General features: G+C 48.1%; 121 protein-coding genes (1 of these 121 running past the window's edge). 19 read left to right on the top strand and 102 right to left on the bottom strand.

Features of this window, described 5'->3' with window-relative positions; genetic code table 11:
- The 14 genes from hutU to H615_RS0108575 all read right to left on the bottom strand — a co-directional run.
- On the bottom strand, positions 1-700 hold the 5' portion of the coding sequence (hutU, locus tag H615_RS0108640) for a urocanate hydratase (protein WP_035531740.1). It extends 974 nt beyond the left edge of the window; the window shows 700 of its 1,674 coding nt (coding positions 1-700); its start codon is at positions 698-700; its stop codon lies beyond the left edge, outside the window.
- Positions 684-2,225 carry a histidine ammonia-lyase gene (gene hutH / locus H615_RS0108635; RefSeq protein ID WP_027954778.1) on the bottom strand — a complete coding sequence of 514 codons (1,542 nt, stop codon included), beginning with the start codon at positions 2,223-2,225 and terminating at the stop codon, positions 684-686. Before hutH ends, hutU begins: the two co-directional genes overlap by 17 nt.
- A gap of 125 nt (positions 2,226-2,350) precedes the next feature.
- Positions 2,351-2,776: a histidine utilization transcription antiterminator HutP gene (hutP, locus tag H615_RS0108630; RefSeq protein ID WP_035531835.1), complete on the bottom strand. Its 426-nt coding sequence runs from the start codon at positions 2,774-2,776 to the stop codon at positions 2,351-2,353.
- Between the two features lie 143 nt (positions 2,777-2,919).
- Positions 2,920-3,165: a hypothetical protein gene (locus H615_RS0108625; protein ID WP_027954776.1), complete on the bottom strand. Its 246-nt coding sequence runs from the start codon at positions 3,163-3,165 to the stop codon at positions 2,920-2,922.
- Complete coding sequence (locus H615_RS0108620) at positions 3,158-3,613, bottom strand: GNAT family N-acetyltransferase (protein WP_027954775.1); 456 nt, start codon at positions 3,611-3,613, stop codon at positions 3,158-3,160. The genes H615_RS0108625 and H615_RS0108620 overlap by 8 nt, the downstream gene beginning before the upstream one ends.
- An 83-nt stretch (positions 3,614-3,696) precedes the next feature.
- On the bottom strand, positions 3,697-4,395 hold the full coding sequence (locus H615_RS0108615) for a YesL family protein (RefSeq protein WP_027954774.1): 699 nt from the start codon (positions 4,393-4,395) through the stop codon (positions 3,697-3,699).
- 47 nt (positions 4,396-4,442) lie between these two features.
- Positions 4,443-5,411 (bottom strand): sugar phosphate isomerase/epimerase family protein, encoded by a 969-nt coding sequence (locus tag H615_RS0108610; protein ID WP_027954773.1) that lies wholly within the window; start codon positions 5,409-5,411, stop codon positions 4,443-4,445.
- Entirely contained in the window at positions 5,408-6,469 is a 1,062-nt protein-coding gene (locus H615_RS0108605) for a Gfo/Idh/MocA family protein (RefSeq protein ID WP_027954772.1), read from the bottom strand. The genes H615_RS0108610 and H615_RS0108605 overlap by 4 nt, the downstream gene beginning before the upstream one ends.
- Positions 6,466-7,506 (bottom strand): Gfo/Idh/MocA family protein, encoded by a 1,041-nt coding sequence (locus tag H615_RS0108600; RefSeq protein WP_027954771.1) that lies wholly within the window; start codon positions 7,504-7,506, stop codon positions 6,466-6,468. The genes H615_RS0108605 and H615_RS0108600 overlap by 4 nt, the downstream gene beginning before the upstream one ends.
- Positions 7,507-7,519: 13 nt before the next feature.
- Positions 7,520-8,242 (bottom strand): ThuA domain-containing protein, encoded by a 723-nt coding sequence (locus H615_RS0108595; protein ID WP_027954770.1) that lies wholly within the window; start codon positions 8,240-8,242, stop codon positions 7,520-7,522.
- A 45-nt stretch (positions 8,243-8,287) separates the two neighbouring features.
- Entirely contained in the window at positions 8,288-9,331 is a 1,044-nt protein-coding gene (locus tag H615_RS0108590; RefSeq protein ID WP_027954769.1) for a LacI family DNA-binding transcriptional regulator, read from the bottom strand.
- A 22-nt stretch (positions 9,332-9,353) separates the two neighbouring features.
- Positions 9,354-10,178, bottom strand: a complete 825-nt coding sequence (locus tag H615_RS0108585) for a carbohydrate ABC transporter permease (protein ID WP_027954768.1) — start codon at positions 10,176-10,178, stop codon at positions 9,354-9,356.
- Positions 10,178-11,038 (bottom strand): carbohydrate ABC transporter permease, encoded by an 861-nt coding sequence (locus H615_RS0108580; protein ID WP_027954767.1) that lies wholly within the window; start codon positions 11,036-11,038, stop codon positions 10,178-10,180. Before H615_RS0108580 ends, H615_RS0108585 begins: the two co-directional genes overlap by 1 nt.
- 176 nt (positions 11,039-11,214) lie before the next feature.
- The gene (locus H615_RS0108575) at positions 11,215-12,528 is read right to left on the bottom strand and encodes an ABC transporter substrate-binding protein (protein WP_027954766.1); all 1,314 of its coding nucleotides are present in this window, start codon (positions 12,526-12,528) and stop codon (positions 11,215-11,217) included.
- A 358-nt stretch (positions 12,529-12,886) separates the two neighbouring features.
- Here H615_RS0108575 and H615_RS0108570 point away from each other — a divergent pair, with 358 nt between their 5' ends.
- Entirely contained in the window at positions 12,887-13,321 is a 435-nt protein-coding gene (locus H615_RS0108570; RefSeq protein WP_027954765.1) for an Hsp20/alpha crystallin family protein, read from the top strand.
- Here H615_RS0108570 and H615_RS0108565 read toward each other — a convergent pair.
- Positions 13,315-13,755 (bottom strand): Hsp20/alpha crystallin family protein, encoded by a 441-nt coding sequence (locus H615_RS0108565; protein ID WP_027954764.1) that lies wholly within the window; start codon positions 13,753-13,755, stop codon positions 13,315-13,317. The genes H615_RS0108570 and H615_RS0108565 overlap by 7 nt on opposite strands.
- A 43-nt stretch (positions 13,756-13,798) precedes the next feature.
- Here H615_RS0108565 and H615_RS0108560 point away from each other — a divergent pair, with 43 nt between their 5' ends.
- Genes H615_RS0108560 through H615_RS0108550 form a run of 3 tightly spaced genes read left to right on the top strand, consistent with a single transcriptional unit; the run spans position 13,799 to position 14,623 of the window.
- On the top strand, positions 13,799-13,999 hold the full coding sequence (locus H615_RS0108560; RefSeq protein WP_027954763.1) for a hypothetical protein: 201 nt from the start codon (positions 13,799-13,801) through the stop codon (positions 13,997-13,999).
- Positions 14,000-14,004: 5 nt separating this feature from the next.
- The gene (locus H615_RS0108555; RefSeq protein WP_027954762.1) at positions 14,005-14,328 is read left to right on the top strand and encodes a hypothetical protein; all 324 of its coding nucleotides are present in this window, start codon (positions 14,005-14,007) and stop codon (positions 14,326-14,328) included.
- A gap of 1 nt (position 14,329) precedes the next feature.
- Positions 14,330-14,623, top strand: coding sequence for a hypothetical protein (locus H615_RS0108550; protein ID WP_027954761.1), 294 nt, complete (start codon positions 14,330-14,332; stop codon positions 14,621-14,623).
- Positions 14,624-14,876: 253 nt separating this feature from the next.
- Here the strand turns inward: H615_RS0108550 and H615_RS0108545 are convergent, their stop codons facing one another.
- A complete protein-coding gene (locus H615_RS0108545) occupies positions 14,877-15,122 on the bottom strand; it encodes a hypothetical protein (protein ID WP_027954760.1) in 246 nt (81 codons plus the stop codon).
- Positions 15,123-15,911: 789 nt separating this feature from the next.
- Between H615_RS0108545 and H615_RS0108535 the strand changes: the two genes are divergently transcribed.
- Positions 15,912-16,676, top strand: coding sequence for a sugar phosphate isomerase/epimerase family protein (locus H615_RS0108535; RefSeq protein ID WP_027954758.1), 765 nt, complete (start codon positions 15,912-15,914; stop codon positions 16,674-16,676).
- Positions 16,677-16,720: 44 nt separating this feature from the next.
- On the opposite strand, the gene H615_RS0108530 is transcribed toward H615_RS0108535, so the two are convergent.
- On the bottom strand, positions 16,721-17,050 hold the full coding sequence (locus H615_RS0108530; protein ID WP_027954757.1) for a helix-turn-helix domain-containing protein: 330 nt from the start codon (positions 17,048-17,050) through the stop codon (positions 16,721-16,723).
- 241 nt (positions 17,051-17,291) lie between these two features.
- On the opposite strand from H615_RS0108530, the gene H615_RS0108520 reads away from it, so the two are divergent.
- Positions 17,292-18,014: a CBS domain-containing protein gene (locus tag H615_RS0108520; protein ID WP_027954755.1), complete on the top strand. Its 723-nt coding sequence runs from the start codon at positions 17,292-17,294 to the stop codon at positions 18,012-18,014.
- A 91-nt stretch (positions 18,015-18,105) separates the two neighbouring features.
- A complete protein-coding gene (locus H615_RS0108515; protein WP_027954754.1) occupies positions 18,106-18,477 on the top strand; it encodes a PilZ domain-containing protein in 372 nt (123 codons plus the stop codon).
- Between the two features lie 298 nt (positions 18,478-18,775).
- Here H615_RS0108515 and H615_RS0108510 read toward each other — a convergent pair whose 3' ends face one another.
- From H615_RS0108510 to H615_RS0108500, 3 genes are all read right to left on the bottom strand, one after another.
- Positions 18,776-21,853: an efflux RND transporter permease subunit gene (locus H615_RS0108510; RefSeq protein WP_027954753.1), complete on the bottom strand. Its 3,078-nt coding sequence runs from the start codon at positions 21,851-21,853 to the stop codon at positions 18,776-18,778.
- Positions 21,840-23,186, bottom strand: a complete 1,347-nt coding sequence (locus H615_RS0108505; protein WP_027954752.1) for an efflux RND transporter periplasmic adaptor subunit — start codon at positions 23,184-23,186, stop codon at positions 21,840-21,842. Before H615_RS0108505 ends, H615_RS0108510 begins: the two co-directional genes overlap by 14 nt.
- Positions 23,187-23,620: 434 nt before the next feature.
- Positions 23,621-24,241 (bottom strand): hypothetical protein, encoded by a 621-nt coding sequence (locus H615_RS0108500; RefSeq protein WP_027954751.1) that lies wholly within the window; start codon positions 24,239-24,241, stop codon positions 23,621-23,623.
- Between the two features lie 203 nt (positions 24,242-24,444).
- Between H615_RS0108500 and H615_RS0108495 the strand changes: the two genes are divergently transcribed.
- Positions 24,445-24,624 carry a YjfB family protein gene (locus H615_RS0108495; protein WP_027954750.1) on the top strand — a complete coding sequence of 60 codons (180 nt, stop codon included), beginning with the start codon at positions 24,445-24,447 and terminating at the stop codon, positions 24,622-24,624.
- A gap of 35 nt (positions 24,625-24,659) precedes the next feature.
- Here H615_RS0108495 and H615_RS0108490 read toward each other — a convergent pair whose 3' ends face one another.
- The 49 genes from H615_RS0108490 to rpoE form a co-directional block, all read right to left on the bottom strand.
- A complete protein-coding gene (locus tag H615_RS0108490; RefSeq protein ID WP_156896465.1) occupies positions 24,660-24,893 on the bottom strand; it encodes a hypothetical protein in 234 nt (77 codons plus the stop codon).
- A gap of 117 nt (positions 24,894-25,010) precedes the next feature.
- Positions 25,011-25,433, bottom strand: a complete 423-nt coding sequence (gene fabZ / locus H615_RS0108485; protein ID WP_027954748.1) for a 3-hydroxyacyl-ACP dehydratase FabZ — start codon at positions 25,431-25,433, stop codon at positions 25,011-25,013.
- 102 nt (positions 25,434-25,535) lie between these two features.
- On the bottom strand, positions 25,536-26,624 hold the full coding sequence (locus tag H615_RS21065; protein WP_035531734.1) for a class I SAM-dependent methyltransferase: 1,089 nt from the start codon (positions 26,622-26,624) through the stop codon (positions 25,536-25,538).
- Positions 26,625-26,626: 2 nt separating this feature from the next.
- Entirely contained in the window at positions 26,627-27,952 is a 1,326-nt protein-coding gene (locus H615_RS0108475; RefSeq protein ID WP_027954747.1) for an FAD-dependent oxidoreductase, read from the bottom strand.
- Between the two features lie 248 nt (positions 27,953-28,200).
- Positions 28,201-28,503 carry a DNA-directed RNA polymerase subunit beta gene (locus tag H615_RS0108470; protein WP_027954746.1) on the bottom strand — a complete coding sequence of 101 codons (303 nt, stop codon included), beginning with the start codon at positions 28,501-28,503 and terminating at the stop codon, positions 28,201-28,203.
- A gap of 20 nt (positions 28,504-28,523) precedes the next feature.
- Positions 28,524-29,351: a flagellar hook-basal body protein gene (locus tag H615_RS0108465; RefSeq protein ID WP_211225367.1), complete on the bottom strand. Its 828-nt coding sequence runs from the start codon at positions 29,349-29,351 to the stop codon at positions 28,524-28,526.
- A 14-nt stretch (positions 29,352-29,365) separates the two neighbouring features.
- Positions 29,366-30,190, bottom strand: a complete 825-nt coding sequence (locus tag H615_RS0108460) for a flagellar hook-basal body protein (protein WP_027954744.1) — start codon at positions 30,188-30,190, stop codon at positions 29,366-29,368.
- 33 nt (positions 30,191-30,223) lie between these two features.
- Positions 30,224-31,222: a rod shape-determining protein gene (mreB, locus tag H615_RS0108455; RefSeq protein WP_027954743.1), complete on the bottom strand. Its 999-nt coding sequence runs from the start codon at positions 31,220-31,222 to the stop codon at positions 30,224-30,226.
- A gap of 258 nt (positions 31,223-31,480) precedes the next feature.
- Positions 31,481-31,762 carry a sporulation transcriptional regulator SpoIIID gene (spoIIID, locus tag H615_RS0108450; protein ID WP_027954742.1) on the bottom strand — a complete coding sequence of 94 codons (282 nt, stop codon included), beginning with the start codon at positions 31,760-31,762 and terminating at the stop codon, positions 31,481-31,483.
- Positions 31,763-32,023: 261 nt separating this feature from the next.
- Complete coding sequence (gene spoIIQ, locus H615_RS0108445; RefSeq protein ID WP_027954741.1) at positions 32,024-32,911, bottom strand: stage II sporulation protein SpoIIQ; 888 nt, start codon at positions 32,909-32,911, stop codon at positions 32,024-32,026.
- A 437-nt stretch (positions 32,912-33,348) separates the two neighbouring features.
- Positions 33,349-34,359 carry a stage II sporulation protein D gene (gene spoIID, locus H615_RS0108440; protein WP_027954740.1) on the bottom strand — a complete coding sequence of 337 codons (1,011 nt, stop codon included), beginning with the start codon at positions 34,357-34,359 and terminating at the stop codon, positions 33,349-33,351.
- A 129-nt stretch (positions 34,360-34,488) separates the two neighbouring features.
- The gene (murA, locus tag H615_RS0108435; RefSeq protein WP_027954739.1) at positions 34,489-35,799 is read right to left on the bottom strand and encodes a UDP-N-acetylglucosamine 1-carboxyvinyltransferase; all 1,311 of its coding nucleotides are present in this window, start codon (positions 35,797-35,799) and stop codon (positions 34,489-34,491) included.
- A gap of 34 nt (positions 35,800-35,833) precedes the next feature.
- Positions 35,834-36,544: a YwmB family TATA-box binding protein gene (locus H615_RS0108430; protein WP_027954738.1), complete on the bottom strand. Its 711-nt coding sequence runs from the start codon at positions 36,542-36,544 to the stop codon at positions 35,834-35,836.
- An 87-nt stretch (positions 36,545-36,631) separates the two neighbouring features.
- Positions 36,632-36,865 carry a DUF1146 family protein gene (locus H615_RS0108425; RefSeq protein ID WP_027954737.1) on the bottom strand — a complete coding sequence of 78 codons (234 nt, stop codon included), beginning with the start codon at positions 36,863-36,865 and terminating at the stop codon, positions 36,632-36,634.
- Positions 36,866-37,054: 189 nt separating this feature from the next.
- The gene (locus H615_RS0108420; protein WP_027954736.1) at positions 37,055-37,459 is read right to left on the bottom strand and encodes a F0F1 ATP synthase subunit epsilon; all 405 of its coding nucleotides are present in this window, start codon (positions 37,457-37,459) and stop codon (positions 37,055-37,057) included.
- Positions 37,460-37,533: 74 nt separating this feature from the next.
- The gene (gene atpD / locus H615_RS0108415) at positions 37,534-38,946 is read right to left on the bottom strand and encodes a F0F1 ATP synthase subunit beta (protein ID WP_027954735.1); all 1,413 of its coding nucleotides are present in this window, start codon (positions 38,944-38,946) and stop codon (positions 37,534-37,536) included.
- Positions 38,947-38,986: 40 nt separating this feature from the next.
- Complete coding sequence (locus H615_RS0108410; protein WP_027954734.1) at positions 38,987-39,850, bottom strand: F0F1 ATP synthase subunit gamma; 864 nt, start codon at positions 39,848-39,850, stop codon at positions 38,987-38,989.
- Between the two features lie 33 nt (positions 39,851-39,883).
- Positions 39,884-41,392 (bottom strand): F0F1 ATP synthase subunit alpha, encoded by a 1,509-nt coding sequence (atpA, locus tag H615_RS0108405; RefSeq protein ID WP_027954733.1) that lies wholly within the window; start codon positions 41,390-41,392, stop codon positions 39,884-39,886.
- Between the two features lie 15 nt (positions 41,393-41,407).
- Positions 41,408-41,956, bottom strand: coding sequence for a F0F1 ATP synthase subunit delta (locus tag H615_RS0108400; RefSeq protein ID WP_027954732.1), 549 nt, complete (start codon positions 41,954-41,956; stop codon positions 41,408-41,410).
- Positions 41,953-42,477 carry a F0F1 ATP synthase subunit B gene (gene atpF, locus H615_RS0108395; protein ID WP_027954731.1) on the bottom strand — a complete coding sequence of 175 codons (525 nt, stop codon included), beginning with the start codon at positions 42,475-42,477 and terminating at the stop codon, positions 41,953-41,955. The genes H615_RS0108400 and atpF overlap by 4 nt, the downstream gene beginning before the upstream one ends.
- A 220-nt stretch (positions 42,478-42,697) precedes the next feature.
- Entirely contained in the window at positions 42,698-42,910 is a 213-nt protein-coding gene (gene atpE / locus H615_RS0108390; protein ID WP_014644824.1) for a F0F1 ATP synthase subunit C, read from the bottom strand.
- Positions 42,911-42,961: 51 nt separating this feature from the next.
- Positions 42,962-43,684 (bottom strand): F0F1 ATP synthase subunit A, encoded by a 723-nt coding sequence (gene atpB / locus H615_RS0108385; protein WP_027954730.1) that lies wholly within the window; start codon positions 43,682-43,684, stop codon positions 42,962-42,964.
- Positions 43,685-43,708: 24 nt separating this feature from the next.
- Positions 43,709-44,077 carry an ATP synthase subunit I gene (locus tag H615_RS0108380; RefSeq protein ID WP_027954729.1) on the bottom strand — a complete coding sequence of 123 codons (369 nt, stop codon included), beginning with the start codon at positions 44,075-44,077 and terminating at the stop codon, positions 43,709-43,711.
- Position 44,078: 1 nt separating this feature from the next.
- Positions 44,079-44,297: an AtpZ/AtpI family protein gene (locus H615_RS0108375; protein WP_027954728.1), complete on the bottom strand. Its 219-nt coding sequence runs from the start codon at positions 44,295-44,297 to the stop codon at positions 44,079-44,081.
- 248 nt (positions 44,298-44,545) lie between these two features.
- Entirely contained in the window at positions 44,546-46,702 is a 2,157-nt protein-coding gene (locus tag H615_RS0108370; protein ID WP_027954727.1) for a S8 family serine peptidase, read from the bottom strand.
- A gap of 94 nt (positions 46,703-46,796) precedes the next feature.
- Entirely contained in the window at positions 46,797-47,948 is a 1,152-nt protein-coding gene (gene wecB / locus H615_RS0108365) for a non-hydrolyzing UDP-N-acetylglucosamine 2-epimerase (RefSeq protein ID WP_027954726.1), read from the bottom strand.
- A 39-nt stretch (positions 47,949-47,987) separates the two neighbouring features.
- Complete coding sequence (gene upp, locus H615_RS0108360) at positions 47,988-48,620, bottom strand: uracil phosphoribosyltransferase (RefSeq protein WP_027954725.1); 633 nt, start codon at positions 48,618-48,620, stop codon at positions 47,988-47,990.
- 200 nt (positions 48,621-48,820) lie between these two features.
- Positions 48,821-50,077: a serine hydroxymethyltransferase gene (gene glyA / locus H615_RS0108355; RefSeq protein WP_027954724.1), complete on the bottom strand. Its 1,257-nt coding sequence runs from the start codon at positions 50,075-50,077 to the stop codon at positions 48,821-48,823.
- A 26-nt stretch (positions 50,078-50,103) separates the two neighbouring features.
- Positions 50,104-50,673 (bottom strand): TIGR01440 family protein, encoded by a 570-nt coding sequence (locus tag H615_RS0108350; protein ID WP_027954723.1) that lies wholly within the window; start codon positions 50,671-50,673, stop codon positions 50,104-50,106.
- Positions 50,674-50,811: 138 nt separating this feature from the next.
- On the bottom strand, positions 50,812-51,252 hold the full coding sequence (gene rpiB, locus H615_RS0108345; protein ID WP_027954722.1) for a ribose 5-phosphate isomerase B: 441 nt from the start codon (positions 51,250-51,252) through the stop codon (positions 50,812-50,814).
- A 119-nt stretch (positions 51,253-51,371) separates the two neighbouring features.
- Positions 51,372-51,980, bottom strand: coding sequence for a low molecular weight protein arginine phosphatase (locus tag H615_RS0108340; protein WP_027954721.1), 609 nt, complete (start codon positions 51,978-51,980; stop codon positions 51,372-51,374).
- A gap of 72 nt (positions 51,981-52,052) precedes the next feature.
- Positions 52,053-52,589 (bottom strand): manganese efflux pump MntP, encoded by a 537-nt coding sequence (locus H615_RS0108335; protein WP_027954720.1) that lies wholly within the window; start codon positions 52,587-52,589, stop codon positions 52,053-52,055.
- A gap of 59 nt (positions 52,590-52,648) precedes the next feature.
- The gene (locus H615_RS0108330) at positions 52,649-53,683 is read right to left on the bottom strand and encodes an L-threonylcarbamoyladenylate synthase (RefSeq protein WP_027954719.1); all 1,035 of its coding nucleotides are present in this window, start codon (positions 53,681-53,683) and stop codon (positions 52,649-52,651) included.
- Positions 53,684-53,906: 223 nt separating this feature from the next.
- Positions 53,907-54,221, bottom strand: a complete 315-nt coding sequence (locus tag H615_RS0108325) for a hypothetical protein (RefSeq protein ID WP_027954718.1) — start codon at positions 54,219-54,221, stop codon at positions 53,907-53,909.
- A 52-nt stretch (positions 54,222-54,273) separates the two neighbouring features.
- A complete protein-coding gene (gene spoIIR, locus H615_RS0108320) occupies positions 54,274-54,882 on the bottom strand; it encodes a stage II sporulation protein R (RefSeq protein WP_027954717.1) in 609 nt (202 codons plus the stop codon).
- Between the two features lie 96 nt (positions 54,883-54,978).
- Entirely contained in the window at positions 54,979-55,848 is an 870-nt protein-coding gene (gene prmC, locus H615_RS0108315; RefSeq protein ID WP_035531727.1) for a peptide chain release factor N(5)-glutamine methyltransferase, read from the bottom strand.
- Between the two features lies 1 nt (position 55,849).
- Positions 55,850-56,920, bottom strand: a complete 1,071-nt coding sequence (gene prfA, locus H615_RS0108310; protein WP_027954715.1) for a peptide chain release factor 1 — start codon at positions 56,918-56,920, stop codon at positions 55,850-55,852.
- Between the two features lie 117 nt (positions 56,921-57,037).
- On the bottom strand, positions 57,038-57,442 hold the full coding sequence (locus H615_RS0108305) for a hypothetical protein (protein ID WP_027954714.1): 405 nt from the start codon (positions 57,440-57,442) through the stop codon (positions 57,038-57,040).
- Between the two features lie 122 nt (positions 57,443-57,564).
- Entirely contained in the window at positions 57,565-57,846 is a 282-nt protein-coding gene (locus tag H615_RS0108300; RefSeq protein ID WP_027954713.1) for a four-helix bundle copper-binding protein, read from the bottom strand.
- A 167-nt stretch (positions 57,847-58,013) separates the two neighbouring features.
- Entirely contained in the window at positions 58,014-58,628 is a 615-nt protein-coding gene (locus tag H615_RS0108295; protein WP_035531831.1) for a thymidine kinase, read from the bottom strand.
- Positions 58,597-58,749 carry a hypothetical protein gene (locus H615_RS22310; RefSeq protein ID WP_156896464.1) on the bottom strand — a complete coding sequence of 51 codons (153 nt, stop codon included), beginning with the start codon at positions 58,747-58,749 and terminating at the stop codon, positions 58,597-58,599. The genes H615_RS0108295 and H615_RS22310 overlap by 32 nt, the downstream gene beginning before the upstream one ends.
- A gap of 165 nt (positions 58,750-58,914) precedes the next feature.
- Positions 58,915-59,160, bottom strand: a complete 246-nt coding sequence (locus tag H615_RS0108290) for a type B 50S ribosomal protein L31 (RefSeq protein WP_027954711.1) — start codon at positions 59,158-59,160, stop codon at positions 58,915-58,917.
- A gap of 203 nt (positions 59,161-59,363) precedes the next feature.
- Complete coding sequence (gene rho / locus H615_RS0108285) at positions 59,364-60,650, bottom strand: transcription termination factor Rho (RefSeq protein ID WP_027954710.1); 1,287 nt, start codon at positions 60,648-60,650, stop codon at positions 59,364-59,366.
- 474 nt (positions 60,651-61,124) lie between these two features.
- The gene (locus tag H615_RS0108275) at positions 61,125-62,411 is read right to left on the bottom strand and encodes a UDP-N-acetylglucosamine 1-carboxyvinyltransferase (protein ID WP_027954709.1); all 1,287 of its coding nucleotides are present in this window, start codon (positions 62,409-62,411) and stop codon (positions 61,125-61,127) included.
- Between the two features lie 66 nt (positions 62,412-62,477).
- Positions 62,478-63,119: a fructose-6-phosphate aldolase gene (gene fsa, locus H615_RS0108270; RefSeq protein ID WP_027954708.1), complete on the bottom strand. Its 642-nt coding sequence runs from the start codon at positions 63,117-63,119 to the stop codon at positions 62,478-62,480.
- A 124-nt stretch (positions 63,120-63,243) separates the two neighbouring features.
- Positions 63,244-64,107, bottom strand: a complete 864-nt coding sequence (gene fba, locus H615_RS0108265) for a class II fructose-1,6-bisphosphate aldolase (protein ID WP_027954707.1) — start codon at positions 64,105-64,107, stop codon at positions 63,244-63,246.
- 158 nt (positions 64,108-64,265) lie between these two features.
- On the bottom strand, positions 64,266-64,637 hold the full coding sequence (locus tag H615_RS0108260; RefSeq protein WP_027954706.1) for a response regulator: 372 nt from the start codon (positions 64,635-64,637) through the stop codon (positions 64,266-64,268).
- A gap of 228 nt (positions 64,638-64,865) precedes the next feature.
- Complete coding sequence (locus tag H615_RS0108255; RefSeq protein WP_027954705.1) at positions 64,866-66,470, bottom strand: CTP synthase; 1,605 nt, start codon at positions 66,468-66,470, stop codon at positions 64,866-64,868.
- Positions 66,471-66,649: 179 nt separating this feature from the next.
- A complete protein-coding gene (rpoE, locus tag H615_RS0108250) occupies positions 66,650-67,183 on the bottom strand; it encodes a DNA-directed RNA polymerase subunit delta (protein ID WP_027954704.1) in 534 nt (177 codons plus the stop codon).
- Positions 67,184-67,440: 257 nt separating this feature from the next.
- Here rpoE and H615_RS0108245 point away from each other — a divergent pair, with 257 nt between their 5' ends.
- Positions 67,441-67,755: a hypothetical protein gene (locus H615_RS0108245; protein WP_027954703.1), complete on the top strand. Its 315-nt coding sequence runs from the start codon at positions 67,441-67,443 to the stop codon at positions 67,753-67,755.
- A gap of 81 nt (positions 67,756-67,836) precedes the next feature.
- Here the strand turns inward: H615_RS0108245 and icmF are convergent, their stop codons facing one another.
- From icmF to H615_RS0108205, 8 genes are all read right to left on the bottom strand, one after another.
- A complete protein-coding gene (icmF, locus tag H615_RS0108240; RefSeq protein ID WP_027954702.1) occupies positions 67,837-71,085 on the bottom strand; it encodes a fused isobutyryl-CoA mutase/GTPase IcmF in 3,249 nt (1,082 codons plus the stop codon).
- Positions 71,086-71,115: 30 nt separating this feature from the next.
- A complete protein-coding gene (locus H615_RS21060) occupies positions 71,116-71,772 on the bottom strand; it encodes a TetR/AcrR family transcriptional regulator (protein WP_084163073.1) in 657 nt (218 codons plus the stop codon).
- Position 71,773: 1 nt separating this feature from the next.
- Positions 71,774-72,712 (bottom strand): methylmalonyl Co-A mutase-associated GTPase MeaB, encoded by a 939-nt coding sequence (meaB, locus tag H615_RS0108230; RefSeq protein ID WP_027954701.1) that lies wholly within the window; start codon positions 72,710-72,712, stop codon positions 71,774-71,776.
- A 14-nt stretch (positions 72,713-72,726) separates the two neighbouring features.
- The gene (locus H615_RS0108225) at positions 72,727-73,866 is read right to left on the bottom strand and encodes an acyl-CoA dehydrogenase (RefSeq protein ID WP_027954700.1); all 1,140 of its coding nucleotides are present in this window, start codon (positions 73,864-73,866) and stop codon (positions 72,727-72,729) included.
- Positions 73,867-73,878: 12 nt separating this feature from the next.
- Entirely contained in the window at positions 73,879-75,030 is a 1,152-nt protein-coding gene (locus tag H615_RS0108220) for an acyl-CoA dehydrogenase (protein WP_035531721.1), read from the bottom strand.
- A 16-nt stretch (positions 75,031-75,046) separates the two neighbouring features.
- Entirely contained in the window at positions 75,047-75,898 is an 852-nt protein-coding gene (locus H615_RS0108215) for a 3-hydroxybutyryl-CoA dehydrogenase (protein WP_027954698.1), read from the bottom strand.
- 13 nt (positions 75,899-75,911) lie between these two features.
- Positions 75,912-77,099, bottom strand: coding sequence for an acetyl-CoA C-acetyltransferase (locus H615_RS0108210; protein WP_027954697.1), 1,188 nt, complete (start codon positions 77,097-77,099; stop codon positions 75,912-75,914).
- A 153-nt stretch (positions 77,100-77,252) separates the two neighbouring features.
- The gene (locus tag H615_RS0108205) at positions 77,253-79,385 is read right to left on the bottom strand and encodes a heterodisulfide reductase-related iron-sulfur binding cluster (RefSeq protein ID WP_027954696.1); all 2,133 of its coding nucleotides are present in this window, start codon (positions 79,383-79,385) and stop codon (positions 77,253-77,255) included.
- 195 nt (positions 79,386-79,580) lie between these two features.
- On the opposite strand from H615_RS0108205, the gene cls reads away from it, so the two are divergent.
- Positions 79,581-80,771 carry a cardiolipin synthase gene (gene cls / locus H615_RS0108200; RefSeq protein ID WP_027954695.1) on the top strand — a complete coding sequence of 397 codons (1,191 nt, stop codon included), beginning with the start codon at positions 79,581-79,583 and terminating at the stop codon, positions 80,769-80,771.
- 3 nt (positions 80,772-80,774) lie between these two features.
- Here cls and H615_RS0108195 read toward each other — a convergent pair whose 3' ends face one another.
- From H615_RS0108195 to speE, 6 genes are all read right to left on the bottom strand, one after another.
- Complete coding sequence (locus H615_RS0108195; protein ID WP_027954694.1) at positions 80,775-80,957, bottom strand: XapX domain-containing protein; 183 nt, start codon at positions 80,955-80,957, stop codon at positions 80,775-80,777.
- A gap of 148 nt (positions 80,958-81,105) precedes the next feature.
- Positions 81,106-82,773: an arginine--tRNA ligase gene (gene argS, locus H615_RS0108190; protein WP_027954693.1), complete on the bottom strand. Its 1,668-nt coding sequence runs from the start codon at positions 82,771-82,773 to the stop codon at positions 81,106-81,108.
- On the bottom strand, positions 82,770-83,210 hold the full coding sequence (locus H615_RS0108185; protein WP_027954692.1) for a YwiB family protein: 441 nt from the start codon (positions 83,208-83,210) through the stop codon (positions 82,770-82,772). Before H615_RS0108185 ends, argS begins: the two co-directional genes overlap by 4 nt.
- 88 nt (positions 83,211-83,298) lie before the next feature.
- Positions 83,299-83,748, bottom strand: coding sequence for a hypothetical protein (locus H615_RS0108180; RefSeq protein WP_027954691.1), 450 nt, complete (start codon positions 83,746-83,748; stop codon positions 83,299-83,301).
- A 93-nt stretch (positions 83,749-83,841) separates the two neighbouring features.
- Positions 83,842-84,714, bottom strand: a complete 873-nt coding sequence (gene speB, locus H615_RS0108175) for an agmatinase (RefSeq protein WP_027954690.1) — start codon at positions 84,712-84,714, stop codon at positions 83,842-83,844.
- Between the two features lie 5 nt (positions 84,715-84,719).
- A complete protein-coding gene (gene speE / locus H615_RS0108170; RefSeq protein WP_027954689.1) occupies positions 84,720-85,550 on the bottom strand; it encodes a spermidine synthase in 831 nt (276 codons plus the stop codon).
- Positions 85,551-85,723: 173 nt separating this feature from the next.
- On the opposite strand from speE, the gene H615_RS0108165 reads away from it, so the two are divergent.
- Positions 85,724-87,775 (top strand): transglycosylase domain-containing protein, encoded by a 2,052-nt coding sequence (locus H615_RS0108165; protein WP_027954688.1) that lies wholly within the window; start codon positions 85,724-85,726, stop codon positions 87,773-87,775.
- A gap of 569 nt (positions 87,776-88,344) precedes the next feature.
- On the opposite strand, the gene H615_RS0108160 is transcribed toward H615_RS0108165, so the two are convergent.
- The 5 genes from H615_RS0108160 to H615_RS0108140 form a co-directional block, all read right to left on the bottom strand.
- Positions 88,345-88,686 carry a YolD-like family protein gene (locus H615_RS0108160; protein ID WP_027954687.1) on the bottom strand — a complete coding sequence of 114 codons (342 nt, stop codon included), beginning with the start codon at positions 88,684-88,686 and terminating at the stop codon, positions 88,345-88,347.
- A 162-nt stretch (positions 88,687-88,848) separates the two neighbouring features.
- Positions 88,849-89,391, bottom strand: a complete 543-nt coding sequence (locus H615_RS0108155) for a YwhD family protein (protein WP_027954686.1) — start codon at positions 89,389-89,391, stop codon at positions 88,849-88,851.
- Positions 89,392-89,478: 87 nt separating this feature from the next.
- Complete coding sequence (locus tag H615_RS0108150; RefSeq protein ID WP_027954685.1) at positions 89,479-90,048, bottom strand: GNAT family N-acetyltransferase; 570 nt, start codon at positions 90,046-90,048, stop codon at positions 89,479-89,481.
- Between the two features lie 288 nt (positions 90,049-90,336).
- Positions 90,337-90,837: a YwgA family protein gene (locus H615_RS0108145; RefSeq protein WP_027954684.1), complete on the bottom strand. Its 501-nt coding sequence runs from the start codon at positions 90,835-90,837 to the stop codon at positions 90,337-90,339.
- A 13-nt stretch (positions 90,838-90,850) separates the two neighbouring features.
- Complete coding sequence (locus H615_RS0108140; protein ID WP_027954683.1) at positions 90,851-92,146, bottom strand: HD domain-containing protein; 1,296 nt, start codon at positions 92,144-92,146, stop codon at positions 90,851-90,853.
- A gap of 231 nt (positions 92,147-92,377) precedes the next feature.
- Between H615_RS0108140 and lipL the strand changes: the two genes are divergently transcribed.
- Positions 92,378-93,220 (top strand): octanoyl-[GcvH]:protein N-octanoyltransferase, encoded by an 843-nt coding sequence (lipL, locus tag H615_RS0108135; RefSeq protein WP_027954682.1) that lies wholly within the window; start codon positions 92,378-92,380, stop codon positions 93,218-93,220.
- 20 nt (positions 93,221-93,240) lie between these two features.
- Here the strand turns inward: lipL and H615_RS0108130 are convergent, their stop codons facing one another.
- From H615_RS0108130 to pta, 4 genes are all read right to left on the bottom strand, one after another.
- Positions 93,241-93,957: an ABC transporter ATP-binding protein gene (locus H615_RS0108130; protein WP_027954681.1), complete on the bottom strand. Its 717-nt coding sequence runs from the start codon at positions 93,955-93,957 to the stop codon at positions 93,241-93,243.
- 1 nt (position 93,958) lies between these two features.
- The gene (locus H615_RS0108125) at positions 93,959-95,665 is read right to left on the bottom strand and encodes an ABC transporter permease (RefSeq protein ID WP_211225366.1); all 1,707 of its coding nucleotides are present in this window, start codon (positions 95,663-95,665) and stop codon (positions 93,959-93,961) included.
- A gap of 88 nt (positions 95,666-95,753) precedes the next feature.
- Positions 95,754-96,863, bottom strand: coding sequence for a Fe(3+) ABC transporter substrate-binding protein (locus H615_RS0108120; RefSeq protein ID WP_027954679.1), 1,110 nt, complete (start codon positions 96,861-96,863; stop codon positions 95,754-95,756).
- 186 nt (positions 96,864-97,049) lie between these two features.
- Positions 97,050-98,021 (bottom strand): phosphate acetyltransferase, encoded by a 972-nt coding sequence (pta, locus tag H615_RS0108110; RefSeq protein WP_027954678.1) that lies wholly within the window; start codon positions 98,019-98,021, stop codon positions 97,050-97,052.
- Between the two features lie 257 nt (positions 98,022-98,278).
- On the opposite strand from pta, the gene hemQ reads away from it, so the two are divergent.
- From hemQ to H615_RS0108090, 4 genes are all read left to right on the top strand, one after another.
- The gene (hemQ, locus tag H615_RS0108105; protein WP_027954677.1) at positions 98,279-99,016 is read left to right on the top strand and encodes a hydrogen peroxide-dependent heme synthase; all 738 of its coding nucleotides are present in this window, start codon (positions 98,279-98,281) and stop codon (positions 99,014-99,016) included.
- Positions 99,017-99,227: 211 nt separating this feature from the next.
- Positions 99,228-99,650, top strand: coding sequence for a cell wall hydrolase (locus H615_RS0108100; protein ID WP_027954676.1), 423 nt, complete (start codon positions 99,228-99,230; stop codon positions 99,648-99,650).
- A 22-nt stretch (positions 99,651-99,672) separates the two neighbouring features.
- Positions 99,673-100,176 (top strand): spore coat protein GerQ, encoded by a 504-nt coding sequence (gene gerQ, locus H615_RS0108095; RefSeq protein WP_027954675.1) that lies wholly within the window; start codon positions 99,673-99,675, stop codon positions 100,174-100,176.
- 36 nt (positions 100,177-100,212) lie between these two features.
- A complete protein-coding gene (locus H615_RS0108090; RefSeq protein WP_242520288.1) occupies positions 100,213-100,482 on the top strand; it encodes a hypothetical protein in 270 nt (89 codons plus the stop codon).
- A gap of 3 nt (positions 100,483-100,485) precedes the next feature.
- On the opposite strand, the gene H615_RS0108085 is transcribed toward H615_RS0108090, so the two are convergent.
- From H615_RS0108085 to H615_RS0108060, 5 genes are all read right to left on the bottom strand, one after another.
- The gene (locus tag H615_RS0108085; RefSeq protein ID WP_027954673.1) at positions 100,486-100,854 is read right to left on the bottom strand and encodes a DUF423 domain-containing protein; all 369 of its coding nucleotides are present in this window, start codon (positions 100,852-100,854) and stop codon (positions 100,486-100,488) included.
- 15 nt (positions 100,855-100,869) lie between these two features.
- Positions 100,870-101,166: a DUF5327 family protein gene (locus H615_RS0108080; protein ID WP_027954672.1), complete on the bottom strand. Its 297-nt coding sequence runs from the start codon at positions 101,164-101,166 to the stop codon at positions 100,870-100,872.
- Between the two features lie 559 nt (positions 101,167-101,725).
- Positions 101,726-103,063 carry a sodium-dependent transporter gene (locus tag H615_RS0108075; protein ID WP_027954671.1) on the bottom strand — a complete coding sequence of 446 codons (1,338 nt, stop codon included), beginning with the start codon at positions 103,061-103,063 and terminating at the stop codon, positions 101,726-101,728.
- A gap of 432 nt (positions 103,064-103,495) precedes the next feature.
- Positions 103,496-103,804 carry a phasin family protein gene (locus H615_RS0108065; protein WP_027954669.1) on the bottom strand — a complete coding sequence of 103 codons (309 nt, stop codon included), beginning with the start codon at positions 103,802-103,804 and terminating at the stop codon, positions 103,496-103,498.
- Entirely contained in the window at positions 103,801-105,465 is a 1,665-nt protein-coding gene (locus tag H615_RS0108060) for an ABC1 kinase family protein (RefSeq protein ID WP_027954668.1), read from the bottom strand. The genes H615_RS0108065 and H615_RS0108060 overlap by 4 nt, the downstream gene beginning before the upstream one ends.
- Positions 105,466-105,648: 183 nt before the next feature.
- Between H615_RS0108060 and H615_RS0108055 the strand changes: the two genes are divergently transcribed.
- Entirely contained in the window at positions 105,649-106,548 is a 900-nt protein-coding gene (locus H615_RS0108055) for a GNAT family N-acetyltransferase (RefSeq protein ID WP_035531714.1), read from the top strand.
- A 17-nt stretch (positions 106,549-106,565) separates the two neighbouring features.
- Entirely contained in the window at positions 106,566-107,429 is an 864-nt protein-coding gene (locus H615_RS0108050) for a fructosamine kinase family protein (protein WP_027954666.1), read from the top strand.
- A 3-nt stretch (positions 107,430-107,432) separates the two neighbouring features.
- Here the strand turns inward: H615_RS0108050 and H615_RS0108045 are convergent, their stop codons facing one another.
- A complete protein-coding gene (locus H615_RS0108045) occupies positions 107,433-108,401 on the bottom strand; it encodes a YbgA family protein (RefSeq protein ID WP_027954665.1) in 969 nt (322 codons plus the stop codon).
- A 192-nt stretch (positions 108,402-108,593) separates the two neighbouring features.
- Here H615_RS0108045 and H615_RS0108040 point away from each other — a divergent pair, with 192 nt between their 5' ends.
- Complete coding sequence (locus H615_RS0108040) at positions 108,594-109,943, top strand: YjiH family protein (protein WP_027954664.1); 1,350 nt, start codon at positions 108,594-108,596, stop codon at positions 109,941-109,943.
- A gap of 30 nt (positions 109,944-109,973) precedes the next feature.
- Here H615_RS0108040 and H615_RS0108035 read toward each other — a convergent pair whose 3' ends face one another.
- The 4 genes from H615_RS0108035 to H615_RS0108020 form a co-directional block, all read right to left on the bottom strand.
- The gene (locus tag H615_RS0108035; protein ID WP_027954663.1) at positions 109,974-110,636 is read right to left on the bottom strand and encodes a type 1 glutamine amidotransferase domain-containing protein; all 663 of its coding nucleotides are present in this window, start codon (positions 110,634-110,636) and stop codon (positions 109,974-109,976) included.
- A gap of 78 nt (positions 110,637-110,714) precedes the next feature.
- Complete coding sequence (locus H615_RS0108030) at positions 110,715-111,731, bottom strand: acyltransferase family protein (RefSeq protein WP_027954662.1); 1,017 nt, start codon at positions 111,729-111,731, stop codon at positions 110,715-110,717.
- A 568-nt stretch (positions 111,732-112,299) separates the two neighbouring features.
- Positions 112,300-113,559: an aminopeptidase gene (locus H615_RS0108025; protein WP_027954661.1), complete on the bottom strand. Its 1,260-nt coding sequence runs from the start codon at positions 113,557-113,559 to the stop codon at positions 112,300-112,302.
- Positions 113,560-113,573: 14 nt separating this feature from the next.
- Positions 113,574-114,998, bottom strand: a complete 1,425-nt coding sequence (locus H615_RS0108020) for a cryptochrome/photolyase family protein (RefSeq protein ID WP_027954660.1) — start codon at positions 114,996-114,998, stop codon at positions 113,574-113,576.
- Positions 114,999-115,343: the final 345 nt, after the last annotated feature.

Here is a 115,343-nt window from a genome sequence, read left to right as displayed (position 1 = left end):
CAATGGACAACGCTTCCCCCTCCTGCTTCGCCTCTTCTGCCCAATGAAGGGCTTCTTTCAGACTGGCGGCCTGTCTGTCACAGTAACCGGATGAGAGCCTTTTTGCTATGCGCTCCTGATCGACCTCAACAGCAATGACGACGCCTCCGTTCATCGTCACGGCCAGCGGCTGGGCGCCTCCCATTCCACCAAGTCCTGCGGTTAAAGTGATGGTTCCTTTTAGCGAGCCGTCAAAATGCTTCTCAGCCAAGGAAGCGAACGTTTCGTAAGTGCCCTGCAGAATTCCCTGAGAGCCGATATAGATCCAGCTCCCAGCCGTCATCTGGCCGTACATCATCAATCCTTTTTTGTCCAACTCGTGAAAATGGGGCCAGTCCGCCCACTTCGGAACGAGAACAGAATTAGAAAGCAGCACACGTGGAGCAGCCGGGTGGGTACGGAAAACACCGACCGGTTTGCCGGATTGGATAAGGAGCGTTTCGTCATTTTCCAACCGTTTCAACACGCTGACGATGGCATCAAATGCCTCCCAGTTCCTCGCTGCCTTCCCAATTCCACCGTAAACGACCAATTCCTCCGGCTTTTCTGCCACCGCTGGATCAAGATTGTTGGAGAGCATACGCAGTACAGCTTCCTGCTCCCACCCTTTACATTCAAGCGTCTGTCCAGTTGCAGCTTTTATGTTACGGCTTGTCGACATAAGCATCTCCTCCTTCGTGAATCGACCGCCACTCTTCCCAGTCAAACGAATCGGTTCTCATCCATGCCGTCATCTTTTCAATATCTTTAGAAAGGATCCTGTCCTCAGTCAGCGGTTCAACCACCGTCCGGGCTTTCATCCACAGCTTGCGGATCCGTGGAGATGCCCGGTCAATGCCGCGCCATTCGAGTGCCTGCAGGCCGCAGATCAGTTCGATGGCAACGACTTTTTCGACATTCTCAAGGATAAGAGCAGCATGGCGGGCCGCTGTCGTTCCCATACTGACGTGATCCTCCTGGTTGGCCGAGGAGGGGATGGAATCCACACTGGCCGGGTGAGCGAGCGTTTTATTTTCTGACACCAGAGAGGCTGCTGCATACTGGATAATCATGAACCCCGACTGCAGTCCTGGATCTGGACTTAAAAAAGCGGGAAGATCATTCAACTGCGGGTTGACGAGCCTTTCAATCCTCCGCTCCGAAATCGAAGCCAGTTCACTCAGCGCGATTTTCAAAAAGTCCATCGCCAGGGCAATTGGCTGTCCATGAAAATTCCCGCCGGACACTACGACGCTCCCGCCTTCAAGAAGGAGAGGATTATCTGTAGCTGCGTTCATTTCGATGGTCAGCTTTTCTTTCACGTAGTGAAGCGCCTGCCAGGTCGCTCCGTGAACCTGTGGGATACACCGTAACGAATAAGCGTCCTGTACCCGCTTTTCTCCTTGGTAGGTCATCAGCTGGCTTCCATCTGTCAGGTGCCGGATGCGCTCGGCGACAGCTTCCTGCTCCGGATAGCCCCGTGCGGCATGAATACTCGGATGAAACGCATCACGGATCCCTTCCAGCGCCTGCAGGGTTACAGCCGCTCCCCAGTCGCACTGTACGGCTAATTTTCTCGCCCGAAGCCAGGCTGTGACGCCGACAGCCGTCATGGCCTGGGTTCCGTTGATCAACGCCAGCCCTTCCTTCGCCTTTAATGACAGCGGTGGAATCGATAACTCGGTATAAACATCCGCAGCCGCACGTGGTTTGCCGCGAATAAACACTTCACCTTCACCCATGATCACCAGCGCTAAATGGGCGAGAGGGGCGAGATCTCCAGACGCGCCAAGAGATCCCTGTGAAGGAATAACGGGATGAATCCCTTCATTAATCAACAACTGAAGCCGTTGGACTACGACCTCCCGGACACCCGAAAAACCTTTCAAAAGCGTATTCAGTCTGAGTACAAGCATTGCCCGGCTGATCACTTCAGGAAAGGGATCTCCTATCCCGCAGGCGTGCGACCGGATTAAATGCCGCTGTAAAGTATCAACATCCTCAGGGGCTATCCTGACGTCACTCAGCTTTCCAAAGCCTGTATTGATTCCGTAAACGGTATGGCCGGCCGCTACGATTTTTTCAACCGTCTCCCTTCCCACCCGTACACGAATCAGACTGCTCTGGGACACACGAACCTGTTCGTTGTATACACAGATCCTTTCCATTTCCTCCAGCGTCAAATGATCTCCGTCCAATTCGACCATGGCCATCCCCCTTTCAGACTTCTCCCATCGTTCAGGTGGATCGGCTTTAAAAAAAGACGGCAATGGCACGAAATCCCTACCATTGCCGCCTTCTCATATCTAATGACTACAGGCCACCTATTCTTTTATATATGATTGATGCCAAGTCCACATGTCTCATGCTCCAAACCTTTTACAGGAGCTCCGATCGTCCCGTAAAACGCAACAGCCAGCCATTCCCCTTCTCCAGGATGATCATAAGGCCGGCCGCGGACGACTGAAAAGCGAAGCCCTACTGTGCGCATCATCGTTCCTACGCCGATCTGCCCCCGGGTGACACCGTGCAGTGCTTCAAGGATCGCATGATACAGCGCATGGGTCTCCCGGTAGACATGTTCTTTAATGATGTCATTACGCTTCGCCGCCGTTTCTACAGCAGCGATGATTTTCTGGACATCCATGGAACCGACCTTTCCCTGACAGCAGCGGACATGTTCGAAACTGTCGGCAAACCCTGACCGTTCTTCTTCTGTCAAAGAGGCGGCCAGGACAGCCAGTTTACCAATCTTCATCTGCTGAGGCACCCTGTATCACCGCCTTCCTTTATTCTCCGTCTATTCACTAATCACTAGTTAAATTGTAACCGCTTTCTTAAAAAGATACAACAATCTTCCAGGAATGGAGTGCGAAGGGCCGTCCATTCCTGGAGTCTGTTTTATGTATGATCGTCGGACTGTCTACGCTTTTGCACGAACACATAGAGAAGTTCCGTTACGAAAGCGGCGGCGAGTCCAGACCAGAATAATACGGGAGCGGAAAACAGGGAACCGGAAGCAAAGGTTTCATAAGAGAAGTTGATGAACAGAACAAACAGGTACGTATAAAAACCGACGTAAACGCCTTTGTTCCATCCTTTTTTCTCCTGAGATGTCATGGGACGGAAGAAAATCGGCTTACCCATTTCCTTCCTCTTCTTTCGTAAGGCTCATCATGATCGTTTTCTTTTGGAAACCGAGGGATTCATACAGTTTAGAAGCGTCATTTCCGGCATAGACGCTCAAACGGATTTCACGGTACTGCTTCTGCAGGCGGCTGATCCCTTCTTCCATAAGGGCACGGCCGACATCCCGGCCTCTGAATTCCGGAAGAACAAACAACTCATAAATAAACCCGAACTTTTCCCCGGAAAACGTGTCCCTTTTTTCACCGGACAACAGCCAGCCGAGCAGACGCTGTTGTTCATCCTCTGCAATGATATACGTCCCCCCTTCATCAAGAACAGGCTGGACAAAAGTTTTCGCCTCCTCCTGCTCCAGCTGAATCGTTTTCATTGTCCCTTCATAAATCATTTGGTGCGTGAGAGAAAGAACCCGGTCGTATTCTGAGCTTTCCAATTGCCTAATCTTCATAATATCCCTCCATGATCCGTCTATAAAACTTCTATCCATCCTCCTCCATTTTACCTTATGGAAGACAAAAGAAAACCCGGACATCAGCATCCGGGTCCATTCTCTGTATTTAGTTTCCTGTATACTCGATAAAACGCGGAAAATGATAGAAACGCAATGATCGAACCTGTAAAAATCGGAATGATCAGCGGAAAAATATACAAACTGACCATCAGCATAAATCCAGCGCTTACCGCGACAGCCACAAACAGGACAGGACTTGTGATGGTAATCAGCAGCGCCTGCTTCATGACGTGCCGGGCCTTCATATCATAGTGAACCATTACAGAAAAACAGTTGATGGTGTACACGAATAATAGAATGCCGAGAACAAGGAAAACGTTCATAAGAAGCTGATTTACAGCAGAGAAGTAGTACAGATCCGCCACAAGCAGCCCCCATAAAATCGTGAGGAACGTCCCCGCCGCTGCACTCGTTTTATAGTTTTCCTTATAGTAGCTCCAGAAAGACCGGCGCGATCCTTTTTCTTCATCTTTGCGTACCCATTCGCGTGCCTGGGCAAAGAGAGCAGCCGTTGCTGGAAAGAAAAGTACGGGCAGCAAAACGATGAGAGGTGGGAGCAGGTACCCTGCCTCCTGTAATCCGGAACTGTATAATAAGCTCAACAGCAGCAGACCAACGGGAAGGTTGAATGCTGCCCAGGACAAGTTGGCCAGCGCCAGCCGGCTGATCCATTCACTTACGGCATATAGTCCTCCTCTTACTCCTGATGTCTGTTCCATCGTTTTTCCCCTTTCCAGCGGCCTTATTTGTCCATGTCAGGCAGCCGTCAGGCCCACCACATGTCCGTTGCCGGTTCCTCTATAATCACATCTTTTAAGTTCTTCACCGCAGCTTGGAACCCTTCCTGAATGGACATGATCGGATCTTCGTGTTCAATACTGACAACATGATCATATCCAAAGGTACGCAGAGCGCTGATGATATCAGACCATTCTTTCGTCCCATGGCCGTATCCGACAGAACGGAAGCTCCATGCTCTTGTTTGCACGGCAGCGTAATTCTGCATATCCGTCAGGCCATACATGTTCACGTTTTCCTGATCGATGTACGTATCTTTGGCGTGGAAGTGGTGAATCGCCTGTTCACGACCCAGAATCTTTATCGCTGCGACCGGGTCGATGCCCTGCCACCACAAATGACTGGGATCCAGATTTGCACCAATGGCTTCTCCTGCAGCTTCGCGCAGCTTCAGCATCGTGTATGGCGTATGGACGAGAAAGCCGGCATGCAGTTCAAGACCGATTTTCACACCATGCTCCTCAGCGAGCCGGGCCTGTTCTTTCCAATATGGAATCAGCTTCTTCTCCCACTGCCACTCAAGAATATCAGAATATTCCGGTGGCCACGGAGTCACGGGCCAGTTCGGAGCGGTGTCATTTTCGTGTCCTCCCGGTGTCCCGGAAAACGTATTGACGACAGGTACGTCCATCAGACCTGCCAGTTTGACGGTTTTAACAAAGGTGTCATGACATTCCTCTGCAAACGCTTTGTCAGGAGAAATCGGGTTCCCGTGACAGCTGAAGGCACTGATCGTCAAACCTCTGTCATGGACTTTTTGAAGGTATTCCTTGCGCTTGTCTTCACTTTCCAGCAGTTCATCCAGGTTACAGTGAGCATCCCCTGGATAACCTCCTGTTCCGATTTCAACGGCTTTCAAGCCGGATTCTTTCGCATGATCGAGCATGTCTTCAAATGATTTATCAGAAAAAAGGACGGTAAATACCCCTAGTTTCATTCAGCATCCTCCGCTCTATGGTTTAGTTTAACACTTGTTCCGGTTTGACTGCTTTCATAGATGGCTTCCATCAGTCTGGTGACTTTCAGGGCCTGCTCCGGTTTTACGACAAGCTCTGCCCCGCCGAGACACGCATCAATAAAATTCTCCGCCTGAACAACCCCGACTTCCGGCTCTCCTTCACGGATTTTAGCTGAACTGTCAAACAAGGCACCGTATTTCGCCTGGTATAATTCAAACGGATAGACACTCAAGCCGCCTTCCGTGCCTGAAATGGTCAAGGTTGTATGATCTTCCTTAATGTTCGCTGCCCATGAGCACTCAAACTGAAGCGACTCGCCATTTTTAAACGTGATATAGCTTGTTACATGATCATCTACGTTAAAGGTTTCATGATCAAAGCTGCCCCAGTCATTGACGAGTCCCGGTGTCCTGCTCAGCCGGTCATAGGTCCGTCCCGTCACTTCAACGGGTTCCGGGTCATCCAGAAGCCAGAGGGCAAGATCAAGGAGATGACAGCCGAAGTCGATCAGACTTCCTCCGCCCTGGAGGTCCTTATTTGTGAATACACCCCAGCCGGGAACTTTACGACGGCGCATAGCCTGGACTCTCGTCACGAAGGCCTCCCCAATTTCATTGTTCACCAAAACTTTCTTCGCCAGCTGGGCCTCTGGAGTAAACCGGTAGTGGTAGGCAATGTCAAGGATGCAGTTATTCCGCTCTGCCGCCTCGATCATCGCCTCTCCCTCTGCCGTTGTCATGGCCATTGGTTTCTCACAGAGCACATGGACCCCGGCTTCCAGAGCCGCAATCGCAATCTCTGCATGGAACTTGTTCGGCGTACAGATCGTTACAGCATCCACTTCCTGAAACATGTCTTTATAATAAGAAAAGACGTAGGGGATATCGAACGCCTCCGCCACCTCTTCCGCCCGGTCACGATTCACATCCTGAACGGCGGTTATTTCGACTTTTCCGCTTAATTCAAGGAAAGAGGGAATATGCCTCCCCTGGGCAATTCCCCCCGCTCCAATGATTCCCATTTTCAACCGAGTCATTGAAGAGCACGCTCGATACGACTGATTTCCTTTGTTTCCCCTGAACGGACCGCAGCAAGGATCAGTTCGAGTGATTTCAGACCTTCTTCCCCTGTAATTAATGGTTCTGTGTCATTAAGGATGCTGTCGACAAAATGATCGATGACCTGCGTATTCGTCTGACCGCCTTCATCATTCGACTGGATTTTCCCAAGCTGATAATTCACGATGTCCCCATTCGTATACTGGGCAATCAGGGAGTACGTAGGATCGTCCTCCAGACGAAGCGTTCCCTTCTCTCCATAAATGACTGTGCTGTTATCCTCGTGGGTATTGTAAGCCCAGCTTGCTGTCATTGTTCCGACGATGCCGTTTTCTGAGCGGAGGATACAGACCGCATTGTCGTCCACCGTGATATCTTTTTTCGCATTGTTCTCGACAAAGCCGGCCGCTTCAACAAATTCCTGACCGAGAATGTAACGGAGCAGATCGGCTTTATGTACACCTAAATCCCCCATGGCACCGATGAAAGCCTGATCTTTCTTAAAGAACCAGCTGTCCTCCCCTTCGGCACTCCAGCCTTCCGGACCGCCGTGCCCGAAGGTCGTACGGAAGCTGTACACTTTACCGATACTGCCGGACTCAATCAGCTCTCTGGCTTTCTGATGAGACGGCACAAAGCGCTGGTTATGGGCAATCATCAATTTCTTTCCGTTCTTTTCTGCCGCAGCGATCATGTCCTCCGCTTCCTCTCTTGAAGTAGCCATCGGCTTTTCACAAAGCACGTGGGCCCCTTTGTTCAAGGCAGCAATCGACACAGGCGCATGCAGATAGTTCGGCAGGCAGACGCTCACCGCATCAATATCTTCTTTTTCCAGCAGTTCTTCATAATCGGTATAAATCGTAGCCCCATACAGCTGCCCTACTTTCCGGGCGCGTTCCTCGGCAATATCACAGACGGCTTTAATCTCTACGTTTTCATTGGCTTCATATTCCAGCAGGTGACGGTTCTGTGCGATACTTCCACATCCGATTACAGCAATTTTCAGCATTGTCATCGTTACAGCTCCTTTATGATTTACTCGTAATATTTTCTAAAGGCTGGGCGTTTCCATAAACCGGCTTCGGCGTGTCTGCGTTACGGACATAGTTCACACCGTTGCGAATGACTTTCTGTATTTCTTTGTTGTAATAGGTTGGATATGTTTCATGACCTGGACGGAAATAAAAAATCTTTCCGCGTCCGCGTTTGAACGTCGCACCGCTGCGGAACACTTCGCCGCCTTCAAACCAGCTGAGGAAGACCAGCTCATCCGGCGCAGGAATATCAAAATGCTCTCCGTACATCTCCTCTTTTTCCAGTTCGATGTATTCCCCGATCCCTTCAGCTATCGGGTGGGTGGGATCGACGACCCATAGACGTTCTTTCTCATCGGCTTCCCGCCATTTCAAATCACAGGAAGTCCCCATCAATTTTTTAAACGGTTTGGAAAAATGGCCGGAATGGAGAACGACAAGGCCCATCCCGTCAAGGACACGCTGCTTCACCTTCTCAGCAATCTCATCCTGGACTTCGTCATGGGCTTTATGGCCCCACCAGACGAGGACATCTGTTTCGGCAAGGACTTCCTCTGTCAACCCATGCTCCTCTTCATCAAGGGTGGCCGTTTTCACCTGGGCATGATCTTCGCCCAGAAATTCTGCAATTGCGCCGTGAATTCCGTCGGGATAGACATCAGCAACGACCTGGTTTTCTTTTTCATGTCGATATTCGTTCCATACTAGTACATTCATTCTTTCCATCTCCTTTTCCTTTATCTCTGTTTGATTTTCTATGGATCATGCTTTTTTCTGTGTGTTACGCTCCAGCCTGCAGGACGACTCCCGTTCCACGATTCTCGTAGGGATGATCATGCTTTTCTTGACCATATCCGGACGTTTGAGCAGGTCGATCAAGCTGGAGGCTGACTCATGTCCAAGCTGGATCGCCTGAGTATCCACCGTCGTGAGCGGGGGATCAGCGAGTCTCGAAACGACTGTATTGTTAAAGGCTGCGATACTCACCTGTTCCGGAATGGACACTCCCCTGCGGGACAAAGAACGCATAACTGTGAGCGCATTGTATTCATCGGTGAAGATTAAAGCTGTCGGTATCTTTTCGAGGACCAGGAGCTGTTCAACGATCTGATCAGGATCCTGTTTGTCTGATGGATCATTCTTCAGCCATTTTTCATCAATAGGCAGCCCCTGATCCTTCATAGCTGCACGATATCCTTCCAACCGGTCGCGGGCGACTTCAAATTGGGAGTTGCCTCCGACATATCCGATTCTTTCGTGGCCAAGTCCAATCAAGTACCGGGTCATTTCCTTACTGGCCTGCACGTTATCGTTGTCTACATACATCGTCTCTCCCGGTCGATCGACAGGCTTCCCAAGGACAACAAAAGGAAAGCTGGACTCTCTTAAAAACGGAACGACTTGATCGTCTTCTCTGGAATAAAGCACGAGCACACCGTCCACGCGTTTTCCCTGGACCATTTTGACGACTTCCTGAAAAATCGCTTCCTCTGTATTCCCTGTTGTCAGGTACATGCTGTAGTCCTGTTCATGACAGGCATCACTGATTCCCCGTAACAATTCGGAGAAAAACGGGTTTTCGAAAAAGTGATCAGAAGAAACTTTCGTTACGATGCCGATGGTCTGCGTGGACTGGCTGACAAGGACACGGCCGTTGTAGTTCAGATGATAGCCAAGCTCATCCATGACTTTTCGAACTTTGCGCTTCGTTTTTTCACTGATCCTCGGACTATCCGAGATGACACGGGATACGGTAGATGGCGCGACGCCGGCCTTTTTAGCCACATCCTTGATCGTTACGGACACGTTCATCTACCTCCCTTCTCTTTTATTTAACAGCACCCTCTGATACACCATTGATGATCTGCTTCTGTGCGAAGAAGTATCCGATGATGACCGGCAGGATGGCAATGGTAAGTCCAGCCAGCGCCAGGTGCCACTGTTTCGTATATTGACCGAAGAAATAGAACATCTTCAACGGTATCGTTGCGTTGGATTCGTTAAGAACAAGGGATGGAAGCAGGTAGTCGTTCCAGATCCAGATGACATTCAAAATAGCTACCGTAACGGAAATCGGTTTGAGCAGCGGGAAAATGATGTACCAGAATGTCTGGAAGCGGTTCGCTCCGTCGATGATGGCCGCTTCATCCAGGGATTTCGAAACCCCTGTCATCGCTCCGTGATAGAGGAAGATGGAAAGGCTGCAGCCGAATCCGAGATACATGAAAATCAATCCGCCGGCGTTCAGCATGTCAGCCTGTCCAAAGATCGATACAAGCGGAATCATGACAGACTGGAACGGAATAAGCATGGCGGCCACAAAGATGAAGAAGATCACACCGCTCAGCTTACTTTTATTTCTCGCCAGCGCATAACCGGCCATGGACGAAAACAGGATGATGATTGCAATACTGAACCCTGTGATCAAGAGCGAGTTGAAGAGTGACTTCAGGAATTCAAGATCAATAAACGCTTCGACGAAGTTTTCAAAAACCGGTTCACTCGGGAATCCGAGGACCCCGCTGAAAATGTCCCGCTTCGTTTTGAACGCGTTGACAATCATCAGGTAAAATGGCGATATCCAGATCAATCCTAGCAGAAGGCCGAGAATTTCTATCGATAGTAAATTTCTTCTCTCTTTGTTCTTCTTCATTACATCTCAACCTCCCGCTTCTTGTTGTAATACACCTGAGTCAATGCAATCACAGCAACGATCAGGAAGAAAATAACCGCTTTTGCCTGGGCATAGGCCATATCGTTGTCGGAGAACGCTGTACGTACGATTTCCATCGCTACCATCTGCGTGGAGTTGAATGGTCCACCGTTGGTCAGAGACAAGTTCTGGTCGTAGATCTTAAAAGCCATGGACAATGTAAGGAACATACTAACCGTAAAGGCTGGTGCGACAAGTGGGAACGTAATATTTTTGAAGCGCTGGAAACTGCTTGCTCCATCAATTTTCGCCGCTTCAATCAGTTCTTTCGGAATGTTTTCAAGGTAAGCGATGTAGATGATCATAATGTAACCAGCCATCTGCCAGGCTGTCAGAATGACAAGACCCCAGAAGCCGGTATTTGTGGTGGACAACCAGCCGTCAAAACCTTCAATTCCTGTAATTCCGGCAATATCCCCGAACACACTGATGAAAATGAACTGCCAGATAAAACCGAGGATCAATCCACCGATCAAGTTCGGCATAAAGAAGACGGTCCGCAGAAGACTGCTTGATTTAATATTCCGTGTCACAAGCAGAGCCAGACCCAGTCCCATAACATTAAGCAGGATGACCGTAATAAGGGCGAATTTCACAGTGAACCATATGGAATCCACGAATTCACTTTCCTGAAACAGGTTGATGTAGTTCTCAAACCCGATAAAAGCTGTAGCCGTAATTCCATTCCAGTCTGTAAATGAATAGAAAAGACCGTAGAAGAATGGGATGACGACGACAATCCCCAAACCAAGAATAACCGGTGTCAAAAACAGCCAGAATGATAAGCTGCGGTTCTGCATGTACAACTCCTCCAATACATGATGCGGTAGATGCCGCTGGTTATGGTATCGATTTCATAAAAGAATAGGATCAAAACATCCCATCTATTAACATACTTACTTCGGCAAATATCCTAATAGAGGAGAGTTTTATAGTTCCGGCAGCGGCATGGCCGCCGCCGGTCACCAACATCCATTTACTGTCGGGCTTTTTCCCAGGCTTCTGTTGCTCTCTGCTCCACTTCTTCCCAAGTGATATCGCCGGCAATGTATTCCTGCATCGCTACACCCATCGCGTCTTCTGTCCAGCCTGTAGGAGCGCCGAGGAAGACCCATCCAAGTGTGTTACCTTCACTTGCATACTCGTAGATCTGCTGGGAAATCGGATCGGCAATCTCAAGATCCTCGTAGCCTTCGTAAGCAGGAATGAATTTGAATTCTTCTGTTACGAATTTCTTACCTTCTTCAGATGTGTACATCCAATCAAGGAAGTCTTTACTTGCTTGAACCACTTCATCTTCAGACTCTTTGTTCACAACCCAGTAGTTTGGTACGCCGACAGGGATACTGCCTTCATAACCTTCCACTGGAATTGGCAGGATGCCTACGTTGTTTTGAGCAAATTCTTCATCCATGGATTCAACCGTGTTGTATACCCAGTTCCCCTGCTGAATCATGGCTACTTTTCCAAGGGAGAAGTTTTCTTCCACCTGTTGGGAATAATCCAGGCTCAAAACAGGTTGGACGGAATATTCTTTCTGGAGATCCGTGAAACGTTTCATCTGGTCACCCATTTTGAATTCGACTGTATCGGCTTCATAGGCTTCCGTCACACTGTGATTGAACTCATCAGCTAAGTATGCGTTGGAAAGGTGGTTACCAAGTACCCACTTTTCTTTTGCTGCGAAGGCGATCGGTGCTTCGATTCCAAGCTCATCCTTTTTGGAATCCAGGGTTTTCAAGGCTTCTTCGAAGGCATCAAAGGTTGTGATTTCTTCTGCGTTGATTCCGGCCTCTTCAAAAACTTCCTTGTTATAAAGCATGCCGTAGCCTTCCTGGTTGAATGGAAGTCCCAGTACCTGATCATCGCGGGATACGCCTGTCAGGGTTCCTTCCAATGCAGCTCCAGCGGCTTCTGTATCAGATAGGTCAGCAAGGTACTGCTCGTATTCGTCTACATCCGTCGGCCCACCTACGTTGAAGATGTCAGGCTCTTCCCCTGAGGAGAAGGATGTTTTCAGGGAAGCCCCGTAATCATTTCCTCCACCAACCGTTTTTACGTTGATATTTACATCAGGATTTTCTTCTTCATACATGGAAACAAGCTCTTCAAACTGATCCTTGAATTCTACTTTGAACTGGAAAACATCTACAGTTGTCTGATCGCCGGATGCACTATCAGAGGATCCTGAATCTCCGCTGCTGTCAGAACCGAAGGAACAGCCTGCAAGAGCAACAGTTGAAGCGAGTACAGCGGTAGCAAAACCCGAATAAAGTTTGTTCTTTTTCATTACATCCACCCCTATTTTCTATTAATCATTGAATACGCTTTCATATCACATGAAAAAAAGAGAACCATTCCGGCGATTTTTGTGCAACGAATCGTGCATACGTTTGCACAAATGCTATTAAAAAAAGCTCGCCGGCTTGTCCATTGAATATAAAGAAGAGTGCTTGATATTCATGTGAATACGTTTGCATAAAATTCAATGACCACTTGAGTTGATTAAATCATAACATGTGCCTGTCTTAAACACAACACAATTTTTCAAATAATTCCTGAAACGGGCAGCGCTTTCAACAGACGGTTTCCTTCACGGTTATGGGAAGCCCGTCCTCCACATAAACTAATGAAATGAGGTGATCGATATGAAGAAAAAGAACAATTCCATCAACTGGGAAGCTTTCTCTGAAAATGTTGAAAAAGTTCTGGGAGAAGACTTCTGGAATGATATGCACCATGTCATTCCCAAACGCGGACCATCGTATGATTTATTTGAAACAAAGGATCAGGGCGTCATTGTCGTTGAACTCCCCGGGTTCAGTAAAAATGATCCACTCCATCTTTCCCAGCAAGGGACACACCTCATAATTCAAGGCGAAATCACCCCTCATTATCCAGTACCTGTAGAAGAGCTCCATCACAATGAACGAATGAAAGGAAAATTCAAAAGAGTCATTCCAATCCCTTTCCATTTTGCATTTGAGGATGTTGTCACTTCCTATAAAGAGGGCCTGTTGGTTATTACTATTTTCAAACGTCCGCACCGTCAGGAGATGAAGGTCATTTTTGAAGATCAATAGTGCAGAAAAATTTCTTTTTCATCGGTTTGTTTTTTCTGCAGACGGATCTCAATCCTGCCTTCCCGATATTGGGCGTAGACGTTTCTTCTGCTGGTTGCCGCCGGAAGTTTAATGGTCATCCGGCCGGCTTCCACGCCCTCCACATACAAATATCCGCTGCCGACGCTCAGTCTGATCATATCCGGATCCACCGGGTGACTGAGGGCTACTGTAACCACAACTTCATTCATCAGTTCCACAACTTTAACCTGATCCAGCTCCTGTTCTTTCTTCAGGTGTGGTTCATGATGAAAAGGAGTGGAAGACAAGGCTTCCTTCATCGACTGCTGGAGAAAGTCATTCATTTTATCGCCATTCATCCAGTTGGGAACGGGACCGTTCCAGCCGCCATCTTCACCACCAACCGGATTGAACCATTTCATAAAGTCCATCATGCTTATCTTTCCCTTTCATACATTAGTCATAGGAGGTGATTTCATGAGCCGCATCCATTTTGGTCAGCTGTCGATCCACCAGGTTTCCAAATCCTCAGGAGTTTTTTCAGGTGCGAATTTCCAGTCCGGCTTCAAGGCACACGCCCGTGTGTATGAAGGGAATGGAAAAGTCGTCGGGCATCGCAACTCCCTCCTCCATAATAAACACTTAATAATGAAACGCCCTTCTGCCGATGGGGATTAACCGCTATGTTTTTTTCACGAAAGCGGCGGGATTCCACTAAAAAAACAGACGACTTGGAAAAACAGATTGAAGAATTAAAAGCAGCTCTGCAGCAGGTCAAAGGACGTCCGATTGAATACCACATCCATATTGACCATGTAACAATCAAAGAACCTTCACTGGAACAACTGACCTTTCAGCTTGATCAACTCGATATTGAAGAACTGAGCGGTGCATTGAACATGGGGAATAACTTCGGGGTCCACGTAAAACCCAAGGCCTCTCCCGCCCCAAAGCTCAGACAAACCAATGACGGATTGAAATTCACCTTCCCTTCCAAGGAGGAGTAGGATGGCTTATTTATCACCGAATTTTTTCATCGGAAGTATCCGGGTCGGAACTATAGAAAATGCTTCCTGCTTAAACATGGGGAATAACGTACCTACAGGTTTTGAAGGGCATCAGAAACTCAACCAAGGGTTCGGAACCATTCACGGGGACGGAAATACACTGGAAGAACTAAGATCCATCCTCAGCGACTCGGCGCTGCTTGATTTCATGTCCAAACAAGAAGACACGGAACTGCCGGAATGGATTCAAAAAATGATGGAAGAAAAAATGAGAGAGGCTCAGGAAGCTGAATAGTTCCCGGGCTTCTCTTTTTTCTTATGATCTGAACTGTAACTGGTGACAGGCATATCGATCAGATCATTGTCATACACCACATTGATGTTGCACGAAAGAATGTTGCCGTCTCCGATCACGCTGCCGAGCGCTGCATTTAGTTTTTCATGACTGCTCCAGTTTGACTGGGTATTGGGTCCAACGAAGATGCCCGAGTTCTCAACAATCTGATTGACGTAAATAGAATCGAAGCGAATGTCGATATGCGTCCCTCCTACACTTGAACGTTCGGTTGAGGGTTATTCACTGTAGGGTTATTAATCGGAGTATCTGTGAAGTCATTATCAAAAATCGTATTCACATTATTGGTAGCAATGAAAAATCCGACAGGAATACCAGCTGCGTTATTGTTCTTGCCCTGCCACGACCAGTCCGGCTGGTTATTCTGACCAGTGGATATCAGGCCATTCTCGCTTAGTGAATTGACAGCAATCTGATTAAAGACGACGGATACAGGCATTTCTATTCACCTCACCTTTTCTAAACTATCCTATTCCCCAGTCACCGGAATGTGTCACTCCCTGAAGTCATCGGTCTCCATGTTATAACAATCGAAACATAAGGGTATAGAAACGTGAACGTCCTGCTTGAAGATTACATCCTCTTCCAACAGTTCCTGCTTGCAGCTCCAGCAAAGGGAACGAAATCCATTCAGGGTTTTCAAAGTATGTTCAACCGTTGTCACCTGGGTCACTCCTTTCTGTTCGGTTGTAGTATAGGGGATTTTTCCAACGGTGACGAATGCCCATTCATCATCATTCAAAGAAGCTCCCGCTTACTTTTTTTCGTTTGGGTTATCGTTTTTTCATTTTTGGAAGGATTTTGGAGTGTAAAACGCAAAAGTGTTTATATAAAAAGCTCTGTTAAAGTCTGTTGTTGATATTTCAAACGATTACTAAATCGTCTCCGTCTGGAATTAGGGGTCCGGTCCGTTGTTTACTCAGAGCATGGGATGGCAGGGAAAACCGTCCCTTTCGTAGTGGTTTAACGGACTTCGGTTATGTCCTTTCTAACTACCCTTCTTTGAAGAGGCGGCCTTGGGAATGGCGGGACTCCTGTGGGATAAAGGTACATCGTGAGACCCCGGAAGGTGCTGACTGAGGAGGCTCACGGTACACCACGGAAAGGGAGTCATTCCCAAGGCCGCCTCATACGAATCCCATGACAGAAAGGGGTGATCTGAGCTCACATGTTAATTAACAACACCAAGCAATAACAGAGCCATATAAAAAGAAAGGGGAATGAAATCATGACCACCATACCATTCGCTGTCCAGCTTTATACATTAAGGAACGAAACAGAGAAGGATTTTGAAGGGACGTTAAGGAAAGTAGCAGATTTAGGCTTCCAAGGCGTTGAGTTTGCCGGTTTCGGTGGACTCTCTCCTGAGAAAGTAAGAGCGCTTCTCGACGAGCTGGGACTAAAAGCAGCTTCCAGTCACGTTCCCCTTGAGGAACTGAGGGGCAATTTGACCCAAGTGATTGAAAACCATAAGATCATTGGAAGTCCTTACATCGTGTGTCCTTACATCGAGGACAGGGAGCCCGGGGATTACGAGGCACTGATTGAGGATTTGAAAAACATCGGGGCTGTCTGCCGTGATCATGGCCTTACATTGTGCTACCATAATCACGATTTTGAATTGACTCCGCTTCCCGATGGAGCCGTTCCTTTGGAAAAAATCTTTCAGGAAACCGGTCAAGAGGACGTACAGGCGGAATTTGATATCTACTGGATTCAAAAGGCCGGTGGGGATCCCGCAGCCTGGATCGACCGTTACCAGGGGCGCACACCGCTCATCCACTTAAAAGATATGACACTGGATGAGGAGCAGTTTTTTGCGGAACTGGGAACAGGAGGCGTCGATCTGGATACCATTTTCACCCTTGGAGAGAAAAACGGTGTGAAATGGTGGGTGGTGGAGCAGGATGAAAGCCGCCGGACCCCGATGGAAAGTCTTGAGATCAGCATGTCCTACGTCAAAAATAAATTCCCATCTTTACTAACAAACTGAATGTTACCAGAAAAAAACCTGACTGAGCGCATCCAGTCAGGTTTTTATTTATTCTGATGAATTCTCCATTTGTTAAATTCTAAAAATTCACGGAACTGCTCTTTGGATATCCCTGAATTCATGGCTTCCTGGACAAGTGTCATCCAGTCCTGATCCAGTGTTTCATCCATCGGCTCTGATTCGCCGTGAAGGAGAAAATTAATGGAAACATCAAGCTCCTGTGAAATTTTTGTCAGGAATTGTATCGATGGATTCGTCTGGATGTTCCGCTCGATCGAGCTCAAATAAGACTTTGCGACCCCTGCTCTATCCGCCAGTTCTGACAGCGACATATGTCGGTCTTTACGTATTTTCTGTATGCGTTCACCGATCATATTTTCACCTTCTTTCTATGTACTACGAGTATAGCATACTTACGTTCTTCGTTCTATTTAAAGCACGTTTTTGCTTTGAAACGTGTCGAAAGTAGTAAGCCGCATTCCCCCACTTTTTCATTCTACCTATTATTATCGGCTTCGACAAAAAATTCTTTAATTTTTTGTTCTTCATCATATCAGGAATTGATACCACCGAAAACAGAAATACTATAAACAAATCAAAAAAAAGGTGATTTGCATGCATGATATTGTAGAAGAGTTTGAAATAACCTTCAATCAAATCCACCAGCACCTGAAGGAACTGAACGGATATCCTAAAAACGACAATTTCGTAGAGCTGCTTCAGCATTCCAAACTGAAGCACAGTGTCGTCCGTGTTCATTTTGACCAGCTTAAACAATATGCCAAATTAAGAAACGCCATTGTCCATGAACGGATCAGCGGGGATTATTATATCGCCACGCCGCATGAAGATGTCGTCCATCATTTGAAGAGCATCCAAAAGATTCTTGAGCAGCCGCCTGAAGCTCTGACCTTCGCTACGCGTCCTGTCCTGTTCTTTAAGACGAGCACGAATCTGCTTCATATTATGGAGGCATTCAGCAAGCACGGCATATCCCAGTTTCCCATCTATGATGACAGCCATCACTTTGCCGGACTCCTGACTAATGACGGCATTGTCCGTTTCCTTGCACAGACGACTGAAAACGGAGGTAATCCCGCCCTTCACGTACAGGCCTCCGATGTTCTTGGCTATGAGAAACATGCCAATGTTCAATTTCTCTCCGCGACCGCCTCAGTATTCGACTTGGAGGAAAGGTTTGAGAAGAGCCTGAATGAAGATAAGAAACTGAAAGCGGTCATTCTTACGAAAACAGGACAATCGGATGACCTTCCTATGGGAATCGTTACAACATGGGATTTGATTAAAGTCGATAGGAGGGAACAGGATATTTCGTAATTCGGAATTTTTAACTTATTAAAGATTGAATCCATGTATTCAGGAGTATATGATGGACTTAACTGACCATATAAGAAAGAGGTGGCCGACGTTGCACGAAAGAAGACAAGAACCTTTCAGATATCCATTCCAATCACCTCTCCCTGGTTTTTATAACAAGAAATTCAGCCCACAGGTATCGGGGCCGCTTGAGGTCAATGATATCAGTCTGAACGGCATGCGCTTTACCTCCTCCCCGGAGCCTCATTTGTCGATGAGAGATGAAGTGATGATCTCGTTTATGATGGACGGGGAAACCTTCACCTTTGAAGGCCGGATCATCTGGCTGAAAACCAATGAAGAGAAAACAACGTGTGGTTTACATGTCTTTGATTACCCGGGCCGTTTGAAGAATAAAATTCAAGAGCTTGGAGATTCCCTCTCAGAACATCAAAAGACTCAAATAGAATCGAAGTCTCCTTAACATGAAGATTTGTTTAAATTCTCCTTTTTCCATCGTCCCTTTCAAGAATTCCGGAAGATCCGGGGGCTACGCACATGTAGCAGCAGGTGTGGATGAAAACGTCCCGCTTTCCTGTCGTGGAACCAGGACCTTTCCTCGGTCAGGACCTTCATAATCCCGCCTCGTATCTTCTACTGTGGAAGTTCAACGTTTCCACCACCCTTTACGTAAAGTGCTCGTACTATTCTTTTCACTTGAATTGAGGCTGTTGTCATAGAATGAAAAAGGGTCTTCCCTGCGTGGGGAAGACCCTTTTCGTTTATTCTTTCGCCGATCGTTTTCGGAAGAATCCTGTAATTTTTGCTGACAGGTCATCAAAATACGTATAGACAACCGGAATCAAGACTAATGTGAAGAAACTGGAGACGGTAAGTCCGAATATAATGGTGACGGCCAGTGGCTGCTGGGCTTCAGCTCCACGTCCGATACCGATGGCCAGAGGGACCATGCCTAGAACCGTTGTCAGCGTCGTCATTAAAATTGGACGCAGACGGCTTGGTCCAGCCTCCAGAATGGCTTCATACCTGTCGTAGGATTTTCTGCGAAGTATATTTATATAATCCACTAAAACAATGGCGTTGTTCACGACAATCCCCGCCAGCATGATTATCCCGACAAAGGCCGGCAGACTGAATGGAAGTCCTGTAATGAACAACCCACCACTGATCCCGATAATGGTAGCAGGGAGTGAGAACATAATGATGAATGGGAACAAGAAGTTCTCAAACTGCACAGCCATGACCGCATAAACGAGAAACACAGAGAATAGCAGCGCCAGGGATAAATCACCGAAAGCTTCCTGCATATCCTGCGCCTGGCCGCCAATCGTGTAGGAGTATCCATCCGGGAAATTCAAGGAATCCAATTCTGCCCGGACTTCCTCGGTCGCTGTTCCCAGATCAACATCTGAGATTTCCGCTTCCACGTTTACCTGGGGCTGCTGATTTTCTCTCAACAGCGAGACTGGCCCCTGAACCTGGTCCAACTCGGCAATCGTCGCAAGCGGAACCAAGGCTCCGTTCGGTGTTTGGACCGACATCCCCTCCAAGTCCGCAATCGTCTGCCGCTCCTCCTCTGGAAGCAGGAAGCGTACGTCTTTTTCATCCTTACCATCCCGGTACCGGGTAGCAATCTGTCCATTGAATCCAAGCTGGACCTGGCTGATCACCTGCTGCTCGGTCAGCCCATATTGAGACGCCTTCGCCTCATCGACGGTAATATTCATCTGCGGGCGGCCTTCATCCGTAGATGAAGCGGCGTTTTGAACACCGTCCACTTCATTCATCAAGTAGGTGACCTGCCCGCCAAGTTCATCAAGCACTTCATATTCAGGACCGTTCAACTGCACTTGAAGAGGGGCTCCTGTCCCCAGTCCTGCATCCAGTTCACTGACTTCAATTTCAGCTCCCGGAATATCAGACACAGCTTCGTCCATTTCCTTCATCACCGTCTGGGTCGTTTTCTCTCGTTGATCAGGTTCGACCAGTTGAATGGTGTAGGAAGCAAAGTCGGAGGTACTTGCGCCGAAGCCGCCCATATTACCTCCTCCGATAGACAGGTAACGGACATCCACGAGATCTTCGAAAGTATCCAGCTGCTCGTCCACCTGAGCGGTCACAGACTCTGTTTCATCCAGCGACGTCCCCGCCGGCATGTTGACCCTTATTTCGATCTGACCCTGGTCGGAAGGAGGGATAAATTCCGTGCCGATCAGAGGAACCAGAGCAGCACTTCCGACGATCAGAGCTCCTGTAATTGCGATCGTCGTTTTCCGAAACTTCAGTACCCAGCGCAGCATCGACCGGTACCCATCGTTCACTTTATCGAGGAATCGATCGAACCAATACCGTCGCCCGCTTTCTTTCAAGGACTTTGTTAACAGCTTCGAGGACAGCATCGGAATTAACGTGACCGACACAGCCAGCGATGCAATCAGAGCAAACATGATTGTCAGCGCAAGCGGAGTAAAGAGTTCCGAGGCAATCCCTTCAACAAAAATGATCGGTAGAAAGACAACGAGCGTTGTCGTAGCTGAAGCAACAACAGCGGGAGCAAGCTCTGAAGCTCCCTGTTTAGCTGCTTCCACCATCGAGTACCCCCGCTGACGGTAGCTTACGATATTCTCCAAAATAACAATAGAACTGTCCACCATCATACCGATCCCAAGAGCCAGTCCTCCCATCGTCAGCACGTTCAGCGTCTCTCCTGTGAAGTACATTAATGTGAAGGTCGAAATGATGGCGATCGGAATGGACAGACCAATGACAAGCGTCGCCCGGATACTTTTCAAAAATAGCAGCAGGACGAGCACGGAGAAGATTCCTCCGAGGATGATGTTCAATACGACACTGTTAATGGATATTTTAATAAACTCCGATGTATCCAGAACGATATTCGTTCCGACTTCCTCTGGAAGGTCACCCTGCACTTCATCAAGGGCTTCCCTGACGTTGTCCGCCGTTTCCACTGTGTTGGCTTCCGATTTTTTCAAAATGGAAAGAACGACCGATGAATCACCGTTTACTTTACTCACCGTATCAGAGTTCGTCAGTGTTTCACTGACATCTGCGATTTGATCAAGGGTAACCTGGGCACCTGTCTGTGATTGAATTCTCGTATTCTTCACGTCGTCAATCGAGCTGAACTCACCGTCCACCCTGATCTGAAGGTCTTTCTGCCCTTTTTCGATTGTTCCGGCAGAGGCGGATTGGTTGGAGGCATTGAGCGCCTGGATGACCGTTTGTGAATCGAGTCCATACTGGGTCATCTGCGCACGGTCGACAAGCACCTGGATTTCACTCACCTGACCGCCTTCAATACTGACGGAAGCGACCCCTTCCTGCCTTTCCAGAAACGGAACAATCCGGTTTTCCGCTACCTGCTGTAATTCATCCGGTGTATCTCCCGAAAGGCCGATGGTCATAATCGGAAGCTGCTGTGGATCAAATCGCAGCACACTTGGATCCGAGGCTCCTTCAGGAAGGACCCCGGTGATTTGATCCACATTTTCTCTTACCTGTAGAAGCGTGCTGTCCAGATTGACTCCTGTATTAAACTGAAGAAGGACAAGAGACGCTCCAGCCTGTGATTGAGACTGAAGCACCTCCAATCCTTCAATACTGCTGACAGACGATTCCACCGGCCGGCTGACCAGCTTCTCCACCTCCTGCGGGGCCGCTCCTTCGTATGAAGTAGATACGACCGCAATCGGAAGCTCAATTTCAGGATATAAGTCGATGGTTAAACTTCTTAATGAAACGAATCCAAGGCCTAAGATGGCGGCCACAATCATAATGACACCCACAGGTCTTTTGACGGATAAATTAACGAGCTTCATCAGAATCCTCCTTCATGATGGTCACCTGTGCACCATCTGAGAGGGTCAGCTGTCCTGTAGTAATAACCTCATCCTCTGCGGAAAGGTCACCAGAAACGGCAGAGAAATTACTCTGTGATTCGATCACTTCCACATCCACACGGACGGCCTTCTCTTCTTCTACTTTATATAAGAATGTCTCGTCATTTTGTTCAACAAGACCGTCTGTAGGAATAATCAACGTGTCCTCTACGACATTTTCGGGGAGCAGGAAGGAAGCCATCATCCCCGGCTTGATTTTCTCCTCGGCATTCTCGACCGTCGCTTCAACTGGATAAAGGCCGGTATCGTCGGGAACAGAAGAGATATAATCGATGACTGCCGCTGCTTCTTTTTCCAAAGCAGGAAGATCGACTTGCAGCTCCTGTCCCTTTTCAAAAAGATCCAGCTGTTCAGGAGTGATGGAAGCAGAAATAGTCATCGGGTTCAAACGAACAATTGTTGCAAAGGGCTGCTGGTTGGTCACCGTGTCCCCTTCTTCTGCACTCAGACTTGCGACTTCACCTGTCACAGGGGCTGTGATCGCCTCATTCGCTGCCTGTTCTTCAGCCTGGTTCAACTGCACATTCGCCTGTTCTACTTGAAGTTCCGCCTGGTCGACAGCCACCTTAGCCTGGTCGAGCTGCTGCTGCGCCTGATTCACTTGAGCTTCCGCCTGAGCAACGGCTGAAGAAGACTGTGACTTCTGTCCTTGTAGCTGCTGGTACTGAGCCTGAGCTTGATCAGCTCGACTCTGCGCCTGATTGTAGAGAGCTTCTGGGATGGTCCCTTCATCCACCAGTTTTTTCGTTTCATCGGCAATCTGCTGCGCCTGCTCATACTGCTGCTCTGCAGCCTCTGCCGCTTGAGCGGACTGGCTGGCTTCTGACTGAGAGGCCTGTTCTGCCAATTCCACCTGGTCTTCTGCGTTCTCAACGCCAAGCTGAGCTTGTTCTTCAGAAATCCTGGCATTCTCAAGCTGTTTTTCTGCCTGGCGGACAGCAATCTCCTGAAGTTCTACCTGATCCCCCACATTTCCACCGGGTCGAACGACGGCTATCGTCTCCCCTTTTTCCACACGGTCCCCTTTAGCGATATTCAAGGTGGCCACTTCCCCTGGTGTCTCGGGCATCACCGGGGAGGAATCAGGCGAGGCCGCGCGTCCTGTAATTTTCCGTTCAATAACGAAATCCTCGTTTTGAACACGATCCACCTTCACCGGAGTCACCCGTTCTTCTGTCTCTTCCGAGCTTTCCTCCTGCATACAAGCGGTTACAAAGAAAAGCAGTATAAGTAGTAGCAACAACCGTTTCATTAAAGACTTCCCTTCCGTAGTAAGACTCCGCGGTCCCATCATTTTCCTATCTATATTTTCCCTAATACCTTCCGCAAACATACGACAAAGTCCCACTGTTTTTGTGGGAGTGACCAAATAGTCACAATTATGAATTATGTTACTAAAGTGTGAAATGTATTGCAACTTGTAGTGTTTTAGCGAAAATGACAATATTGTGAAAGGCATCAGCACTTTTAGAGGGGGATTTGCCTTACACCGTAGTTATCCATATGTGATGCGGTTGGTCACGTTCCGCTTATCGGTGTATGGTTGCTGCAGGTGTCACCATCGAACGCTCCTCGTGACATCCGCGGTCGGAACGGCTCAATCCCCTCCTTCTAAGAAATCATAAAAAAAAGGCTGTCGAGAGTGTTCTCGACAGCCGGACACCTTCCTTTTCAGGAGGCTTTTTTTCATTGAAGCAGGTTGCCGAGCTGGGCAACCATAAGATCCAATTTTTTAATCTTAGGCAGGTCGTATTCAGGGAACCGTTCATCGAAATGGTTGAACATCGGTTCAAGAGCTTCATCCTGGATCAGCTCTTCATACGTTTTGAATGTATGCTGATACTGTCCAATATAACGTTTCATTTTCTTCTCAAATCCGGACAGGTGATAAGTAGAGGAGAAATCAAAGGCTTTCACGATATCACTGTCATAGGAAGGAAAGCTCGGATTGATGGTATGAAGCATGGAAGCCGCCAGAGGAAACTGCATCGTAGGGTTTCCCTTATGATTCTTCACTTCATATAAATCCCTGGTGATCTGGACGATATTCGGCCGTTCATATCCCCTTTGTTCTTCCATCAGTTTAAAATAGAAAATCTCGAATTCCTTCGTTAAGCTTGGATTATCGAGCCGGAAGAAATGGCGGAAGATGAATTGGTATAAGGTGTCGTCCGGCACATAAGTATCATGGAAGACGGTTTGAAGGTAGACATAAACATCCAGTTTTTCAAGCGGGATGTGGTTCACTACTTTTTCATAGTCTTCCAACAGCAGGTCTTTTAAGTCGTTCGCCGTTCTATACTTCATCATTAATCACCTCAATTCGCTTATTCCACACAACCCAAACGTGGAAACACGTATTTGTAAAGTCTGCATGAACGTTTATACTTCCATTTTACATAACACGCATGCTTTTTCCAAAGGTTTTCAACGATTGATAGACGGGTTCCTTATGTTTTCTCTTCATTTTGCTCCGGAGCCGCCGATGGTAATACGAAAGGAGGGATATTATGGATGCTGCCGCTTTATCGATGGTCCTTGGTCAGACTCAGCTCAAACAGCAGACTAATCTTGCATTAATGGACAAAGTGAAGGATGATGCCGAGGCGAAAGGGAGTCAGATGGTGGAGATGCTGAACCAGTCGGTTTCCCACCCCGATCTTGGTAATCGTGTAGATTTAAGAGGGTAAAGTTCAAGCAGGGAGAGAACTCTCCCTGCTTTTGGTTATTCGTTATTTTCTTCGTCTTCAGGAGCATTTTCGTCTGTCATGTCTTCCTGCTCCTTCTCTTCCTCTTTCATTTCTTCGTCCATATTTTCTTCTTCTTCCATGTTTTCTTCTTCCTGCATGTTTTCTTCTGTGTCGTTTTCCTCTTCCGCCGGCTCCTCTTCAGAAGCGCAGGCGCCGAGTAATGTGATGGCAAATAGAGCTGTCATAAGTTTAAGTAATAAGGATTTCATTTCATTTCCTCCTTTTCTCATCTTGAGTGTTAGTATGTCCAGCGGATGAACATCCATCCATCCTTCCTGCTTTTTTTCATAAAAAAAAGACCCGCATACAGACGGGTCTTTCAGCAGTTATTTCAAAGCGAACATAATTTCCGCTTCGCAGGCAAGCTCACCATCGACGGTGGCTTTCGCTTTCCCTTTACCTACAGGGCCTTTCAGACGAACAATTTCCACTTCCAGCTTCAAGCGGTCCCCTGGTTTGACCTGGCGTTTGAAACGGCATTTATCAATACCTGTGAAAAAAGCCAGTTTTCCCTGGTTTTCTTCTTTCTTCAACATCGCCACTGCCCCCATCTGGGCCAGGGCTTCAGTGATCAGAACACCCGGCATGACCGGGTAATCCGGAAAGTGCCCTTGAAAGAAGGGCTCGTTCATCGTTACGTTTTTATAGCCTACCGCACGCTCCCCCTCCACAAGCTCTTCCACCTGATCGATAAGAAGAAAGGGATAGCGGTGGGGAATGATTTCTTTAATTTGATTAATGTCCAACATGTTCAAAGCTCCTTTCCTGCGTTCTTTTCTAATTATAAGGGCAGGAGCTCTCTGGAACAAAATTTTTTCGGAAATTGTACGATTCTGCAGTCGGCAGGGTGCTTATGAACTTCTGGTCAATTCGGCGGTACGGGCGTTTGATTTCAGGGATTGTGAAGATTCTCCTGAATATCCGGTCTGGTGGATTTCCTCTACCGGGCTTGCCGGGCTCAGCCAGAACGTATACCACGAGCCTTCTTTAACGATTGGACTCAGATCGAAAAGATCAAATTTACAGTTCTGCGATACTTCCTGCAGTTCTTTTTTCGTTGGAAGGGCAAAAAGGTTGGAGTGAGCCACGAAAAAGCTGTTGAATGCGGAGGAAAAGGCTTCACCATGCTCGGTTTCATTGATCGGCGTAATGACCGATATCAGACCATCGGTGCGCACATACGAGTAGAGGTGGTCCAACAGCGGCGGCCGGTCATCCGGATGAATGTAATGAAAAATATTGTGGAGGAGAATCACATCCACGGTTTCATCCTCTGGAGTCCAGCTATTGATGTCGCCCACTTGAAAGGTGACATTCGAATAATCCCCCGACATTTCCCGTGCCTTATCAATGACCTTCTGGTTAATATCGACACCAATCATCTGTACATCTGGAAACTCAGCAGCCAGCTTCCTCAAATATCCTCCATGGCCACAGCCTAAGTCGACAATGGAACGGACCTGTTTTTCACGGATCATCTTCTTAATTTTCTTAATCGCAAAATGTTCAAGAAGGGCTGAAGTCTCAGCCACTACTCCTCCATGACGTTCATGATCGAATTCCGCCCGCTCCTGAGATGTGATGATATCGGGATACCTGAGCATCGTCGGGATATGCAGTTCCATCATTTCTTTCAGCAGGGCTTTGACACCTGGAGACGCATCATCCCCCATAAGAGCAGCACACCGCCGTTTGGAAGTTCTGAATCGGTTGTTCGGCCGTTTTTTCAAATGTTTGACGGCGACACCGACTTTCACCCAGGATGAGAGCAGGTCATAAGGATAGCCGGTTTTCTCGCTGATCGCTTCCACCGTCCTTGCCGTCCTGAACTCATCGAACAACCCGAGCTCCGCTCCAACATATGCATGCCAGCTCGGTAAAAAGGATTCATTATTCTTCATCCATTTTCTCGCCTGCATGGCTGTGACCCACTCATTCATTGTCATCTTCCTTTCTTTGATCTTTTCCAAGGATAATCCTCAGCTTCAGAAAACAAGAAGCGCTGCTGTTCCTGATCCGATACTTTCTTCTTTCTCACGGGCAGGACATTTCCCTGAATGCCCCTGTCAATGAAAGTGAAATCCCATTTCCCCAATCCTGATATGTTCAGCATTTGTTTGACATGAAGGTAGTCATCATCGAAAATCCGCTGAACGGCCTTCATCCGAAAACGTCTCCACCACTCGTATCTAAATGAATAGACGAGGGCGGACATATGACTGAGATTCAACAGGAATTCGACTCTCGGCTTTCGAACCTCTTCGTAATAATGCAGATGATCCGCGTAGGATTTCCCTTCCTCCCAGCACCACGCCAGAAGCTCACCAAGCACATCAGCATCCTGAACAGCCAGGTTCATTCCTTCTCCTGCCATCGGATGAACCGTGTGAGCGGCATCTCCTAAGATCGCCAGATTGCCTGAGTAGTATTTGTCAACGTGATACGTAAAGGGAATCATCAATTGGACCGTCTTCCAGTCTTGAATGGCCCTGACACCTTCAGCGAGTTCAGGCTCCAGTTCACTGTAAGCTTTGTACAGATGTTCAAGCCCCAGCTCTTTTATTTTTTTGTAGTCTCCGGCCTTGATCAGGAACACCGTTCTGACTTCGCGGTCAGGAAGTGGAAATAAGCCGAGGAAACAGCTGGAGGTCGTGATGATCTTCCCTTTTGTGAAACTTTCTGGCCGGGGGATGGTGACTGTGAGAAAGTGATGATTGTAGTCTTTCCGCTTCACTTCCACGTTCATGGCATCCCGTGTAGGAGAGCTCCTGCCTTCAGCTCCTATGTACACGCCGGCATGGATGTAGAGGATTTCCTTCTTCTGTTTGACTTTCGCCATCCCATTCTCAAACCCTAAGAAGCGGGCGCCCGGAAGGTAATGAAAATACTCTTCAAATTCCATTCCCTTATTGCGGAGAATTTCCTTCGTTTTTTCGTGAGGGACCATCAAGGAATGGTCATAGGTCGTCGCCACACGGCTGTAACTCAGCTCAGTCAGATTGATTTCCTCCGGGGGCTGCCCTTGCCGTCGATGAACTTCCTGAAACCGAAGTTCATCCAAAACATGGCCGTTCGCCTCTATTTCATCGAGCACCCCGAGGCGTTCCAGTATCGCCAGCGTCTTTGGCTGCAGAAGCTCTCCTTTATAGGCAGGAGATTCTTTTTTCAATTGTTCTGCGATAATGACGTGTACCCCTCTTGAAGCAAGCTTGGCAGCAAGAGCAAGTCCGCCGACACCGCCACCTGCGATAAACACTTCTGCTTTCACCTGTCACCCTCCCCGTTGTGATTCATGTCCGTATGGTTTTCTTTCCCTAATTCGGAACTTGAAAACCTTTCAAACGACAACGATATTCCAGAACATGGTAACAAAAGCCGAGCAATGAATCCGTTTCTTAACCGGTCGGGACATCTTTAATCGTCCATAACGCTGGAAGGAAAATAAAAAAAGAACGAGCTGCGGGCCCGTTCTTTTTTACTGAAAGAAAGCATAGAAATTAGAGTACAAGCTTTCATTTATTCGGTTTTCATTACAATATCCAGGATGTGCTTCCATGTATCCAGCTTAAGAGCATCCATAGGGTTTCCATCACCAAGAACGCCGTAACCGACCATTAATCCAATGATCAAAGCGGCCGCACTGAACAGCACAACAAGAATAATACGCAGCCAGATCGGCAGAATACGCCGGCGCCCCTGGAGATTTTTTTCTTTCTTATCTGCTTGAGCTCCTGCTTTTTTATCCGTTTCTCTGCGCTTGTTTTCTTTCTCTTGTTTCTTATTCAGTTTTTTACCTTTTGATTTCGGATCTGTCGCCATGGTCGTTCTACCCCTTACGTTTATGATCTCAGCTGGTTTACCAGTCCCATCATCTGGTCTCCTGTTGAAATAGACTGAGCATTCAATTGATAGGCTCTTTGAGCTGTCATCATTTCCGTCATTTGAGCACCGATATCCACGTTGGATTGCTCCAATGCTCCTCCTTGAAGCTTGATATTTCCTGCTTCAAGCTCCTCGATCAGTCCGGCTTCCCCGCTTCCTTCCGGGATTCGGAACCGGCTTCCACCTGCGGCCTCCAGTAAGTGAGGGCGGGACGCTTCCACAACCTGGAGCTTCCCTTCCACTTCCTGGGTGCCGTTTCGCTGTAAAAGCAGCGATCCATCATCAGCGATGGATATTCCGTCAAAAGTATCTTCGATCATGATCGGATTACCATCTTCACCGAGGACCGCATGCCCATCAGCGTTTGTAAGCGTCACTTGATTGTTACCCAAAGGGTTCAAATAAAAGTGACCAGATCTTGTAAACTGGGTTTCTGAGCCGCCACTCTGATCAGAGACATTGAGGACAAACAGCTGATTTTCCTCCAGCAGGGCAGCATCCAGGGCTCTGTCTGTCTCCTTCAGGCTTCCCCGGCTGATATCCACGCGCGTACTTCCCAGTTTAGCACCTGTCCCGACCCGGATGCCATCAGGAGTCAAACGCCCTGCTTCGGCTTGTCCATTGGATTGATTGTTCAACTGCTGAACGAGGAGGGAGGAAAAATCCGCTCCGGTACTTTTGTATCCTGTCGTCTGGCTGTTCGCCATATTGTTTCCGATGATATCCAGTTTCTGCTGCAGCTGCCCCATCGTTGCAGCTGACTGAATCATGGACCGATTAATCATGTTGATTCTCTCCCTCAGCGGATGCGGCCGATTTCAGATACGGCCTGCTGCATACTTTGATCATAAGCTTTCAGGACACGCTGGTTCATTTCAAACGAACGATAGGTGTTCATCATTTCTGTCATCGTCTGATTCATATCTACGTTCGACCGTTCAATGTAGTTCTGGTGAACGGAAAAATTCACACCTTCGTTTTCCAGAGCGTTCCCTAAAGGCTGGGCATTTTCTCCAGGAACGTAAAGGTCGCTGCCTTCAGGGACAAGCCCATTGGCATCTGGTGTATAAGAAACGGCCAGCTGAGTGCTGCCATTGTCTGTCGTGAGCATACCGGTTTTGGACACAAGAAACGCTTGTCCTCCCGTATTGATTGGATTTCCGCTTTCATCAAGAAGTCTGTACCCTGTATTCGTGGTCAGAAATCCTTCCCCATCCACCGTAAAGCTTCCATTCTTCGTGTAACGGGCTTCACCATCGCTGTTCTCCACTTGAAAAAGAACAGCACCGTTTTCATCAGGCAGCTCATCTGCGACAAGTGCCATATCTGTAGAGACTCCGGTTTCTTTTAGAGCCCCCTGGGAAAAGTCAGGCGTTGTCTCCTGAAGGTATACACCTGTATGAAGGGATCCCACCTCACCTTGATCCGGAACGACAGGAGCCGTTGACGTCGGCAGTGTTTTCGATCCCATCTGCTGCAAAAGCAGCTCGGGAAAAGCCCGTAAACTTCCCTGGGTCTGTTTATAACCCGGCGTTTCTACGTTAGATATGTTATTCGATAACATTTCCTGCATCCGCTGGTTGGCCATCATTCCTGATGCAGCGGTATAAAAACCTCTTAACAACGTCCGTTCACTCCTCCCGGATATCTCAGCCTTTTATAACTTTGTAGAGATACGCTTGTCTATATTTTCAAGCATAATTCCCGTTCCTGTAGCCACACAGTCCATCGGGGACTCGGCTACAAGAACAGGAACCTTCAATTCTTCTGCAAGGAGCTGATCAATACCATGAAGGAGGGCTCCGCCGCCGGTCATGATGATCCCTCGGTCAATAATGTCTGCGGATAATTCAGGTGGTGTGCGTTCAAGCACCTGCTTCGCAGCCTGAACAATCATCTGGACAGATTCACGAAGTGATTTTTCAATTTCTTCGGAATTGACCGTAATGGTTCTTGGAAGTCCGGAAACCATATCGCGTCCGCGGATTTCGATTTCCTCGCTTCTGGAACCCGGGAACACAGTGGCTACACTGATTTTAATATCTTCAGCCGTCCGTTCACCAATCAACAGTTTGTATTCCTTCTTAATATACTGAAGGATTTCATGGTCGAATTTATCACCGGCCATCTTGATGGAGGAAGCCGTTACAATATCCCCCATGGAAAGCACCGCAACATCCGTTGTACCGCCACCGATATCAACGACCATATTACCGCTCGGCTGGAAGATATCCATGCCGGCACCAATCGCCGCTACTTTAGGCTCTTCCTCAAGATATACTTTCTTTCCGCCGGATTTTTCCGCTGCTTCCTTGATGGCTTTCTGCTCCACTTTCGTAATGTTCGTCGGGCAGCAGATCAACATCCTTGGCTTCGAAAGGAAACCTTTCACATTCGTTTTTTGTATAAAATGCTTCAGCATCGCTTCTGTCACATCGAAATCAGCAATCACGCCATCTTTAAGAGGACGGATCGCTTCAATGTTCCCCGGTGTCCGTCCGACCATCCGTCGTGCTTCTTCTCCAACTTCCAATACCTTGCCTGTATTCCGGTCCATTGCAACGACCGATGGCTCATTCAAAACGATACCTTTACCTTTTACGTGGATAAGTACATTGGCTGTACCCAGGTCTATACCTATATCTCTCGCAAACATGTCCTGTAGATCCTCCCTATTGTAAAAACATCATTACCTCACCACAAAACACATAACGGATGGCCGTTATCCGTTATGCTGTCAGGCAATGCCATACAAATACTCGATAACTTATGTTTTCCCTATTTGAGTCAGTCTATTTTGTTGAAATGATCACACATCTAATTCTATATTCTATCACAAAATTACGACATTCGTCTCATGGGAGTTGAAAAAAGTTACCAAGTGTCGAGGGATTTTGACAATGGGAGGGACTGCTCACAATTGAGGCTGAACCGGCTGCTCTTCAATGATCTGCGTTTTATACTTACGCCTTGTTGCTTCCCCGCCACGGAGATGTCTGATTTCCTTATGATGATCCAGGATTTTTTTGACTTCCTTGGCCAGCTCCGGATTGACCTCAGGGAGCCGCTCCGTTAAATCCTTATGAACCGTACTTTTTGAAACGCCAAACTCTTTGGCGATCACTCTCACCGTTTTTTTCGTTTCAATAATGTGCTCTCCAATCTTGATGGTCCTCTCTTTGATGTAATCATGCACTCCACTCGCCTCCTGTGATTGACTATCCAAGGAGATGGGGCGTTTAGGAAAGCGTCCGTTATAACATGAGGGGGCACTTGCTTCTGGATGTCTATTCATGGTGTTTCACCCTGGATGTTACCGAGTGCTCGGTTAACTCATTGTATTAATAAAACCGCCTCGATATGCCTTCGCATGCGCATGATGTTCGGATTTCTTAATTTTATGCCCGAAAAAATAAAAAAATAAGGCTGACAAGAATGTTCTTGTCAGCCTTATCTGCTATGCCTGTGTTGTAGAGATGGAAGATGCGCTTTCTTCATCAGGCGCTTGTTCTCCGCCTTCTGTTTCTGCCGGGTCTTCCTCATTATTCATTTGTTCATCCGATGGCTCCCCGTTTTCTTCTTCAGGGGTGTCGGAAGGAGTTCCTTCTTCTGTCTGCTCAGCTTCAGCGGGCTCTTTTTCTGCACTTTCCACAATCTGGCTGACCGGCTGACCGAAGAATGCCTCCGGGTTCACTGGCTGACCGTCATTACGGACTTCGAAATGCACATGCACACCGCTTGCCTGTCCGAAGGAATTACGTCCTGCTGATCCAATGACATCTCCTTGAGCGATATCAGATCCAGCCAGTACATCGACACTTTCTAAACTAGCATACACGGTAGAGAGATTCTCATCGTGCTGAACTTCAATAACATTGCCGTACAGCGGATCTTCTTTCACTTCGGTCACTGTTCCTGATAGAGCAGCCGTTACTTCAAAGGCTTCTCCATCTTCTCTTGTAATATCTACGCCTTCACTTTGGTAGTATTTATTGTTGTATAGGACCAGTGCACTTTCTTGATCTTGCTCAGAAGCTTCGTAGTCGTAGAATTTTGTTACGATGGAAGCTGTCTTTTCGTCAGCCACAGGCATCTGCAGATTTTCCTGGTGGTCCATAACGGGTACAGACTCTCCATCTTCATTGACAAGGAATTCATCCTGACTCTGCGATTTCTGCTGGTCAGCAATCTGGTTTTCTACGTCATTGGCACTCTGTTGATACCAGAATACGCCTACAAGGACTAAAGCAGCTACGGACAAATACAAAGCTGGATACAACCACTTCTTGCGCATCAAGCGTTTGAACTTTAATTTAGTCACGCTTTTTTTACCTTCATCTTTCATGTTCATCACCTCAAAAACCATTCTGAACAGATCTTGTCCAATCTATACATCGGTGATGAAAAATTTTACAGATGAAGGCAAAACCACCATGGTGATGATTTACTGTATAGGACGATCCATGAATATCTGATTTCGAGAATGGGATGTATATGAGGGGCGTTTGGGGAGGGGTCGCTTTCCGCGGGCGTTCGGTGAGCTTCCTCGGACGTTCCGTCCTGTGGGATCTCACCTTGAACGCTGCTCCCACAGGAGTCTCCCCCTCCCCCTACGCCCCCTTGCCATATAAAGTTCTCGAAATCACTTCGAAACCCACTTCTATCATCATTACAAAATGAATAAGAGACCTATACTTCATTTTTCTTCAACCAGGAGGTAAAAGGAGATAATTCCTTAGTTTAAAAAGAAAAAAAGCCGGGGAACCGGCTTTTTCTTCGTGCTTATTCAGCTGCTGAGCTGAGGAGGGCTGTCTGGGTGCTTAAGGGGCTGATTTCAGTGTCCTGATAATAATGGTGGATGATGTCTTTATAATTCTTCCCTGTTTTCGCCATACCGTTGGCTCCGTACTGACTCATCCCCACACCGTGACCGTACCCTTTGGTTGTAAAAATGACATGATCACCTTTTTGTTCAATTGTGAAATCACTCGAGGACAAACCGAATTTCTCCCGGATTTCCCTTCCTGAGAAAGTCTGGCTGCCGAAATGAACTTCATCCACCCGATTGCCTTCTGTTTTGGTCATCGTGGACGTCTGAATCGATCCATTCATGGCTATGCCGAGCGTCTGCTCTAATTCCGCTGTGGAAACAATTTTCTGATCAGCGAATTTCGGAGAATCTTCATCCCACGGACTTTCTACGCTCTGCAGGTATGGGATGTCGTGCTCCCAGTAATCCCCTGCGTTTTCCGTGTAGCCATTACTCGTGGAAAAAAAAGAAGCCGTAATCGGTTTGTGATCATAGGTGATGATTTCTCCCTGAGTGGCTTTTACCGCCTGTTCAATCTTTTCCATGTTGCTGTTAAACGCATCCTGCCACTGGCCTCTGAGCTCATCCTCATTTTTATACACCTGATGGGTAACCGTGTCTGACACATCGGCTGCTTCTGACACCTGAGCTCCTTCAATCATATGGCGGGTGATGTACGTCCTTGCTGCCAGTGCTTGAGCCTTTAAGGCTTCCAATTCAAAGTTGACCGGCATTTCTGAAGCCACCACCCTCGCTACATATGTCTCCAAAGGGACTTCTTCCACCTGGTCTGTCTGAGAACGCAGAACCTTCACAAGGAATGGGGACTCCTCCTCTCCCTGTTTCTCCTGCGGTTCTGCTTCTTCCACCTCTGATGTATCGGCAGGACTCGTGAAGGGGATAACGATTAAAGTCGGTAGGACAAGTATGGTGATCATTAAGCCGAGAACAACCATCAGACCTGTTCGATTGTTTTTTTTCATCCGCACCCTCCTGGCTGTATACATAGTAAAATCCTCTACTAAAAATGTATCCAGAAATGGAAGATGATAGAACAAAAAATGCCTGCCTATTTCAAATATATTGAAACAGGCAGGCTGTAAAAATGTATATTATAAGGTCGATACAGATTCACTTGGTTCGTGCTCTTCGCTGTAGGCATCTTCTTCTTTCACTCGTTCGATGTCAGCGCCGAGTTGAGCTAATTTTTCTGCGAAGTCTACATATCCACGGTCCAGGTGCTTAAGCTCTGTCACTCTTGTGTATCCTTCAGAAACAAGACCCGCAAGAATCAAGGCTGCACCTGCACGCAGGTCTGTCGCAGCTACTTCTGCGCCCTGCAGTGAGGATGGTCCTTCAATGATTACACTGCGTCCTTCGATTTTGATACTTGCGTTCATGCGGCGGAATTCCTCCACGTGCATAAAACGGTTCTCAAAAACAGTTTCTGTAATGACACTCGTGCCAGTAGCATTCAGCATTAAAGCCATCATTTGAGACTGCATATCTGTCGGGAATCCAGGGTGCGGCATCGTCTTGATATCCGTCGCTTTCAAAATATCAGGGCCGATAACACGCAGACCTTCATCCTCTTCTTCGATGATTACACCCATTTCCTCCATCTTAGCGACAAGGGATCTCAGGTGTTCATGCATAGCACCTTGTACAAGAACGTTTCCGCCGGTAATAGCTGCAGCTACCATAAAGGTTCCTGCTTCGATACGGTCCGGAATAATGGTGTGTTCGGCTCCGTAAAGCTTTTCCACACCTTCGATACGGATGGTTTCCGTACCTGCGCCTACAATGTGGGCGCCCATTTTGTTCAAGTAGTTGGCAAGGTCAACGATTTCAGGTTCTTTGGCACAGTTTTCCAAAGTAGTCGTTCCTTCTGCAAGAGCTGCCGCCATCATGACGTTTTCTGTCGCCCCTACACTTGGAACATCAAAATAGATTTTTGCACCTTTGAGACGGCCTTTTACTTCCGCTTCGACATACCCGTTTCCTACAGTAACATCAGCTCCCATGGCTTCAAAGCCTTTCAGGTGCTGGTCGATAGGGCGTGATCCGATAGCACAGCCGCCAGGCATGGCTACCTTAGCATGGCCATAGCGGGCCAAAAGTGGTCCCAGTACAAGAACAGAAGCACGCATTTTCCTTACATATTCGATTGGAGCTTCTGTCAGCAGCTCACCTGAGGCGTCTACCGTGACAGTGTTGCCCACCATATTGACATCTGCGTTCATATGTCGAATCACTTCGTTGATCGTATATACATCAGCTAGAGTAGGTACTTCGTGTAGTACGCTCTTTCCTTCACTTGCGATAATACTTGCTGCGATGACAGGCAGTACGGCATTCTTAGCACCTTCAGCTTTGACGGTACCATTCAGCTGCCTCCCACCACGGACGATGATTTTTTCCAAGGTTCATTCTCCTCCGCGTCCATATTCACTATTATTAATATTCAGCAGTAATAATGGGTGTGCCAATAGTGATGTTTGTCTCCCCGCCCAAAGTTCTTGTAGCGAATTGAACATTCATTGATTGTTTACCTGAGGGTATTGACTGAGCCCATTTGTCTGTCCAGCCGGATCTGCTCGTCCAGCCATTCTCGTCGATTTCATCTATTGTTGCTACGTCTAAAGTTTCTTTGAATTTTTTATACACTAAAACATCGTCTATAATACCATTGCTTACGGCCTTTAGACAAGAGAAAATTGTAGCAGATTTAGAGAAATATCGACTTTTTACATCTTCCACACTAAGGAACAAGTCCTGTGTCAGAGAGGATGTTCCCTCTCCCTGAATAGAATAAACCAATTCTGCCTTGTTCTTCATATTTCTGGGAGAAATCATACTATATGTTTCGACGATCTTTTTATTTTTGTGACGGTTTGTGACAATCCATTTTTCCGCCTGTGCCGTTTCCTCATGGGAAACCTCCTGATGCTGCCCCTGCTCTAAAATCCTTTCCATGATTTCTCCGGATTGTTCTGCGGGAACCTTCCGTTTCATCATCATGGTCCATTCTTCTACGTTGAGCTGCTTATCCTCAGCAAATGACGCAAACATTATCAGCGGTTCCTGCTCCTGTGTCATTTCCTGTGGATAAGCACCTGTTCCTACAATGGCAGCTGCCAGCACACCGGCCAAAATATTCTTCCACATGTTTATGCCTCCCCAAGCATCGTCTTACTTTCAGTTTGACCAGGGACAGGCACAATCATACGATACAATTCCTAACAGCATTAGACATTAAAACAAGTACACAAGACTGTTTGACCACGACAGAAAGTCGAGGAAAAAATTACTGACAGTCGTTCCAAGGGCAATCGTGATTATAATAAGGAGAGCTCTTGCTTCAAAGACGCGGTTTTTTCGGAAGAACGCATCAAAGTTAACTGACTGCAGGGCTCGCCATGTAATAATGATGAATATCAAATGGGAGGTCATGCTCATCAGTGCTTCTTCGGCAAAATATTGTTCCATGTCTATTCACCCTCCTTCATCTACCAGTCCTTAAATCATACGGACATAACGACAAAAAAGCCGCAGCCATCGTATTTCCCGGGGAATATCGAAAATATCCCCTATATTCCATCATAGTTACAGGGAAATGACAACCCATCTGACTGTCTTAAGCTTTTCACAAAAAAACTGCTCTCATAATGAAAGCAGTTAAAAATTGTTTTCAATAACATCTAAACGATTAATGGCTCGCTTAAGGGCCATTTCAGCCCGTTGGAAATCAATGTCGGCCTGCTTATCCTGAAGGCGTCGTTCTGCACGTTCTTTAGCCATACGGGCACGATCGGCATCTATATCCGTTGGTTTTTCAGCAGACTGCGCAAGGATGGTCACTTTATCCGGACGCACTTCTAAAAAACCGCCGCTGACAGCAATTCGTTCAGATCTACCTTCGCCTTTTAGACGGACAGCACTGATGGTCAAAGGCGCCACCATTGGAATATGTCCCGGAAGGACTCCAAGTTCACCGCTCTCTGCCTTACAGCTTACCATTTCAAATGCATCTTCCAACACCGGGCCGTCAGGAGTGACTACACTCACCGTTAGTGTGCTCATACGTATTCCTCCTTGGCGATCTCATGAAAAGGTGTAAGATGCTCCATGGGGAGCACCTTAACCTTCAGAGTTGTTTATTGCATTTGTTTTGATTTCTCAACGACTTCTTCGATGCGTCCAACTAGTCGGAAGGCATCTTCAGGAATATCATCGTACTTACCGTCGAGGATTTCCTGGAAGCCTTTCACCGTTTCAGCAACAGGGACATAAGATCCCGGCTGTCCGGTGAACTGCTCGGCTACGTGGAAGTTCTGAGAAAGGAAGAACTGGACACGACGTGCACGGGACACGGTCTGTTTATCTTCATCAGAAAGCTCATCCATACCGAGGATGGCAATGATATCCTGAAGCTCTTTGTAACGCTGAAGCGTACGCTGAACTTCACGGGCTACATTGTAGTGCTCTTCTCCCACGATATCCGCATCAAGTGCGCGGGAAGTAGAAGCCAGCGGATCCACCGCCGGGTAGATTCCCTGCTCGGAAAGCTTACGCTCAAGGTTCGTCGTCGCATCAAGGTGTGCGAATGTTGTCGCAGGGGCCGGGTCTGTATAGTCATCGGCAGGAACATAAATAGCCTGGATGGACGTTACAGAACCTTTATCCGTTGATGTGATACGCTCCTGGAGCTGTCCCATTTCCGTTGCCAGCGTCGGCTGGTAACCTACGGCTGACGGCATACGTCCCAGAAGGGCAGACACTTCAAGACCACCCTGCGTGAAACGGAAGATGTTATCAATGAAGAACAGTACGTCCTGTCCCTGCTCGTCACGGAAGTACTCAGCCATTGTCAGTCCGGAAAGGGCTACACGCATACGTGCACCAGGCGGTTCGTTCATCTGTCCGAATACCATGGCTGTTTTCTTAATAACTCCAGAATCTGTCATTTCCCAGTAAAGATCGTTTCCTTCACGGGTACGCTCACCAACACCAGCGAATACAGAGATACCTCCGTGTTCCTGAGCGATGTTATTGATCAGTTCCTGAATCAATACGGTTTTACCTACACCGGCTCCACCAAACAAGCCGATCTTACCACCTTTAACATAAGGGGCAAGAAGGTCAACGACTTTAATTCCTGTTTCCAGAATTTCAGTCTCTGTGGCAAGGTTTTCAAACTTAGGAGCTTCACGGTGGATTGGGTCACGACGCACATCAGCAGGAAGCGGCTCATCTAAATCGATGGTTCCGCCCTCTACGTTGAATACACGTCCAAGGGTTACTTCTCCGACAGGTACAGAAATCGGTTTACCGGCATCTGTTACTGACGTTCCACGCATGACACCATCCGTTGATGACATGGCAACGGTACGAACCGTATTGTCACCTAGGTGCAAGGCAACCTCTAAAGTAAGGTCGACGCTTTTTTCGTTTTCATTTTTCGCTTCGTAGCGAACATGAAGCGCGTTATTAATATCTGGGAGATGTCCATCATCGAATGTAACGTCAACAACGGGTCCCATAATCTGGGTTACGCGTCCATTACTCATCGTTTTCCCTCCTAACTTACTTTTAAAAATCCGAGAGTTCCTATTCGAGGGCTGCGGCTCCGCCGACAATCTCGGTAATTTCCTGGGTTATTGCAGCCTGACGGGCACGGTTATAGGAGAGCGTCAGATCCCCGATAAGCTCATCGGCATTGTCTGTCGCACTCTTCATGGCTGTCATACGGGCTGCGTGCTCACTTGCTTTACTATCAAGAAGAGCCCCGTAAATTAAACTCTCAGCATACTGAGGAAGCAGTACTTCAAGAATTTCTTCCTGATTCGGCTCATACTCATAAGAGCTCCGTCCTGCTTTTCCTTCTGTATTCAAATCCGTCAATGGCAGAATTTTCTTCTCCGTCACTTCCTGAGTGATCGCACTGACGTAGTGATTATAGAAGATATAGAGCTGATCAATCCGTTCGTCGGTATACAATTGAACGGTATTGGATGCAATGTCCTTAATGTCGGCAAAGTCCGGCTGATCGGACACGCCTGTAATATCCATATCGACAGGCATATTACGTTTACGGAAGAAATCACGGCCAATACGTCCGATTGTAATCAACGTATATTCATCAGCGGATGTATGCTTACTGCGGATCTGCTGGTAGACACGGCGCAGAATGCTGCTGTTAAAAGCACCTGCGAGTCCCCTGTCCGATGTGATGACAAGGTAACCGGTCTTCTTCACATCACGCGCTTCAAGCATTGGATGACTTGCGTCTCCACCACCCTGGGCGATGCTTGATACAACTTCCTCAATTTTTTCACTGTACGGAACATAATTTCTAGCATTCTGTTCCGCACGGTTCATTTTAGAGGCTGAGACCATTTCCATCGCCTTTGTGATTTGTTTCGTCTTTTTGGTAGACGTAATCCGGCCTTTAATATCTCTAAGGGACGCCACGCTGTTTCACCACCCTTTCCTGCTATGATTCATTTATTCAGAAACGACGAATGTTTTCTTGAATTCATTCACAGCACCGCTCATATCATCGTCTTCCGCAAGCTTACCTGTTTCACGGATCTGACTAAGCAGTTCTTTGCGGTTGTTATCCAGCCAGTTGTGGAATTCCGCTTCAAAGCGTGTGATGTCTTCGGTTGGAATTTCATCCAAGAAACCTTTTGTCAGGGCATAAATGATCATAACCTGCTTTTCAACTGCCAGTGGCTGGTGAAGACCCTGTTTCAGAACTTCTACCGTACGGGCACCGCGGTTCAGCTTCGCCTGTGTGGATTTATCCAAATCAGATCCGAACTGGGCGAAAGCCTCAAGTTCACGGAAGGAAGCAAGGTCAAGCCTTAGCGTACCGGCTACTTTCTTCATCGCTTTGATCTGGGCTGAACCACCTACACGGGATACGGACAAACCAGCGTTGATGGCTGGACGTACACCTGAGAAGAACAAGTCCGACTGAAGGAAGATCTGGCCATCCGTGATGGAGATAACGTTCGTCGGGATATACGCCGAAATATCACCGGCTTGGGTTTCAACGAAAGGAAGGGCTGTCAAAGAGCCGCCGCCTTTGGCATCACTAAGCTTAGCTGCACGCTCAAGCAGACGGGAGTGCAGATAGAAAACGTCTCCCGGGAATGCTTCACGACCCGGCGGGCGGCGAAGAAGCAGGGAAAGTTCACGATAGGCAGCTGCCTGCTTGGATAAGTCATCATAAACAACAAGAACGTGCTTGCCGTTGTACATGAATTCCTCACCCATGGATACACCAGCATATGGAGCAAGGTACAAGAGTGGAGCAGGCTGGGAAGCACTTGCTGTAACGACAATCGTGTAATCAAGAGCACCATGGCGGCGCAGCGTTTCTACTGTTCCGCGGACAGTGGATTCTTTTTGTCCGATGGCTACATAAATACAAACCATATCCTGGTCGTGCTGGTTAATGATCGCGTCGATCGCTACAGATGTTTTACCTGTCTGACGGTCTCCGATAATCAGCTCACGCTGGCCACGTCCAATAGGTACAAGGGCGTCAATCGCCTTGATTCCCGTTTGAAGCGGCTCATCTACTGATTTACGATCCATAACTCCTGGTGCAGGAGATTCAATTGGGCGGGTTTTGCCAGTTTCAATCGGGCCAAGACCATCGACCGGCTGGCCAAGCGGGTTGACGACACGGCCAAGCAGTTCCTCACCTACGGGAACCTGCATGATACGACCGGTACGGCGTACTTCATCGCCCTCTTTAATATCTGTATATGGTCCAAGAATGACAAGACCAACGTTACTTTCTTCCAAGTTCTGTGCCAGTCCCATGACACCGTTTGAGAATTCAACGAGCTCACCAGCCATGACATTATCAAGGCCATGAGCACGGGCAATACCGTCACCCACTTCGATAACAGTCCCCACATCATTGACTTCTATATCTGATTCATAGTTTTCAATCTGCTGTTTAATCAGCGCACTGATTTCTTCAGCTTTGATGCTCATGCGATTTCACCCCTATCATCTATTGTTCGTGGAAAGAAGCTTCCGTTCTATACGGCGCAGTTTTCCACTGACAGAACCATCAAAAATGCGATTCCCTACACGCAGGCGGATGCCGCCGATAATGGAGGGGTCTACGATATTTGTCAGGTTCAAGGATTGCTTCCCGACTTTCGGTGCAAAAGATTCGGATATACGCTGTTTTTCAGCTTCGGAAAGCTGACGGACAGAGTAGACATCCGCATCTGCAATTCCTTTGGCATCATTCATCATCCGAATGTAATCCTGGATCATATCCAGAATAATATCCTCACGGTGTCTCTCCACCAAAAGTTTCAATAAGTTCACGATCTCTTCAGAGAAGGACTGAAAAGACTCGGCGATCATTGTCTTCTTTTGATCGATGGAGAAACGAGGGTGCTTAAGAAAAGAGATGATCTCTTCACTGCTTCGGAATACTTCTTTCAGCGTCTGCAGTTCTGTTTCAAACTTCTCCAGCTTGGATCTTTCCTGTCCCAGCTGAAAAAGAGCATCGGCATAACGGTGGGCAATGATCGACTGACTCATCGCTTCTCGCCTGCCTCATCGATATACTGGTTGATCAAAGCTTCCTGATCTTTTTCAGAAAGTTCTTTTTCAATCACTTTGGAAGCGATCATGACAGACATGCCTGCCACCTGATCTTTAAGAGCCTGAACGGCTTTTTCTTTCTCCTGCTCGATTTCCTGACGCGCTGATTCCTTCAGGCGCTCAGCTTCCGCACGGGCAGAATCGAGAATATCACGTTCCTGCTCTCCCGCCGTCTTGCGAGCATCTTCGATAATCTTCTGTGCATCCTGACGAGTGGCCTTCAGTTCATCTGAAGCTTCACGCTGCATACGGTGAGCTTCTTCACGGCTTTTCTCAGCCGTATTTATTTCATTGGCTACATAATCTTCACGATCTTTCATCATTTTCATCAATGGTCCCCAAGCAAACTTCCCTAACAGGGCAAGAAGACCAAGGAAGAAAACAAGCTGAACGATCATATCACCGATTAACAGTCCTCCCTCAGCACCGAGGACCAGATTAGCTGCGAATCCTTGCACAGTTTTCACTCCTCTCCACACCAAATCATCACGAAAGCTGCCTGTCCCCATCCAGTATGGCTGAGGCTAGACAAGCGAAAAACCCGGCTTCCGCTGGCTGTACAGCTTCCGTCGAAGTTTTCCTCCTGTGACTTGCGGGTATAAAGTTTTCATAAAGTATAAAGGAAAGGCGAAGATCGATTGAGTTGAACTTCGCCAAAAGCGTATATACTCGTCCTGATTATTGTCCCATTACGATGAATGCAATAACTACGCCGATGATAGGAATCGCCTCGACTAGTGCAACACCGATGAACATCGTTGTTTGAAGAGCACTGCGGAGTTCCGGCTGACGCGCGATACCTTCGACTGTACGACTTACGATTAGACCGTTACCAATACCAGCACCCAGTGCTGCTAAACCTACTGCAATTGCAGCTGCTAAAAGACCCATAATGAAAATCCTCCTCAATATTTTAAAAAAATTTGTTTATGATGCTTTATATTAATGATCTTCGCTCACCTTGTGAGACATGTAGACCATCGTTAACATAACGAAAATAAACGCCTGGATGAAACCAATAAACGTACTAAAGCCCATCCACGCAACCATCGGTACCGTGGCACCAAGGAAACCGCCGACGCCTGTTGTTGCCAATCCAACCAATAAGCTCAACAGAATTTCACCAGCATAGATGTTCCCGTAAAGACGCAGACCAAGTGTCAGCGTGTTGGAGAACTCCTCAATAATCTTAAATGGCAATAAGAATGGCAGCGGACGGACAAAGCCTTTGGCATATTCCTTCCCGCCTCTCAACTTAACGCCATAATAGTGGGACAATACGACGACGAGGGTAGCCAGGGTTAATGTGATACCCGGATCTGCTGTCGGAGATTTCCACCAGAGAGTGTGTCCTACTACACCATTCGTGACGACCCCAAGCATGTTGGCCACAAATATGTAGGCGAATAATGTCAACCCAAGCGGCAGGAATAACCTACCTGTCCTCCAGTCCATGTTGGACCCTATGATCCCTTTAATGAAATCGATGAGCCATTCCATGAAGTTTTGGTAACCTTTAGGATAACGCTTCATGTTACGTGTTGCCGCTACGCCGAGGATAAAGACAATCAATGATGCGACAAACATCATCAGAACGTTTGATAAGTTAAAATCCAGCCAACCAATACCAAACGCATCCTCATAAATCGGTGCTTCATGATTCAAACTGTTCACCTGCCTTCCATCATGCTATACTGTTGATTTATTGAACAGATAATCTATCAAAATGACAATGTAGGCTGTCATTAAGCCCAGAACTACAGAAATTAAATGGAAATATTCTTCATATTGAAGGGCGATGACTGCAGCTAAAGCGCCGGAAGCCAGTCGCGTAAATGTGCCAATCCCTCTTACGGAGCGGTTGTCTGAGGAAGCTTCTCCTAATTTGCGGATCTTTCTCTGCATGAGCCAGAGGTTGTAGTAGCTCAATGCACTTCCAAGCAGAAGTCCAAGGAAAATTGGCTGCCAAGGGGTAATCCCCCAACCAAGTACAAATAATGCCAGAAGGTAGAACATCCATTTTCGCTGACGGGTAATCATCTGATGATATCCTTGCATGTTAATCGTCTCCCGTATACGTCCGTACTAAATGAATGGTTCCATATGTACCTGCACCTAACCCAAGGAATAATCCAATGATTAAGAATGTGGGTTCAGTGGAATAGTGACTGTCCACCCATTTCCCTAAAAAAACACCTGCGAGCGGACCGCCTGCAAGCTGGGAAAGAATACTGCTGGTCAGCGCCATCGCTTTAAAAGGAGGATCGTATTTTTTCAATCATTTCCTTCCCTTCCACTTTCAGGATGGCATCTGCAAGTCACCTATGAAAACCTTATCATTCCACACTATGTAAGAATACAATAGGGGTGGTTTCATGTCAATGTGTTTGTGATTAAAAATACAAAGGATTGACACCGTTCGATCACATTTCCGTCACAATTGTGACACAATCTTCCTGCATAAAAATAACCACGATTCCAAAGCCACAGATAAGCACCACAGAACCTCGTTCTGCGGTGCTTTTTTTATCGATTCCCTTCTATATATACAGGGAAAGCATAGCTTGCCTTCTCCCCGCCATGCACAATTTCCACCACTGCTGTATACATCCCTGCCAGATCCTGATTCTTGACAGAGACTTCCCCTTCCACCATGCCGGCTTCCTGTTCCCCCAGCTCCACAAGAGTGGCTGCCCACATCATCGTCCCCGCACGATACAGGTCAATAACAATACCATCCACGGGATCCGAAAGGTGAAAACGGTATTCGGCCTTTTCCCCAGCCGGCCACCTTTGGGTGAACTCAAATCCTGAAACCCATTCATAGGTCGATTTCTGATTCACGTACATATAAGGAACATGGTAAGGCACCCCACCTGCTTGAAAGGACACGTACCCTTCCTGCACGCCGTCGTCCAGGAACGATCCATTCAACCCAAGTCCTATGCTGACTTCCTTTGTTTCATTACCTTCAAGACGGAATGGCAGCGGCAGCTCCCATGTCTCCCCCTGTTTTCTCTCCGGTTGTTGAAACCGGACCTCTACAGCTTCGTCGGTTCGGTTTTCCAAGGTTAATGCAAGGTTTTTTCGCTCCAGTCGTCCTTCAACTTTTCCAATGACCATGTCCTCCTGATGAAAAAGAAGCGGCGGTTGAAGAGCTTCCTTCATATTAAATACCCCTGCGCCCTGTTCCGTCGGAAGAAATGACTCTCCTTTTCCCTCCATCACATCCGCTGTACTTACCAACGCACTCTTGATTTCTTTCGGCGTCCAGTCCGGATGCGCTTCCTTCAACAAGGCTGCCGCACCGGCAATGTGCGGGGCGGCCATACTCGTGCCCTGCAGAGATGTATAGCCGCCCGGGATTGTACTCCATACAGCTACACCAGGTGCAAGGAGATCAGGTTTGACCTCCCAGTTTGTTGTGACAGGCCCGCGTGAACTGAATGGAGCCACTTGCTCATCCTCCGGAAGCATGACGGTTTCGACCCATTGGTTCTGCTCGACGGCCTTTTCCTTCAGCCACAGCCCTTCCTTCTTTGTCAGCGAGGCTGCCGGAATCGGGATCCTGCTTCCATTCAGCCCGCCACTGAATGAACCCTCTTCATGATTGTAGATGAGCACAGCCTCCGCTCCCGCTTGATACGCCTTTAAGGCTTTTTCGAAAAAAGGCAGCCCTCCACGCTCAAACAAGACGATGTGCCCACGGGCATCAGTCACCTCTTTCTCCCCTGTCCCTGCATAAACGACCGGATACTTTTTTTTCAGCGACCAGGGAACAGACCCGGAAAGTGTCTGGATGTTTATACTCTGTTTTTCACCAGGGATCTTCAGGGCTGGGACTTCTGTTTTCATAGAGGAGGCCCCGACGGTTACGGCAAGTCTGGAAGTGGCCGGTGAACCGACTGTCCACGCATCCGGACCTGAATTCCCTGCGGCAGCTACAACGACAGCTCCCATTTCAACGGCTTTGTTGACAGCATGCGTCGTCGGCCAATCCGGACCGTTCACATCATTCCCGAGTGAAAGGTTGATGACGTCCATACCATCTTCCACAGCTTCTTCTAGTGCGGCGATGACCTGGACAGACGTTCCCATCCCTCCTGGACCGAGCGCTCGATAAGCATACAGATCAGCATCAGGAGCCATCCCCTTCATCTCCCCATCAGCAGCAATGACTCCGGCTACATGTGTGCCGTGGATCGTCGCACCCTCTCCTTCTGTTTCCATTGGATCATCATCAAAGTCCACGGTGTCGTAGCCTCCCTGATAATTTTTCGTTAAATCAGGGTGGGTGTAATCCACACCGGTATCAATCACCCCCACTTTCACGCCCTTCCCTGTACAGGAAGTCTGCATCTCGTTACGAAGAGTGTGGGTGGAGTAGGGGATTTCGTCTGTGGCGAGGGTCTGATACTGGGTAACAGCGTGCTGGTTCCTGACCGTTTCCATCCTCGCTGCCTTTTCAAGTTCATTCACCGGGCCCTTAACGGCTGCGGCATTCAACAGAGTGTCATATCGGGCGACAACTTCAAGCCTCGGAAACGTCCGCTCCAGTTCATCAACAAACTCTGCCACGGGCTGTTCCACCTCTATGATGATGGTGACCTCTTCATCGGGCTCCGGAGCACGAAAGCCTGAAACCATCAGGAAGACAGACATTATCGGAACCAAAAGTTTCATAACGGTGCGCTCCTTTTTATGATAGCTTCTGCCAGTAAAGAACGATTATACTTCCATAAAAAAAAGCTGAGCTCGAATGAGCTCAGCTTCCTTTTTATTCGTCAATTTCAAAAGCTGCCGGCTTTTCCTGCCTGCGGCCGAAATAATATTGGATGGCTTCTGCAATGCGCGCAGATGCTTGTCCATCTCCATAAGGGTTGGACGCCTTCGCCATCTGTTCATGCTTCTCATCTTCAGATAAAAGCTCATGAGCAAGGTGGAAAATATGGTCTTCATCTGTTCCGGCAAGTTTTAACGTACCTGCTTCAATCCCCTCAGGGCGTTCAGTCGTATCACGAAGGACAAGGACAGGTACACCGAGAGACGGTGCTTCTTCCTGCACACCGCCGGAATCGGTCAGAATCAAATGTGCACGGGAAGCAAAGTTATGAAAGTCGATGACATCAAGAGGATCAATCAATTTAATCCGGTCATCATCACCAAGAATGCTGTCCGCCGTTTCTTTGACAACTGGATTCAGATGAACTGGATAGACGACTTCAATATCTTCGTGTTCCTGAACGAGACGCTTAATCGCTCTGAACATCTGCTCCATATTGTTACCGAGGTTTTCCCTGCGGTGCGCCGTCATTAACACAAGACGCTTGGAGCCGACTTCATCCAGTACAGCCGATTGATAATCTGCCCGGACGGTCGTCTGCAGTGCATCGATGGCCGTATTTCCGGTTACGAAAATATGGTCCTCTGATTTATTCTCAGCGATCAGGTTATCCCTGGACTTGTTCGTCGGAGCAAAATGAAGATCTGCCATGACACCTGTCAGCTGCCTGTTCATTTCTTCCGGGAACGGCGAGTACTTATTCCACGTGCGAAGTCCAGCCTCCACGTGCCCGACAGGAATCTGATTGTAATAGGCTGCAAGGGAAGCTGCGAATGTTGTGGTCGTATCTCCGTGCACCAGAACAACATCCGGCTTTGTTTCCTTCATGACGTTATCCAGACCTTCCAGCGCCCTCGTCGTTACCTGGGCGAGTGTCTGCCGGTCTTTCATAATATCCAGATCATAATCAGGAGTGATGTCAAAGATCGTCAGCACCTGATCCAGCATTTCGCGGTGCTGAGCGGTTACTGTTACAATCGGCTCAAACTCGTCACTGCGCTTTTTCAATTCCAATACAAGCGGAGCCATTTTGATAGCTTCCGGTCTTGTACCAAAAATGGTCATTACTTTAATTCGCTCTGCCATGGTGCTCCCTCCTTCTGTTGAGGAATAGTAGCCGTACGTTTACTTCGTGCCATATAGACGGTCGCCGGCGTCGCCGAGACCAGGGACAATATAGCCTTTTTCATTCAGTTTTTCATCAAGGGCTGCCAGGTAGATATCAACATCCGGGTGCTCTGCCTGAACAGCTTCTACACCTTCAGGCGCCGCTACAAGGCACATCAGGCGGATTTGGCGTGCTCCACGTTTCTTCAAGGAGTGGATTGCTTCATTGGCAGATCCGCCTGTGGCCAGCATCGGATCGATGACAATCAGTTCACGTTCTTCGATATCACTTGGAAGTTTGACATAATACTCCACCGGCTTCAGCGTCTCAGGATCACGATATAGTCCAACGTGACCGATTTTCGCAGCTGGAATCAATTGTATAATTCCATCCACCATACCCAAGCCTGCACGTAAAATAGGAACAAGGCCGATTTTCTTCCCTGTCAGCACTTTCGCTCTGGCCTGTTCCACAACAGGCGTATCAATTTCAACTTCTTCCAATGGAAGATCGCGTGTGATTTCAAAAGCCATAAGAGCAGCTACTTCATCCACGAGCTCACGAAAGTCTTTCGTCCCCGTCTCTTTTTTACGTATGTAGGTCAACTTATGTTGAATCAAAGGGTGATCCAGTACATAAACGTTTGCCATTGCCATTCACTCCTTCTCAAAATTTACATCCTTTAAATTGTACTGAAAAAGCCTCTCTCCTGCAACCCGGATTTCATTTCGATTTCCTTACAAAATGTTAATTTCCTTTATGAACAGCATAGGATAATCATTCACAGATGGATGGAAAATGAAAAGAATCCATAAAGAAAGAGCTGCCTGTATACAGGCAGCTCTTCGTGTCAGATGGACGAATAATTTAACGTCTGGTATAGAGGAAAGCGGGAAGTGAGTGCACGAACGCGCTTCTCTGCTTCTTTCATTTTCTCTTCATCTTCATGGTGGTCAAGCGTGAAGGCAATCAGATCTGCGATTTCTTCCATTTCCGCTTCCTTGAAGCCACGGCTTGTGACGGCAGCTGTTCCGATCCGGATGCCGCTCGTAACGAAGGGACTCTCAGGGTCAAACGGAATGGCGTTTTTGTTCGTTGTCAGTCCAATGGCATCCAAGGATTTCTCAACGACTTTCCCGGTCAACTCCTTGCTTCTTAAGTCCAGTAACAGCAAATGGTTGTCCGTTCCGCCGGAAACAATATCCACACCTTTATTTACTAGAGCCTCTCCAAGGTGCTTGGCATTAGCAATCACCTGGCGGGAATACTGTTTGAATTCAGGCTGCAGCGCTTCTTTAAAGGAGACCGCCTTCGCTGCGATGATATGCATAAGCGGGCCGCCCTGCATACCAGGGAAAACGTTCTTGTCAATTTTCTTCGCAAACTCTTTTTCACAGAGGATCATTCCACCACGAGGACCACGGAGAGTCTTGTGGGTCGTAGTTGTTACAAACTGGGCGTGAGGAACAGGGTTTGGATGAAGGCCGGATGCTACAAGTCCTGCAATGTGAGCCATATCCACCATCAGGTAGGCACCCACTTCATCAGCAATCTCCCGGAATTTTGCAAAATCAATTTCTCTCGGATAGGCACTGGCACCAGCAACAATCAGCTTCGGCTGGACTTCTTTGGCTTTTGCGAGCACAGCGTCATAATCGATTTTCTGATCGTTTTCATCAACGCCGTACTCTTCAAAGTTGTACAGCTTCCCACTGAAGTTCACTGGACTGCCGTGTGTTAAGTGACCACCATGGCTGAGGTTCATGCCGAGTACAGTATCGCCGTGCTCCAATACTGTAAAGTAAACAGCCATATTTGCCTGAGCTCCGGAGTGGGGCTGAACGTTTACGTGTTCCGCTCCAAACAATTCTTTGGCACGATCGCGCGCAAGGTTTTCCACGACGTCCACGTGCTCACAGCCGCCGTAGTAGCGGCGCCCTGGGTACCCTTCTGCATATTTGTTCGTGAGTACAGAACCCATGGCTTCCATGACGGCTTCAGAAACAAAGTTTTCAGAGGCAATTAGTTCAATATTATCCTGTTGGCGTTGTCTTTCATTCTCCATCGCGGCAAAGATTTCTGCATCTGCTGTTTTTACATGATTCATCGTATTTCGTTCCCCTTTCATGGCTCTTAGTCACAAAACGATCCTTCTGTATCCCTTTCATACACTGCCCGTGCTCCACCGATGAGTGGAGGCCGGGTTTTAGCTGCTGTCATGTGGGCTTGTCCCACTGTTTTCTGCTTTAATCGGACAGGAACAGCCACCCGCTTCAAATGCATGCCGATCAGCGTGTCTCCGATATCCAGACCTCCCGCTGCCTCTACGGCTTCAACAAGGACTGGATCCTTCAAATGCTTAAAGGCATAGGAAGCCATCGATCCTCCCGCCTTCGGAACAGGAACCGCCGCAACTTCCCGCAGCCGCTCACGCTCAAGTACGGAGCGTTCCACCACCAGAGCCCTGTTCAAATGTTCACAACATTGAAAAGCCAGGTCGACACCGTCGACAGACTGAATGTCCAGCAAAGCATGAAAAACAGATTCGGCGATCGCCTCGCTGCCGGATGTGCCGATACGCTCTCCGGCAATTTCACTGGTCGAACAACCGACTACAAACACACCCTTCTGAAGAATATCAGATTCAAGCAGCTCATCTGTCAGCTGCTTCATATCATTCTCCACATGATTCCATTGCGCCATTTCCCCGCACCTCCTTTGGTAAGTACCCGGAACACCGGTAACACAGGCTTTATGATAAAAAAGGAGAAGCTGATTCTGCTCCTCCTTTTTTATCGCAGCGAAAGCTGTAAGACCTCCGCATTTCTATATCCCATTGTATTACTTATTTTCATATTCGGCAATCTTACTTACACGTCTTTCGTGACGACCAGCCTCGAAATCTGTAGATACCCACGTTCTGGCAATTTCCCTCGCCAGGCCTGGCCCGATGACGCGCTCTCCCATGCACAGGACATTGGAGTCATTATGTTCGCGTGTGACCTTTGCCGTAAATAAATCATGCACCAAGGCAGCTCGAATACCTTTCACTTTGTTTGCGGAAATGGACATCCCGATGCCCGTCCCACAGATTAAAATGGCTTTATCAAATTCACCGGCCGCTACGCGCTCCGCTGCCGGTATCGCGTAATCCGGATAATCCACCGATTCTTCACAATCACAGCCGGCATCCTCAAACGTTACGTCCAGTTCTGTCAGGACCTCTGCTACTTCTCTACGTAAATTCACACCGCCGTGATCGGAGGCAAGAATGACTTTCATTTACGGACACTCCCCTCTTCTACATTCCACTATATCGTGCCAGTTTCCTATAGGACTGTCAATGAATAGAAAGAAGGGAAATCCTTATGTACACACGTCCCCCGGAGGGGCCCGTTTTTTTATGACTGCTCATCCTTCAGCTTGTCTACGAGAACGTCGATGTGGCGGCTGAGTTCATCCCTGGTCCTCCGATATACATTCAGGCTTCCTCCGAACGGATCCGTAATATTCACATCCGGGAGTTGTCTTTCCAAACGTTCAATCCGTGTAATCTCATCGTCCAGCTCTTCACGGAGTCTGGATTCGAGTTCTTCATCATTAAGATGATGGTATTTGGCGAGCAGGCTTGTTCGCTTTTCTTCAAAATGGCTGTAAAGTTCTTTCAATTCCCCCCACTGATTTTCATCAATGAGTACGTATTCCTTCAGGGTGAAGAACCTGTCCTGATGGTCAGGATACTGAATCGCAAGCGTCTGCTTATGGCGGTCTGTCATTGTCAGGACTAGGTCTGCCCATTCAAGGGTTTCAGCTGAAACCGGACTCGTCTGGTGGTTCAGTGACAGGTCGATTTCACGTAGAACAAGGTTGGAGTTTTCCGCTAACGGTTCTCCTTTTCCGGCAAAAATCCCTGCAGAACGCACCTTGTCCTGATCGTATTTTGATTTGAGAATCGCTTCTGCCATCGGACTGCGGCATGTATTACCTGTACATACAAATAAGATATTCATTTCCAATTTCTCCTCATATAGAATCCGTTTTATTCCATCATATCACAGAGGATTCTCTTCCTGAAAGAATGCTCAAAAGATGGCATAGAGGCCGAGGGCACACAGGATACTGCCTCCCAGGAGCTCGCTGTAAATCCCCATGAAAGCTCCGGCCCTTCTTCCTATAAGAAAGCCCGTCCACGTCAACAGCATGCTGAACAGGCCGAATGATGCAATCGTTATCATCACATCCGCCTCCCGCAGCCCCAGACTGAAGCCGACAGGAAAGCTGTCGATACTGACACTTAATGCAAACAACCAGAACCCAACTCCGCTGAGACGATAGGACACTACGTGTTTTTCCGTAAATGAAGCAAATACGGTATAGGCACCGAGACCGAACAGCATGAAGCCTCCAGCCATTTCCGCCCACTCGCTCGCACCGGCAGACAACCACTGTCCGAGAAGCATTCCCAATCCAGGCATGAAAATATGAAAAAGCCCGATGGCCATCCCTGTCAGCAGGACATATCTCATACGCACCGCCTGCATTCCTATCCCTAACGACACAGAGAAAGCATCCAACCCCAAAGCGATGGAAAGCAGCAGCAGTGAAGATAATTGTTCCAACGAAAAACCCCCTCCCCGGACATGCTGTATCATCGTATGCGCGAGGAGGGGGAGCTATGTCATTGGTCTTTGACCTTTTTCTCAGCAGCTTTATTCAGACGGTTCATCACAGCAGCACCTACCCCGGTTTCCGGGAAGGACTCGCACAAAATAACATCAACATCCGCTTCCTTGAACTCACGGAGAGCACCGTACAAGCCTTCCGCCACTTCTGAAAGATGGCGGCGGGATCCACAGCGGATGATCCGGTCGTGATCAAGGAAATCCGCCAGTTCCCGACTTGCAATGATCCCGACCCGTTCTCCACGGGATTTACACGCAGTCAGCGTTTCAGCAAAAAAGGAATCGTCCCCTTCCACAAGCCAGAGCGGAGCTTCCGGTGCATAATGCTTATATTTCATACCGGGAGACTTAGGGGCTTCGGCACTGCCGGCCAAAGCCGGATCCACTTCAACGCGGGGGATTACAGTCTCTAAATCTTCCTTCGTCACTCCCCCGGGCCTTAAAATGACCGGAACCTCCGCAGTAATATCCAGCACTGTTGATTCCAGACCGACTCCTGTCGGTCCCCCATCAAGGATACCGGCAATCCGCCCATCCAGATCCTGATAGACGTGGGCAGCGGTCGTCGGACTCGGACGGCCGGAGCGGTTGGCACTCGGAGCAGCCAGCGGTGTATCGGCCGCCTCCAAAAGAGCCAGAGCCAACGGATGATCCGGCATACGGACAGCGACCGTCGACAATCCAGCCGTCACATTTTCCGCTGCAGATCCATTGCTTTGAAAAATCAAGGTAAGCGGGCCTGGCCAGAAAGCATCCATAAGTTCAGCTGCTACCGGAGGAATTTCCACTGCCAGACTTTCCACCTGGGCACGGTCCGATACATGGACAATCAAAGGGTTATCTGAAGGACGCCCTTTGGCTTCAAAAATTTCCTGGACGGCTTTTTTGTTGGTTGCATCAGCACCCAGTCCATATACCGTTTCCGTTGGAAAAGCTACCACCTGCTGATCCAGCAGCAGCTGCGCCGCTTCCCGGACAGCTTCGTCGGTTTTCTGTGGATGATTCAACCTTTTCCACATCTTCGTTTGCATACTCATGTTCCGTACTCCTTTGTTCTAGGTAAATATCTACATATATTATGATGAATTCTACAATATATCGCAAATTTAGACATTATTCACAAGATGTCCTCAAGTTATCCACAAAAATACCCACATATCCAAAGAATCCGTTAGTAACTTGGAAGATGAATCCACCATTGTACACAGGTTATCAACAACAAAAAGGCCGATTGTGAATAAATCGCTTAGTTATTCACAATTCAGCATGGGACCCTTCATATATCCACAATCTTTTTTCGACATCTTCCAGACGGAACCCCTGGTGCTGTAAAAGAAGGTCCAGCGTTTGGGAATGACTCTCCACATGGAGCGGCCCCATGTTCTTATCCTGTACATAAACCTGGATCAGCTCAAAAATCTGCAGGATTGTTCCAGGCGTCACCGTATCCTGCACATGCAGTTTCTCCATTTTCCGACCGACAGACACAGGCGTCAGACAAAAAGAGCCTACAGCCGTTTTCTCCTTAACCAACCGGAAGTTTTGATCGTCTATTTGTTTAATAAACATGATAGAATCCACCCCTTTGGTTCACTCTATGAAAAGAGGGGTGGATTCTATGCTAGGAAAATAGACTTTCCCATATCTCTACAACGAAAAATTTCACTTCTTTTTCTTCCTTCTCTTCTTTCACATCTTCCTCATTGTCCGAAGGTGTTTCTTCAGCTTCAGCTACACTTGTACCGTTTGAAAAATCAAGGAAGCATAAAGGAGGAAACAGAACACACCACCAGTTGTCGCCATTCCCTTTTCCGAGCGTAATCAACACCGCTTCATACTCTCCGGCTGGATAAATATATGACCCGTAGAGCTTTGTTGGAAACTTTACGTTTTCCCCGTAATCCACCGTATAGGAGGAACGCTTCCCCTCGGCTTTCAACGTCTCTTCAACAATGACTTCCAATTCAGGGAGCCGGGATTCGATTAACTGTCTGGCGGATTCTACAGATGTGAGATCTTTCACCCATTCTGTAATTTCAGCATTCACTTGGTCGCGCACCTTCCGTTTGATACGCTGATCCTCTCCGTCATTGCTGTCTGCAAGAATCCGGAGACGAATCGCTTCATCAGGGATCACCTGATAATCTACATCGGCTTCTGAGCGCTGCCCCCACGGCAGAACGGTAATAAGAATAATTAAACTGAATAATAGCAGTACACTGTTTTTCATTGTCCTCTTCCTCCCCGTCCCTTACTAGTTGCTAGTATGGACAGGGAGGAAATATCTTAAACCATTGACCTATGAATCTATTAAAAAACCAGAACCTTATTCTGTTTTCCTCCGGCTGGCAAAAACCATCCGGTCCCGTCCGTTGATATCCGTTCTGACCTCGGCCTGGAAGCCGGGCAGCAGTTGTTCAATCATAGAGGAGACCTGTTCTCCCTGAAGCCAGCCAATTTCAAAGGCGAGGAGAAGAGGCTTCTGTTCCGCATGCGCAACCTGAGTGAGAATACGTCTGTAGGCGGCCAGCCCTTCTTCTTCCGCAAATAACGCAAGGGAAGGATCAAAATCAAGAACGGTATCATCCATCAACGCTTTTTCTTCTTCAGAAATATAAGGAGGATTTGAAACGAGAATATCAAAAGGTTCATGCTGTACAGGGGATAGGAAATCACCCTGGTAAAACTGAATATCCACCTCGTGGCGCCGCGCATTGGCTGCTGCTACTTTCAGGGCTGCGTCGGATATATCCACAGCGGTCACTTCACTTCCCGGTATTTCCAATGAAGCTGTAATGGCAATGATCCCGCTTCCTGTTCCAAGATCCACAATCTTTGGCGATGCTATTTTTTCGGCACGTGCCCATTCCATGACACCAAGGACAAGTTCTTCCGTTTCCGGACGTGGTATGAGAACATCCGGCGTCACTTTGAACTCCCGGCCAAAAAAGGAAGCAGAACCAAGCAGGTGCTGAACGGGCTCTCCTGTCTCCGCATGCGCCCGGACAGCTTTGATGAAGTTCTTTTTCACTTCCTCATTCAATGGCTCATCTTCATAGGCAAGCATTTTCGAAAAGTTCCACCCCAGATATCCTTCGAGTAAAAGCTGGGCGGCCTGTGTCTCCCTGTCATGCTCCTGCAAAAAAAGAGAAGCCCAGCGGCGGGCTTCCCGAATCGTCGTAAAAGTAGGCTGCATACTATTCACCAAGCTGTTCCATTTTTTTCGTCTGCTCTTCGATCAACAGGGCATCAATGATTTCATCCATGTTTCCCTGAAGAATCTGGTCGAGCTTCTGTAACGTCAAACCGATGCGGTGATCGGTCACACGTGTTTGCGGGAAGTTATACGTACGGATACGCTCGGAGCGGTCCCCTGTACCTACAGCAGATTTACGGTTTTCATCGTATTCTGCTTGTGCTTCCTGTTGGAATTTATCATAAACACGAGCACGAAGAACTTTCATCGCCTTCTCTTTGTTCTTGATTTGTGATTTTTCATCCTGACAAGATACAACAGTTCCTGTTGGTTCATGAGTCAGACGCACGGCGGACATGGTCGTGTTGACACTTTGTCCTCCTGGACCACTTGAAGCAAACGTATCGACTCGGATATCTTTATCGTGCAGCTCTACTTCGACTTCTTCCGCTTCAGGCATAACTACGACAGTCGCGGTAGAAGTATGAATACGTCCGCCTGATTCCGTTTCAGGTACACGCTGCACGCGGTGAGCGCCGTTCTCAAACTTCAGCTTGGAAAAGGCCATGTTTCCAGACACCATAAAGATAATTTCTTTATAACCGCCGACATCACTTGCATTTGCTTCAATGACTTCTGTCTTCCACCCCTGAGCCTCTGCATAGCGTGCGTACATGCGGTAAAGGTCACCAGCAAATAGAGCCGCTTCATCCCCACCGGCTGCGCCGCGCACTTCCATGATGACGTTCTTGTCATCGTTCGGGTCTTTCGGAAGCATAAGGACCTTCAAGCGCTCTTCAAGATCTTGTTTGCGTGTGGAAAGTTCATGAATTTCTTCTTTGACCATTTCCACCATATCCGCATCCATTTTGTCGTCAAGCATCGCTTTTGCATCATCCAGCTGCTCGGTCACTTCTTTATATTCACGATAGGCAGTCACGGTATCCTGCAATCCGGATTGTTCTTTGGAATACTCGCGCAGTTTATTCGTATCAGAAATTATTTCAGGATCACTAAGTAATTCATTCAACTTTTCATAACGATCTTCTAATGTTTGTAAACGTTCGATCAATGGTATGCACCTCTTTCTCCATAACAGTCTAATTATATTATAGAGCGCCTGGAGATACAACAACCCCGGAGAAGCACCAAACAAAACCGGCACCAATACGGGGCCGGTCCACGAACGTCACTTTATTTTGACATGGATATCATAACGGGGGACAGCTTTGTAAACCGCTTCCCCAACCTGGTCCTTCCACTCCTGCCGTTCTTCCTCTGACATGTCCTCTTCACCAGCTATATCAACGGTAACCCAAATCTGGTCCGCCTCCATAATGACGCGTTTAACCGCCACCCCTTCCAACTGCTGGGCGGCTGTCTTGACCAATTCACGATCCTGTTTCAGACCCCATGTATGACCGACTTTATTTACAGATCGCGGGTTCTCATCTTCCATAGTCACTTCATTGTTCAATCCCATGTTCTCTACATCGTCACGGCTCGTCTGCCCCTGATATTTTTCCACCTGTGTCCCACAGCCGGCAGCAAGCAGGCACAGCACAGCGGCTGGTATCAATACGTGCTGTTTCAAGGTATCACCTCTTATCCTTTTAGGCCTAGTATGACCAGAAGAGGTGAGGGTATGTAAAAAGGGCCCAAGCCGGTTTGCACCATGCTGAAACAAGCGGTTCACCTTGATGGGGCCGCTTGCTGTTACACAAGTTTCCTTAACCGGCGGGGATCCTCCTTCATGTGATATTCCAGTTCTTCACACAATTCCGCATAGTCAAGGCACATCTTGTATGTCCTGCTGGATCGGCTGTCCCCGAGCTTTAAACATTCGTCGGCGCTGGAACGGCACACTTCTGCACACGATTGAGCCAAGTCGCGGCTCAAAGGACTGTTTTTTTGAACCACTTCCACCGCATACTTATAGGCATTCATGCATTCTTCCAGCAAATTGGATTTCTCCATAAGATAAGGGCCTGTTTTCATTTTTTCCACTCCTTTTCCAAGGGGTAAAGACGATAGAAATCCTCCATTTTTCCATAGAATACCACATCCACGCCAATGAAAAACCACCGTCAGCACATCGAACCACACCCATCCCGTTTGAAGCATAAAAAAACAGCCGGTATCGAGACCGGCTGTTTTTAAACAGGTTACTCCGCATAAGCGGCTTTTATTTCCTTCTGCCTGGGTTTGTTCGGCACTTCATGATGATGACGGCAGCGTGGCTCGTAGGATTCTGATGCTCCCACTAGAATAACCGGATCATCATAAGAGGCCGGCTCCCCATCAATTAAACGCTGCGTACGGCTTGCCGGCGATCCGCAGACAGGGCAGATCGCGTTCAATTTTGTCACACTTTCACTAAGAGCCATCAGCTCAGGCATCTTACCGAAAGGTTCTCCCCTGAAGTCCGTATCCAAACCAGCGACGATGACGCGTATGCCTTTATCTGCGAGGCATTCGACTACTTCTACGATATGTTCGTCAAAAAACTGCACTTCGTCAATTCCTACAACATCCATTTCATCCGTGACATGCTGCAGAATATCTAAAGAGTTTTTTACCGGCCGCGCCGTCACTGAAGTCCCGTTATGGGAAACTACAGCATCTTCCTTATAACGGTCATCGATCGCAGGTTTGTACACGCGCACATTCAAGTTTCCAAAGGTTGCCCGTCTTACCCTGCGGATCAGCTCTTCTGATTTTCCACTGAACATGCTTCCGCAGATCAGTTCAACCCATCCGCTCTGTTTCATCACATACACGTCCACTGTCGCTCCCTTCTCCATCAATCAAGCTCAATCCAGCAAAATTGTTTCGTTTATCCTGTATCTCATCAAAAAAGAGCTTCCTCGGCAGCCCCGGATCCCACCGCGGCTCAAACACCAAGGACAGCTCCCTAATATTCATACTTCCCCGGGAATCAGCTGTTCAGTCTTTTGAACCTCTTTTCCCGCATTTTTTTGACAAAAAAACAGGCAAACCTTTGAGACAATTTGCCTGTTTTTGTTCAAAATGATGATGTCCCCTTCCGTGGAAGGCGGATCATAATTATGAAAGGTTATATTTCTTCTTGAAGCGATCCACACGGCCGCCAGCTTTGTCAGCTTTCTGCTTACCTGTGTAGAACGGGTGAGACGCAGAACTAATCTCTACACGGATCAATGGGTAAGTGTTTCCATCTTCCCACTCGATCGTTTCTTCAGAAGTCTTAGTAGATCCTGTTAGAAACTTGAAATTAGAACTTGTGTCTAGGAATACGACTTTACGGTATTCTGGATGAATTCCTGATTTCATGTTCTTCCACTCCTTTTTGCCCTGAATCCTTGAGAGACAGAGTTATTGTAAGAGCCGTCGAAGGTTCAACATACACCTTGTACTGAAACTCACATAGAATGATTATAACAGGGGGGAGGCACCAATGCAACAACCAGTTTTTATGAATGGTCAGAGAAGATGATGTATCCACCGACAGCCCCGCCAAAAGTCTGTCGGAGGGATCAGCGGCGTGCCGGTGAAGCTTTGCCTTTCATATCCTTATCCATGAGGTCGAAAAATTCGTCGTTGTTTTTCGATGCACGGAGTCGACGGAGGAACCGGTCGGCAAAATCATGGGAATCGGACATCGTTTTCCGGATGGCCCAGATTTTATCCAGCTGTGTCTGCGGAAGAAGAAGCTCTTCTTTCCTCGTACCGGACCGTACAATATCAATGGCAGGGAAAATCCGGCGTTCTGCCAGGCTGCGGTCGAGGTGGAGTTCCATGTTCCCTGTTCCCTTGAACTCTTCGTAAATGACATCATCCATCCGGGAGCCTGTATCGACAAGCGCCGTGGCGAGAATTGTCAGACTTCCACCTTCTTCAATATTTCGGGCAGCGCCGAAGAAACGTTTCGGACGATGGAAAGCAGCGGGATCAATACCACCGGATAATGTCCGTCCACTTGGCGGGATGACTAGATTGTACGCCCGGGCAAGACGAGTGATGCTGTCCATCAGCACAATCACATCACGCTTGTGTTCCACAAGGCGCATCGCCCTTTCCAGTACCAGCTCCGACACTTTGATATGGTTTTCCGGGACTTCATCAAAGGTGGAACTGACGACATCCACATCCGGGGCAACAGACCGTTCGATATCCGTAACCTCTTCCGGACGCTCATCAACTAACAGAATAATCAGCTTTGCATCCGGGTGATTGGTGGAAATACTGTTCGCCATCTGCTTCAGCAGCATCGTTTTCCCTGCTTTAGGAGGGGCGACAATTAAGCCACGCTGTCCATAACCCACGGGAGCCATCAAATCCATAATTCTTGTGGAAAGCTTTTTCGTTTCCGTCTCCAGCTTCATGTGTCTGTCAGGATAAAGCGGCGTCAACGCCGGGAAGTGGACACGCTCTTTGGCGGAATCCGGGTCCTCTCCATTGACCGCGTCTACGTGAAGCAGCCCATAATATCTTTCGTTTTCTTTCGGCGGACGGACTTTTCCGGACACCTTATCCCCGTTACGCAGGTCGAAACGGCGGATCTGGGAAGCAGAAATGTAAATGTCCTCTGCACTTGGAGAATAATTAATCGGACGCAGGAAACCGAAGCCTTCAGAAGGAATGATTTCCAGAATGCCATCCATAAACAAAAAGCCGTCTTTTTCTGCCTGAGCTTTCAGAATGGCAAAAATCAATTCACGCTTCGTCAGTTTTGCATAATAAGAAACTTTATACTGCCTGGCTTTTGTATAAAGGTCCTTTAAGGTCAATGTTTCTAAATTGGAGATTGTTAAATCTGCCACGTAATCACCACTCTTTTCATATCTTATCGCTTGGATCCGCGTACCTGTCCCACTAAAGGACCGGGCGTTCATGGGTCACCATCTGCATCAATAGGCCCTTTCCGCCCCTGAACCAGATCAAGGCATGGATGGACCCGTTGTATAGGTTCTTGGAATTAAATGTGAACGGAGTCAACGACTTCTCAAAGTGAATACTTGCAAAGAAGAAAAAGGAGAAGTTAAGTGAAGTAAAAAAAAGAAGCCTAAAGAAGCAAGTGACATGATCCTTCTAACTTATAAACAACATTCATTGTACTCCTGTCACTCAAGAGTTTCAATGTTATTTTTTTCAGAAGATGCTGTGATGACAGGAAAAGAAAAGGAAGCCGCCATTTCCGGCTCCCTCTTCCTCTCCTTTCCACCCACAGCGCGTACTATACACGGGATGCGGTTCTCCTGCAGTCCCCTCTGAAGAATAACGCCCCAGATGAGAACTTAAGAGTTTTGGAATTGTTCGATTTCCTCTTCCGACATTTCCTCGTACCAGACGTCGGCGCCTAAATCAATCAGCTTATTGGTTATATTTTCATACCCTCGTTCGATATGATCTACTCCAGTGATTTCTGTAATTCCATCTGCCATTAGTCCGGCAATCACAAGAGCGGCACCAGCTCTTAGATCGGTGGCTTTCACCTTCGCGCCCTGAAGCTTGGAAGGACCGGTCACAATCGCTGATCCCCCCTCCACTTTTATGGAGGCATTCATTCGTCTGAGCTCATCCACATGCTTGAAGCGGGCCTGATAGATCGTATCTGTGACAACACCCGTCCCTTGTGTCTGTGTAAGCAGGGAAGTGAACGGCTGTTGAAGGTCTGTCGCAAACCCTGGATAAACGAGTGTCTTGATATCAACACTCCTTAGTTGTTTCCCGGGACGTACGTACAGCTGCTCATCATTTTCTTCAATGGTCACGCCCATTTCCCTGAGCTTGGCAAGCAGGGACTCGAGATGCTGGGGAATGACGTTATCAATGACCATTCCGTCTCCCTGAGCTGCTGCCATAATGGTGTAGGTACCGGCTTCAATCCTGTCGGGGATAATCGTATGCAGACATCCCTGAAGCTCCTGCACCCCTTCAATGCGGATGACGTCTGTACCCGCACCTTTGATTTTGGCGCCCATGCTCGTCAACAGGGTGGCCACATCAATGATTTCCGGCTCTTTTGCGGCATTTTCAATGACGGTTTTCCCTTTTGCCCTGACGGCAGCAAGCATAATATTGATAGTCGCTCCAACACTGACTACATCGAGATAAATACGTGCGCCGCGAAGTTCTTTCGCTCTTAGATAAATGGCGCCCTGTTCGTTCGTCACTTCCGCCCCAAGAGCCTCGAAACCCTTGATGTGCTGGTCGATCGGACGCGGGCCCAGGTGACAGCCGCCGGGAAGCCCGATGACCGCTTTATTGAAGCGGCCGAGCATAGCTCCCATGAAATAATAGGAAGCCCGAAGTTTTTTCACCTTCCCGTTCGGGAGCGGCATGTCCACCATATTGGACGGATCGATATGTACGGTTCTGCCTTCCTTTGCCACCGTGCCACCGATCTCTTCCAGAAGATCAGCCAAAATACCAACATCCGATATATCCGGCAGGCCTTCAATCGTTACAGGGGATTCAGCTAAAATCGCAGCTGGAAGAAGAGCAACCGCACTGTTTTTGGCGCCGCTCACCCTTACCTGTCCCCGCAGCGGGGCCCCGCCTTTTACTAATAGTTTACGCATGGAAAACTCCTCGCTTTAAAGGTCAAGATTTTCACTTATTATGTGCAATTTTTACCAAATCACACATTATTTTTGGTTGTTCCAGTCATTCAGGAATTTTTCGATTCCCTGATCCGTCAAAGGATGCTTCACGATTTGATTCAGAACCTTAAAAGGAACCGTTGCAATGTGCGCACCATGCAGTGCCGCTTCCGTAATATGCACCGGATGGCGGACCGAAGCAGCGATGATTTCTGTATCAATCGCATGACGGTCGAAGATTTCTGAGATTTGAGCTACTAATTCCATGCCGTTCTGGCCAATATCATCAAGACGGCCGAGGAATGGTGAAACGTAGGAAGCGCCTGCTCTGGCTGCCATCAGCGCCTGATTGGCTGAAAACACAAGCGTGACGTTTGTCTTGATATTCAAGTCACTGAATGCTTTTACAGCTTTTAACCCTTCCATTGTCATGGGAACCTTTACGGTAATATTCGGCGCAATGGCTGCAAGTTCCTTCCCTTCCCCAATCATTCCTTCTGCGTCTTCAGAAATGACCTCCGCGCTGACAGATCCGGCCACTTCTGCCGTAATTTCTCTCAAACGGTCGTGAAAAGAAACGCCTTCCTTGGCGACGAGGCTCGGGTTTGTCGTTACACCTGCAAGAATGCCCAGGGCATTGGCTTCGCGGATATCCTCAATATTGGCTGTATCAATGAAAAATTTCATAATCTCCACTCCTCTTCCCTTTGTGTTGGATGCTCAACCATGAAAAATGTCGAATGATTGCGTTTTCATTCATGCTTAAAAGGAAACCGCTACAGGGGTAGCGGCTTCCTTAATACAGAGGTTCTTACGCTTTGTTGGAAGAACCGAATTCGCGCATCTTGCCGATAACCGTTTCTTTGATTGCGTCACGGCCTGGTCCAAGATATTTACGAGGGTCGTACTGTTCTGGCTGGTCAGCAAGAACTTGACGTACGGCTTTCCCTTGTGCGATTTGGTTTTCAGTGTTCACGTTAATTTTAGCTGTACCGAAAGAAATAGCTTTCTTAATGTCAGCAGTCGGGATTCCTGTACCACCGTGAAGAACAAGCGGCTTGTCTACAAGTCCCATGATTTCTTCCATGCGGTCAAAGCCAAGGTTCGGTTCACCTTTGTAAGGGCCGTGGACAGAACCAAGTGCCGGCGCAAATACGTCAACGTTTGTTTCGTCAACCAATTGCTTACACTCAGAAGGAATAGCGTAGGCAGCTTCTGCATCGTCTACGATCAAGTCATCTTCCTGACCACCTACACGGCCAAGTTCTGCTTCAACAGATACGCCGTGGATGTGAGCAAGCTCAACAACTTTTTTCGTTACAGCGATGTTCTCTTCCAATGGATCGTGAGAAGCATCGATCATGACAGAAGTGAATCCGGCGTGGATCGCTTCTGCACATTTTTCGAAGCTGGAACCGTGGTCAAGGTGAATCGCAACCGGTACAGTTGTACCGTAGGCTTTCATAAGGGCCTTCACCATGTCAACGACTACGTTGAAGCCGCCCATGTAACGTCCAGCACCTTCAGAAACGCCAAGGATGACCGGAGACTGCTCTTCTTCTGCAGCCTGCAGGATGGCCTGGGCATATTCTAGGTTATTAAGGTTGAACTGACCTACACCGTAGCGTTCTTCCTTCGCTTTTTCCAGCATTTCTTTCATTGATACTAGTGGCATGAAAGATATCCTCCTTTGAATAACGTGCTTTCCCTATTTACAAGTCTGTTTCCATACGAAAACACACCATGCAAGTTTGGTTACAGTAATAGAATACCAATACCCTTCTTATGGTGCAACAATAGGAGGATTATATAACGCTTACATTAAGAAAAAAGTCATGAGCGGCTGTGAACAAGCGTCCCATTTACCATTTCCTTCAAGTTATGGATGTCAAAAGGTTTTGTTATGATATGCGTTACAAAATGGAAATCGATGTCCTTTCTCACTGATTCCTCCGAATCCCCTGTGATAATCATAACTGGAGAAGAATAGTTCATTTCCTCAAGAAATTGGAGAACGTCTCTCCCATGCATGACTGGAAGATTATAATCCATGATGATAAGGTCAAGGTTCTCTTCCTTTACCACCTGGCATGCTTCTTTTCCTGTTTTAGCCGAAAGAGTCTCATGGCCTTCTGCTTTCAGAATTTCTTCAAGCAGTAACCGGATGCCCGGCTGATCATCGACAATCAGGATTTTATTCGTCATTCTTTCTCCCTCCCTTTCCATGATCGTGTACATTTCTCTCATTCCTTTAGTTTCGAGGCGTCCCCTGTCATTTCCTGCATACAAATGGATGCGTTGTCATATTTTCTGGAATCATACTGGAATTCGACACCGTTCTCCTCCCAGATATGAAAAGGGACCTTCAGTCAGATTGTTTTTTGAACAAAAAAAGCCGGCGCGGTCTCCCGCGACAGCCTTTTTTCAAGCTTTTTATTGGTATGTCTTCATAGCTGCTCCGATAAAGCCGTAGAACAACTCCTGTGGACGAGTCGGGCGTGACTTGAATTCCGGGTGGAACTGGCTCGCCACGAACCAAGGGTGATCTTCCACTTCGATGATTTCAACAAGACGGCCGTCCGGGCTTGTTCCTGAGAACTTGAATCCGGCTGCTTCCATCTGTTCACGGTAATGGTTGTTAAACTCAAAACGGTGGCGGTGACGCTCGTAGACGACTTCTTCCCCGTATGCTTCCAATGCTTTGGAGCCTTCTTTGAGGCGGGACGGGTAAATGCCCAGTCTCAACGTCCCTCCAAGATCAGATACCTCTTTCTGCTCAGGAAGAAGGTCAATGATCGGATGCGGTGTAGATGGATCGATCTCTGCGGAGTGCGCTCCTTCAAGGCCGAGTACGTTCCGGGCAAATTCTACCGTTGCCAGCTGCATACCAAGACAAATGCCGAGGAATGGGATGCGGTTTTCGCGTGCATACCGGATGGCGTCGATTTTGCCTTCAATGCCACGGTCCCCGAATCCGCCTGGAACAAGGATGCCGTCTACTCCATTCAGCTCAGCTTCTACGCTGGCTGCATTCAGCCCTTCTGAATTGACCCATTTCACTTCGATATCGGAATCGTAGCTGTATCCTGCGTGTTTCAGAGCCTCTACAACTGAAATATAGGCATCCGGAAGCTCTACATACTTACCGACAAGAGCAATCGTCGTTTTATGCTGCAGGTTTTTCACACGATCGATCAGCTTATTCCATTCCGTCATATCGGCCGGTGCACAGTCCAGACCGAAATGATCGCAAGTCAGCTGGTCCAGCTTCTGCTCCTGAAGGTTGATCGGAACATTGTACAGCGTATCAGCATCCGCCATTTCAATAACCGCTTCCTTGTTGATGTCACAGAACAGGGCGATTTTCTCCTTCATATCTTCAGAAATCTCCATTTCTGTACGAAGGACAATCGCGTCCGGCTGAATCCCGAGGGAGCGCAGTTCTTTTACACTGTGCTGAGTCGGTTTTGTCTTCATTTCCCCGGCCGCTTTCAAATAAGGTACCAATGTACAATGCAGGTACATGACATGCTCGCGTCCGATATCGCTCTTGATCTGTCGGATTGCCTCAAGGAATGGCAGGGATTCGATATCCCCCACGGTACCGCCGATTTCTGTGATGACGACATCTGCATTCGTCTCATGACCGGCACGGAATACACGGTCTTTGATTTCATTCGTAATGTGCGGAATAACCTGAACGGTTCCGCCGAGGTAATCGCCGCGGCGTTCTTTTTTAATAACGGTGGAGTAGACTTTTCCTGTTGTCACGTTACTGAATTTGTTCAAATTGATATCAATGAAGCGCTCGTAGTGACCAAGGTCCAAATCGGTTTCTGCGCCGTCATCTGTAACGAAAACTTCCCCGTGCTGGTACGGGCTCATCGTACCCGGGTCCACGTTGATGTATGGATCAAATTTCTGGATGGTTACTTTCAAGCCTCTGTTTTTCAATAATCGTCCTAATGAAGCAGCTGTTATCCCTTTTCCTAGAGATGAAACCACTCCGCCTGTTACAAAAATGTATTTTGTTGCCACGTCAAATCCCTCTTTCTCTATTTGTATTAATTAGTTATTTACTAAAGCTTCAATTTGATAAGGGGATGTAAAAACAAAAAACGCTCCCCGTCATTGCCGGGGAGCGTTTGGATTCCGTTCAAGGAAATTAAAGAGCCCAAATAAGATTTTACTGATATGACTTTTGAAAGTCAACCTCCTTATTTATCTTCGTCGTCATCTCCAACGAAGCTGAGGTCATCTTCCACGATTTCTTCCTCTTCCTCATCCAGGTCATCTTCTTCATAATCACCATCATAATCATCGTCATCATCAAGGTCAAGGTCTTCATCAGTAAGCTCAAGATCATCCTCGAGATTCTCATCTTCATCGTTGTATTCATCTGCGCCAAGCTCATCGTCAAGCACCTTGGAAGGTTTTTTCTTTTTCTTCTTCTTTTTGCGTTTCTGAGGCAGGTTGGCGATTTCTTCTTCCATCTGCTCCACTGGGTACCACTTTTTCAAGCCCCATCGGTTCGTACCGATCGTCATGAAACGGCCGTCAATGTTCATATCTGTGTAGAACTGGGCGATGTACTCTTCATTCTGAGCTTCTGTGAAACCTTTCATTTTTGAAATCCGGTTAAAGATTTCATTAAAATCAATGGCTTCGCGCTCCTCTTCCAATATCATGGTCGCCAGTTCGATCATGGAAATTTCTTCAATCTTCTGTGGGCTGAGTTCTTTTACGCTCACGATTCAGCACTCCTTTATCTAGACAAAATAGAATTAATGACTTCATGGGCATACGAATCACATTTAATCATACCATCCATTATATGAGGTGCCTGTACAAAAATCAAATAGAGTCTGCCTCTTCTTTACTTTTCTAGCCAAAGCTGCATGAAAGTAAACCTTGTGCTGAAAAATAGAAAACAAACATAAGCCTTTGTGTTCCTGGAGATATCCTTTAAAATAAAAAGGAGAATGCTCTATGTAAGGAGAGACGATCAATGGAAAACCGCCCTTTTAACTGGACAGCCATCATTCTGACTGCTGCCGCTGTTGGAGTCTGGCTCTACTCAAGCTTCGGAATTATCCACTCCGAACACCTCGAGGAAGCAGAAGTGACGAAGAAAGTCCATAATGATGAAGGCTACTATGTCACAATTGATGACAAGAAAGTATCTGTCAAGGATACGAGCACGTGGATGCTCCTTGAAGAAGGAGGAACCTACAATATTACGTATGAATGGTACGGCATGAAAAAACCGTATGTGACAGAAGTGAACCAGGCCCACGATGACGATCAGGTGGGCGGCCACTAAAAGATGTACCTGAACCTATGTAAAACCCGTCCTGTGAGCTGATTTCCAAATCACAGGACGGGTTTTCTCTTTCAAAACAGCCTACATGTTCCTTCTATACTGCCCCCCTACTTCATAGAGCGCATTGGTAATCTGGCCGAGGCTGGCCACTTTGACGGTTTCCATCAGCTCAGCAAAAATATTTCCACCGCCGGCGGCCGTCTGCTTCAGCCGGTGCAGAGCCTCAGAGGCCGTCTGCTCATTCGACTGCTGGAAACGGCGCAGTTCTGTAATCTGATGGTTCTTCTCTTCTTTCGAAGCACGAGCAAGCTCCATCGAGTCGATTTCTTCTTCAGAAGGAGGGTTCGGATTCAAATACGTATTCACACCGATGATCGGCAGTTCACCTGAATGCTTCTTCCCTTCATAATACAACGACTCTTCCTGAATTTTCCCCCGTTGATACTGGCGCTCCATCGCACCCAGCACACCACCGCGGTCGTTGATCCGTTCGAATTCCTGGAGAACCGCTTCTTCCACAAGGTCGGTCAATTCCCTTATAATGTACGCCCCCTGCAGGGAGTTTTCATTTTTCGTGAGGCCGAACTCCTTGCTGATAATCATTTGAATCGCCATTGCCCTTCTCACCGACTCTTCGGTCGGTGTTGTAATGGCTTCATCATAGGAGTTGGTGTGCAGGGAATTACAATTATCCTGAATCGCAATCAACGCCTGCAGCGTCGTCCGGATGTCATTAAAGTCTATTTCCTGGGCGTGGAGCGAGCGTCCGGATGTCTGAATGTGATACTTCAGCTTCTGACTCCGCTCATCAGCGCCGTATTTATCCCGCATCACCACTGCCCAGATCCGTCTCGCTACGCGGCCGAGTACAGTGTATTCCGGATCCAGTCCATTGGAGAAGAAAAAGGATAAATTGGGGGCGAACTTGTTGATGTCCATTCCCCTGCTCAAATAATACTCCACATAAGTAAAGCCGTTCGCAAGTGTGAAGGCCAGCTGTGTAATCGGGTTGGCCCCTGCTTCGGCAATATGATAGCCGGATATGGAAACGGAATAATAGTTGCGGACCTGATGGTCAATGAAATACTGCTGAATATCCCCCATCATTCGCAGCGCAAATTCTGTAGAGAAAATGCATGTATTCTGTCCCTGATCCTCTTTCAGAATATCTGCCTGCACGGTGCCGCGGACGACATGGATCGTTTCCTCTTTTATCTTTTGTGCTTCTTCAGCTGTCGGCTCCCGTCCTTCTTCCTTCTTAAACTTGGCAAGCTGCTGATCAACAGCTGTGTTGAAGAACATCGCCAGAATAATCGGAGCCGGTCCGTTAATCGTCATCGATACCGACGTCGTTGGATCAACAAGGTCAAATCCGTCATATAGCTTTTTCATATCTTCAAGCGTGCAGATATTCACTCCGCTCTCGCCGACTTTCCCGTATATATCCGGCCGTTCATCGGGGTCCTCCCCGTAAAGGGTGACAGAATCAAAGGCCGTACTCAGCCGTTTCGCATCATCACCTTCCGATAAATAATGAAAGCGGCGGTTCGTCCGCTCCGGCGTCCCTTCTCCGGCAAACTGGCGCTTCGGATCCTCCCCCTTCCGCTTGAATGGGAAAACGCCGGCTGTAAAGGGAAAAGCACCTGGAACATTTTCCTGGAGAAGCCACGTTAACCGGTCTCCCCAGTCTTTGTAGTGCGGCAGGGCGACTTTCGGGATTTTCGTTCCGCTCAGACTTTCGGTTGTGAGGTCCATCGTAATGTCTTTGTTTCTCACTTTAAATGTATAGGTATCCCCGCTGTATCGCTCATGAAGCCCATCCCAGTCCTCCAGTTTGCCGAGGGCATGACGGTCGATGGTCCGTTCATAATCATCCATTAAGCGGCGGAGGTTCTCCCTAACTCCTTCATCCTCCACCATATCGATGGTTCCTTGAAGCTGATAAAGCTTACTCGCCGCTTCCGCCTGTGTATGGGTGTGCTTGTGATAATGGCGGACAGCCATGGAAATATCCCGCAAATACTGCTTTCTTTCATTCGGTATGATCACATTCTGCTTTTCCGCTTTTTGGTTCAGCGAAGAAAAAGAAGTCTCATCCTCCCAGGCATAGGTTTCGTTCAACGTCTCCAGGAGAGCGGCGAACAATGTATTGGTGCCTGGGTCATTGAACTGGCTGGCAATGGTCCCAAAGACAGGAAAGCGGCTGTCATCTTCATGGAACAGCATATGGCTTCGCTGATACTGCTTTTTCACCTGATTAAAGGCATCTTCAGAACCCTTCTGCTCGAACTTATTAATGACGATAAAGTCGGCAAAATCAATCATGTCGATTTTTTCGAGCTGGGAAGGCGCCCCGAACTCTGCGGTCATTACATACATCGACAAGTCCGTAATATCTGTTACAGCGGCATCACCCTGTCCAATCCCACTCGTTTCGACAATAATAAAATCCACCCCGGCGGCTTTAACGACCTGGATGGCTTCTTCCACTGCCGTAGACAATTCTGAGCGGGCATCCCTTGTCGCCATCGACCTCATATAGACACGAGGGTGGAAAATCGCATTCATTCGGATCCGGTCCCCAAGCAGAGCGCCGCCTGTTTTCTTCTTCGTCGGATCGACCGACAGAACAGCGATCTTCTTCTCCGGGACTTCATGAATAAAGCGGCGGATCAGTTCATCTGTTAACGAACTTTTTCCTGCTCCCCCTGTACCGGTGATCCCAAGAACCGGGATCGTTTTATCCTGCGTTTTCTCAACTGCTGTTTCAAAGGCAGCCACGGCCTCGCGCTCTTCCTTGGACGTGTTTTCTACGTAGGTAATGAAGCGGGCAATCGCCTGATGGCTCCCTTCAGATAAATCGGCCACCCCTTTTTCCACATCCAATGGAGGGAGAAAATCGCATTCCTCCATCATCTTATTGATCATCCCCTGCAGGCCGAGTGAACGGCCGTCTTCTGGAGAAAATACCCGGGCAACACCGTACTCGTGAAGCTCCTTGATCTCTCTCGGAATAATCACACCGCCTCCCCCGCCATAGACACGGATATGTCCCGCCCCTTTTTCATTCAAAAGGTCGACCATATATTTGAAATACTCTACATGTCCGCCCTGATAGGATGAGATGGCGATGCCCTGGGCGTCTTCCTGGATGGCGGCGTTGACTACATCTTCGACAGAACGGTTATGACCGAGATGGATCACTTCCGCACCGGTGGATTGAAGAATTCTCCTCATGATATTAATGGAAGCATCATGACCATCAAAAAGACTGGAAGCCGTTACGAATCGAACAGGATTTTTCGGCTTATAGATTATCGGTTGTTCCATTTCCGCTCTTCCTTTCTTTTTCAGCCGATATTACGCATGCCCCGCGTTGTCAGCCGGCTGTATAATTCCTTCTGTCTCTTTCCCCAGTCCTCTTAGAAGCAGATGAATCTGGGTATCGGTATACGTTTTAATCGTAAAATTACGCTGCAGAATCCATCGTCTAAATCCCCACATCTGTCCCTGAACAAAAATATTGTTGGCCATTAAGCGCACTTCCGCTTCAGCGTACTCGCCCGGGAGACTGTTGATGATAACCTGTTCCAGCATGGCGACCATGTCACGCTCTTTCTGCAGGACATATTCCTGAGCTTCCCGTGATAGCGATTTCACTTCTTGATACATCACCAGAACCTCATCCTGCATATCGTCCATCAATTGAAAATACGAACGGACGGCCTGAATCAGGCTTTTGACGGTTGTCTGTTCCGGGTCGATCGAAGCTTCCATTCTCTCCTTTACACGCTGATAAATAGAATCACAGACAAGAAACAGCACATCCTCCTTCTTGCGGATGTACTCGTATAAGGTTCCAATGCTGAAACCGGAAGCTTTGGCGATCTCACGTGTCGTGGTTTTATGAAATCCCTTTTCCATAAACAGCGTGACGGCACCTTTGATCATCTGATTCCGCCGCTTCACAATCAATGCTTCGTCTTTGATGGTGGATGGTACCTGCTGATCTGTCACATCACTCATCCTTCCCAGCCCATTCCTGAAACCATGATCGGGCCAGCTGATAGGGGTCGGCATCGGGATTTTGGAAGGCCTGTATTTTCTCCGGATCTGTCTCTACCGAAGATTTTACGTTCCTCCATATTTCTTCGCGGATCAGATCATAGACTTCCAGCTGCAGCTGGTCTTTTCTCCGCTTCATCCCTGCCTCGGTTTCGTATAAATACGTACGATGATCCTGCATCTTTTCCCAGGCGTCTGCCATTCCTTTCGATTCCGTGGCCACCGTCTCAACAATAGGCGGCTGCCACCCTTCCGGCTGAATGATCATCAAATATTCATCGAGGGTCGATTTCAGCTTCCGCACGCCAGGGAGGTCTGCTTTATTAATAAGAAAGAGATCGGCAATTTCCATGATCCCGGCTTTGAAAATCTGAAGGACATCGCCACTGTTCGGTGTCAAGACAAGACCGGTGGTATCCACCACCTTCATCACATCCAGCTCCGACTGACCCACACCCACCGTTTCCACAAGTACGACATCAAAACCGTAAGCATCACAGACCCGGATGCTGTCCTTCGTCGCTCTTGCCAAACCTCCCAGACTGCCTCTCGTCGCCATACTGCGGATGAAAATTCCAGGATCAAGAAAGTGCTGGTTCATTCTTGTGCGGTCCCCAAGCAGAGCGCCTCCACTGAATGGACTTGTAGGATCGACAGCAATGACAGCGACCGTAAGCTCCTGCTTCCTTAAAAAAGTCAGCAGGTGGTTGATCAAGGAGCTCTTCCCTGCCCCCGGGGAGCCTGTGATGCCGATATAGTGTGCCTTTTTCTGTATCGAAAAAATATCACTCATCAGTGGAAGCTTTTCCGGATCCTCATTTTCAATGAGCGTGATGGCACGGGCAAGCGCCCTCATATCCTGATTTTGTATTCGTTCCGCCAGCGGGTGCATCATCCATCACCTTCCTACTTCGTTACCATCCGGCCGATAACGAGACGTTGAATCTCCTGGGTCCCTTCATAGATCTGAGTGATCTTCGCATCCCGCATGTACCGTTCTACCGGGTAGTCCTTCGTATATCCATATCCGCCGTGAACTTGAACAGCTTCTGTGGTTACCTTCATCGCTGTATCACCGGCAAACAACTTCGCCATTGCCGACGCCTTGGAATACGGAAGACCTTCAGATTCCAAATAGGCCGCTTGATACGTAAGCAGACGGGAAGCCTCGATTTCAGCTGCCATATCCGCAAGTTTGAAGGATATCCCCTGTAAAGCAGCGATCGGCTTTCCGAACTGCTCCCGCTCCTTGGCGTAGGCGACAGACTCATCAAGCGCCCCCTGCGCAATTCCTACAGCTTGGGCAGCGATGCCGTTCCTACCACCGTCCAGCGTCATCATGGCAATTTTAAAGCCCTGGCCTTCTCCACCCAGCAGATTTTCCTTAGGAATCCGGCAGTCTTCAAAGATCAACTCCGTTGTTGGAGAAGAACGGATCCCGAGTTTCTTTTCTTTTTTCCCTGTGGAGAAGCCCGGAGTGTCCTTTTCTACGATGAAGGCACTGATGCCGCGGTTCCCTTCATCCGGATTTGTCTTAGCAAATACGACATACGTATCAGCCACACCACCATTGGTGATCCACACTTTGTTTCCGTTCAATACATAGCTGTCACCGTCAAGCTTTGCCTGTGTGCGCATGGAAGACACATCACTCCCTGCCCCCGGTTCGGATAAAGCGTAGGCGCCAAGCTTTTCACCCGCAGCCAGTGGAGCCAGAAACTTCTTCTTCTGCTCTTCCGTTCCAAATGTATAAATCGGCCAGCTGGCCAGGGAAATATGCGCAGAAAGGGTGACTCCTGTGGAAGCACACACTCTGGAAAGCTCCTCCACAGCTATCACGTAGCTGATGAAATCCGAACCGATGCCGCCATACTCTTCCGGCCATGGAATTCCCGTCAGCCCGAGTTCAGCCATTTTGTCAAAAATTTCACGATCAAAACGCTCCTCTTCATCTCGCTCTGCCGCTGTTGGTTCCACCTCATTCTTGGAAAAATCCCGAACCATTTTTCTAAGCATTTCCTGCTCTTCAGTTAATGTGAAATTCATTTCTCCATCCTCCTAATCTCTCACCAGATGATTGCCGATGACGACACGCTGGACTTCGCTCGTTCCTTCGTATATCTCACACACTTTTGCATCTCTGAAAAACCGTTCCACCGCATAGTCTTCTGTGTATCCGTAACCTCCATGGACTTGAACCGCTTCAATGGCTGCTTTGACTGCCGTCCGGGAAGCGATAAGCTTAGCGATCGACGCCTCTTTACTACACGGCTTTCCTAATGCCTGCATCGAAGCGGCATTGTAGACCAGCAGTTTGGAAGCTTCGACTTCCGTGGCCATGTCTGCCAATTTGAAGGAAATCCCCTGCAGATGGGCGATCGGGCGTCCGAACTGCTCCCGTTCTTTTGCGTAGGCGGCGCTATGCTCCAAAGCGGCCTCCGCAATCCCGAGTGACTGGGCGGCGATTCCGATTCTCCCGATATTCAAATTGGAGAGGGCGATTTTATAGCCTTCCCCTTCTTTCCCAAGGAGCTGGGAAGCTGGAAGCTCACAGGCATCAAAGTTCAAAGAAACCGTACTCGACCCATGCATGCCCATTTTCCTTTCCGCTTTTCCAATCGAAAACCCAGGCGTGCCGCGCTCCACAATAAAAGCGCTCAAGCCTTTACTCGGAGACACTTCGGGGTTCGTCCGCGCGAAAACAATGAAGGTATCTGCACTGCCTCCATTCGTAATGAACACCTTGGAGCCGTTGAGGATGTATTGATCTCCCTTTTTCTCAGCACGCGTCTTCAGGCTGCTGGCATCACTGCCGGCGCTCGGTTCCGTCAAGGCGAAGGCACCTAAGTATTCGCCCGATGCAAGTTTCGGGATATATTTGGATTTCTGTTCTTCCGATCCGAAATATAAAATCGGGTGGGTCCCCACTGATGTGTGTACAGATAATATGACACCAAGGGTCGCACTTACTTTAGATAGTTCATGAATCGCAATGATATAGGAGGTATAATCCATCTCAGCTCCTCCGTATGCTTCAGGGATCGGTATCCCCATTAAACCAAGCTCCCCCATTTTAGGAATCAATTCTTCCGGGAAGCGGTCTTCCTTCTCCATACGTTCGACGGCCGGTGCCACCTCATTCTGAGCGAAATCCTGTACCATCCGGCGCATCATTTTCTGTTCATCTGTCCATTGAAGCTCCACGGTCATCTCCCCTTTTCATCAGTTATTCATAGCTGTAAAAACCGCGGCCGGATTTCTTCCCGAGCCATCCGGCTTTGACGTATTTGCGAAGAAGCGGGCAAGGCCGGTATTTGCTGTCGCCGAATCCTTCATGAAGGACCTCCATGATATAAAGGCATGTATCCAGTCCGATAAAATCAGCGAGTGTCAGTGGTCCCATTGGATGGTTCATCCCAAGTTTCATCACAGCATCAACATCTTCCGGCGAGGCGACGCCTTCATGTACGGTGTAAATCGCTTCATTGATCATCGGCATCAAAATTCTATTGGAAACGAAACCCGGAAAATCCTCTACCTCTACCGGTGTCTTCTGAAGTTTTTCAGCCATTTCCCTCACAGACGCATACGTGTCATCGCTCGTCTGAATCGCCCTGATGATTTCCACCAGCTTCATGACCGGGACCGGATTCATAAAATGCATGCCGATTACTTGGTCCGGACGCTTCGTAGCTGCAGCGATTTCCGTTATCGGAAGAGAAGAGGTATTGGTCGCCAAAATAGCATGAGGTGGTGTGATTTCATCCAGCTGCTGGAACACATCGATCTTCACCTTCATACTTTCCACGACGGCCTCAATGACGAGATCGCAGTCAGAGGCCTCCTGCAGGTCGGTCGTAAATGTCAGATGCTCCAGCATCTCCTCACGTTTGCCATCGGTCATCCGGCCCTTCTCAACAGCTCTTTCCAGGCGCTTTTCGATCCCGGCCTGCCCTTTATCCAATGCTTCCTGCTCTCGATCATTCAATTTCACATGAAGACCAGCCTGGGCAAAAACTTGAGCAATACCTGCGCCCATCTGCCCTGCGCCGATGACCATGACTTTATTTATTGACATCCGTATGTCCCCCTTATTGTTTCGGTACTTCGATGAGAACGGCATCGCCCTGGCCGCCACCTGAACAGATAGCTGCGATCCCTGTGCCGCCGCCCCGGCGTTTCAGTTCATAAGCCAATGTCAAAAGGATACGGGCTCCGCTGGCCCCGATCGGATGGCCAAGAGCAACGGCTCCACCGTTGACATTCACTTTTTCCGGATCCAGACCGGCGATTTTCCCACTAGCCAGGGATACAGCGGCAAATGCCTCGTTCACTTCAAACAGATCGATCTCATCGATGGTTTTTCCGGATTTTTTCAACAGCTTATTGATAACAAGTCCCGGTGTCTGCGGGAAATCCTGCGCCTCCACAGCAATCTCATCATGGGCCAGAATTGCTGCCAGCACAGATGCTCCGGTTTCTTCAGCTTTTTCCTCCGACATTAAAACCATGGCACAGGCCCCATCATTGACACCCGGTGCATTTCCGGCTGTAATCGTACCTGTCTGGTCGAACACCGGCCGCAGCTTAGATAACGCTTCGATTGTTGTGCTCTTTCTAGGAGCTTCATCCTGATCCACAACGACAGGATCCCCTTTGCGCTGGGGGATTTCCACTGACGTTATTTCTTCTCCCAGCTTTCCATCTTCCGTGGCCTGAACAGCACGCTGATGACTGCGGTACGCCCACTCATCCTGAGCCTGACGTGTCAGTTCATACTGTTCGGCTGTCCGGTTGCCGTAATTGCCCATATGGACGTTCTCGAATGAACAGGTCAATCCGTCATGCACCATCATGTCTTTCACAGACGCATCCCCCATCCGGAGACCCCAGCGCGCTTTCGGCATGAAGTATGGGGCATTGCTCATGCTTTCCATTCCGCCGGCGACGATGATTTCTTCTTCTCCAAGGCGGATGAACTGATCTCCCATCGTGACACTCCGCATGCCGGAGGCACACACTTTATTGACGGTTTCTGTTTTCACATCCCAGGGGATTCCAGCTTCACGGGCCGCCTGTCTGGAAGGGAGCTGTCCCTGTCCTCCCTGAAGAACGCTCCCCATAATCACTTCGTTCACATCCTCCGCATGAACCTTCGCCTTCTTCAACGCTGCTTTGATCGCGATACCGCCAAGCTGTGCCGCTGTCAGAGGTGCAAGAGCCCCTCCGAATTTCCCAAATGGTGTCCGTGCTCCATCCACGATGACTGTTTTACGCATTGTCATTCCTCCTCTTATTGATAACGCTTACAAAAATGACGATTGAACGCTCGCTCAACATCGTCCCATAAGGAAAGTGTACATAAAATACTGCACACTTTCCACAATTTTTCAATCATTCTGTCATTTTTTCGTTTTTAAACAAACGTTTAATTAAGCCGTTTTTTCCTCTGTGCTCTCAAAAATGGACTTCGCCAGAATTTCTGCTATATCCATCGTGCTGACCTCTTCTTCCACTTCCTTCGCTTTTGTTCCATCTGACAGCATCGTCAGACAGAATGGACATCCGCTGGAAATCATCGTAGGCTCCACCTCAAGCGCCTGCTCAGTCCTGGCTACGTTCACACGATTCCCTGATTTCTCCTCCATCCACATCATGCCGCCTCCAGCTCCACAGCACATCCCGTTGGAACGGTTCCGCTTCATTTCCACGACTTCGACCCCCGGAATCATCTCCAGAACTTCACGCGGCGGCTGATAGACCTCGTTGTAGCGGCCAAGATAGCAGCTGTCGTGATAGGTGATTTTTTCTTTCACCACTCCCTGGGGATTCAAGCGCCCTTCTTTCAACCATTCCGCAAGCAGCTCGGTATGATGGTACACTTCTGCTTCCAATCCAAAATCCGGATACTCATTTTTAAAGATGTTATACGCATGTGGATCGATCGTAATGATCTTCTTCACATCATTTTTCTCGAATTCCTTCATGTTCTTCTCCGCCAGCTCCTGGAATAGGAACTCATTCCCCATGCGGCGGGCTGTGTCTCCGGAGTTCTGTTCTTTGTTTCCAAGGATGGCGAACTTGATGCCTGCTTCATTCATCAGTTTCGCAAACGCCATGGCGATTTTCTGGCTCCGGTTATCGTATGAGCCCATGGAGCTGACCCAGAATAAGTATTCGAACTCTTCCCCTGATTTTTTCAACTCTTTCACTGTAGGAATATGAACATCTTCATCCAGCTCTCTCCAGTCTTCTCTTTCCTTCTTGGAAAGTCCCCATGGGTTCCCTTGGCGCTCAATGTTCATCATGGCACGCTGGCCATCGGCATCCATTTTTCCTTCGGTAAGAACGAGGTAACGGCGCAGATCAATGATTTTATCAACATGCTCGTTCATAACCGGGCAGGCATCCTCACAGTTCCGGCAGGTCGTACAAGCCCACAGTTCTTCTTCTGTAATGACATCACCGATCAGGCTCTTGTTCTGGAACGCTTCCAGCGTGGCTGCGGCCTCATCTGTCCCGTGGCTTCGGGCCATTTGAGCGAGTGTATTCCCTTCTGTCCCGGAAAATGCGTAGGCTGGCACCCACGGGGACTGACCTGTAACAGCGGCTCCTTTTTCGGTAAGGTGGTCCCGGAGCTTCACAATCAGATCCATCGGTGACAGCATTTTCCCGGAACCGGACGCAGGACACACGTTTGTACAGCGGCCGCATTCGACACATGCATAAAAATCAATCATTTGAAGCTGGTTGAAATCCTCAATCTTTCCAACCCCGAAGGATACATCTTCTTCATCGGCATCTTCATCCATTTCAAAATCAATGGACTTCAATTTCCCCGGCGGCTCCTCACGACTCAAAAAGACATTCACAGGTGCAGCAAGAAGGTGGGCGTGCTTGGACTGCGGCACGTAGACAAGGAAGGTGAGCAGGATCAATAGGTGAATCCACCACATGACAAAGAATACCGTAATGGCTACAGGTTCCGGCACCCAACCGAAAGCGCTTGCAATAACGCTCGCAACAGGTTCTGTCCATGCTCCTTCATGGGCATGCCAGATCATACTCATGCCGTTTCCAACGAGGACGGTTACCATCAGTGTTCCAATGAAAATCAGGACAAGTCCGGCTTTAAATCCGCGCTTCAGACGGACAAGCTTTTCAATGTACCGGCGGTGAAATGCCCAGATAACGGCGGTCAGAATGGTTAACGTCACCAGCTCCTGGAAAAACGTAAAGCCGGCGTAAAAAGGGCCGAGCGGAAGATGGGCATCCGGCACAAGTCCTTTATAGATAAAATCAATCGCTCCGAATTGCACGAGAATAAATCCATAAAACATCATAACGTGAATGATTCCGGATTTCTTATCCTTGAGCAGTTTCTTCTGCCCGAATACATAAATCCAGATTTTGCGTAATCGTGACTTCAGCTGTTTGTCATACTCGAATTTTTTTCCCAGTTTGATATAAGCGATACGAGTCTGAACCACACGGACAAATAAATAAAGTCCATAGATCAGTACACCAAGGAACAAAATCCAGTTTGCGACCAGCAGTGGATTCATAGGTTTTCCCCCTCTTTGTTGTCATCGCACGAAGCGATTTCCCTTTTCTCCGATCAGAAACTTTAAATTTTCTGAATCTTATAGCTTAACTATAAATTATGAATGAGCATTCAGTCAATATATTTTCTGTAATTTTCCTTTTGAAAAGGTCGAAAAAGGGGAAACTAGGAGGAAGAGTTTTTTAGGAGGCATCTTATGTTCTACATTATTCTACTATTACTAGCAGTCACTCTTATTTTCCTGCTTTTCCTGGATTTTAAATTGGGAAGGTCCCGGCATCATAAACAGGCCCGTACCATTCCCTTGGAGGAAACGACAGGCAGCTATCATTTATATAAGAACGGATCCCGGCTGTATGAGCAGCTTTTCCGGGATATTTCCGAGGCAGAAAAACAGGTGGATGTTTATTTCTTTCTTATAGAAAATGATTATATTGCGGATAACTTCCTTCAGGTGCTCAAAAACAAAGCGGCCGAAGGTGTCCCCGTCCGCCTGATGGGCGACCGTGTGGCCAGCTTTAAAATTACAAAAAAGCGTCGCAGCGAACTTGAAGAGGCAGGGGTGCGCTTCGCTTTTGCGGAAGTACCTGGTTTCCCTTACTTCTTCTACCGCCTTCAACGAAGAAACCACAGAAAAATCACCGTCATTGATGGGAATATCGGCTATGTCGGGGGTTTTAATGTCGGAAAGGCATATATCGGAGAATCGTCAAAATTAGGGGATTGGCGGGATTACCACATCCGTGCATTCGGTCCGGTTGTTCATCAGCTCCATACAATTTTTCTTGATGACTGGTACTTGGCGACAGGAGAACAAGATACCCCCTTCCCCCCTTCGGATACCGAGCATCCGTACCGGATGAGGATTGTAGCGACAGACGGCGTAGAGCTTGAAACAGAATTCAAGAAAATGATTGATTCTGCTGAACGGGAAATTTTAATCGGTACGCCCTATTTCATTCCCACGCCTACGCTTCAGGATGCTTTAAAGAAAGCATTGAAACGGAACGTCTCGCTGCATATTATGATTCCGATGAAAGCGGACCATGCGTTTGTAAAGGAAGCAGCGGTGCCGTATTTAAAAGAGCTGAAGCAGACCGGTGCTGACATACGCTTCTTTGATGCAGGCTTTTATCACTCAAAGGTCATCATGATTGACGGGCAGTTCGCCGATATTGGAACGGCGAACTTTGACCGGCGCAGCTTTTTCCTGAATAAAGAAGTGAATACCTACGTGTATGACGAAGCTTTCATCCAGGACTTGAGAGATGTCTATTTTGAGGATGTCGCGGATGCTGTTCCTTTCGATGACCGTTGGCTGAAAAAACGCTCGCTCGGAACGAGAATCAATCAAAAGATTGCTGTTCTGCTCCGCCCGTTTTTATAGACGTCATTTAAACAACTCTGTGAACACCGGTCCGATCCACCCATACACTTTAAACCCAAGATAAATGCCAATGATACCGGCCACTCCCGCAAAGGCGGGCGGTGCCGGTATCGGCAGTTTTACAGCAGCAAATAATAACCCGACAACGAAACCGGTCAGTAATGCCAGCAGCACTTCTTTTCCCACATGGATTCCTCCTTCTTCCGTCCTTTTCGTATATCATGTACTTCTTTCTCCACTCCATTCATCATTCCCTTTTCCTTATGACTGCGCACATAAAAAAAGAACGCCTCTGCCTGATGATGCAGAGACGCCCTTTTCCTATTCTATGAGATTACATTTGATTTGGTGCAGAAACACCAACAAGTTTCAGCGCGTTGTTCAATGTGATCCGTACAGCCTTCATTAAGGCAATTCTTGCCGCTGTGCGCTCCGGATTGTCGCCATCCAATACTTTCACGGCATTGTAGAAGCTGTGGAGGGCAGAAGCCAGATCAAAGGCATACTGGGTAACCCTGTGCGGGGTACGTTTGTCGGCCGCATCCGCTACAACCTGCGGGAATTCCCCAAGCTTCTTCAGCAGGTCTTCTTCCTTCTCAGCCGTTAACCAGCTGTTATCGTAGTTCTCTTTCATGAGCCCTTTCTCTTCCGCCTGCTTCAACATCGTGCAGATTCTTGCGTGCGCATACTGCACATAGTACACAGGGTTTTCATTGGACTCGGAACGGGCAAGGTCCATATCAAAGTCCAGGTGGGAGTCACTGGAACGCATGGAGAAGAAATAGCGCATCGCGTCGACACCGACTTCCTCCATCAGCTCTCTAAGTGTGACCGCTTTTCCGGTACGCTTACTCATTTTCACCTTTTCGCCGTCCTGGAACAAATTGACCATCTGGATGATTTCTACTTCCATCGTATCCTTTTCATAACCCAGTGCCTGGATGGCTGCTTTCATACGTGGGATGTAGCCGTGGTGATCCGCTCCCCAGATGTTGATGAGCGTATCAAAACCGCGGTCCAGCTTGTTTTTGTGATAGGCAATATCCGGCGTCAAGTACGTGTATGTGCCGTCATTTTTAATAAGGACTCGATCCTTATCATCGCCGAACTGTGTCGTTTCAAACCATGTGGCATCATCTTTATCATACACGTATCCTTGATCTTTAAGGACTTTCAAGGCGTCTGTAATCTGGTCACCCTGATACAGGGAGGTTTCAGAGAACCATTCATCAAATGGCACACGGAATTCTTCCAGATCGGTCTTGATCCGGTTCAAAAGGAACTTCAAACCATATTCACGGCAGAACTGAAGACGCTCTTCCTGCTCGGCTTCCGCCCATTTTTCACCGGTTTCTTCCGCGAGCTTTTCTCCGAGCTGGATAATATCTTTACCGTGATAGCCATCTTCCGGCATGTCCCAGTCACGGCCGAGCGCCTGCATGTATCGGGCTTCAAGAGACTTCGCCAGATTCATCATCTGGTTTCCTGCATCATTGATGTAGTATTCACGGGAGACGTCGTAGCCGGCTGCCTCCAATACGTTGCACAAGGAATCACCGACAGCTGCTCCACGGGCGTGTCCCAGGTGAAGGGTTCCCGTCGGATTGGCCGAAACGAACTCAATCTGGATTTTATGACCGTCTCCGCTGTTGGTGCGTCCATATGCATCGCCGGCAGACAGTACAGAAGGCACAAGTTCCGTCAAATACTGATTGTTCATGTAAAAGTTAATGAAGCCCGGGCCTGCGATTTCAATTTTTTCAATGGATGCTTTCGAATGGTCGAACTGCTCCACCAGTTCAGTTGCAATCGCACGCGGGTTCTTTTTCGCTACACGCGCCAGCTGCATGGCCATATTGGTGGCATAGTCCCCATGAGCTTTATCCTTCGGCTGTTCAAGCACCACTTCCGGCATTTCTTCTTCTCCGGCAAGCCCCGCTGCCAGCACAGAACGCACAATTTCTGCTTTCAGGTTCTGTTCCATTTGTTCAACGATATTCATGAATCGCTCTCCTCCTCAAACGTCAACGTCAAGCTGTGCGCCTGCGTCACCTCGTGATTTAACGTCATCGTATAGTTTAAAAACAGTCGTCCCTGCACGGATTCTTCCAGCGGGGTGTAGTTCATTTCTTTCGTGTAGGTTTTCATATGAAAATCACCATAGGTGTGGTGATATAGATTCTCTGTTTCCATCAAAGGTTTAAAAACCTGGCGCATTTCCACACCGCCGGTACGCTTGATGCTTACATGCTCCGGTTTGATCGTCACCATTGTATGGACAGGCTCACCGTCTTCCGGGTGCTCCGTAAAGGTCAGCACCTGCGTACTGCCGCGGACTAAAAAACGGCCGGTCTCTTCGATTTCCATGGTCTCTCTGCGATCTTGATCCTGGATTTCGGTAACAAGCTGGACCTGGATGTCTTTTGCATTTGCAGGCATGTTTCTCCACCTTTTCTTTAACAGTTTTACGAACGAGTTATAACTAATCCATTATAAAAATTTCAGTTTAAAAACGCAAGCGTTGGTATCAGGAACTTGTCAGCAGACGAACATACCTCTCTATATCATCCACATAGGAAACGTGTGCCGGAACGGACCATGCGGTGTATACCACAAGGATGGCCAAAACAACCGCCGCGTACCACTTAAAGGCTAGATATTTCTTAAACGGACGCTGTGCAGGAGCAGCGATAAACAACAAGAGAGGCAGAAGAACAGCGGTCACACCAAGGTCCACGCTCCATTGCTGCCTTTCTTCAGAAACCGCCAGCTGGAAGAGCAGGATATTGTTGATATTCCCTTCCCTCTCCACTTCCATTTCTTCTTTATTCCATAATCCTTGTTCAATCGTCAGGGTGTTTTCATTTAATGTATAGCTGTAATTTGATGGGTTCCATTCCCCTGTAAAAGTGGCGGTGAAGAGAGCCACCATCACCAATGCATAGGCCGAAATGAGACCGATCCCTTTCTTTGTCAAAATGAAACGCTCCTTTATTCATGATTTCAGGCCCCGGGCCTGAAAATAGAAAAGCCACCGTGATCATCACAGCGGCTTTTCCTATTCTATCATTTATTGAACAAACCCTAAAAGCATTTCACGCATCAGTTTGCTGGCAGCAATCTGTGTTTTTTCCGAATGATCATAGGCCGGCGCTACTTCCACCAAGTCAGCCCCTACGATATTCATCTCACTTCCTGCCATGGCATGAATGGCCGCAAGCAGTTCCTTAGAAGTAATGCCGCCCGCTTCAGCCGTGCCTGTTCCCGGTGCAGCGGCGGGGTCCAGCACATCAATATCAATCGTGACGTAAACCGGACGCCCGCCCAGTTCAGGAAGAACCTTCTGCAAAGGCTCCAGTACATCGAACTTGTACAAATGCATACCGGATTCAGCAGCATATTGGAACTCTTCCCTCATACCGGAACGGATACCGAAGGAGTAGACGTTTTCCGCTCCGATGAGCTCACACGTCTTCCGGATCGGCGTGGAATGGGAAAGCACCTCTCCCTCGTATTCCTCCCGAAGATCCGCATGGGCATCAATATGAATGACGGCAAGGTCCGGGTATTTTTTGTAAACGGATTGAATGACCGGCCAGGAGACAAGGTGCTCCCCGCCCATCCCGAGCGGGAACTTGCCTTTTTCCATCAGTTCATCCATATAATCCTCAATGATATCAAGGCTTCGGGCTGCATTTCCGAATGGCAGCAGCAGATCGCCTGCATCATGATAGCTTACCTCTTCCAAATGACGGTCCAGATAAGGACTGTATTCCTCAAGGCCGATGGAAGCTTCCCTGATCCGGTTCGGGCCAAATCGGGAGCCCGGACGGAAGCTGACCGTCCAGTCCATCGGCATGCCGTAAATCACAGCGTCCGCTTCTTCCTCTGAAGCTCGGCTCATTATGAATACTTTTCCAGAGTAGGCTTCATCAAACCTCATGAATGTCACTCCTTCGTCAAGTCTTTCACAAATTTCGGCAGCGCAAAACAGGCTTGATGGATTTCTTCGGTGTAGTATTTCGTATCCAGTTCCGTGAAACGGTCTTCAGGAACCTGAAGGGGATGATGCGTCTTGCTCCCCATCGTGAATGTCCACAGTCCGCTTGGATACGTTGGAATGTTAGCCGTATACACGTGGGTAATCGGAAATGTTTCTTTCACATCCCCGTACACCTGACGGATCAGGTCTGCCTTGAACCACGGGTTGTCTGTTTGCGCGACAAAGATGCCATCCTCTTTCAGTGCTTTGGCAATACCCTCGTAAAAGCCCTTGGAAAAGAGGCTCACAGCAGGTCCGACCGGTTCTGTGGAATCAACCATGATGACATCGTATTCGTCACGGCTTTGTGCGATGTGCATGAATCCATCATCTACTTTGACCTCGACACGTTCGTCTTCAAGCATTCCTGCGATGGACGGCAGGTACTTTTTCGAATACTCGATGACCTTCCCATCAATTTCCACAAGAGTGGCTTTCTTCACACTTTCATGCTTCAGGACTTCTCTTATCACACCACCGTCTCCGCCGCCGACAACCAGCACATTTTCAGGGTGGGGGTGGGTGAATAAAGGAACATGGGCGACCATTTCGTGATAAACGAATTCATCCTTCTCCGTCGTCATGACCATATCATCAAGCACGAGCATATTTCCCCATTCTTCTGTCTCCAGCATTTCCAATTCTTGAAAATCTGTTTTCTCTTTATGAAGCGATCGATTCACTTTCGCTGTAATCCCGAAATGATCGGTCTGTTTTTCTGTAAACCATGTACCCATGAAGCATTTCTCCTTTTCATCTATACATCGGCCGGTGGCAGGGAGCCCCCTCCATACCGGTATTTAAAAAGCAAACAAGAAGTTTATTTTACTACGAATTCTCCCATAATAATAGCAGTCTTTCGTTTCGGTGAACACAAAATTTTCTCTTTATAGTTGGGAGTATAAACAAGATGTGGTCATTTATCAAAACTTCTTACAAATGGCTGATCATCAGCCTGAAACTGACGGGAGCCGCCGCCATCCTCGGCCTTATCGCTCTCATTGCTGTAGTTATGACGGCGATTATCCAGGGCCCCCCATCCTTGACGACGGAACAGAATACACTCATCTACGGAAGCAGTGGAGAGGTGATCGGGGAGGACAAAGGGGCTGAGGAAAGGTACTGGATCGCTATCGAGGATATGCCCCAGTCGATTAAGGACGCCACGCTTGCCATTGAAGACCGGCGGTTTTACAACCATTTCGGTTTCGATTTCAAACGGATTGCGGCCGCTGCCTTAACCGATATAAAACAGATGCGTATGGCTCAGGGAGCAAGCACGATTACCCAGCAGTATGCCCGCAACCTATATCTTTCGCATGATAAAACATGGAAACGCAAACTTTATGAAGCGATGTATGCCCTGCGACTGGAAATCTTCTATAACAAAGACGAAATTTTAGAGGGTTACCTGAACACCATTTATTACGGCCACGGGGCCTACGGCATTGAAGCCGCAAGCCGCCACTATTTCAGTAAGAATGCCGGGGAACTTTCCCTCACAGAAGCCTCCATGCTTGCCGGCATACCGAAAGGGCCCAGCTACTATTCTCCTCTGAACAATGAAGAGAAAGCCGTATCCAGGCAGGGACAAATTTTAGCGGAGATGGAGCGCCACGGATACATTACTTCGATAGAAAAAGAGGAAGCTGTGGAAGCGAGCTTGAATTATGCGGATGGTCAGAATGAAAAGATACAGGAAACCGCTCCCTATTTTCAGGATGAGGTCATTTCCGAAGCAGCCCGGCTGCTGGGCGTCGACAGAGAAAGCATCCAGACCGGTGGATACCACATCCATACGACTCTTAATGAAGAACATCAGGACACATTGGAAGAAATGGCCGCCCGGCATCTTCCTGACGGCCATGACGTCCAAACCGCCGCAGTCGTTATGGACAGCCGCACCGGCGCTGTCACCGCACTGATCGGAGGCAGGAATTATGAGGAAAGTCCGTTCAACAGGGCGGTGCAGGCAAAACGACCGATCGGATCCACCATTAAGCCGCTGCTTTATTACAGTGCACTGGAGTCCGGAGAATCGCCGGTCACGATGCGCGAAAGCAAGCCGGTTGAATTCCCTGTCGAAGGAAAAAGCGATCCGTATGTTCCCACCAATTTCAATGATCAGTATGCGGATAAGCCGATAACGATGGCTCAAGCTCTTGCTGTATCCGATAACATTTATGCCGTATCCACCCATATGGACATCGGACCGGAAAAGCTTGTCGAAACGATGAAAACGTTTGGTCTAGAGGGGGCTTTTGAACCCCACCCCTCTCTTGCACTGGGCTATTCATCCATATCCTTGTACGATATGATCACGGCGTACGGGAAGATGGTCAAAGGCTCTGACTCTCTCGAAGGGCATACAATTAAAAAAATTACCGACCGGCATGAACATGTGTTATATGAATATGAACCGGTCATTTTAAAAGACGACCCTGTCGATCAGGAAACGGCCTTTACCGTCACCCATATGATGACAGGCATGTTCGATCCAGCCCTTGATGCCTCCTACGCTTCTGTTACAGGCACACCTGTTAACGGAAAGCTGACCCGGATGTACGGAGGCAAATCGGGAACCACAGATACGGACAGCTGGATGATCGGTTTCAGTCCGCAATTCGTTACGGGTGTATGGATCGGCTACGATGAAGGGGGACGCCCTTTGGAAACGTTCAATGATCACCGATATGCCAAGTCCATCTGGGCGGATACAATGGAGGACATTCACGAAACTCTCCCTTCAGCGGCTTTCGTGCCTCCACCAGGTGTGAAGGGGGTATACATTGACCCTGATACCGGATACCTTGCCGGCCCTGACTGCCCTCAGGAACGGCTCGTCTATATGGAAAAGGCAGACATACCGAAGAAAGTGTGCGGAGGCAGTGAAGAAAAGGATATCAATGATGAATTCGAGGACGACCCATGGTTCAAAGATGTCGTGGACTGGTTCTTCTAACCAAAAAAACGGCTGACCTTCAGCCGCCAATAGAAATAATGCACGGAGAAAGTTCTTGTGGTCCAGTGATGCTTGTACACAAGGAAACGTGTTCTATCCTTATGTTTTTGCAGACAGGGCTGATCTTCTGTTAAACAGAAGGTCAGCCCTGTTTTCAACTCACCATTATGGGAAGGTCACGAGAAGCGTTCGGTGGTGACGCCTGCGGGACCAGCGCGAGCCGAAGATCCACTTGGGCAGGTGGTTTTCCTGCCCAAGTTAGCTGAGGCCGTGCCCGCGGCAAGCATCCACCGATAAGCGGAACGTGACCGTTAACACCACACACTCCTTACTTCAAAGAATAACGCAGCCTGACCCATGACCACGTTCATCCATAAAAAGGAATGGTCGGAGCTGGAACGATAATAAAAAAGGACAGAGAAAACGACCGGTCACAAGCCGGTCGTTTTCTCTGTCCTAGTCAAACATGTACAATCCATGTATTACTTAATATATTACCCCGTCAAAGGTTCGTCAATACGAATCACAGAGATCTGTCCGTATTTTATGAACATTCCGGTAAATCAGGCTCAGGCGATCGTTAAATCAATGATATCCTCCAGGGGAAAGCGGACCTGTTCCTTCGTTTCCCAGTGGATCCCTTTGACAACTCTTTCCCACCGGCTTACCTCCTGGACCTTCAGCAGACATTCTTCATAATCAAATCCATTATGGACCCTCAGACGGACTGTTAAATCATCCTTCACCGCCCTCTGCAGCAAAAAGTCGATTTCCACCGCCTTCTGTTCATCAATGATGCCCTTCTCCACGCGCTGATCCTCTTTCCACAGCTTTTTCACCATCTCCACATGTTCCGGCAGCATCAAAGACGTCCACTTAATGGTTCCTCGATCCCGATTACGATTATCCATCATGCCCCTCCTCAATCACGAACATTTGTTCTTATTCTATCATAAAAAAGGACAGCGTAAACTGGAAGTTACAGGAGAAGTGAAAAAAAGATCCCATTCACCAGAATGCCGGAAAAAACGAGGCATAAAAAAAGCCGCCGGTTGTCCCGACAGGCTTTTTTCTTATGAAACGCCTAACGCAGCCTTCAATTCCTGAGCCGTATTTTCCCAGAGCTCCGGTTTGAATTCACGAAGGTATTCTCCGAGAATTTTTCTACTCTTTTCATCCACGTGCTCGACGACAAAGCGCCCTTTTAACGATTTGTCCATATGATTCACGTGCTCCGGCATCAGCTTATACCCTCGCTTGATGGAACGATCGACGATGATTTCACTGGCAGCCACTCCGTAGTAGCAGGGATTCCCTCCGCGGTAATCCACCGTCACCCAGGCAATCCAGTAATGAAGGCCATTGGCCACTACGTCTTTATCTGTGATGAATTTGATCCGCTTCTCCACTTTACTGCGGGCATGAAGCGCCCCCATATCCACATAAGCTTCTTCTTCATTGGGATCAACGATGACCGGGGTCATGTTTTCAAGACTGATGGAGCCGACCCCGTAGCCGCCGTGCCCGTCTGTCGCGTCATCTTTAATGATCGTAAATTGATTTTTCTTCTTATCACTGCTGTCACTATTTTTCTTAAACTGATCGAATTCTTTCATGATTCAGCGAACCTCCTTTACAAGCCCGTACGTTTTGCTCCTATTTTAACATAGAACCACCGGGATGGTGGAGTGAAAGGGCAGCGGTCACTCTTCCTTATTGGTCAAACGTTTGTTCAAGGCCTGGTATTCTTCCTTCAGCATAGAGAAGACAACCGTATCCTGAAACCTCTTTCCATCAAAATCCGTCTGACGGAGTGTCCCTTCCTCCTGGAACCCATATCGTTCAAGAAGTTTCCTCGACCCTTGATTTTCTGCAAATATATCTCCGACGATTCTGTTCAGCTGCAGCTCCTCAAATCCATACCGGAGAATGACGGCCATCAATTCAGACATGACGCCTGAACGCTGATACGCGGCAGAGATGACTACTCCCATCTCCGCTTTCCGATGCCAGTGATGAAGCTTATGAAACCGGAAAAATCCAATAACGTCTCCACTCCGGTCTTCGATCACCCAGGGGATTTCGCGCTTCTCTTCATAAGCCGTCAAGTACGCTCCAACCTGTTTTCTCATCTCCTCAATATTCTGAACCGGATGGGGCGTGATATACTTCATCGTTCCGCCGTCCCCCATGAACGGGAACAAAGACACGGCGTCTTCTTCCCGCAGGCTCCGAAGACGGTAATGCTCGCTATGTAATGAAGGTATGGTCATTTTCTCGTCCTTTCCCAGGCAGTCCTGATCTTCTCTGCAAGCTTTTTCCTCCAGGAGCATAAAAAAGACTGCCCTCCACACATACGCTCGGGCCAGGTGAAGGACAATCTAACGGCAGTAACGCAGTCCACATCGTTCTTTCCAATCTAAGAAACTGCGCTCAATTTTTTCTTTTCTCGATTCATACATCCATTTCCCTTTCGCACGTCGTCTGCGCGGAGCGTGACCACCCACACGACATAAAGGCAACTCCAATGGACACGTACTTTTCATTCCTATCTAACCTATCTAATGCATACCGCGGATCGTTTCGATGAAGGTCCAGCCTTCTTCAATGTCCTCGTCTGAATAATTCTGGGCACTCTTGACTGTAAACACTTTTTCGGCGACCTCTTCTTTCGGCAGGTCCTCGAAGAAAAGCATCGTTGAAACGAGCTCTAAAAACCTTGAGCTCCGTTCATTCATCAGATCAATGTGCTGATTCAAAGGCGGCAGGTCCATTTCATAATGCTTGAGAAAATCGCGGCCGCTGTCCGTCAGCTGATAGCGGTACTGGTAATAATTCTTTTTTTCTTCTCTCGTTTCCGTTACAAATCCCAGATTGCACATTTCCTCTACCCGGAGCGTAAGTTCCTCTGAATAGGGGCCGTAAAAGTGGAATTGGTACCGTTCCTCAAATGGGATTTCACACTTTTTCAAGATATAGATCATCTTCTGCAGTTTCTTCCTTCCGACGATTTCTTCCGTGCTTGAAAAAAACTGCATCAACTTCGCATGATTCTCCAACATGGAGGTTCACTCCTTATCCAAACAATATTTCCATAATCCGCTTCTTCGTTTTACTTCGATTGGACATTTCCTCAAGGCGGTCGAGAGGAATATACAGCTTATGATCCGTCCGTTTCTTCCCGGAAATCGACTCGACGATATCCGAAAGTCTGGACAGCTCCTTCAGTTCACCGCTTGGCTGCAGCAGATGAATCGGCAGGCGCTCCCCTTCTTCGCCGGGGCGGTAGAAGTCATAAGGCAGGTCGGAACTGGAATCCACGACAAGATAATAATCCGGGTTCAATCCCGCTTTGGTGAACAGCTTATACAGCTCCATCCATTCATTCATCTGGGCATTCGGATTGAATTCGATGTATTTGAACAGCCGCCGGTTCACGAACCGCTGGCAGAGGTCACTCAGCACATCGTCCTCTTCTTCCATCCACATCTGGAAATAGTAAAGCACAACGGCTTCATCTAAAGCTAAATACTCCTTCAAGCTCGGTTTCCCTTCAAAAAAGGAAAGGAAATGGACCGGTTCCAGCTTGAATGTATAGCCATCGTCATACAGCTCTTTTGCCCGGTGCAGAATCTTCGTCAAAATGACTTCCGCACTGCGGGTGACCGGGTGGAAATAAACCTGCCAGTACATCTGGTACCGGCTCATAATGTAATCTTCCACCGCATGCATGCCGCTTTCCTTCACTACGACCTGATCTTCCATCGGACGCATGACTCTGAGAATCCGCTCCATATCGAAATGACCATAGCTGACCCCCGTGAAGTAAGCATCACGCTGCAGGTAATCCATCCGGTCGGCGTCAATCTGGCTGGAGATCAAACTGACCACCAGCTTATTTTCATACGTTTTGTTAATGACATCGGCGACCTTTTTCGGAAATCCTTTTTCCACACGGCGGAGAACTTGATTGACCTCCGTATCCCCAAGCAGGATCGCCTGGGTGAATTCCTCATGATCCAGTTTGTACACCTTCTCAAAGGAATGGGAGAACGGGCCGTGGCCGAGGTCATGCAGAAGAGCCGCACAAAGACAGAGCAGTCTCTCCTCCTGGTTCCAATGCGGCCGGTCCTTGAAGTTCTCAATAATCCGTCTCACAATTTCATACACACCGAGCGAGTGGTTGAAGCGGCTGTGCTCTGCTCCATGAAACGTCAAATAGGAAGTTCCCAGCTGCTTCACACGTCGCAGCCGCTGGAATTCAGACGTTCCGATCAAATCCCATATGACCCGCTCCCGTACATGGACATAACGGTGAACCGGGTCTTTAAATACTTTTTCTTCACTTAGTTTCTCATCACGATAAGCCATCCGCTTGTCCTTTCCTGACGACATTTTTAACTATTATATACCTTTATATCCGACAAAAAAACGTCTTGACAGACAAAAAATGACAGGGGAGAGGTCTCTTCCCTGTCCCTATCCCTTTTTGCCTGAAGACTTTTTTAACCCATCGGAGATTTTACATTGGTTCACTTATTCATGCAACAACCGATATTTGCTATAATAGATGGTGCTGTATGTAAAGGAGTTCGAATGTGCATGAGTACAATCCATACCTTATTAAAAACCAATACCTACCGCTTCATCGATCAAAGCAGTCTTGGACCTTCGTTTTCAGCTCTTCAGTCGTTCGCCATGGACGACACCCTGTCCATCTCCGTCGGAGAGCGCATCAGTCCGACGACGGCCCGCTTATGGGTGCATCATAATACCGTCGTCCTCGGAATTCCTGATGCCCGTCTGCCTTACATCGATGAAGCCATCGAATATTTGAAAGCCGGCGGCTACCAGGTCGTCGTCCGTAACTCCGGCGGCCTTGCCGTCGTGTTGGATGAAGGTGTCATGAACCTCTCCTTCATTTTCCCAGACTCAAAGGAAGTAAACATCCATGAAGGCTACGATGCGATGGTCTCATTTATCCACTACCTGTTCCAGGATGTGACTGATGAGATTGAAGCGTATGAAATCACCCGGTCCTACTGTCCGGGCACCTATGATCTCAGCATCAACGGGAAGAAATTTGCCGGCATTTCCCAACGCCGGGTGAAAAACGGGTCCGCTGTGCAGATCTATCTGGATGTCACGGGGAGCGGAGCTGAAAGAGCCTCCCTGCTGAAGCACTTTTATGAAATTGGAAAAAGGAATGAAGAAACACGATTCACCTATCCGGATATCGAGCCGTCTGTCATGGCTTCTCTCAATGAGCTGCTCGACACCCCCCTTACTGTAGCGGATGTCCGGGACAGAATCTTGACGAAGCTGTACGAACTTTCCGGCCACATTGTGACCGATCCACTGAACGACACGGAAATTGAATGGTTCCAAAAACGGTTCGATCAAATCGTCAAACGCAATGAAAAAGCGCTCGACCACCTCCGCTGAGGATGTCGAGCGCTTTTTACCTATTTCAGCCGAACCAGCTCAGGCTTCTGACTCTCTTCTTCACGTGTCGTACATAAGGAGTCCCAATCATAAGATGCCCCATCCCTCATCGTAACCATACGGTCTGCCAGGGCGCGGGAGTCCTCCCGGTCGTGCGTCACAAAAATGCAGGTCGTTCCTGTTTGCTTAAGAATGGCTTTCAGCTCGTTTCTTATTTTCACCTGCAGATCCGCATCAAGGTTACTGAATGGTTCATCTAACAACAGCAGCTCCGGTGCCGGCGCAAGCGACCGAGCCAAAGCGATCCGCTGCTGCTGTCCTCCGCTCAGTTCATGGGGATACCGTTTTGAGTAGTCCCCCATGTTCACAAGCTCCAGCACTTCCTGCACTCTGCGGCTGCGATCCTTCCTCTTCCACGCTTTCAATCCGAATTTCACATTCTCATAAACCGTCATATGCGGAAACAGTGCATAATCCTGAAAGACAATGCCGATCCCTCTTTTTTCAGGAGCTACAAACGTCCGGTCATCTGTCATCGTGCGGCCTGCGATGTGGATCGTCCCTTTTTCAGGGATTTCCAAACCACATAGGAGGCGGAGGACGGTACTTTTCCCACTGCCGCTCTCTCCCAGGATGGAAATGATTTCGCCCTGCTCAATATCCAGGTTAAAATCGTGGACGGTTCGTTCTTTCGAGTTGGTATACCCAAAACAGAGATCTTTGATTTCAACATACATATCAATTCGACTCCTTTTCTAAGACCTGATGAAAAATAAAGACAGCGGCTGCACTGATGAGGACTATGATAAGAGAAGACAACGCCGCTTCATGAATCTGCTCATCACTGGCATATTTAAAAGCATTGGTCGACAGCGTTCCAAAGTTAAACGGACGCAGGATCAACGTGAGCGGAAGTTCTTTAATGATCTCAATAAAGGCAAGCAGAAACCCGCTGATCAGCGGTGCCCGCAGCATTCTTACGTCCACTTTAAAAAAGGTCTTCGTCATATTCATCCCCAGCATCCGTGAGGCTTCTGTATATTTGTTTCCGATTTTATCAAAGCCGGATTCAACGGAATTGTAGCCAATAGCCAGAAACCGGATGATATAGGAAGATATCAGGATCACTATACTGGTGCTTAAAAACAACCGGCTTTCCACCCCTGTCATTTCATAGAAACGGGAAAGTCCACTGTCGAGATCAATAAACACGGTACTGATGCCGACCGCAATGACCGCTCCCGGGATCGAATAGCCGAGAATCGTCACTTTGGCTGCAGATTTCGAAAGCCGGCTTTGATGCGTCCGGGCAAAGTTGCCGATGATCACTGCAAAGAAGACAATAAGCAGGGCCCCCGTCAAGGATACGAACAGGGAATTCCAGATCAACGTTAAAAATTCAGACGAAGCCACTTTTTCGAAGGTTAAGAACATCCAGTCTACAAGCTGAATCAAAGGGATGAGAAAACCCAGCAGAAAGATGGCCAGACAATAACTGAAAGCCGCCCAGCCTCGCCCCCCGCTTAATGGAATGGCACGGAGCGGCCGGGCTTTTGCCGTCGTAGCTGCGTATTTCTTTCGGCCTCTCAGCAATTTCTCCAAAATCAGGATAGAAAAAACGATAAACATCAATGTCGCTGATAATTTAATCGCTGAATTCAAGTCATTCATGCCGAACCATGTCTGGAAGATGGCCGTACTGAATGTAGGAACGCCAAAGTACTGGACGACACCATAATCATTCAGAACTTCCAGAAGAACGAGACTGACGCCCCCGACAACGGCTCCCCGGGAAACCGGCAGGACCACCCTGAAAAACACTTCCAGCGGCGAACCTCCCAGCAGACGTGCGTTTTCTATTAACGATGCTGACTGATTGGCCAGAAAAGCTCTTGTAATCGTATACACGTATGGATATAGAAAAAGAGTGAAAATAAAAACAGCACCAGGAAGATTGAGAATATCAAAGTATTTCTGTTCCACTTCGATGCCCCACGTATTCCGGAGTGTCGTCTGAATCACCCCTGTGTAATTCAATATCCCGTTATACGTATATCCGGCAATATAAGGCGGGATGGCAAGCGGTAAAATAAGCGCCCACTTAAAAAACTTTTTCAACGGGAAATCATAAGCAGAAATCAACCAGGCGAGGCTTGTGCCTATGATAATGGTCAACAGCCCTGTGAAAGCAATAAGCAGACCAGTGTTTTTCAATAAATCCGGAAGTATATATTCTGTAATATGGCCCCAATTTTCAGCTTTTTCTGTGAAGAAATTGAATAAGATCGTCACATTGGGGATGAGAATCAAGATGACAATAATGAAACTGAGTATTGACCAGCCATTTCTATAAGCAGGAAGTCTTCGCCGTACATTCAAAGAGGACACGTCCTTTTCCACCAGTCCCTCAGCCTTGAATGAAAAAAGCCTGGAGGCTTGCTTCATTCAAGGTTGAGTCCGTAATAATGATAACAGTTCTCAACTGTTTTGTATAGAAAAAACCGCATCATGACGGGCATGATGCGGTTCGTTCTTATTTCCAGCCGACTTCATTCATAATCTGAATGGCGCGGTCGTTGTTTTCTCCAAGTTCATTCAGGGAAATGTCCTGCTCTTTGAACTCACCCCAGCTTTGAAGCAGTTCAGAAGCTTCGACGTCTGGATTTACTGGATATTCGTAGTTGGCTTCAGCAAATTGCTTCTGCGCTTCCTCACCAGACAGGAACTCAATGAATTTCTGAGCGTTTTCAGTATTCTTGCTGCTTGCTGTCACACCAATGCCGCTGATGTTGACATGAGTTCCTGTAGAATCCTGGTTGGGGAAGATGATTCCCAGCTGTTCAGCTACTTTCACTTCTTCCTCATCTTCTGAGTTCAGCATTTTCCCAAGGTAATACGTGTTCATAACCGCCACATCACCCTCACCGGCAGCGACAGCTTTCGCCTGGTCACGATCTCCTCCTTGAGGATCACGAGCCATGTTATCTACGATTCCCTGTGCCCATTCCTTGGCAGCGTCTTCGCCCTCCGTTGCAATCATAGAAGCAACAAGAGACTGGTTATAGATGTTTGAGGACGAACGAATCAAGACTTTATCCTGGTACTCCTCGTTTGTTAAATCCATGTACGTTTGAAGGTTTTCTTCATCAACACGCTCTTTGTGGTAAGCAATGACACGCGCACGCTTGGTCAGACCAAACCAGTTGTTATCCGGATCACGGAATTTCTCCGGAATATTTTCATTCAGTGTGTCGCTTTCCAAAGACTGAAGCAGATCCTGCGATTTCGCACGGTGCAGACGACCGGCATCAGCGGTGATCAGCAGGTCGGCTTCAGAAGCCTCTCCCTCACGATCAAGACGGGCGATCAATTCGTCATCATCCCCTTCAATGACATTGACCTCGATTCCCGTTTCTTCTGTAAATGTATCATAGAGCTCCTGATCTGTATCGTAATGACGGCCGGTGTACAGATTTACTTCTCCACCCGTTTCTTCAGAAGCGTTCTCTTCACTTGTTTCTTCTGTGTCTGCTGTTTCCTGATCAGAAGATGTATCTTCCTCCTGTTCGCCCCCTCCGCATGCAGCCAGTACGAATACGGATAGTAGAAGCGTTAACCCTAACATCAACCATTTGTTCCTCATCATGTCCACCCCTGTATATAAATTTTAAATGATAATGATTTTCATTCCAGGTATTATTTTAATGGAATCCTCTCCAAAGTCAAGCGTTTTCAGCACATTCCCGCTTCCCACTGCAAACGTTTTAAGCAAGTACCAGAAAAAAAGACTGCCGGCCTCCAGGCCGGCAGTCTTTTTTTCTGCGTTCTATTATAGAGATTGAGCTGCTGTAATGATAGCCAGCTTGTATACGTCATCTGCACTACAGCCGCGGGAAAGATCGTTGACCGGCTGGTTCAGACCTTGCAGGACCGGACCTACCGCATCAAAACCGCCGAGACGCTGAGCGATCTTGTACCCAATGTTACCTGCTTCAAGACTAGGGAAGACAAACGTATTCGCTTCGCCTTTCAGAGGGGAATCCGGAGCTTTTTTCTCGGCAACGGAAGGAACGAAAGCAGCATCGAACTGGAATTCACCGTCAATGACGAGGTCTGGATTCTGTTCTTTGGCGATATTCAATGCTTCTGCTACTTTTTCTGTTTCTGGTGATTTCGCAGAACCTTTCGTGGAGAAGCTGAGCATCGCTACTTTAGGATCCACATCGAACAAGGCAGCTGTTTCCGCACTCGCCAGCGCAATTTCAGCAAGATCCTGGCTGTCCGGGCTGATGTTGATGGCACAATCAGCAAAGACGTATTTCTCGTCTTCACGGACCATGACGAAGACACCGGAAGTTTTCTTAATGCCGGGTTTCGTTTTAATGATCTGAAGAGCCGGGCGTACTGTATCCGCTGTTGAATGAGCCGCGCCGCTGACAAGACCATCCGCTTTGCCCATATATACGAGCATCGTACCGAAGTAGTTTTCATCCTGAAGAATTTCACGGGCTTTTTCTTCCGTCGCCTTGCCTTTACGACGTTCGACGAAGCTTGCTACCATCTCGTCATATTCAGGATAGTCCGCAGGGTTCAACACTTCAGCGCCTGAAATGTCCACACCCAGTTCATCCGCTTTCTGTTCTACTTTCGCTTTATCTCCGACTAGTACAGGTGTGATCATACCATCAGCAGTCAGCTGGCCTGCAGCTGTAAGAATACGCTCGTCCATCGCTTCCGGAAGTACGATTTTTGTACCTTTTCCGTCAATTTTAGCTTTCATTGTATCAAATAGGTTACTCATGCTTAACCCTCCAATTTTCATTTCTGTTATATATGATAAAGTCTTTTGTGTATAAATGAAAGGAATTCCCTTCAAATTTTCTCCTTCCATACGGTTCTGTCCAGTTTATCTGTACCCGGAAACGCCATCCGTCATTCCTTCATTTAATTGTCACAGGATATCGGCCCCCTCTGTAATGCCTGAAGATCAAAATATGTTATATTGGGAATGTGAAATTTTTAACTAACGACTTGCTATACAAAGGAGCGAATGATCCTATGCCAGAAGCAGTAGTAACGATGGATGGATGGTATTGCCTTCATGATTTCCGCACATTGGACTGGACAGCCTGGAAGTACGCCTCCGAGGAGGAGCGTGGAGAGGCCGTTTCCGAATTCCGTGAGCTGATCGGACAATGGGAGCACACGGAAGAAAACAAGGAAGGCAGCCATGCCCTCTACACGATTGTCGGTCAAAAAGCTGACTTCATGATGATGATTCTCCGTCCGACGATGGAAGAATTGAATGAGATTGAAACAGCCTTCAATAAAACGAAACTGGCTGAGTTTACCACTCCAGCTTATTCTTATGTCTCCGTTGTCGAGCTCTCCAATTATATGGGAAGCGCCAACGAGGAAGATCCTGAAATCCAGGCCCGTCTTCGTCCGAAGCTTCCAAAATGGAATCACATCTGCTTTTATCCAATGGACAAGCGCAGACAAGGCAATGACAACTGGTACGTGCTTGAAAAAGACGAGCGCGCGAAGCTGATGTATGCTCACGGCATGACCGGCCGGCAGTATGCCGGGAAAATCCGCCAGATCATCACCGGTTCCATCGGTTTTGATGACTGGGAATGGGGCGTCACCTTGTTTGCTCACGATGTCCTTCAATTCAAAAAGCTCGTGTATGAAATGAGATTCGATGAAGTCACGTCCCGCTACGGCGACTTCGGCTCTTTCTATGTCGGAAACCTTCTGAAGCCGGAAGCTGTTGATCAATTCCTGAAAATATAAGATCCAAAAAACTGTCCGGGGAAACCCGGGCAGTTTTTTTATTTCACAGGCTATTCTTTTTTATTGTAGCTCTGTTTTATGAAGCGAGTTTTTACGATGTGTTAAGGTTCGATGGATGCACCCGGGTTTATTTCTTTCATATCCAGGGAGGGTCCGTACATATAGTGATAAAGAGCATGCAAGCATGCCTTTCGTAAAGCGAGGTGACAGCGTGGCTGTTATTCCTTCCACTGAGGCTGACGTGAAGTTACTGGCACGGCTGATGCGGGCAGAAGCCGAGGGTGACGGAGAGCTGGGGATGCTGATGGTTGGGAACACAGGAGTGAACCGCGTGCGCGGAGATTGTATTGATTTCACGGATATCAACACCATCCGCGATATGGTCTATCAAAGTCCAGGAGGATTCGAAGCCACCCAGAAAGGTTATTTTTACCAGAGGGCGCGGGAAAAGGATATCCGCCTGGCCAGAAAAACGATCAAAGGGACGCGCTACCATCCTGCCTCCAACTCCCTCTGGTTTTTCAAGCCTTCCGGCGACTGCCCTGAACAATGGTTCGGACAGTGGAATACAGGCCGCTATAAATCGCACTGTTTCTACTCTCCGACCCGGTCCGACTGTCCAAGTGTGTATTAAATTCCTGTAAGGAGTGATTCAATTGGCACAAAAACCACAATCCGGAGGCCAGGGACAGCCGATGTACGGGCAGATGTCCTCCCCTTATTATGGTCAGAGCCCTTATATGTACCATTATCCCAGCGCCCCCTATTCCAACCAGGGGATGCCTCAAGGACAACAAGGAGGCGGTCTCCAGGTTCCGCCTATGCAGCAAGGAACGTTCAAAGGTGGAGTGAATCCACCGAACATGCTTCCTTCTGAAGAATCCTACATTGAAAATATTCTCAGGCTCAATGCCGGCAAACCGGCAACGGTGTACATGACCTTTGAAAACAACGACCAGTGGAATGCAAAAATCTTCAAAGGAGTCATTGAAGCCGCCGGAAGGGATCACATCATTCTAAGTGATCCACAGACTGGGAAACGCTACCTTCTGCTGATGGTCTACCTTGATTACATTACCTTTGATGAGGAAATCAACTACAACTATCCATTCGGCTCCGGATCCAATCAGGGGATGGCCAACTACCAGTCCCGCCCTTAAGCCTGAACTCGCTATTTCGATAGCGGGTTTTTCACTATGAAAGGAAAAGGTGAGCGGATGAGACCTCCTTATGAGAACTACCAGCGGGCCTTGCTGGGAACCCTCCTTCTTGCGGTCGTCCTGGCGGTTCTGGCCTTGTTTCAGCTGGAACATCAATGGCTCGTTCTTCTTTTATTCTACGTGCTGACCGCCGGTTTTGTATTAGAAGGACTTGTTGCCATGAAAAAGCAGCTGCAGATCGAAATGATCATCCAGCTGCTGCGTGCCTTTATCATTTTTGTGTTTGCAACCATTCTTTATTTCTGACGATTACAGATGCTTGATGATGGCATATCCAAGCAGAATCCAGCCAATTAGGAATGATAAACCACCGAGCGGCGTGATCATGGCAAACGTCTTGATTTCTGTAACGGCATAGATATAGAGACTGCCGGAGAACAAGAGGATGCCAATCAAAAAGAACCAGCCGGCGCCAGTCATCATTCCGGCTTGGATTCTGCCCATCAATAATGCTGTACCAAACAAAGCCATCGTATGGAACATTTGATAATCCACGGCTTTGCCCCACTGATCCAATCCTTTTTCAGATACTTTCCCTTCCAGACCATGAGCTCCGAATGCTCCCAGAGCTACAGATAAAAATCCATTCATAACTGCGGCGATCAGTAAAAACTTCATATTGATCCTTCCTCCCTAGAAATCAAAGATAGACGGCCCGTTGGCCTCTTCATGATCGACGGCCGTATCAGGCTGGGACTGTTTCACAGGTGCCTTGTCCGCCCCCATCATTTTCCTTATTTCTTCTGCGGTCGGTTCATTGACCGAAGGTTCCGGACGACCTCCCTGTGACTCTTCCTCCAACAGGAGTTCCGCCAGAAGCTTCACAGAACGGACATGCTCCCTCACCTTCGGCTCATTTCCATGCTGAAGCATCGCTTCCTGTATTTCATTGGCCATTCTTTTTAGAACACTGTGGTTGGTTACTGCCATTTTATAAACTCCTTTACTTACATAAAAATGGGACTCTGTCGTAGTTTAACACGTCTCTTCCCCTCCTGTCCCATCCCCTTTCCAATGTTCAAACAAAGTTCCAAAACGCTTCCATAAAAAACCTCTCTAACTAAAATGCATAAAGGTGTATACTCTCTTCCTCAAAACCTTTCTCCTCCAAACTCGATTAAGGGGGGATGCTGCTTCTGTGAGTCTAAGTCCTTCTCAAGAAAAAGACATTGATGAACAGCCATGGATAAAGGATGTCCGCGCCTAGCCCGAATAGCTGTATGAAGATAGGTCTCCCGCACAGCATAACGGTATATAAAAGAGGACTGTCTTTTGTTTAACAAAAGACAGTCCTCTTTTTGCACATGACTTGGTTCGGTCACGAGAAGCGTTCGGTGGTGACGCCTGCGGGAACAGCGCGAGCCGAAGATCCACTTGGTCAAGTGATCTTCTTGACCAAGTCAGCTGAGGCCGTGCCCGCGGCAAGCATCCACCGATAAGCGGAACGTGACCGGAAACACAACGTAAGAACAGTTTCTAGTCAGGTTTATTAAATAACGCCTAATTTGTTCAGGAAAATCAGGAGGATCATCACTGGTGTGACGAACTTCACGAGATAGTACCAGATCTGCCCGATGCTGGATCCGGTGAAGTCTGTGGCTTCCAGAGCTTCCGATTTAGAGAAATACCATCCGATCAGAAGGGCCATGGAAAGACCGCCAAGCGGCAGAAGAATGTTGGATGCAATGTAATCCATGGAATCCAGAATGTTCAAATCACCGATCGGCGTGACGCCTGACCAGATTCCGAAACCGAGAGAAACCCCGATTCCCATGACAAACATGATCGCTCCCATGACAACACTTGTAGCAAACCGTGTCCATCCAAGAATCCTCATGAAATAGGCCGTCGGCACTTCCAGTATAGAAACCGAAGAAGACAGAGAAGCAAGAATCAAGGCAAAGAAGAAGACAAGCCCTACTATTCCACCCATCGGCATCTGTTCAAAAATACTCGGCAGTGTAATGAATACGAGCGGCGGACCTGAGCTTGGATCGATCCCGAAGGCAAAAACCGCCGGGAAAATGACGAGGCCTGAAATCACCGCAAAGAAAGTATCCATGATCCCGATGCCGAGGGCTGCACTCGGCAGTTTGTTTTCTTTTCTCAAATAGCTTCCGTACGTGAGCATCGCTCCCATACCAAGACTGAGAGAGAAGAACGCCTGCCCGAGGGCAGCGATGTAAATGGACGGATCACTTAGAGCGGTCCAGTCCGGCTGAAACAAGAACTTCACGCCTTCAGATGCCCCATCCAGGGACAAGCTGAAGAAAGCCAGTCCAATGAGTATAAGGGCAAGCAGCGGCATAAAGATCTTGTTGGCTGCCTCAATGCCTTTTTTCACCCCGCTCAAAACAATAACAATCGTAAGAATCATAAATAAGGCTGTCCAGGCAATCGGATGCCAGGAATGACTGATAAACTGACCGAATGCCCCTTCGTAACCGACCTCCGGAGATGTAAAATAAGATCCATTTAAATAATTCCAGAAATAAAAGATCGCCCAGCCGGCTACGACAGCGTAAAAACTCAAAATTAAAAAGGAACTGGCAATGCCGAAAAATCCTGTCAAATACCACGGTGTGTTTGGTGCCAGCTTTTTAAAGGAACCGACAACATCACTCTCTGCTTTTCTACCGATACTCACCTCAGCAAGCAGCAGCGGGACCCCCAGTAAAATGACGAAGGCCAGGTACAACAGCAGAAAGGCTCCTCCACCATTATTTCCTGCTACAAAGGAGAACCTCCAAATGTTCCCGAGGCCCACGGCCGAACCCATGGCCGCCAGCATAAACCCAAGCTTCGTCCCCCACTTTTCTCTTACCATTCTTCCTCAACTCCTCTCCAACTCTTTCTATGATGTTCTGATAAATATTCATCATAATATCATAGATTTGAGAATAGTTGATATAAAATCAGAAATTTCATGAAATTTACAGTTTAAAATCAATTTTAGTTTGTTTCATTTGGACAGAAGAAACGTTTTCCCGATGTTTTTCCTCGAATTTCATACAGGGCGAACCAGAGGAATGCAGCACCACCTGAGAGGGCATTTCCTTCGATTTGAAATCGTAGGCACTGCAGGCTCTCGGAAAAGCGGGATTCCATGTCGTCCGGAAATGCCGGCACCGAAAGCAGTTGATTTTCTTCAAAAAAACCCTTCCTTTCTACCATGATGTGGTAAAAGCATAGCATATTCGGTGGGCCCGGGCATAAATAAAACAGCCCTGCTTCACTCTTATGAAGCAGGGCTGTTATTTTAGTACCCGCGTTCCTTTTCAAGACGCTGAATACGCGCTTCCAGTTTTTCATATTCTTCACGGGATACAAAACCAAGTTCGTTCATTTGGTCCTGGAACTTCGCCTTCATCTGTTCATTCCACTGCTGATCCTTTGTTTGACCTTTGGCCATCCACGCCTGCATCCGCTCATTCACCATGCTCTTCGCCTGCGAAGGACTGATCTCCCCGCGTCTGACCATATCATTGACAAGCTTCTCGAACTTCTGTTTTCCACTGACTGCGGCTCCAAGACCTAAATGAAACCCTTTTTTCAATAAGTCATTCATGTTCGATTCCTCCTATTATGAGTAAGCTTCCGCAGCATATGCACGTGATTGATGGAGCTGAAAATAAATCCGGCTGCACCGGTCCCGAAGATGCCCCCACCGATCCACCAGCTGGGAAGGACTTCAATAACGCCTGTATAAAAGAAAGCAGCGGTTCCGATCAGCATGATGATAAACGAAAGCAGTGTCATAAATAAATAATATTGGTGGAACAACTGATTTTTCTGCTGAGTCGTTTTCCACTCTCTTTCCTTGTCCCCGTCCTCCAAATACTCAACCAAAGCCCGCGGGAGAGAGAGCAGCGGTCTCGCTGTCTCCTTCAACACATCCGTGTAAAGCGATGAAGTGGAATCCTTTCCGGATACCCATTCCTTAATGACCGGCCGTCCCCAGGCAATCAAATCCACTTGCGGATAGATTGTACTCAGGACACCTACGACAATAGATGCCGCACGTCCAAGAAATGCATAGTCAGCAGGCAGCTGAATCGGCTGTTCTTTGACAAACTGCTGCAGATCCTCCAGCATGTCATTCATCATATGTGCATCCAGCTTGTCAAAGTTCCCTTCCAGGTACATGTCTGTTGTCTGCTTCAGCAGTTTCTTCACTTTTTCCGTATCCGCTTCCGGCAGAAGAAAATTCATTTCCTGCAAGGCTTCAATCACCCTGTCATAGTCGTCCAGAATGAACCCTTGGATCATTTTACGTATGGAATCGGCATCCTCCTTCCGGATTTCCCCGACCATCCCGAAGTCGAGAATGACCACTGTGCCGTCCTCTTTAATCATCAAGTTGCCCGGGTGTGGATCAGAGTGGAACATCCCGGCATATAAAAATTGTTCGATACACAGCTCAAACAAAATATAAGCAATACGGCTCCGGTCGATCCCCTGCCTGTCCATAAAGGAGACATCCGTAATCTTGTGCCCCTCCACCCACTCCATGACGAGAACGCGTCTTGTCGATAGGTCTTCATAATAATGCGGCACCTCGACATCCTGAAAATCACGGAACCGCTTTTGAAAAGCCCGTCCGTTCTCCAGTTCCATCGTAAAATCAAGTTCGTTGCTGATGACACGGACGACTTCCGTATAAAGGGCCTGGAGATCCGCTTTTTTTCCATAAACGGTGAACCGGTTGACGAGCCAGAATACAATTTTCAAAGCCTTGAAGTCCATCCGGAATGTATCACGGACTCTGTAACGCTGCACTTTAACCGCCACCGGCGTCCCATCCTTCAAGTACGCTTTGTATACTTCTCCAATGGATGCAGAGGCCACCGCTTTTTCATCAATGGAGTCCAGGTGTTCATCGAGTGAGGCGTTCCAGTCTTCTTCAATCGTTGTTCTGGAATAGGAAAACGGGACGGGCTTCACACGATCGACAAGCCCCTCCAATTCTTTAATGAAGGATGGCGGCAGAAGATCACCACGAGAGCTGAGGAACTGTCCGAACTTTATCAGCAGCCCGCCGAGGGCGACCGCTTTCCTCCGATACTCCTCCGCCATATCCGCCAGCATCATCTCCCATTTCCTTTTCGTCTGCTCATCCCAGATCCGGTGTCTTTTTTCGAACCAGAAAATGCGGAGCAGAAAACGGACGGACATCCAGACAATGACTGTAATCCGGTAAATGGCTATGTATTTTAATCGCTGATGCATTCGTCCCGCCTCCTTTCCATGCTTCTGTATCTTACTTTTCCCCGCAAATCCACAGGTCAACCCTGCCATTCGACAATCGCGCAGTCAGACTTCGGCAAATGACGGCCGCCCTGCAGAAAGGCAGCGCTTGCACTTTTCTCTGCTATTGTGTGAAAATTCATGTATAACGAAAGGATGAGTGCAATGATTCAGATTCGCGAGCTGGAAGTCAGGGAACTACATACGGCAGCCGAGTGGCTGTATCAGATGAATGGCCAGGACCGCCATTATGTGGCCTGGATGGCTTCAGAGAAAAATGAAATCTTCGAGCAGATCTGGACGTTAACCCAGTTCACGGAGCCTTTAGCTTATGTCGCTTGGGAAGGTTCCGAAATCGTAGGATTTTTAGGCATGGTCCCTTTTTTCGAGCAGAAATTCTGCCGCCTGCTCGGCCCTTTTGCGCTAAAAGAAGAATCCGACGTCATTGAACGCTTATGGGACAAAGCTTCTCTGACTGCCCAGCTTCATTTTGATGCGGTTAAAGTAGCCTGCTATGGAGCGAACGAAGAGTTGAAAGCTTTCGCTGAAACCCATGCGTTCGAACTTTACAACGTTGAAAAAACATTGGTCCTCTTCCAAACCCATTACAAGGCCGCGGAGTCCAAAAAGACGCCGTCGATCTTCCAGCTTCAGGAACAGGATAAAGAAAGACTGGACAAGCTGCATCCAGATGCGGCGTATTATACGACAGAAGAAATGTTTCACCTTTCACGACACCAGGGGAACTATATATGGGGATATGGCAAGGAGGGAGAGCTCGCCGGGTACCTCTACTTTGAAACGATCGCAGAAGGGGAAGAAGGCGAAATCTGCTTTGTGAATGTCCATCCTTCCCATCGAAACACCGGCATCGGGACAGAGTTGATGGAACATGCCCTGCAATATGCGTTTTATGCCCTTGAACTGCAGGCGGTCACCCTATCTGTCCGCTCCTTGAATCCCCAGGCTGAACAGTTGTACAAAGCTATCGGTTTTCAGGAGCTGAACGAAATACATGCGTATCAGAAGGTATTCACACCGACCCCACCTGCTCCGCTTCATTAATGGAAAGGAGACCTTTGATGGATATCATCGAAAAAACATTGAGCACAATTGGAGATGAAAGCCGGATACAGAAGCAGACCGCCGTCAGGGGTGGTGATATCAACCAGGCGTTTTACGTACAGACCGAAAGACAGGCATATTTTATAAAGACGAACGCCGGTGTCCCCTCACACTTTTTCCAGGCGGAAGCCGAGGGGCTGCAGACGATTCAACAGACCAAGACCATCCGCGTCCCGAGCGTCTATCATTACGACATGCCTGAAAAAAGGGAGCCTGCCGCGCTTGTGATGGAATGGATTGAATCCGGGAACCGGAACGATCATGCAGCCCTCGGCCGTCAGCTTGCTCATATGCACAAGCACACAAGTAATTCGTATGGATACGGGGCTCCGACATTTGTCGGACAGCTCGATCAGCCAAATACGTGGGCCCCTTCCTGGGTGGACTATTACCGCACCTGCCGGCTGGGGGCACAGCTTGATATTGGAATCTCCAAAAAACGGATGACGAACAAACGAAGAAAGCGGATGGAAGCATTGATGAGCAGACTCGACCAATACCTCCCCGCTCATCCCGAAGCCTCCCTGCTCCACGGTGATCTATGGGGCGGCAATTACATGATGGATGAGCACGGACAGCCGGTTTTGATTGACCCTTCCATTCTTTACGGGGACCACGCTTTTGAACTGGCCTTCACAGAAGTCTTCGGCGGCTTCCCAGCTGATTTTTACAATCATTATCAAGAGGTGTTCCCTCTGCCTGAACATTACGAGGAAATCAAACCTCTGTACCAGCTCTTTTACCTGCTTGCCCATCTCAACATGTTCGGAGAAAGCTACGGTCCGGCTGTGGACCGCATTCTAAAGCATTATACAGAATGATCATCAAGAGTAGGCCCGGCCCTTCCCAGAGTCGGATATTTCCACCAGATCGACCGGGTAGGGCTGGAAATAACTCTGCTGCTTCAAATACCCACTCTGAAAACGGGCGGTCCAGGAACTCAATACACTGAGAACAGCGCTCAAGGGGATTTTTTCTTCTTTATATTGATGAAGAAGATCAGCAAAACTTTGTTTTTCTCCGCTCGTCAGCTGTTTCTTAAAATACCCGGCAATGTGCTGACAGACGTTGATGTGGGCGCTTGTTTTCGCAGGCTCCTGCATCAGCTCATGAAGCAGATTTTCGTACGTTTCAAGCACCTCACCGATTCCACGATGGTCATGGTTGGCTGTCGTCTGCCCCATTTTCTTCAACAGGCCTGGGTGATAGGCCATAAACAGATATTTATGCCGGGCATGAAACTGCTGCAGCTCCTTCATCTTTCTTTCCTTCTTCATCTCCCGGAAGGAGGCCAGGGTGAACAGTTTCGTCAAAAAATGATGGCGCAGCGTGAAATTTTTCAACCGCCCTTCCTCCTCCACAGCCAGCCCACTGTGACGCTTGAGTACCTCTGCGGCAAACAACCCGGATGTCTTTCCGATCACCTGGGAATTCTCCGCACTCTGATACACCTTCACATCATGCATCCCACATGTCGGAGAACGGTTCTTCAAAAGAAATCCATCGACATCATCAAGATGATCAAGAAAAGTTTTGGAAAAACCAGTCATTTTACCAGTAAGATCTTCCCCTGTTTTCGGTTGAACGAGACGCTTTTCCTCATCATCCACGAGACGGATGACATCTCTTGGTACGCCCAGTCCGATTTCCACTTCCGGGCAGACAGGAATAAATTCTACATGCGCTTTCATTCGTTCGACGGCTTTATCTGGTATGACCGCTCCGTTATACCGCACCTCTGCAAATTCAAGGCACCGGCTTACGACGACTCTTGGCTTCGCATATGACTGCATTCCTTTCCCTCATTTCCAGTTTCCAATGTATACAAAAGGTTCCCCGTTATCCTTTTGTGATAAACCCCGGGGTCTGTGATTCTCTACAAATTTCCTATTGGTTTTTAGCAGTAATCGTAATAGAATAAATAATGTTGTATATTTATTCTGAGATGTTTATAAATAAAACAGATTAGTCAGGAGAGATTTTGGATGAAAGCGAAAGATTTTAAACCTTCTTCGCATCTGCGTTTTATCATACCGTCCCTCATCGGTATTTTCTTATTTATGTTCCCTATCAGTGGTGATGACGGAGCCGTCACCATTCCAATCGCCGTTTTGGCAGGAGAGGTCGAGGAACGACTGGCCGGCTCCCTGTCTCTCATCATGACCATCATTATTACGATAACAGCGCTTGCCACTGTTACCGCTAAACTGCTGAGATCGGATGGTTCCAAATCTCCGTTTTTCCATTCATTATTTAATGTACCCGCCGTATGGGTCGTTACCCGTGTGCTCGGTATGATTTTCGCCATCATGGTCTATTTCCAGATTGGACCGGAGGCGGTCATTTCCGAAAATACAGGCGGGCTGCTGCTGGATTCGCTGCTGCACGTCCTGTTCGCCGTCTTTTTATTTGCAGGGTTGTTCCTTCCCCTGCTGTTGAACTACGGCCTGTTGGAATTGTTCGGAGTCATCCTTACGAAAATCATGCGTCCGCTTTTCAAACTGCCGGGGCGTTCGTCTATTGATTCCCTTGCTTCCTGGCTCGGGGACGGAACGATCGGAGTCCTTTTGACGAGTAAGCAGTATGAAGAAGGGTACTACACGAAAAGAGAAGCAGCCGTAATCGGAACCACCTTCTCAATCGTCTCCATTACCTTCAGCCTTGTAGTCATTCAGGAAGTCGGGCTCGGCCACATGTTCGTGCCGTTTTATCTAACTGTAGCACTCGCCGGATTTGTTGCGGCATTGATCATGCCACGGATTCCGCCGCTGTCCAGAAAACCTGATACCTATGTAACCGATGAAGCAGGAGAACAGAATGAAGATATTCCCGAAGGACACAATGTGTTTACCTACGGATATGCCAAAGCCGTTGAGCGTGGCAGCAAATCGATAGGACCCGGAGCATTTATGAAGCAGGGAGCCCAGAATATCCTCGATATGTGGATGGGGGTTGCTCCGATTGTCATGGCCCTCGGAACGATCGCCCTTATCATCGCGGAATTCACCTCTTTCTTCACGTGGATCGGTATGCCGTTCATTCCACTTCTTGAACTCATGCAGGTGCCCTATGCCGCGGAAGCCTCTGAGACCATTCTTGTAGGGTTTGCGGACATGTTCCTGCCTGCAATCATTGGAGCTTCTATCGAGAGCGAAATGACACGGTTCATTATTGCCGCTCTTTCTGTAACCCAGTTGATTTACATGTCGGAAGTCGGTGGACTTCTGCTCGGTTCCAAGGTTCCGGTTAACCTGAAGGACCTGTTCATCATCTTCCTTGAGCGTACGATCATTACCCTTCCAGTCATTACACTGATGGCACATCTATTGTTCTGAATGCATAAAAAAGACCGCCGGGCCCTTGGCTCAGCGGTCTTTTAATTGTTCCAGCACTTTTTGCGCGGTTTCCAGACTGGACGAAGGATTCTGGCCCGTCACAAAAGGAAAATCGACGACGACGTGACTTTCATCCGGCTTTCCTTTGCTGAATTCCGCCCCTTCTTCGATTAAACGATCTTCCAGTGAAAACGGGACACGTCCCTCAAGCCCTGTCTTCGTTTCCTCTTCATTCGAAAAGCCTGTCAGCTTTTTCCCACTTACAAGAGGCTGTTTATTGTGATCCATGACACCAATGAATCCGGCAGGACCGTGACAGACGGAAGCCATGACTTTTCCTTCAGTAAGAAAGTGACGGAGAAGCTCTGCCAACTGTTCATTTTCAGGAAAATCGACCATCGTCCCGTGCCCGCCGCATAAAAAGATAGCGTCATACGATGTCGGATCCACTTCTGCGAGAGCCACCGTCCGGCTGATCGGCTCCATCACCCCGTCCCACACATCAGGAAGCTGGTTGCTGTAGCTGTTTTCATCAATCGGCGGGCGCCCTCCCCGCGGGCTTGCGGCGGTCACCTCATAACCGGCTTCCCCGAACTCCACGGACGGTTCGACAAACTCAGACAGCCAGAGCCCTGTTTCATGTCCATCCATGTGGGCAGCATTTGTGACAATCATCAAGATTTTTTTAGACATACAAAAACCTCCTTGCGAATCTCTTACGTATTATTCACAAGGAGGCTCTATTCCATCCACCAGGAAAGGCGGATTTATTTATGATTGAAGCGTCGAATCTTTGTCAAAGGTCCGCTGCCACCAACGTTTGATGAGCTGGATACGCCCCTCAATGAACGGCTGCGTCAGCGTGCGGATCAAGCTGCTCGATAACAAGTAGACAATAGCGGCAGAGATGATTGCAAGCCCGATGACATCAAACAGGTTATCCACTTTGAACAAGTCGGCCTGCCGGAAGAACTGGATGAAAAAGCCGTGCAGCAGATAAACATACAAGGTCTTCCCGCCAAGGTATGTGATTTTGTACTGCGTATTCGGAATCCAGGAAAGGACACTAACGACCATGATGCCGGCAAGAGCATAGACAGCCAGCCGGAACAGCCCTCCCATTTCCGGACTGCCGAGAACCTCATAGGATTTCGATCCGAGCAGCCAGCCGGAGTTGATTTCAGGGAGTACGGCAATCACACCTGCTGCTGCTGCCATGATGACCATGCTGACTTCCCGGACACGGCGTGTTCTCCACTTATGCACATGCTCCTTCGTCAGCCAGTACCCGGCAAGGAAAAACGGGAAGAAAACGAAGGTACGGGACAAACTGAAATGGTGCCCGATATCGGTGAAATATCCGACGAGCACACCGATCTGCACAGCGATGGCAACACCGAGCATCGGCGGGATTTTCTTAAACCAATATAACAGAATGTGCCAGCAGAACAGGCTGAACAGGAACCATAATGACCAGTGCGGATAAAAGATCCCGTCAAACCCTTCACCTTTCCCGATGAAAAAGTAATACCCGGTATAGACGAGCTGAAAAATCAAGTATGGGAGAATCAACTTTTTAGCCAGCTGAATCAAATAATCCTTCTCCCCCGATCCTTTGGCAAAGAACCCGGCAAGAAAAATGAACGCCGGCATATGAAAAGTATATATCCACGTATAAAGGGTGTACATCGGTTTGGAACCATCGGTAAACGGCTGAATCATATGACCGAAAACGACGAGAAAGATAAGGACTACTTTGGCATTATCAAAAAAAGCATCACGCTTCATGGGATCACCCTTCTTCGATTCAAGATAATCTATTCTACTTCATATGTACCACAATCTATCCTTATTGTAGACAGGTTTTTGAAGATTTAAATCGTCTGTAACGATAATGTAATTGAGAAGATACAATGTCATCTTTCCACGAACAAAGACACCCTGGGTCAGGGTGTCTCTCAGCTTGTAGAGAAACCTCTGTTTCTTTACAAGCTTTTTTCTTTCTTACCGCCAGGAGCGAAAGGGGCACCGCGCCTTGGGAGTTCTTTAACATCGAAAAAAACTCTCCTTCACCCAGCGCAGCCCATGCCGTTCTTTTGAATCTGCGCACCTGCGTAGTGGGCAGTCTCTCTCTTCTATATTCTAACGTCGGCACGAGGAGCGTTCGGTGGTGATGCCTGCGGGAACAGCACGGGCCGAAGATCCACTTGGGCAGGCGACCTTCCTGACCAAGTCAGCTGAGGGCGTGCCCGCGGCATTCATTCACCGATAAGCGGAATGTGACCCTTTACACGACTAATGGACAACTCTAACTGGTTAACACAGGCTTTTTCTACAGCCAAAATACCACCCTTGATCAGGGTGTCTCTTCGGTCTCCTCAAAATCCACGGCCCACATACCGTTCCGGAAGATAGGTTCGTACAGGCCTTCCTTCGTTTCTCCATCGATGTTCAATTCGTCCGACCCCATCATGAAGTCTTCATGGACGAGACTATCATTGACGCCGTGTGATTCCATCTGCTCTTTATTAAAGGAGGACCCTCCTTTTATGTTGGTGGGATATGCTTTTCCTAAGGCTAAATGACAGGAAGCATTTTCATCATATAACGTGTTGAAAAAGATGTGACCGGATTGGGAAACCGGGGAAGCGTGCGGTACGAGCGCGACTTCTCCAAGTCTGGCTGAACCATCATCCGATTCAATCAGATGCTTCAGTGTCTCCTCCCCGGATTCCGCGGCATAATCCACCACTTTTCCATCTTTGAATGTTAAGGTGAAGTTCTCAATCAGATTCCCCGCATAACTCAACGGCTTTGTGCTGGATACTTTCCCGTTCACGCCGTATTTATGAGGCATAGTAAAGACTTCTTCGGTCGGAATGTTGGGGTTGAACGTCCGGCCTTCCTCTGATTCCGCCGCTCCTCCATGCCAGAGGTGATTCGAAACGAGCTCGATGGTCAGCTTCGTCCCGGGCCCGGAATAATGGAGCTTTTTATACTGCTTTTGATTCAAATATTCCCTCGCCTGCCGAAGGGCTTCATTATGCTCCTCCCACGCCTGAACCGGATCGTCCTTGTCCACCCGTGTAATTCTGAAGATCTCCTTCCACAGCTGTTCCTGCGCCTCTTCCGGTGAAGCATCAGGAAACACTTTCTGCGCCCATGCTTTCTGCGGATAGGCAACGATGGTCCAGGTCGTCTTATCATTCATTAAATAGTCCCTGTAACCGGAAAGGGCCTCTCCACTGGCTTTCGAAGCAGCAGCTACCCGCTTCTGATCTACATTCTTCATTAAATCCGGATCGGGTCCGTAAATGGTAAGGAGACCATAACCGTCCGCCACCATTGCTTCGAGACCTTCCGCTTTCCATTTAGGAAAATCTTTGAGCACGTCCATCGGGGCATGCTTCATTTTCATATAATTGAGCATTTCGTCATTCCATTCGACATGCACATTCTTCGCGCCCATTCCATAGGCCTTTGCCGTAACAATCCGGACAAAATCTGCGGCTTCAATGGGGGCGTTGATGATCAGACCCTGCCTGTGCTGCAGGTTCACCCCGTTTTTCAAAGCCAGATCTGCATACTTCTCTAAATCACTTCGTTTTATTGACATCCGTATCCCTCTTTTTATGTTTTGTCTTTAAATACTTCAATGGCCCGCTTCCGCATCTTTTTATGGTCCACCACAGGTTCAGGATAGTCTTCACCAATCATGCATCCAGCCTTTTCCTGTTCGTTCTCCGGCATCTTCGAAGGGTCATGGATATACTTCTTTTCCACATTTTCAAGCTCCGGAACCCATTCCTTAATGAAGCGGCCGTGAGGATCGAAGCGCTCGGACTGCCTCACGGGATTAAACACGCGGAAGTAAGGAACCGGGTCCGTCCCTGTAGAAGCCGCCCACTGCCAGCCGCCGATATTCGAGGCAGGGTCATAGTCCACCAGCCTCTCAGCAAAGTACCGTTCTCCTTCACGCCAATCCATCAGCAGATCCTTCGTCAAAAAAGAGGCCACAGCCATCCGGAGCCGGTTATGCATCCAGCCGGTTTCATTCAGCTGCCTCATCGCTGCATCGATCAACGGGAAACCGGTCTGTCCCTGCTTCCATTTTTCCAGAAGATCCTCATCATTATTCCACGGAATACCTCTGTATTTTTCAACAAGCTCTTTATCGTCTGATTCCGGATAATAGTAATAGATCATATTGTAAAAGTCGCGCCACGCAAGCTCGGAAATATACGTTTCCACTCCGGATGTATCTTTTTTGAAGTTCACTTCGTCCTGAATTCTATGATACAGCGTCCGGATGGAAACCGCACCGGTACGCAGATACCTGGACATCAGGCTTGTTCCATCAACGGCCGGGAAATCCCGCTCCTCATCATAATCATAGATGGCTCCATCAAGAAACAGGCTGAACCTTTCACCGGCAGCTTCTTCCCCTGTCCCGGGAAAATCAGCTTCTGTTTTTTCCATCAGCGACTGGTACGCTTTTTCTCCTTCTTTAAAGGAAGAACGCTTATCCACAGCCGCTTTTTTCAGCTTATCGTGGTTCACCCGTTGAATACCGGGTTTCTGCTGCTGCTTCCACTTCTTTAAGTATGGAGAGAATACTTTATAATGGCCGCCATCCTGCTTTTTGATTTCCTCCGCTCCGTGCAGGTGGTGGTCCATGTAATGATAGACGTCCACATCAATCGAGTCCAGATACTCCACCATGTGATCATCCCGCTTTTTACCAAACCCGGTTTCATCCCGATTGAAGTAGACTATGTCCACATCCAGTTCCTTTACAAATGCCTGGAAGGACTCTTCGATTTCTCCTTCAATAACATGGACAGGCGCACCCATATCCCCGGCACGTGAAACGAAGTCCTGAAGGGTTTGAAAATAGTAATCATGCCTCATTGTAAAGGAATTGTTCAATTCCGGATGCATATGAAAAAACAATACGAGGCTGTCCTCATCTTTTGTATGTTCAACAGCTTTTGCAAGTGCTGTATGATCATTCAACCGTAAATCTCTTCTAAACCAGACGGCTCTTGTTGTCATCACCGTTCCCCCTTTCCCTTTATCCTTCCTTTTTCCTAATCCCCTTAAACCCTGTCCAACCGGTGGGACAGCCACGAAAAACCAAGGCCATCTTGGGTTCTCCAGTGCTTTCAGAAGCACAAGTCATTCCCTTTTCTCGGGCAAACGCCTGAAAGGTTCCCGGCGCGCACGTTTTTCCGCCGGAAGTGGAATCGTCTGCGTTCCTTCCGCCCCTTTGCATTTGACGGATAAAAAAGGGAATTTCTGCTTGTAGAGAAACCTCTGTTTCTTTACAAGCTTTTTTCTTTCTTACCGCCAGGAGCGAAAGCCCCTTCCCTTTCCGCGGACGAGCGCCCGAGCTTCCTC

This window comes from Halobacillus kuroshimensis DSM 18393 (assembly GCF_000425705.1).
Taxonomy (GTDB): Bacteria; Bacillota; Bacilli; order Bacillales; family Halobacillaceae; genus Halobacillus; species Halobacillus kuroshimensis.
This window is presented reverse-complemented; position numbering and strand designations above follow the sequence as displayed.

What these genes read in the sequence shown, in the direction of transcription:
- H615_RS0108160 (WP_027954687.1), bottom strand. Translation starts at nt 88,686, where the DNA reads ATGGATAATCGTAATCGGGATCGAGGAACCATTAAGTGGACGTCTTTG.
- H615_RS0108025 (WP_027954661.1), bottom strand. Translation starts at nt 113,559, where the DNA reads ATGTCAATAAAACGAAGTGATTTAGAGAAGTATGCAGATCTGGCTTTG.
- spoIID (WP_027954740.1), bottom strand. Translation starts at nt 34,359, where the DNA reads ATGAAAAAAAACAATCGAACAGGTCTGATGGTTGTTCTCGGCTTAATG.
- H615_RS0108275 (WP_027954709.1), bottom strand. Translation starts at nt 62,411, where the DNA reads ATGCGTAAACTATTAGTAAAAGGCGGGGCCCCGCTGCGGGGACAGGTA.
- H615_RS0108290 (WP_027954711.1), bottom strand. Translation starts at nt 59,160, where the DNA reads ATGAAATCAGGAATTCATCCAGAATACCGTAAAGTCGTATTCCTAGAC.
- H615_RS0108400 (WP_027954732.1), bottom strand. Translation starts at nt 41,956, where the DNA reads ATGAGTCAGTCGATCATTGCCCACCGTTATGCCGATGCTCTTTTTCAG.
- meaB (WP_027954701.1), bottom strand. Translation starts at nt 72,712, where the DNA reads ATGCACCCGCTGGCGGAACGAATACAAAATCAGGATATGAGGGCGCTT.
- H615_RS21065 (WP_035531734.1), bottom strand. Translation starts at nt 26,624, where the DNA reads ATGAATGAGTGGGTCACAGCCATGCAGGCGAGAAAATGGATGAAGAAT.
- H615_RS0108215 (WP_027954698.1), bottom strand. Translation starts at nt 75,898, where the DNA reads ATGTCAATAAATAAAGTCATGGTCATCGGCGCAGGGCAGATGGGCGCA.
- H615_RS0108140 (WP_027954683.1), bottom strand. Translation starts at nt 92,146, where the DNA reads ATGGCTTATCGTGATGAGAAACTAAGTGAAGAAAAAGTATTTAAAGAC.
- H615_RS0108560 (WP_027954763.1), top strand. Translation starts at nt 13,799, where the DNA reads ATGAGCCGCATCCATTTTGGTCAGCTGTCGATCCACCAGGTTTCCAAA.
- wecB (WP_027954726.1), bottom strand. Translation starts at nt 47,948, where the DNA reads ATGGCAGAGCGAATTAAAGTAATGACCATTTTTGGTACAAGACCGGAA.
- H615_RS0108245 (WP_027954703.1), top strand. Translation starts at nt 67,441, where the DNA reads ATGGAAAACCGCCCTTTTAACTGGACAGCCATCATTCTGACTGCTGCC.
- H615_RS0108575 (WP_027954766.1), bottom strand. Translation starts at nt 12,528, where the DNA reads ATGAAAAAGAACAAACTTTATTCGGGTTTTGCTACCGCTGTACTCGCT.
- cls (WP_027954695.1), top strand. Translation starts at nt 79,581, where the DNA reads ATGTTCTACATTATTCTACTATTACTAGCAGTCACTCTTATTTTCCTG.
- H615_RS0108155 (WP_027954686.1), bottom strand. Translation starts at nt 89,391, where the DNA reads ATGAAAGAATTCGATCAGTTTAAGAAAAATAGTGACAGCAGTGATAAG.
- argS (WP_027954693.1), bottom strand. Translation starts at nt 82,773, where the DNA reads ATGAATATCGTTGAACAAATGGAACAGAACCTGAAAGCAGAAATTGTG.
- speE (WP_027954689.1), bottom strand. Translation starts at nt 85,550, where the DNA reads ATGGGTACATGGTTTACAGAAAAACAGACCGATCATTTCGGGATTACA.
- H615_RS0108020 (WP_027954660.1), bottom strand. Translation starts at nt 114,998, where the DNA reads ATGACAACAAGAGCCGTCTGGTTTAGAAGAGATTTACGGTTGAATGAT.
- H615_RS0108495 (WP_027954750.1), top strand. Translation starts at nt 24,445, where the DNA reads ATGGATGCTGCCGCTTTATCGATGGTCCTTGGTCAGACTCAGCTCAAA.
- H615_RS0108380 (WP_027954729.1), bottom strand. Translation starts at nt 44,077, where the DNA reads ATGCAAGGATATCATCAGATGATTACCCGTCAGCGAAAATGGATGTTC.
- H615_RS0108065 (WP_027954669.1), bottom strand. Translation starts at nt 103,804, where the DNA reads ATGAATGACTTATTGAAAAAAGGGTTTCATTTAGGTCTTGGAGCCGCA.
- H615_RS0108260 (WP_027954706.1), bottom strand. Translation starts at nt 64,637, where the DNA reads ATGACGAATAAAATCCTGATTGTCGATGATCAGCCGGGCATCCGGTTA.
- H615_RS0108555 (WP_027954762.1), top strand. Translation starts at nt 14,005, where the DNA reads ATGTTTTTTTCACGAAAGCGGCGGGATTCCACTAAAAAAACAGACGAC.
- H615_RS0108500 (WP_027954751.1), bottom strand. Translation starts at nt 24,241, where the DNA reads ATGAAGTATAGAACGGCGAACGACTTAAAAGACCTGCTGTTGGAAGAC.
- lipL (WP_027954682.1), top strand. Translation starts at nt 92,378, where the DNA reads ATGAGTACAATCCATACCTTATTAAAAACCAATACCTACCGCTTCATC.
- H615_RS0108350 (WP_027954723.1), bottom strand. Translation starts at nt 50,673, where the DNA reads ATGGCGCAATGGAATCATGTGGAGAATGATATGAAGCAGCTGACAGAT.
- H615_RS0108535 (WP_027954758.1), top strand. Translation starts at nt 15,912, where the DNA reads ATGACCACCATACCATTCGCTGTCCAGCTTTATACATTAAGGAACGAA.
- H615_RS0108300 (WP_027954713.1), bottom strand. Translation starts at nt 57,846, where the DNA reads ATGAAAACAGGCCCTTATCTTATGGAGAAATCCAATTTGCTGGAAGAA.
- H615_RS0108340 (WP_027954721.1), bottom strand. Translation starts at nt 51,980, where the DNA reads ATGAATATCTTATTTGTATGTACAGGTAATACATGCCGCAGTCCGATG.
- H615_RS0108120 (WP_027954679.1), bottom strand. Translation starts at nt 96,863, where the DNA reads ATGAGGAACAAATGGTTGATGTTAGGGTTAACGCTTCTACTATCCGTA.
- H615_RS0108325 (WP_027954718.1), bottom strand. Translation starts at nt 54,221, where the DNA reads ATGTTTATTAAACAAATAGACGATCAAAACTTCCGGTTGGTTAAGGAG.
- H615_RS0108030 (WP_027954662.1), bottom strand. Translation starts at nt 111,731, where the DNA reads ATGAAGCGTGATGCTTTTTTTGATAATGCCAAAGTAGTCCTTATCTTT.
- H615_RS0108225 (WP_027954700.1), bottom strand. Translation starts at nt 73,866, where the DNA reads ATGAATTTCACATTAACTGAAGAGCAGGAAATGCTTAGAAAAATGGTT.
- H615_RS0108420 (WP_027954736.1), bottom strand. Translation starts at nt 37,459, where the DNA reads ATGAGCACACTAACGGTGAGTGTAGTCACTCCTGACGGCCCGGTGTTG.
- H615_RS0108165 (WP_027954688.1), top strand. Translation starts at nt 85,724, where the DNA reads ATGTGGTCATTTATCAAAACTTCTTACAAATGGCTGATCATCAGCCTG.
- H615_RS0108085 (WP_027954673.1), bottom strand. Translation starts at nt 100,854, where the DNA reads ATGAAGTTTTTACTGATCGCCGCAGTTATGAATGGATTTTTATCTGTA.
- fsa (WP_027954708.1), bottom strand. Translation starts at nt 63,119, where the DNA reads ATGAAATTTTTCATTGATACAGCCAATATTGAGGATATCCGCGAAGCC.
- H615_RS0108490 (WP_156896465.1), bottom strand. Translation starts at nt 24,893, where the DNA reads ATGAAATCCTTATTACTTAAACTTATGACAGCTCTATTTGCCATCACA.
- H615_RS0108090 (WP_242520288.1), top strand. Translation starts at nt 100,213, where the DNA reads ATGAAAGGAAAAGGTGAGCGGATGAGACCTCCTTATGAGAACTACCAG.
- H615_RS0108220 (WP_035531721.1), bottom strand. Translation starts at nt 75,030, where the DNA reads ATGACCGTGGAGCTTCAATGGACAGATGAACAGAAAATGATGCGCCGG.
- H615_RS0108425 (WP_027954737.1), bottom strand. Translation starts at nt 36,865, where the DNA reads ATGGAACAATATTTTGCCGAAGAAGCACTGATGAGCATGACCTCCCAT.
- pta (WP_027954678.1), bottom strand. Translation starts at nt 98,021, where the DNA reads ATGAGTAACCTATTTGATACAATGAAAGCTAAAATTGACGGAAAAGGT.
- H615_RS0108370 (WP_027954727.1), bottom strand. Translation starts at nt 46,702, where the DNA reads ATGAAACTTTTGGTTCCGATAATGTCTGTCTTCCTGATGGTTTCAGGC.
- H615_RS0108505 (WP_027954752.1), bottom strand. Translation starts at nt 23,186, where the DNA reads ATGAAACGGTTGTTGCTACTACTTATACTGCTTTTCTTTGTAACCGCT.
- H615_RS0108545 (WP_027954760.1), bottom strand. Translation starts at nt 15,122, where the DNA reads ATGCCTGTATCCGTCGTCTTTAATCAGATTGCTGTCAATTCACTAAGC.
- hemQ (WP_027954677.1), top strand. Translation starts at nt 98,279, where the DNA reads ATGCCAGAAGCAGTAGTAACGATGGATGGATGGTATTGCCTTCATGAT.
- H615_RS0108570 (WP_027954765.1), top strand. Translation starts at nt 12,887, where the DNA reads ATGAAGAAAAAGAACAATTCCATCAACTGGGAAGCTTTCTCTGAAAAT.
- H615_RS0108330 (WP_027954719.1), bottom strand. Translation starts at nt 53,683, where the DNA reads ATGCAAACGAAGATGTGGAAAAGGTTGAATCATCCACAGAAAACCGAC.
- H615_RS0108470 (WP_027954746.1), bottom strand. Translation starts at nt 28,503, where the DNA reads ATGGCGACAGATCCGAAATCAAAAGGTAAAAAACTGAATAAGAAACAA.
- H615_RS0108550 (WP_027954761.1), top strand. Translation starts at nt 14,330, where the DNA reads ATGGCTTATTTATCACCGAATTTTTTCATCGGAAGTATCCGGGTCGGA.
- H615_RS0108510 (WP_027954753.1), bottom strand. Translation starts at nt 21,853, where the DNA reads ATGAAGCTCGTTAATTTATCCGTCAAAAGACCTGTGGGTGTCATTATG.
- spoIIQ (WP_027954741.1), bottom strand. Translation starts at nt 32,911, where the DNA reads ATGAAAGATGAAGGTAAAAAAAGCGTGACTAAATTAAAGTTCAAACGC.
- H615_RS0108080 (WP_027954672.1), bottom strand. Translation starts at nt 101,166, where the DNA reads ATGGCAGTAACCAACCACAGTGTTCTAAAAAGAATGGCCAATGAAATA.
- H615_RS0108620 (WP_027954775.1), bottom strand. Translation starts at nt 3,613, where the DNA reads ATGAAGATTAGGCAATTGGAAAGCTCAGAATACGACCGGGTTCTTTCT.
- fabZ (WP_027954748.1), bottom strand. Translation starts at nt 25,433, where the DNA reads ATGTTGGACATTAATCAAATTAAAGAAATCATTCCCCACCGCTATCCC.
- H615_RS0108185 (WP_027954692.1), bottom strand. Translation starts at nt 83,210, where the DNA reads ATGCCTGCAAATGCAAAAGACATCCAGGTCCAGCTTGTTACCGAAATC.
- H615_RS0108205 (WP_027954696.1), bottom strand. Translation starts at nt 79,385, where the DNA reads ATGAATCCACTGCTGGTCGCAAACTGGATTTTGTTCCTTGGTGTACTG.
- H615_RS0108130 (WP_027954681.1), bottom strand. Translation starts at nt 93,957, where the DNA reads ATGTATGTTGAAATCAAAGATCTCTGTTTTGGGTATACCAACTCGAAA.
- rpiB (WP_027954722.1), bottom strand. Translation starts at nt 51,252, where the DNA reads ATGAAAGTCATTCTTGCCTCCGATCACGGCGGTGTGAATTTACGTAGA.
- H615_RS0108580 (WP_027954767.1), bottom strand. Translation starts at nt 11,038, where the DNA reads ATGCAGAACCGCAGCTTATCATTCTGGCTGTTTTTGACACCGGTTATT.
- H615_RS0108520 (WP_027954755.1), top strand. Translation starts at nt 17,292, where the DNA reads ATGCATGATATTGTAGAAGAGTTTGAAATAACCTTCAATCAAATCCAC.
- H615_RS0108040 (WP_027954664.1), top strand. Translation starts at nt 108,594, where the DNA reads ATGAAAGCGAAAGATTTTAAACCTTCTTCGCATCTGCGTTTTATCATA.
- H615_RS0108600 (WP_027954771.1), bottom strand. Translation starts at nt 7,506, where the DNA reads ATGACAATGCTGAAAATTGCTGTAATCGGATGTGGAAGTATCGCACAG.
- H615_RS0108465 (WP_211225367.1), bottom strand. Translation starts at nt 29,351, where the DNA reads ATGATTAATCGGTCCATGATTCAGTCAGCTGCAACGATGGGGCAGCTG.
- hutH (WP_027954778.1), bottom strand. Translation starts at nt 2,225, where the DNA reads ATGGTCGAATTGGACGGAGATCATTTGACGCTGGAGGAAATGGAAAGG.
- H615_RS0108050 (WP_027954666.1), top strand. Translation starts at nt 106,566, where the DNA reads ATGGATATCATCGAAAAAACATTGAGCACAATTGGAGATGAAAGCCGG.
- prmC (WP_035531727.1), bottom strand. Translation starts at nt 55,848, where the DNA reads ATGCAGCCTACTTTTACGACGATTCGGGAAGCCCGCCGCTGGGCTTCT.
- H615_RS0108530 (WP_027954757.1), bottom strand. Translation starts at nt 17,050, where the DNA reads ATGATCGGTGAACGCATACAGAAAATACGTAAAGACCGACATATGTCG.
- H615_RS0108035 (WP_027954663.1), bottom strand. Translation starts at nt 110,636, where the DNA reads ATGTCTAAAAAAATCTTGATGATTGTCACAAATGCTGCCCACATGGAT.
- atpE (WP_014644824.1), bottom strand. Translation starts at nt 42,910, where the DNA reads ATGGGTCTTTTAGCAGCTGCAATTGCAGTAGGTTTAGCAGCACTGGGT.
- mreB (WP_027954743.1), bottom strand. Translation starts at nt 31,222, where the DNA reads ATGTTTGCGAGAGATATAGGTATAGACCTGGGTACAGCCAATGTACTT.
- H615_RS0108125 (WP_211225366.1), bottom strand. Translation starts at nt 95,665, where the DNA reads ATGAAGCAAGCCTCCAGGCTTTTTTCATTCAAGGCTGAGGGACTGGTG.
- hutP (WP_035531835.1), bottom strand. Translation starts at nt 2,776, where the DNA reads ATGAAGATTGGTAAACTGGCTGTCCTGGCCGCCTCTTTGACAGAAGAA.
- icmF (WP_027954702.1), bottom strand. Translation starts at nt 71,085, where the DNA reads ATGGAACAACCGATAATCTATAAGCCGAAAAATCCTGTTCGATTCGTA.
- H615_RS0108045 (WP_027954665.1), bottom strand. Translation starts at nt 108,401, where the DNA reads ATGCAGTCATATGCGAAGCCAAGAGTCGTCGTAAGCCGGTGCCTTGAA.
- speB (WP_027954690.1), bottom strand. Translation starts at nt 84,714, where the DNA reads ATGAGGTTTGATGAAGCCTACTCTGGAAAAGTATTCATAATGAGCCGA.
- atpA (WP_027954733.1), bottom strand. Translation starts at nt 41,392, where the DNA reads ATGAGCATCAAAGCTGAAGAAATCAGTGCGCTGATTAAACAGCAGATT.
- H615_RS0108615 (WP_027954774.1), bottom strand. Translation starts at nt 4,395, where the DNA reads ATGGAACAGACATCAGGAGTAAGAGGAGGACTATATGCCGTAAGTGAA.
- fba (WP_027954707.1), bottom strand. Translation starts at nt 64,107, where the DNA reads ATGCCACTAGTATCAATGAAAGAAATGCTGGAAAAAGCGAAGGAAGAA.
- glyA (WP_027954724.1), bottom strand. Translation starts at nt 50,077, where the DNA reads ATGAATCATGTAAAAACAGCAGATGCAGAAATCTTTGCCGCGATGGAG.
- H615_RS0108605 (WP_027954772.1), bottom strand. Translation starts at nt 6,469, where the DNA reads ATGACTCGGTTGAAAATGGGAATCATTGGAGCGGGGGGAATTGCCCAG.
- atpD (WP_027954735.1), bottom strand. Translation starts at nt 38,946, where the DNA reads ATGAGTAATGGACGCGTAACCCAGATTATGGGACCCGTTGTTGACGTT.
- H615_RS0108145 (WP_027954684.1), bottom strand. Translation starts at nt 90,837, where the DNA reads ATGTTGGAGAATCATGCGAAGTTGATGCAGTTTTTTTCAAGCACGGAA.
- H615_RS0108610 (WP_027954773.1), bottom strand. Translation starts at nt 5,411, where the DNA reads ATGAAACTAGGGGTATTTACCGTCCTTTTTTCTGATAAATCATTTGAA.
- H615_RS0108210 (WP_027954697.1), bottom strand. Translation starts at nt 77,099, where the DNA reads ATGCGTAAAACAGTCATCGTGGATGGAGCACGGACACCATTTGGGAAA.
- H615_RS0108055 (WP_035531714.1), top strand. Translation starts at nt 105,649, where the DNA reads ATGATTCAGATTCGCGAGCTGGAAGTCAGGGAACTACATACGGCAGCC.
- H615_RS0108625 (WP_027954776.1), bottom strand. Translation starts at nt 3,165, where the DNA reads ATGGGTAAGCCGATTTTCTTCCGTCCCATGACATCTCAGGAGAAAAAA.
- H615_RS0108430 (WP_027954738.1), bottom strand. Translation starts at nt 36,544, where the DNA reads ATGTGGAAGAATATTTTGGCCGGTGTGCTGGCAGCTGCCATTGTAGGA.
- H615_RS0108565 (WP_027954764.1), bottom strand. Translation starts at nt 13,755, where the DNA reads ATGATGGACTTTATGAAATGGTTCAATCCGGTTGGTGGTGAAGATGGC.
- H615_RS0108585 (WP_027954768.1), bottom strand. Translation starts at nt 10,178, where the DNA reads ATGAAGAAGAACAAAGAGAGAAGAAATTTACTATCGATAGAAATTCTC.
- H615_RS0108595 (WP_027954770.1), bottom strand. Translation starts at nt 8,242, where the DNA reads ATGAATGTACTAGTATGGAACGAATATCGACATGAAAAAGAAAACCAG.
- H615_RS0108150 (WP_027954685.1), bottom strand. Translation starts at nt 90,048, where the DNA reads ATGACCATACCTTCATTACATAGCGAGCATTACCGTCTTCGGAGCCTG.
- H615_RS0108060 (WP_027954668.1), bottom strand. Translation starts at nt 105,465, where the DNA reads ATGCATCAGCGATTAAAATACATAGCCATTTACCGGATTACAGTCATT.
- H615_RS0108075 (WP_027954671.1), bottom strand. Translation starts at nt 103,063, where the DNA reads ATGGTAAGAGAAAAGTGGGGGACGAAGCTTGGGTTTATGCTGGCGGCC.
- spoIIR (WP_027954717.1), bottom strand. Translation starts at nt 54,882, where the DNA reads ATGAAAAACAGTGTACTGCTATTATTCAGTTTAATTATTCTTATTACC.
- upp (WP_027954725.1), bottom strand. Translation starts at nt 48,620, where the DNA reads ATGGCAAACGTTTATGTACTGGATCACCCTTTGATTCAACATAAGTTG.